Origin of the sequence: Pseudomonas sp. GM25, from assembly GCF_000282255.1 — a bacterium.
In the GTDB taxonomy this organism is placed as follows: domain Bacteria; phylum Pseudomonadota; class Gammaproteobacteria; order Pseudomonadales; family Pseudomonadaceae; genus Aquipseudomonas; species Aquipseudomonas aphyarum.
Map to the genome: position 1 here is coordinate 57,146 of NZ_AKJQ01000076.1, position 102,131 is coordinate 159,276.

A 102,131-nucleotide genomic window follows, 5' to 3' on the forward strand; every position below is an offset into this window, starting at 1 on the left:
GCCAAGGTACGCGAGGGCGTCAACCTGGCGGCCGCGCTGAAAGTGGAAAACGTGTTCCCGCCGGTGCTGATTCACCTGATCGCCAGCGGCGAGAAAACCGGTGCGCTGCCGCCGATGCTCGAACGCGCTGCGCAAACCCTGTCCCGCGATATCGAACGCCGGGCGATGGGCATGACTGCGTTGCTGGAGCCGCTGATGATTGTGGTGATGGGCGGGGTGGTGCTGGTGATTGTGATGGCGGTGTTGCTGCCGATCATCGAGATCAACCAGTTGGTGCAGTAGTTTTCTCAACTTTTTTCATCGGCGCCAGCTCTCACCCGAGCGCCAAAAACAGCATCCTCGGGTTCTCCTTTCTGTCATCTGCAACGGCCCTTCAAGGGCTGTGGCCGATTCCCCCGAAATGCCCGCCGCAGACACTCCCGACAACCACCAGAACACCCGAGAAAATCCCTCGAAAATCAGCCTGCACCTCCCGAGGTTTTTTCCTTTATCTGTCACCGGAAACTGCGAATTTCTCAGTGCGACTTAACCACGGACCCCGCTTGCGAAGGTCGGCGGTGAGTCTTCCCAGTGTCATGCAAGTCCCCTGAAAACCTGTGTTCACAACCAACGTTGAAAAGGAGATTCTTCATGTTCAAGCGCACTCTGATCGCAGCTTCCCTGACCGTTGCCGCTCTGGCTTCCGCTCAAGCCATGGCCGTTACCGGTGGTGGTGCAACTCTGCCAGCCGCTCTGTACAAAGGTTCGTCCGACAGCATCCTGCCAGCCAACTTCAGCTACGCAGCCATCGGCAGCGGCGGTGGCAAGACCGCTTTCCTGACCAACAACCCGGCTGGCTTCAGCACCACTGGCACTGTGCACTTCGCCGGTAGCGACTCGATCCTCAGCGCTTCGGAACTCAGCACCTACAGCAGCACCTACGGCGCTTCGTTCGGTCCGCTGATTCAACTGCCTTCGGTTGCCACTTCGGTTGCCATCCCTTACAAAAAAGCCGGTCAGACCGCTCTGAACCTGACCAGCGCTCAACTGTGCGACGTGTTCTCCGGCGCCAAAACCACTTGGGGTGCTCTGTTGGGCACTTCCGACACCACCGCCATCCGCGTTGTTTATCGCAACGTTTCCAGCGGCACTTCGGAAATCCTGACCCGTCACCTGAACGCCGTCTGCCCGACTCAGTTCGCCACCAGCACCACCTTCACCGCCGCTCGTATCGGTGGCATCGCGCTGCCTTCGAACTGGGTCGGCGTTGCCAACACTTCCGATGTCGCCACTGCCGTGAACGCAGTTGACGGCTCCATCGGTTACGTCGGTCCGGACGGTGTCGATGCCACCAGCAACGCTGTTGTTGCCCGCGTCAACGGTGTTCAGCCGACTTCGGCCAACGTCAACCTGGCACTGGCATCGGTTTCCGCTCCTTCGACCGCTGCCCAGGCTGCCAACCCGGCCAACTGGTCGCCAGTGGTTGCCAACCCGGCTCTGGGTTACAAGCTCGCTGCCTACACCAACTTCATCTTCGGTCAGTGCTACAAGGATGCAGCCGTGGCCGCCGACGTCAAAGCCTTCCTGACCAAGCACTACAGCATCCCGGGCAACAACGCCGCGACTCAGGCTCACAAGTTCGTCGCAGTGCCTGACTCCTGGAAAAACGCTGTAACCGCCAACTTCATCACCAACACCTCGGGCAACAACCTGGACATCAACAACACCACCGTGTGCAACACCATCGGTCGTCCTTTGTAAGCTCGCGCAGTCGTAACAGAAATGGCGGCAACCTTCGGGTTGCCGCCATTTTTTTTGGCTGGATACACCTCAATCATGAAGTTTGTGTGACATCCGTTCGGTCGCGCCCCTCGCCAACTGCCTATGACGTAACAGCAGGTTTTTGCATGCCTGCGGCCTTGTGTGGCAATCAAAAAGGATCTCGTAGTGATGCTCGCTCGCCCATCCCGTCGTCGTACCAGCGTTCTGTCCTCCAAGCGTGAAACCGTCGAGCCGTCGCTGTGGTTGCTCAAACCGTTGGCGCACGCGGTGGCGTTGTGTCTGGTGGCGGGCAGCGCGCAGGCGCAGACGGCGTTCAGTTCGGGCTGGTTTGCTGCCAAGGGCGCGGCGCAACAGGCTGCGGCGGCGCGTCCGAGCGTGGGTGGCTTGCCGGGGATGACACCGCCGCTGGCCCAGCAGCAGAAGGCCAATGCGCAGTTGCAGCGCTCGATTCAGACCCTGAACAACACGGTCGCTGCAATTGCCGCGCAGCAGGCGGCGCAGGCGGCCGGGCGCGCCGCCGCGTTGGGCACGGTGCAGTTCGTGCCGGACGGCCTGGGTGAGGGCGGTCTGAAAGTCGACAACAGCCTGACCCAGGGCTGGCAGAACGCGAAAGGCCCGCAGCAGACCCAGGTCGATGGCAAGACCACGGTGAAGATCGAGCAGACCGCCGACAAGGCGATCCTCAACTGGGAGACCTTCAACGTCGGCCGCAACACCACGGTCGATTTTGCCCAGCAGTCGAACTGGGCAGTGCTCAACCGGGTCAACGATCCAAACGCCCGGGCCAGCCAGATTCAAGGCCAGATCAAGGGCAACGGCACGGTGATGCTGATCAACCGCAACGGCATCGTGTTCAGCGGCAGCAGTCAGGTGAACGTGCGCAATCTGGTAGCGGCAGCGGCGAACATCACCGATATCCAGTTCCGTGATCGGGGTCTGTATTTCGACAGCACCGGCAGTCAGCCGACCTTCACCGATGCGGCCGGCAAAGTGCTGGTGGAGCGCGGCGCCTCGATTGAAACCCATAAACCGTCGGCTTCCACCGATGCCGGCGGCTATGCGCTGCTGCTCGGCAACGAAGTGCAGAACGACGGCAGTATCAACACCGCCAAGGGTCAGACCGTGCTGGCCGCCGGCGACCGTTTCTACATCCGCAAGGGCTCGGGCACCGAAGGCAATGCGCTGTCGACCACCTTTGGCAGCGAAGTGATTCCGGGCTTCAAGGCCGGTGCTGTTGCGGGCAGGGTCAGCAACAACGGGCTGATCCAGTCCGCGACGGGCGACATCACCCTGACCGGTCATGAGGTCGTGCAAAACGGCGTATTGCTCGCCAGCACGTCAGTGGCGACGCGGGGCACGATTCACCTTTCCAACCCGAGCACCGATACCAACGGCAGCGTGACGCTGGGGCAGGGCAGTGCCACGGCGATCATGCTCGACAGCAGCGACATGACCGCCCTCGACAGTCAGCATCAGGCCGCGCTGACGGGCGTCACGGCCAACAACCGGATCCGTGGCGACCAGTCGCGCATCGAGATCCAGAGCGGCGGCAGTGTCGAGTTCCAGAACGGCTCGATCACCCTGGCCACCGGCGGCCAGGTCGCGGTCAGCGCACAGCGCCGCAGTCTGGTGCGTGACGGTGCGATGATTGATGTGTCCGGTGCCATCGGCGTCAAAGTGGCGATGGAAAACAACAGCATCAAGATCAACGTGCAGGGCAACGAGCAGCGTGACGCCTCGGTCAACCGCGAGAAAGGCGCGCTCAACAGCAACGACATCTGGGTCGATGTGCGCGAGCTGGTGTATGTGCCGACCGGCACCAACGGCTATGCCACGGATCGCTGGTACACCGCCGGCGGCTTGCTGGAAGTCGGCGGTTATCTCGGCACCCAGGGGCACAGCGTCGGCGAGTGGATGGCGCAGGGTGGCACGGTGAGTTTCGCCGGCAACGACGTGGTCACCGAAAAGGGTTCGCTGATCAACCTGTCCGGCGGCACCCTGGATGTACAGAGCGGGCAGATCCGCCAGAGCTGGCTGCGTGGCGCAGACGGGCGCTTGTACGAAGTCTCTCGTGCGCCGGGGGATCTGCTCTACACCGGCTTGTACAAAGGTTATGAAGACAACAGCGAGCGCTGGGGCCAGACCAGCTACTTCTACAATCCGCTGATCGCCCCGCGTTCACGCTTCGAGTCGGGTTACACCGTGGGTCGCGATGCCGGGCAACTGGTGATTTCCACTGCCAGCGCCGTGCTCGACGGGCAAATGATCGGTGATGTGTACCAGGGCGAGCGGCAGAATCAGGCGCCGAAACCGGTGCTCGACGGTTATCAGCAGAGTCAGACCGCACTGGCCCGGCGTGCGCAATTGATTGTCGGCAGTTACGACCCGACCTTCGTCGCGGCGTCGAACGGCCTGCTCTACAGCCTCAATCCATTGCTCGATCAGGTACAGATCGGTGGCACGCGCCCGGTCGCCGGCAATGATCTTGACTTGACCGGCGCGGTGTCCGATACCCGCAAGGGCAAGCTGTATCTCGACAACGATCAGCTCAACGGATTCCGCCTCGGTGCGCTCAAGGTTTCGGCCAAGGATCAGATCGCCGTTGACGGTGCGCTTACGGTCGACAGCGGTGGCGACATCACCCTCTACGCCCCGGATGTGCAGGTCGGCGCCGATCTGACTGCTCGCGGTGGCAGTCTGCGCCTGGGCAACGTACTCAATCAGTTCAATGGCGGTACAAATACCGACACTCGCCTGGCGGCCAAAACCGACAAGGCGACACAAACCCGCATCGCCGAAGGCGTGCTTCTCGACACCCGAGGCCTATGGAGCAACCTGCGCACCAACCCGGACGATAACGCCAGCCTGGCGTATCTGAACGGTGGCCTGATATCGATCCGCAGCAGCGGCGATATCGACGTCTCTGCCGGCAGCCTGCTCGACGTTTCTTCCGGTGGTGCTGTGCTTGCCAATGGCAAGACGCGGGGTGGCAAGGGCGGTGATTTGACGCTGGAGTCGAGCGCCATTTCCGCGCCAGGAAAGCCCCGTCTGAACCTCGATGGCGAACTGCGCGGGTACGGCGTCACGGGCGGCGGCACCCTGACGGTGCAGGCCAACAAAATACTCGTCGGGCAAACGGATAAAGCCCTGGCGGACAACACCCTGCAACTGTCCGCCGATTTGTTCGGCAAGGGGTTCTCCGCCTACAACCTGATCGGCCTGAGCGGACTCGACGTTGCCGAAGGCACCGCAATCGACGTGAACATGCCGGTCTACCGTTTCGGCGACGCGGCACCGAACGTGATCAGCGGCGTTGATCCGCGTACGGCGCTGGAGCTGTGGACTCCGACGCTGTTCCAGGAAAACCCGACCAAGGGCGTTCTGACCCAGCGCGCCGGTGCCAGCCTGACGTTGCAAGGTGGCGCGACATTGGACGACCTGATCGATGCCGCCAACAGCACCCTGACGCTGGGCCGTGGCTCGCGCATCAGCGTTGACCCGGGACAAAGCATCAAACTGCGTGGCGCCGGGCAGATCACCGTCGATGGTGAGCTGTATGCAGGGGGCGGCACGATTGACATCCGCCAGCAACAGTTCGGCTCGATCAAGCCGGCGACGTCCATCCTGGTTGCCGATCCGAAGGCCCACGACCGTTCGATCTGGATCGGTGAACAGGCCGTGCTGGATGTATCCGGACAAGTCAGTACCGCAACGGACGTTCTGGGGCGCACGTATGGTCAGGTGGGCAAGGGCGGCAGCATCGTCATCGGCGGCGAGATCGACTCGAAACTCGCCACAGCCACCGCTGCCGATGCTTACGTGATCGTACGACCAGGCGCACGGCTGGATGCCTCGGGTGCAGAGGCGTTGCTCGATATCGCCGGCCAGGGTCCGACCCGCATCGCCACTGACGGTGGTCGCATCAGCCTGAGTTCTTACAACGGTCTGTTCATCGAGGGCAGTCTGCGTGCGGTGGCGGGTGGTCTCGGGGCCGCTGGAGGACGTCTGGACATTGCCCTGGAATCACCGTTGTACGCGGACTCTGCGGACAACAAGGTGCGAGCGCCAAGGGAGATGATCATTGCTCAAGGCGCGGCTGATCAGCGATTGGGATCGGATCTGGAACCCGGCCAAAGCGCTGACGGTTTGCGCTATGGGCAGGCGCGCTTGAGTGCCGATGGTTTGATGAGTGGTGGTTTCGATAACCTGAGTCTGCTCAGCAACGGTCTGCTGTCGTTCGACGGTGACGTGAATCTGCACATGAATCAGAGCCTGAGCCTGTATGCGGGCGCCTTGTCTCTGGCCGAGTCGTCGAACGATGCAACGCGTGTCGATGTCAGCGCACCCTATCTGCGCCTGTCCGGAGTCGGCACCTACTACGGCATCGTCGGTAAGGTTCGACCTCAGGCAACACTCAATCCGACGACCCGACTGTCAGAGGCCAGCTTCAATGCATCAGCGAATCTGCTGGATCTGAGTAACGGTCTGTCGTTCGGTACCCAGGGCGTGATCCGGCAAGTCAGCGGACCTGCCGCTGAATACAGCCGACGGGCTTTTGGCCAAGTATCGCTCGACAGCAGCGGTGATCTGCGTTTCCTGGCACAGACCGATGGCGCGGAGAAGACCCGCCTGTGGACGCCGGGTGACTTGAGCCTTGGCGCTGCACAGATTTATCCCGCCAGCGGCGTCCAGGCTGAAGTGCGTGTCGGTTATCAGGGCTCGATTACGGCGCCGGCGCACACGTTGCGCATCAGCGGACGGGGTGCGGCGCCCGTTGCATTGCCGTACTCGGTGTTCGGCAAATTGAGTCTGTATGGCGGATACGTCGAGCAGGGAGGGGTGATTCGCGCACCGCTGGGCCAGATTTCCCTGGGTGACGACCTGTTGACCCAGACCCGCGAGGTTCATCTGCTTCCCGGCAGCCTGACCTCGGTCAGCGCTGCCGGCCTGGTCATGCCGTATGGTGGCACCACCGATGGCATCGACTACCTTTACAACGGCAAGTCCGTCGCCCTTGAGGGGATCACGGGCGAGAACACAGGCGTGGCAATCCGCTCGCAATTCATTGACGTACAGAGCGGCGCGGTGATTGACCTTTCGGGCGGTGGCGATCTGCGCGGCGCCGGTTTCGTTTCCGGGCGTGGCGGCTCGACCGATGCGCGTTTCAACCCGCTGGTACGCAACGCCGCTGACGGTACGTTCAGCTTGCCGGGGCTGGCAAGCAACCCTGTCTACGCCATTGTCCCGGGCAATCAGAGTACCTACGCGCCCGTGCTCGCCGAAGCCGGTGCGGTGGACCCGCGTATCGGCCAGCAAATCACCCTTGGCAGCGGTGTGCCGGGGCTGCCGGCGGGCACTTACACACTGTTGCCTTCTACCTTCGCGCTGCTGCCTGGCGCGTTCCGGGTCGAGGTCAATGGTCAGGCCGCACCAGGCGCGACGGCAGGCTCTTTGCAAATGCGCAATGGGTCGTGGACCAGCAACGCACAGATGTCGATTGCCAATACCGGGCTGCGCGACAGTCTGGCCAGTCAGGTCATTCTGACGTCGGCTGACGTGCTGCGCCGTTATTCGCAGTACAACGAAACCGGATTCACTGCATTTATCCAGAGCGACGCCGCGCGCCGTGGCGTGCCAAGGGCGTTGGCACCGATGGATGGCAAGACGCTGGATTTGCGTCTTGTCGCGGGTGGCAAGCAAGACATTGCGCTTCAGTTCGCGGGTAGCGCGTTATTCGCGGCAGCCGAAAATGGCAGGGTTGGCACAGCGGTGGTACGCAGTGGCAACGCCGGCGCAGATTTTGAAATCCTGGGTGCAGGGCATGCACCCACCGAAGGTTTCAAAGGCGTCTCTCTTTATGCCGATACCCTGAACAACCTGAATGCAGGACGTCTGACCGTCGGTGCAATGCCGAATGTGCGGTACACCGTGGAAGGTAATCTCATCGGTTTCCTGGGTGATAACTCCAGCATCGTTCTGCGTGAAGGGGCCGTGTTGTCGGCGCCGGAAGTCCTGCTGCGCACGACATCGGGCGCCGGCGGGATAACGGTCGAGGCGGGGGCGGGCATCAATACGCTTGGGCGCGGCAATGTCGCCTATGACTCCGCGGATGGCTATCTCTATAAACCGGGGGCCGCCAGCATGTTGTTGGTGTCCAACGGCTGGACCAATGTGCTGGCACCTGACCTCGGCAGCGGCGGCAACGTTCGTATCGGCACCTGTGCGTCGGGCGCATGCAGCAACCCGGCGCTGCTTTATTCCAATGGCAGCATTACCGCCGCCACCAACGATCAGTTCGAACTGGGTGAGACAGTACGTTTCGGTACCCGACACCTGGCGCTCGCTGTTGGCGCGGTGAATGTCGGTAATGCAGCGTCGCTGGCGGCGGCAGGCAACCGCGTACCCAATGGCCTGGTACTGAACCCGACTGTGCTTGACCGCCTGTTACGCGGCGACACCCAGTATGGTGCGCCAGCCCTTGAAACCCTGAGCCTGACCGCTCGCGATGCAATCAACTTCTTTGGCAGCGTGACCCTCGATACGCTGGATCCGCAGACCGGCCAGAGCAAGTTGCAGAATCTGTTACTCGTGACACCTGCGATTTACGGCTTGGGCGATGCCAATGATGTGGCGACCATCCGTACCAGCAATCTGATCTGGAACGGTGCCACTCAAAACCCGGGCACGGTGATCAAAGAGGGGGCCGGCACCGGAAAGGGGACGCTGGATATTCAGGCGCAACGCATCGAGCTGGGTTACGGGCCGATGCCACAACCCAATGGTCTGGATCAGAACAATCGTCTGGCGCTGGGTTTTGCCAACGTCAATCTGAGCGCCAGCGACCGTATCACCGCCAATCACAAAGGCAGCCTGGCGGTTTATCAGCAGCAGGGCGTTTACGACCCGGTCAAAGGCTACACCTACAGTGGCGGCAATCTGAATCTGCGCACACCGTTGCTGACCGGTGAAGCGGCATCGGTCAGTCTGCTCAAGGCCGGCAACAGCCTGACGCTCAGTGGCGCCGGGGCTGTCGGAGTGGCCAATGCCCTGGGGGCGGAGTTGAATCTTGAAGCCCGCGACGTCGTGCTCGACAGCCGTATCGCATTGGCCAGCGGCAAGCTGACGGTGAAGTCCGAGGGCGATCTGACCCTGGGCAGCGGAGCCGTGCTGGATATGGCCGGGCGCACCTTGCCGTTCAACGATGTCAGCAAGTACAGCTGGGGCGGCGATGTTTCGCTGTACAGCGCCAACGGCAATATCCGTCAGGCCGCGGGCTCGCGCATCGATCTGTCGGCGCAGAACAATCAGGCCGGCAACCTCAGCGTCGTCGCATTGGCGGACGCAGCCGGGATGGTCGACCTGCAAGGCGAGATTGTCGGCGGCAGCAGCGGTTACTACGACGCCGGGGGCACGCTGGTGCCGTACAAGGCCGGGGGCGTGGACATTCGCGCTCAACGCCTGGGCGGTGACGCCACTGAACAGTTCGCGGCGCTCAATCAGCGGTTGAACGCAGGTCAGGTGTTCGGCAGTCGCAGCCTGCAACTCAAGCAGGGCAATCTGGTGATCGGCGACGGTCTCAAGGCTGGCGAGGTCAATGTGTCGGTGGACAATGGCAGCCTGACGGTGGCCGGTCTGATCGATGCCAGCGGCGAACGTGTCGGCAGCATTCGTCTGTCGGCGAAAAACGGTCTGACCCTCGCGGGTAACAGCGTGCTCGACGCCCATGGTCGCGTGCTGCGGGTGGACAGCTACGGCAAGATCATCGATGCGCCGAACCGTGCCACGGTCGAACTCGGTTCCGGCGATGGCGTGCTCACGCTGGGCAGCGGCGCACGCATCGACCTGCGTCACGGCACCGATGCCGTGCCCGGTTTCCTCGCAGGGCAACATGACGGAATGCTGCGCGGCACGCTGGAGCTGAACGCGCCACGCCTGGGCAGCAATGACATCGCCATCGACGCCAGTGGTGCGCTGACGATTCAGGGCGCGCGTTCTATCGGGCTCAATGGTGTGCGCCGTTACACCGATGCCCGTGATGGTGTCGATCAGGCCGTCAGCGGGCGGCCTTATCAGGTCATCGATCAAGCCATGCTCGATCGTATTCACGGTGACAGCAACAACTTCATCAACGCCGCGCTGGGCAACAGTGATCTGCTGCAACGCAAACTGGCCGGGCTGAACAACGCCACCTACGCCGATGCATTCCATCTGCGGCCGGGCGTGGAAATCGCCAGCAAGACTGCCGACGGTGATCTGGTGGTGGAGGGCGATCTGGACCTTTCGGGCTATCGCTACGCCAGTCTCAATCCGCACACGCGGCTGAACCCTGCCGTTTACGGTTCAGGGGAGGCTGGCAGCCTGGTGATCCGTGCCGGCGGCAACCTCGATATTTACGGCAGCATCAACGACGGCTTCGCCCCGCCACCGGAAACCGTCGATGATGCCGGTTGGAAGCTGATTGCCGGTGTGCAGCCGTTTGGCGGCGATCTGATCGTTCCGGGCACCGGCGTTTCGCTGGCCGAGGGAACGAGGTTCCCGGTGGGTGCAACGCTGAACTATGACGTGGCGATTCAGAGTGCGACCTTCGCCAGCGGTACGTTGCTGCCAGGTCAGGTGACCTTGAAAGAATCCTATACCTTCAGCGCCGGTACGGTGCTGGCTGGCGCCATTCACGACCAGAACGGCAATCTGCTGTACGCCGCAGGAACATTGCTCAGCGACAGCGTGACCTTGCCAGCCACTACGCGTCTGGGTGCAGGCATTCGCCTGAACAAGGCGACCGCACTGGACGCGATGACCTGGCCCAAGGGCGTGCCGCTTCCCGGGACTGTCGATGCAGACACCGGCAACACTGGCGGCGTTCTGTTGAGCGGTTCACTGGCCTTGTTGCGTGGGTCGCTGATTCCGTCAATGACGGACGTGAAGCTGGCCGACGGTACGTCACTGATCGAGTTGCGCCCGTTCAACGGCACGCAGCAGGGCAAGAACTGGGCAGTGGCGAGCATGTTGCCGTCGGGCAGTGCGTCGTGGTCGATGCGTGTGGTGGCCGGTGCCGATCTTGAGGCCGCCGATAACCGCATCGTCAAACCGGTGACCAGCGAAGGCAATTTGCGACTGGCGGATACGCACTATGGCGTGACGGTCACTCAAGGTGCCGCGAAACTGGTCTGGGCCGTCGGCAACCAGTATGGCTTCCCCGCCTATGAACCGATCCCCGAGGAGTACCTGATTCTGTGCGAGATCGGCCCTGGCGATTGCGCGCCGATGGCACGCTGGGTCTGGGCACCGGGCAGTGGCATGGGCGCCGATTACGAGCCCGTTCCGGATGACTACCTGATCCTCTGCGAACTGATGCCGGAATTGTGCCTGGAAAACAATCCGCAAAAATCCGCCAAGGCTCACACCCAGATGTTCAGTGTGCTGCGCACCGGTACGGGCGATCTCGACTTGATCGCGGCGGGCAATCTGAGCATGGACTCGCCTTTTGGTGTGTACACCGCAGGGACGCAGTCGGCCAATGTCGATCCGCTCTATAACCAGCCACGCGGGCACCTTTCCGATACCAACTCGGTTCTGGGCAGCACGGGGGCCGACTACGAAAAATGGGTCAACGGTGGTACTGACAGCCTTTATCAGGCCTGGTATCCACAGCTGGGCGGTAACCTCACGGTCAATGCCGGTGGATCGATTTCCGGCGACTCGGTAGGGCATAAAGAGCAAACCACGTCCGGCGGTTTCCGCGACCAGATCGCCAGCGTCGCCGTCGGTAACTGGCTGTGGCGCCAGGGTACGGGCAGCGCCGATGTTCCAACCGCCTGGTGGATCAACTTCGGCAGTTACATCACTCAGCCGATACCGAACTCAACCAGCACCGATCCGTACCTGGTGGGGTTTACCGGTTTTGGTACGCTGGGCGGCGGCAACATCAGTTTGCGCGCCGGGGCTGACGCGGGCCTGTTGAAGCCCATGGGCGATTCGCGCAATTACCTGCGCAGTCAAGGGCTGATCGTGGCAGTCGGCAGCACAGGCAGAATCGGCAGCGATGGTAGCGTGCAGATGACCGGTGGCGGTGACATGGATATCCGCATAGGCGGTCAGCTCAACCCGTCGATGCAAGCCCGGGCGGGTGATACCGGCACGGCGCGACCGTTCCACGATCTGCAAGGTGCGCTGATCAACTTGCGCGGCGCGGCACAATTGAGTGGCGGGGCTGTGGGCGGAATTGATCTGCAATACGGCGCGGCCTCGCAATTTAATGACCCGCGGGAGACGCGCGCTTTCGATCCGTTTACTTCCACGCTCAGCAAAGCTTCCGGTGGCCTGGTATTGATTCCCGGCGACTCGGGCATGAGCCTGAGTACCCGTGGCGATCTGGTGTTGGGCGGGGCCGGCGATCCGGGGCGAGTGAGTCTGCAGAACGCAACCCCTGTTTTCGACAGCAATGGGGACATCCAGAGAGGCGGGATCCTGAGTGGTTTTTCGTTGTGGACCGACCATACGGCGATCGACCTGTTCTCGGCGGGGGGCAATCTCACGCCTAGTACGCAGATCGCAGAGTTCGACGGTTCCAACAATCTGATCACTGGGCGAAACACTTCGCCTACGGACGGCCGGTTCGTCTATCCCTCCATCCTTCGGGCAGTGGCGGGGCAGGGGTCCATTTATGCCGGTCCGTCTGCCGCTTTTGACGGCGGACTTGGCAACAACCCGTTTAAAGCCTATTCGTTGCTGCTGGCGCCGGCGCAGTCAGGTCAGCTGGAATTGTTGGCGGGTGACTCGATCTACGCGGGTGGCTATGCGATCAATCAATCCGGTGCCAGTCCTCTGGCCATCGCTACACCATTCAATCCGGCGTTCAATCGCTTTGATGCCAATTCACCAGGCTCACTGGTGGCCAGCAATTACAGCCGCGACGGTGTTGTTCCGGACGGAAACACGCGTTACCCGCTGTTCGCATTCGGTCCCAACAGCTATTCGGGATTGAGCAATGTTCAGCAGCCTGCACGCTTCTATGCGTTGACCGGTGATCTTGTGGGTGTACGCACAGGTGAGACCTTGAATTTCGAAATATCCAAACGTACCTGGTATGAGGCCGCCGGGCCGGTCTGGATGATCGCCGGTCGTGACATCGTCGCGTCAGGGACCAATCTTGGACAGCCAACCTCCGTGCAGCCCGAAGAGATGGGTATCAACCGCGAAAACATCACGTCCACCGGCAACCTGTTCGTCCACAATGACCCACGAGACGTATCGCGAGTGTCGGCGGGTCGCGACATTCTCTACAGCAGCTTCGATATCGCCGGGCCCGGTGTCCTCGATATCAATGCAGGGCGTAACATCCTCATGGAAAACCGCGCCAGCATCACCAGCCTCGGCTCGCTGGTCGCAGGCGATAAACAACCGGGCGCCAGCGTGGTATTGCAGGCGGGGGCAGGGGCGCAAGGTCCGGATTATTCGCGGTTCATCGCCCGTTACCTGAACCCGCAGAACCTCGCCGACCCGAATGCGTCACTCAACGGGCAGCCAGGCAAAGTGGTCAAGACTGACCTCGACGAGCTGCAGAGCTGGCTGACCCTCGGCTATGGCTTCAGCGGCAACGCCGAACAGGCGCAAGCCTTCTTCGCCGGGTTGCCAAGTGCCGAGCAGGCGATCTTCGCCCGCCAGGTGTACTTCGCCGAATTGCGAGCCGGTGGCCTGGAATACAACGACGCCGATGGCCCACGCAAGGGCAGTTACCTGCGCGGTCGCAACGCCATTGCTTCGCTGTTCCCGACCACCGATGTGGCCGGCAACCCGATCCGTTATGACGGCGACATCACGCTTTATGGCGGCGCCGGGGTCAAGACGCTGTTCGGTGGTGACATCCAGATGCTCACCCCGGGCGGTGGTCAGGTGTTCGGCATCGAGGGCGCGGCGCCACCGTCCACGGCGGGGATCATCACCCAGGGTTCGGGCAACATTCAGCTCTATTCCCAGGGCAGCATTCTGCTGGGACAGAGCCGGATCATGACGACGTTTGGTGGCTCGATCCTTGGCTGGTCAGCCGAGGGCGACATCAACGCCGGTCGCGGTTCGAAAACCACCGTGGTCTACACCCCGCCGAAACGCGTTTACGACACCTGGGGCAACGTGACCCTGTCGCCATCGGTGCCGAGCACCGGCGCCGGTATCGCCACGCTCAACCCGATTGCTGAAGTGGCGCCGGGGGACATCGACCTGATCGCGCCGCTGGGCACCATCGATGCGGGCGAGGCGGGGATTCGCGTCTCGGGCAACGTCAACATCGCCGCGCTGACGGTGGTCAACGCCGCCAACATCTCGGTGCAGGGCAAGGCGACCGGCGTGCCGGTGGTCTCGGCGGTCAACACCGGGGCGATCACCTCGGCCAGTTCCGCTGCGTCCTCGGCAACCCAGGCGGCCGAAGACGTCGCCCGTCAGCAGCAAGCCGCGTCGCGCCAGAATCAGGCTTCGGTATTCACCGTGCAGGTGCTCAGCTTCGGCAACGAACAACTGGCCCCGACCCGCGATGGCGCCAGCCGCGCACCGACACCGGGCTACAACCCCAACAGCCCGGTGCAGGTGCTGGGCGCCGGGGCGCTGGATGAACAGGCGAAGCAGCAGCTGACCGAGGAGGAGCGGGGACAGCTGACGTTGTAAAGGACTCTCGTGTAGTACGCTTCGGGCGGCCATTTGGCCGCCCTTTTTTTATGTTGCTGAAGTTGAGGGGTATTTTTGTCGGGCGTGAAGCACCCTCAGTATTTTGATATGGCCATTCACTCGATAAACCAGCAGATAGTTCGGATGAATCACCATTTCGCGAGTGCCAGGTACTCGGCCGGGTCGGTAACCATAAGGTATTGATGAAAGTCGCTGTGCTGCTGCACCCACCTTGTTTCTTAGCGAAATTGAAGCGTTGGTGTTGTGTTGCTCGATGTATTTGAAGATATCAGCCAGTTGACGCGAGGACTTGCTGCTCCATTCAAGCAGCAGAGCGGCGCTTCCTGCGCATCTCTTCCAGCATCTGGTCGAGCATTGCCATAACTTCATCATGGGGAATGCCAGGACTTGGATCATCAAGTGCATCCTGTACCTCCGCACGAAACCAGCGATCGTAGCTCTCTGCCTCTTCTTCGGATTCGAAGTCAGAGTAAAACGGGGAATGCAATATGCTCATAGTGATCTCCGTGATCAATTTCAGCAGTTTAAGGGGGAATGGCCCATTGTCGTCACTGGCAGACGATGTACCCCATGAGCCCTTGAAGAACCATGGGATAACGAAGCCCAGTATCTGCAAGCACCCCTTTGAAATCTGCCGGACGTTTCCCACCGTTGTCCGGCAATCTCGACCGCCGCTGTAGGCCTATTCCTACCTTCTGTTTTTCAGGTTTTCAGCCTACAAATCCGCGCACGCCTTCCTACAAACGCACTCAGAACGCATACGGAATACTCACCTTCGCCCACAACATTTCCCCCTCTGGCCGGTTCTCCACGTCGAATTCCTTGGCCCAGCGAATCTCGGCGCTGGCGTACTTGAGGAAGGTGAAGTGCAGCGCCGGGCCGATGGCGAAGACCTTGCCGCGTACGCCGTCGTTCACGTCTTCGCCGGCGAATTGCACGGTGTGGCCGAACTGTTTGTCGTCGGTTGTTTGCTTGAGGTAGTAGCCGTTGATGCCGAGCATCAGGTCGTCGGTGATCTTGTAGCTGGCCGAGTAATCGAAGTGGAAGATCTGCCCGGATTTGTAGTCGGTGTCCTTGTTCTTCTCGTTGAAGCTGTAGGTGGTCTTCATCGAGACTTCGGTCTTGTCCGTCGGCAGCCAGGTGAAGGAGAACAGCGGTTTGTAGGTGTAGAAATTGTTGCTGGTGTTGGCCAGCCGGTCGACGCTGTATTCGCCGGTGGGCACGGTGATTTCCACGGCGGCGCCGAGGGTCAGGTCCTTGCCCATGTCCCACAGGATGATCGGCGCGATGGTGGTATCGCCCATGCCTTCACGGGTGTCGCTCAGGCCGAACACCGAGACTTCCTGTTTGAGCCACGGCTGGGCGATGTAACCGGCCAGGCGCCCGCCGAAGATCCGCACCGGGCTCAGGTAGTCGAGGCGCGGGATCACGGCGGTGGATTCGATCTCGACATTCGGCACCTTGCCGCCGAACGAGCTGATGTTGAGCTTCCGCGCCTTGTAGTGGTTGTAGTAGAGGTTGAAGGCGACCATGTTCTCCGGAAGGCTGTCGACTTCCATCGGCAGCATGAAGAAGCCGTCGGTGCCGGGGCCGATGTTGTCGACGCCGGCTTCGGTGGCCAGCGCCGGCAGGGTCGCGGCGCAGCCAAGCAGGCTCAGCGCCAGTCGCAGAGGGAATGTCGCGCGGTTCGGGGTCATGTCCGTCCTCATTATTATTGTGTTTTGGGCGCAACGCCGGCACGCAGGGCGCCCGGCCACTATAGAAATAAGCCCTTGGCGCACGCCGCGGCAGGGTATTGGCGGACACGGAAGGGGGCTTCTGCGGACAGCCCGTCAACCCTGTGCTAACTTCCTTCGACATAACCGGTAACAAAAATAACAATTCAGCGTGATCCGGAATGTCAGCCTCCATGAACGTAAAAGTCCAAGACCCGACCTTCGAACTGGCGCTGGTGTCGCCATTTCTCCTGCAAACCCTGGCCGAAGTCGCCGCCAACAAGGGCATCGAGCCGCAAAGCCTGTGCCGTGGTCTGGGTTTTGATTTCGAGGATTTGCAGGATCCGGCGCAGCGGATTTCCTACCGCCAGGCCGTGGCCATGATCCAGCGTGCGCTTAAGGCTTTACCCAATCAGGGACTGGGCCTGTGGGTCGGGGCGCAGAACGTGCTCGGTACGCTGGGGCTGCTCGGGCATGTGTTGTCGCTGTGCAAGACCTTGCGCGACGCGTTCGAAATCGGGGTTCGGCATCAACACACTTCCGGCGGAATCGTTGTTTCCAGCGTCGATGTGGTGGGCGATCAGGTGTACGTCGACGTCGAATGCCGGTTGCCATTCGCCGAAGTGCAGGTGTTTGCGGTTGAAGAGTTTTTCGCCAGCCTGCTGGTCTACGGCCGGGCGCTGGTGGGCGAGACGTTCAAGCCGATTGCCGTGGAGTTCATGCACGCCGCGCCGGATTACGTGGATGAGTACCGGCGGCTGCTGGGGCCGGAGGTGCGCTTCGGGTGTCTGCACAATCGCATGCTGATCGACGTGCAATGGCTGGATGTGAACCTGCCCAATCATCATTCGCTGGCGCTGCGTCAGGCGGTCAAGTTGCTGGAGCTGGAAGCGGCGCAGGTTCACCAGAAACTCGATCTGATCCAAGCTGTGGAGCGGGCGATTGCCCGGGATCTGAGTCGGGGCAGTCACATTGAAAAGATTGCTGGTGACTTGAATATGAGCAGCCGTACTTTGCGCCGGCGGTTGACTGAACATTCGCTAACGTTTGAGGCGCTGCTGGAGCAGGTGCGCCAGGCACGCACCATGAGTTTGCTGGCCAATCCTGATATGCCGATCGAGCGGATTACCGAGGAAGTCGGTTACAGCGACGTTCGCAGTTTTCGGCGGGCGTTCAAGCGCTGGACGGGGAAGAGTCCGAGTGCGTGGCGCAGCGAGTGCGTCATCTGATCCCACACAAATCCTCCGGCTACAGTTAAACTCCGCGCTCTTTCCCAAGGAGTTCACATGAGTTACTACCAGCCGGGCATCCTCGCCACCCCAGTTCCGCCGCAAGCACGTCATCTGTTTTTTGCCCTTGAGTCGGTTGAAGCGCTGCCGCAGGCGATCGACAACCTGCTGAACCTGGTGGACGGCAAGTCGGCGGTGGTCGGTTTCGGTGAATCCCTGGCCAAGGCCCTGAATGTGAACATCGAAGGCCTGCGCAGCTTCCCGGCGCTGACCGGCGTCGGCGTGGAAAACCCGTCGACCCAGCACGCCCTGTGGGTCTGGCTGCACGGCGTCGATCGTGGCGAGCTGCTCAACCGCAGCACCGCGCTTGAGGCCGCACTGGCCCCGGCGCTGCGTCTGGTGCAGATGCAGGAAGCTTTCCGCCACAAGGACGGTCACGACCTCACCGGTTATGAAGACGGCACTGAAAATCCGCATGACGAAGCCGCCATCGCCGCCGCACTGCAAAGTGAAGGCGCTGACGGTCTGGTCGGCGGTAGCTTCGCCGCGATCCAGCAATGGCAGCATGACCTCAAGGGTTTCCATGCGCTGTCCGCCGAAGACAAGGACAACATCATGGGCCGTCGCCTGAGCGACAACGAAGAGATCGACGACGCGCCGGTGTCCGCCCACGTCAAACGCACCGCCCAGGAAAGCTTCGCCCCGGAAGCCTTCGTCTTGCGTCGTTCGATGCCGTGGATCGAAGGCGACCGCGCCGGCCTGATGTTCCTGGCGTTCGGTTTCTCCCTCGACGCCTTCGAAGCGCAATTGCGCCGCATGAGCGGTCTGGAAGATGGCATCACCGACGGTCTGTATCGCATCAGCCGGCCGATCACCGGCGGCTACTACTGGTGCCCGCCGCTGCAAAACGGCCACCTCGACCTGCGCGCACTGCGCATCGGCTGAGGCACAAGCATGAACGTGGTGCGTTGGGGCATGATCGGTTGCGGCAGCGTCGCTGAACGCAAGAGCGGGCCGGCCTTCTACAAGGCGCCCGGTTCGGCGTTGGTGGCGGTGATGGGGCGACGCCTCGAAGCCGTGACCGATTACGTCACGCGCCACGGCATCGCCCGGACGTACACCGACGTCGATGCCCTTATCAACGACCCCGAGGTGGACGCGGTGTACATCGCCACGCCCCCCGACAGTCACCACGCCTACAGCCTGAAAGTCGCCGCCGCCGGCAAGCATTGCTGCGTGGAAAAACCCATGGCCCTCAACGCCGGGCAAAGCCGCGAGATGCAGCAGGTGTTTGCCGACGCCGGTCTGCACCTGTTCGTCTCCTATTACCGCCGTTCGCTGCCGCGTTTCCAGCAGGTTCGGCAATGGCTGGAGCAGGGCCGCATCGGCGAAGTCCGGCACTTGAGCTGGACGCTGACCAAGGCACCATCGCCCAAGGATCTGGACGGCAGCGCAAACTGGCGCACCGATCCGGCGGTGGCCGGTGGCGGGTATTTCGCGGATCTGGCCAGCCATGGGTTTGACCTGTTCCAGTACCTGCTCGGCGACATCGTGGAAGTCGCCGGCTTCACCGCGCGTCAGGCCGGGTTGTATGCGGCGGAAGATGCGGTCAGCGCCAGTTGGCGATTTGCCTCGGGCGCGTTGGGCATGGGCTGCTGGAGTTTCGTTGCGGACCGGCGCGAGGATCGGGTCGAGATCATCGGCAGTAAAGGGCGGATCGGCTTTTCGGTGTTCGATGAGCATCCGGTCGAGCTGCACGCCGATGAGCACATCAGCCTGGAAATCCCCCATCACGAACACATTCAGTGGCACCACGTACTGGGCATGAACGCGCAGATTCGCGGTGAGTCGCTGCACCCGGCAATTGCCGCCGAAGCCCTCAAGACCGATTGGGTCATGGACCAGATCCTCAAGCGCCACTGAAGGCGCATCTAAGGTTATGCCCAAACAATATTTCTCAAGCTTGTCATAACGTCTCTAAGATCACGTCATAACTCGTTATAACAAGTGATCCCGTGATGACCGATAACGTTCTCTCTCTTGGCAGCGTCCCGCTGCACACCCAACTGCGCGACGTGCTGCGCGCCCGGATTCTCGACGGCGAATACCCGCAGGACAGCCAGATGCCGTCCGAAAGCGAGCTTGGCACGCTGTTCAAGGTCAGCCGCATCACCGTGCGCCAGGCCTTGGGCGATCTGCAGAAAGAAGGGCTGATCTTCAAGATCCACGGCAAAGGCACCTTCGTCGCCAAACCCAAAACCTTTCAAAACGTCAGCACCCTGCAAGGCCTCGCCGAGTCCATGACCGGCCGTGGCTACGAGGTGATCAACCGCCTGCGCAGCTTCAAATTCATCGCCGCCGACAAACTGGTCGCCGAGCGTTTGCAGGTCGCCGAAGGTGAAATCGTCGCCCAGATCAAACGCGTACGCCTGATCAACCGCGAGCCGATTTCGCTGGAAATCACCTACCTGCCCAAAGCCGTCGGCGAACGGCTGGAGAAGGCTGACCTGGTCACCCGCGACATCTCCCTGATCCTCGAAAACGACTGCGGCATCGCCCTCGGCCACGCCGATCTGGCCATCGACGCGGTGCTGGCCGACAGCGACCTGACCCAGGCACTGAACGTCGAGGCCGGCTCGCCGATCATGCGCATCGAGCGTCTGACCCACGACGCCAACGGCCAGCCGCTGGACTTCGAACACCTTTACTACCGTGGCGATGCGTTCCAGTACCGCCTGCGGATCGACCGGCAAAAAGGGGCGTGACCATGACCCGCAACACCCTCGAACAGGAATACGACATCGTCGTGATCGGCGGCGGCACCGCCGGCCCGATGGCCGCGATCAAGGCCAAGGAAAAGAACAAGGAACTGCGCGTGCTGCTGGTCGACAAGGCCAATGTCAAGCGCAGCGGTGCGATCAGCATGGGCATGGACGGCCTGAACAACGCGATCATTCCCGGCCACTCGACGCCCGAGCAGTACACCAAGGAAATCACCATCGCCAACGACGGCATCGTCAATCAGGCGGCGGTGTACGCCTACGCGACGCACAGTTTTGAAACCATCGAGCAGCTCGACCGCTGGGGCGTGAAGTTCGAGAAGGACGAAACCGGCGATTACGCGGTGAAAAAGGTCCACCACATGGGTGCCTATGTGCTGCCGATGCCGGAAGGGCACGACATCAAGAAAGTCCTGTATCGCCAGTTGAAGCGCGCGCGGGTGAGCATCACCAACCGCCTGGTCTGCACCCGTTTGCTGACCGACGAGGAGGGCGCCGTCAACGGTGTGATGGGGTTCGACTGCCGCAGCGCCGACTTCCACGTGATCAAGGCCAAGGCAGTGATCCTCGCTTGCGGCGCGGCCGGGCGACTTGGTCTGCCGTCCTCGGGTTACCTGATGGGCACCTACGAAAACCCGACCAACGCCGGCGACGGTTACGCCATGGCGTATCACGCCGGTGCGGAGCTGGCGAACCTCGAGTGCTTCCAGATCAACCCGTTGATCAAGGACTACAACGGCCCGGCCTGCGCCTACGTCACCGGCCCGCTCGGCGGCTACACCGCCAACAACAAGGGCGAACGCTTCATCGAGTGCGACTACTGGAGCGGGCAGATGATGTGGGAGTTCCACCAGGAACTGGAGAGCGGCAACGGCCCGGTGTTCCTCAAGCTCGATCACCTGGCCGAGGAAACCATCCAGAACATCGAAGAGATCCTGCACAGCAACGAACGTCCGAGTCGCGGCCAGTTTCACGCCAATCGCGGCACCGACTACCGCACGCAGATGGTCGAGATGCACATCTCGGAAATCGGTTTTTGCAGCGGCCATTCGGCGTCCGGCGTGTGGGTCAACGAGCGCGCCGAAACCTCGGTGAAGGGGTTGTACTCGGCCGGGGACATGGCCGCCGTGCCGCACAACTACATGCTCGGCGCGTTCACCTACGGCTGGTTCGCGGGCAACAACGCGGCGGAGTTTGTCGCCGGGCGCGAGTTCTCCGCGCTGGATGCCGAGCAGATCGCGAAGGAAAAGGCCCGGGTCTACGCACCGCTGGATCGCGAACACGGTCTGCCGCCGGCGCAGGTCGAGTACAAGTTGCGGCGTTTCGTCAACGACTACCTGCAACCGCCGAAAGTGACCAAGAAAATGGAAATCGGCCTGCAACGCTTCAGCGATATCGAGCGCGATCTCAACGAGATGAAGGCCAACAACGCCCACGAACTGATGCGCGCCATGGAAACCAGCGTGATCCGCGACTGCGCCGAAATGGCTGCCCGCGCCTCATTATTCCGCGCTGAAAGCCGCTGGGGCCTGTACCACTACCGCGTCGATCACCCGCAACGGGACGACCGCGAATGGTTCTGCCACTGCCACCTGAAAAAGGGCGAGGACGGGCGCATGACCAGTTTCAAGAAAGCCGTCGAGCCTTACATCATCCCGCTCGATGCCGAGGAAATGCAGGCCTACGACCGCCTTCGGGTCGGCGCTTACGCCGCTTGATGCATCACTAGAGAGAGTCCGAACCATGGCCTATCAAGCCCAGGAAATCTTCTTCCGCTCCAATGCCCCCGTCACCGTGGACGAGGACAAGTGCATCGCCGAAAAGGGCTGCACCGTGTGCGTCGACGTCTGCCCGATGGACCTGCTGGCGATCAACCCGGCCACGCAAAAGGCCTACATGGCGTTCGACGAATGCTGGTACTGCATGCCTTGCGAAAAGGACTGCCCGACCGGCGCGGTGAAAGTCGAAATCCCGTATCTGCTTCGCTAAAACGCTATCCGGCAACACCGGACGCCTGATTCAACACACCCCTCGTTTCCCACCGCGCCCTGATCGCGGCGGAGACGAACATCCTATAAATGATTCGAGGGGATTCAACCATGTTGCGTGCAGCAATCGCCGGTCTGGTACTGGCTTCGTTCACCCTGTCGGCCTCGGCCGAAACCATCCGCATTGCCATCGGCACCCAGGACACCACCATCAACTGCGCCGCCGGCGGTTTGTTGATTCGCGAGCTGGGCCTGCTCGACAAATACCTGCCTCACGACGGCGCCTACAAGGACGCCAAGTACGACGTGCAGTGGAAGAACTTTACCAGCGGCGCACCGCTGACCAACGAGATGGTCGCCGGCAAACTCGACTTCGGCGCCATGGCCGATTTCCCCGGCGCGTTCAACGGCGTGGCATTCGAAACCGCCGGCAAACACAGCCTGTTCATCAGCGTGTTGTCGGGCAGCATCAAGGGCAGCGGCAACGGCATCGTGGTGCCGAGCGCGTCGGGCGTGCAGTCGCTGAGCGAGCTCAAGGGCAAGACCATTTCCGTGCCGTTCGCGTCCACCGCCCACGGCATGTTGCTGCGCGCTGTGGCGGAGCAGGGCTGGGATCCGCTCAAGGATGTGAACATCATCGCCCAGCCGCCAGAGGTCGCAGGCTCGGCGTTGCAGGCCGGCAAGATCGACGCCCACGCCGACTTCGTGCCGTTCGCCGAGCTGTTCCCGAGCCGCGGTTTCGCCCGCAAGATCTACGACGGCGCCCAGGCCAATGCGCCGACCTTCCACGGTGCGCTGGTCGATCAGGCTTACGCGAAAAAGTACCCGGAAATCGTCGTTGCTTACCTGCGCGCCAGCATCGAGGCCAATCAACTGCTGGCCGCCGAACCGGAGAAATACAGCGAACTGATCGCCAAGGTCAACGGCGTCGATGCCGAGGTCAATTACCTGTTCCACGGCCCGCTCGGCGTACAGACCCGTGACCTGAGCTGGAAGCCGGAGTATCGCCAGGCTGTGGGCACCGCGATTGACACGTTGAAGCTGCTGAAGAAGGCGGATCGCGGACTCGATCTGAATACCTTTATTGACGATCAGTACATTCGTGCGGCGTTCAAGGCTTCGAATCTGGATTACACCGCGCAACTGGCCAACTACGCGCAGACGCCGTTGAAGTCGGTCGATGCGGTGACCGGGAAAACGATTTCGGACTTCAGTCATGTCGCGGAGATCTGGGTGCGCGGTGAGGACAAGGTCCGGCGGTATGCCTCGGCTGAAGAGGCGTTCACGGCGCTGGCCGGCCTGAAGTCGGAAGGCAAGAACATCCGTGCGGTGTATGCGCAGGCGAGTGACAGCGGGATCAAGTTGCTGGCGGAACAGGCGTGGTTTGCCAGTGATGCGAAGGGGCGCCTCAGCGCGTTCCTGCTCAAAGGCCAGGCGCAGCAATTTGCATCGGCGCAGGGCGGGAAAGTCCTCGACTTCACCGATGCCACGACCCAGGCAGTGGCTGCACGCTGACAGCAGATCAAAAGCTTTCCCTCACCCTAACCCTCTCCCGGAGGGAGAGGGGACTGACGGTGTTGTTTTGGAGAGTTACGCCGACCTGAGATATCGAGCCGAGCTCAGGTTTGAAAATCATGAGTACCTGCTTGCTATCGAGCCGAACTCAGGTCTTGAAAGGCATGAAGATCGGCTCCCTTTCCCCCTCGCCCCCTTGGGGGAGAGGGCTGGGGTGAGGGGGTAGATCTCAGCCATCACACCGCTCAAGAACCGGAAACACAATTCATGAAAGCGCCCAAATCCCGCTGGATACCAAGAGCAACCTCCCTATTACTCTGCCTGCTCTTCTGGCAACTAGCCGCCAGCCACCACTGGAACCTCGGCCTCGTCACCTTCGCCAACGTGCCAACCCCGCTGGCCGTAATCGAAGCCGCACTCGGCCTCGGCGACTCCGGCAAGCTCATCCAGCACCTGACCGCCAGCCTCGGCCGGGTCTTCGCCGGTTACCTCGCGGCACTGGTGATCGGCATCGCCCTGGGCCTGGCCATCGGCCGTTCAAAGTGGGCCGAAGACCTGCTGCTGCCACCGCTGGAAGTCCTGCGCCCAATCCCCGCCGTCGCCTGGATTCCACTGGCCATCCTGATGTTCCCGTCGTCCGAACTGTCGATGGTCTTCATCACCTTCACCGGCGCGTTGTTCCCGATCCTGCTCAACACCGTGCACGGCGTCGAAGGCGTCGACCCGCGCCTGATCGCCTCGGCCAAAAGCCTCGGGGCCGGGCGCCGGGCGATTCTGCTGGAAGTGATCCTGCCGGGCGCCGCACCGAGCATCATCACCGGCCTCGCCATCGGCATGGGTACGTCGTGGTTCTGTCTGGTGACCGCCGAAATGATCTCCGGCCAGTTCGGCATCGGTTACTACACCTGGGAGTCCTACACCATTCAGAACTACGCCGACATCGTGGTCGGCATGTTGCTGATCGGCGTGTTGGGCATGGGCAGCAGCCTGCTGATCAAACGCCTGGGCGGGCTGTTCACGCCCTGGCACCGACCACGAGGAAAAGCCTGATGAGCGTGATGCAAACCCCGGAAGGGCGGATCGATATCCGTCAGCTATCCATTGTCCTCGGCGAAGGCCCGCAAGCCTTTGAAGCGGTGCAGGGCCTGGATTGCCAGATCGAGCCGGGCCAGTTCGTGTGCATTCTCGGCCCGTCCGGTTGCGGCAAATCGACCTTGCTCGGCGCGCTTGCCGGGCATCTGCAACCCCATGGCGGGCAGTTGAAAGTCGATGGTGTCGAAGTGTCCGGCCCGTCACCGCAACGCGGCATGGTGTTCCAGCACCACACTCTGTTCCCGTGGCGCACGGTGCGCGACAACGTTGCCTTCGGCCTGAAAATGCGCGGCATCGGCAAGGCCGAGCGCCATCGCGCCGCCGATGAAATCCTCAAACTGGTCGGCCTCGAAGGCTTTGCCGAACGCTGGCCCGATCAGCTTTCCGGCGGCATGCAGCAACGGGTGGAGATCGCCCGGGTGCTGGTCAATCGCCCACGGCTATTGCTGATGGACGAACCCTTCGGCGCACTGGACGCGCTGACCCGACTGAACATGCAGGAACTGCTGCTGGATATCTGGACGCGAATTCGCACCACCGTGGTGTTCGTCACCCATGACATCGACGAAGCGCTGTTCCTCGCCGACCGTTTGCTGGTGATGAGCGCACGGCCGGGGCGAATCATCGAAGACCTGCGCCTCGATTTTCCGCGGCCACGTACCACCGAACTGGTGACCAGCCACGAGTTTTCGCGCCTCAAGCGCCACTGCCTCGACCTGCTGCGCCACGACAACGACCGACCGCTGCCGCGCCTCAATCCGCTCGGTTTGCCTCCTGAAAACTCCTTACCGCGATTTGCCCTATGACCTCATTTTTTGCTGTGACCGATAACGACGACATTCTCGCCCTGCAACCACGGCTGACCGCCGATGACGCCGGTGTGCGCCGGATTGCCCTGATCGACCTGGCTGACCTCGAAGAGCCGGACGGTCTGCTCTGGCTGGTGGAGCGGTTGGCCGAAGACCCCGCCGAAGAAGTGCGTGCCGAAGCGGCGCGCCTGTTGGAAGCCTGGGAAGACGAGCCGGTGGTTGAAGCGTTGTGCCAGGCGCTGACGGATCCGTCGCCGGCGGTGCAAGCCGCTGCGGCGCAGAGCCTGAGCCTGCTCAAGACCGAAGCGGCGGGCAGGGTGATTCTGCCGTGGACCAGCCATGCCGAAACCGGCGTGCGGATTGCCGCGTTCCGGGCCTTGCGTGAATTGCGCTTCCCCGGCGCTGCGTCGGCCGCGATTCAGGCGCTGAACGATGCCGATGCCAGTGTGCGCCGCGAAGCCGTCGGCGTGCTCGGCTGGCTCAAGCAGCTCGACGCACTGCCGGCCCTGGCCCGATTGGCGAGTGACGACCCGGACACCGAAGTACGTCGCGCCGCCACCGGCGCCCTGGGCCTGGCAAGTGATGCCGAGGTGCTGCCCGCATTGCGTCAGGCCCTGCAGGACCAGGCCTGGCAAGTGCGCGAAGAAGCCGCGACCACCCTCGGCAAGGTCGGCCATACCGACGCCGGGCCGGCGCTGATCGAAGCCTTGGCCGACGACTACTGGCAAGTGCGCCTGCGCGCGACCCGCAGTCTCGGGCGCCTCAAGTACGTCGCTGCCCTCGACGCCTTGATCGACACCCTCGGCCATCGCATCAGCAACCTGCGCAAGGAAGCCGCGCTGGCCCTCGGCGAACTGAATGATCGCGGGGCCGTGGCTGCATTGCAGGCCGCGCAAGACGATGGCGACCCTGAAGTGCGCAAGGCCGTTAGGATTGCCTTGAGTCAGCTGCAATGAGTCCGCTGTCGGTCGGCAATTCCCAAAGTGAGCACCGGTTGCGGCTGAGCTGGCCGGATGGCCGCGAGCAACTGCTTGACCATGCCGAACTGCGCCGCCAATGCCCGTGCTCGCAATGCCGGGCGTTTCGCCTGCGGGGCTCGCCGCCAATGGTTGACCCGCGTGTGCGGGTCATCGAATTGAACGCTCAGGGCTACGGCCTGCAACTGGTGTTCAGCGACGGCCACCAGCGCGGGATTTACCCGTGGGCCTATCTCGCGCAGCTGGAGGGGATCACTGTCCCGCCGTCATCGCCGGCCGGCAGCCATGGAAAATATCCAGCCCCGGCTGATACAGCGACGTCCTGACTTCGAACAACCCGAGCACCGAGTGGAACAGGTTGTCGTGGCTCAGATCCGGCTGGCTGCTTTTGCCTTGCAGGCAGCCACGGTCGATGCCCAGTTGCGCCAAAGTGTTGTTGCCGAACCACATCACCATCGGCACATGGGTCTGGGCTTCCGGCGCCAGCGCATAGGGCGCGGCGTGCAGGTACAGGCCGTTCTCGCCCAGTGATTCGCCATGGTCGGACACGTACAGCATCGACGTATCGAGGTGATCCTGATTGCGCTTGAGCAGCTCGATCACCTTGGCGAGGAAATGGTCGGTGTAGAGGATCGTGTTGTCGTAGACGTTGACCAGTTCGTCACGGCTGCAGCTGCCCAGTTGGTTGGTGTGGCAGATCGGTTTGAAGCGCTCCATGTCCTTCGGATAGCGCTCGTAGTATTCCGGGCCGTGGCTGCCGTCGGCGTGCAGGACGATGATCGCGTTGCCCTTGAGGCTGTCGATGTAGCCTTGCAGGTCGGCCAGCAACGCCTCGTCGAGGCAGTTGTTGCCGTCGCAGAACGGCCCCGGCTGGTTCTTCGCGATGTCGCGGTTCGGTACGCGCAGGCAGGTGCCCTTGCAGTCGCTGTTGTTGTCCAGCCACAGCACCTGCACGCCGGCCCGTTGCAGGATGTCCAGCAGGCCTTCGTAGGTTTTGCCTTTCTTGTCGCTGTAATCCTCGCGCGGGAACATCGAGAACATGCACGGCACCGACACCGCCGTCGAAGTGCCGCAGGAGTGCACTTGGGTGAAGTTGAGGATGTCGAGTTTGCTCAGCTCGGGGTTGGTCTCGCGTTCATAACCGTTGAGCGAGAAATGGTCGGCCCGTGCGGTTTCACCGACCACGAACACCATCAGCGATTTCTTCTCGCGACCGGCTGCCTTGGCGCTCATCACCGCGTCTTCGCCGATGGCCTGCACCACGAAATGCTTTTTGATCCCCAGCCGCTGCTTGGTGTATTTGCTGATCGCGTAGATGTAGTTGGTCGGGTTGATGAAGTGGGTGAGTTTGTCTTCCTCGCGAAAGATCGGCGCGTAGGTCGAATAGAATGCGCCTACCGAAGCGCCGATCACCAGCACGCAAGCCGCGATCACCAGCACCTTGTTCAGCAAACCCCGAAAGAACGGCCGATAAACCACCGGCCAGCGCCAGATCAGCACGGCCGGCAACACGCCGAGCAACAGCACGTAAGCCAGCAGTTTGCCGCTGAACAGCGCCGTGGCTTCCCCGGGATTGGTTTCGAACACGTTCTGGATCATCACCGTGTCGATGGTGATTCCGTATTCGTTCATGAAATACGCCGCGCAGGCCGAGAGCAGGGCCACCAGCGTCAGCGCCGGTTTCAGCGTCCAGCGAAACGAGATCAGCGTCAGCAGCAGTGTGATCGCTGCCCAGAGAAACAGCCCGAAGGACGCGAAAAACGCGAGTTTGTGCGCGCCTTGCAAGGTGATCAGCGTTCCCAGCGCCTTCCAGGTCGCCAGGTTGTACAGCGCCACCAGTGCCAGCGAAAACAGCAGCACCAGGCGGGTCGGAGTGATGGACGGTAAACGCAGTCCTTTGCCCAAAGCCATTTCGAAACCTTCCTCTACGTCAGTCGAAAACCCATACGGTTGCGCGCGTAACTGTAGAAGAGCATTGGTAAAAATTCCGTAAACATCCGGTAACAAAATCACGGTAAGTGCAAAAAATGTGGGCGCCAGCAGGCCGGCTCCCACGGGAGATTTGCGGCGGGTCAGAAGGATTTGCTGACGCTGGCGACGACCGTCGCCGTGCACACGTCCTTGAAGCCCCAACTGCTCAGGCACTGACTTTGCGAGAGGTCGGTGTCGATGTAGCTCAGACCCAGCACCACGCCGGCCAGGTTGTGGGTCAGTTTGACTTCCCACTCCCGGTAGGACTCTTCGCTGTGGCCGGACGCCGAATACATATGCGGGTCCTTGAAGTCCATGTTGCCGTAGCGCAGCTTCAGCCCGGAATCCAACGGCAATTCGGTTTCATAGCCGATGTAGCTGTAGAGCGAACTCTGTTTGCTGTCGATGCCCGGCGCGTCACTGGAGTAATAGGCCGCGAGTTTCACGCCGTAGGCGCTGAGAATCGAGTACACCTCGCTCTGGTTGAACTGGCTCTCCTTGGGATACGCGTATTTGATGTAGCCCAGATCCAGGTTTACGGCCTCGGTCGCCTGCCACAGCCAGCCGGCGTAGTAATCGACTTCCTGACGGGGTTTCAGGCCGCCACCGAAATCGACGTTTGAACTCCACGCGCCGAGGTACAGGCCGCTGCTGTGGGCTAGGGTCAGGCCGGCCTGTACGGCCGGATCGTTCTGGGTCTGGGAGATGCCGCGGGTGCGGTAATCGCTGGCCAGGGTCAGGTCGACCAGCACGGCGAAATCATCGTTCAGGGGAATCGCGTGGCTGCTCAAAGGCAGCAGGCTCAAGGAAGTGAGGGCGAGCAGGGGCAAGGCTTTCATGTGAAGTCCCGTTGTTGTGGTTGTTATGGGGCGCGCGGAAGCCTGTGGGAGCTAGCCTGCTAGCGATTGCGGTAAGTCAGGCGACATATGAGTTGAATGTCAGACCGCAATCGCCAGCAGGCTGGCTCCCACAAGGAAGCTGTGTTGCTAGAGGGTAGGGGCGTAGACCTGACGGCCGGCGAACCAGGTTTGCAGGACCTGGGTGTCATGCAGGGTCTTGTCGTCGACGCTGAACACGTCGCGATCGAGCACGATGAAATCGGCCTGTTTGCCGGGGCTCAGCGAGCCGATCTGTTGTTCCAGGCCGATGGTCCGCGCGGCGTTGGCGGTGTAGGCGTAGAACATGGTTTCGCGGTCCAGGCGTTCGTCGGCGTTGAGCACGCCCAGCGGCCCGGTGCGGGTGATGGCCTGGGCCATTGCATTCCACGGGTTCGGCGAGGACACCGGCCAGTCGCTGGCGCCGGCAATCGTCGCGCCCTGCTTGAGCAGCGAATGCGCCGGGTATTGATAGCGGAAAGCGAGGGCGCTGACGTAAGGCTTGATCATGTCGGTGGTGTAGTCGTCGGCGCTGGCCCACAGCAGTTGCATCGAGGCAATCACGTTCAGCGGCTTGAAGCGGGCGAACTCCTTCGGGTTGACCATTTGCAGGTGGGTGATCGAGTGCGTTACGCCGCTCTGTCGGTCCTTGCGCGCCTGGGCGATACCGTTCAGCGATTCGCGCACCGCACGGTCGCCGATGGCATGGATATGTACCAGCCAGCCGCGCTGGTCGATGGCGCTGACCAGTTCGCCGAAGTGCTGCGGATCGATCAGCAATTCGCCCTGTTTGTGCGAGTTGCTGTAGGGGTCGATCATCGCCGCGCTCTGGGCCGGGTACTCGATCACGCCGTCGGCGAAGATCTTGATCCCCGGCAGCGTCAGGTTGGGAATGCCCTGGAACTGTTGGCGAACCTTGTCGAGGGTGTCGAGATCGGCCGGGACGCTTTTCGGATTGGCCACCAGCAGCGCGGCGACGTGAGCGGTCATGCCGCCGCTTTCCGACAGGGCTTTGTAGGCCGGCAATACGCCGACGGTTTTCTCGGTGGGCTTGAGGGCGAATACCGGCTCGCCCGGCGCAGCGTTGGCGGCGGGATCCATCCACGCGGTGATGCCGAGGCTGTTGTTGAAACGCACCGCCGATTGCGCAGCCTTGAGCATGTCGGCGGGGCTCGGTACCGGCATTTTCGAGGCGACCCGATCCCAACCGGCATCGACCACAAAGCCGTTCGGCTCACCGTTGGGCAGTTTGCCGATGGTGTCTTTTTCTGCGTCCGGCAGGGTTTTCAGCAGCGCGGCGTCGATGCCCGCACGCTTGAGCATCACATTGTTGGCCCACGCCGTGTGGTGATCGCTGCCGGTGAACACCACCGGCACGTCGGCCCATTCGCCATGATTGAAGATTTTGCCCAGCGCTTCAGCCTTGGCCCAATACGCCGAACTCATGCCGGCCACGCTCAGCACATCGCCATGCCGGGCCTTGCCGTCGTCACGCCATGCGCGCAGGCGTTTTTCCAGTTCGTCGAGTTCGACCACCTCGTCTTCCATGTTGGCCGAGACCATTTCCAGCCCGCCGAAAATCGCGTGGGAATGGCTGTCGATCAGGCCGGGCATCAGCGCCTGGCCTTTCAGGTCGATGACCTGGGTGCCGGGCTCGATCAAGGCCTTGATCTGCGCATCGCTGCCGACTTTCAGCACCTTGCCGTTCTCCACGGCCAGCGCCTGAACCTTCGGTTGGGCGCGATCGGCGGTGAAAATCTTGCCATTGAGCAGCACCAGATCGGTGGCGGCCATGGCTTCCATCGAGGCAAAACTCATAGCGGCGATCAGCAGATTTTTTGTGAAACGCGGGATGAATCTTTTCATTGAACATTTCCTTGTTATTGCGTCTGATGGCCAGATTAGTGGCTGCCAACGCCCGACAGAACGCCTTCCTCACGAAAAACGTTTTTGCCTGAATGGAAAAAGCATGGACAAGCTCGGTGCACTGAAAATGTTCGTGGTCACCGCGCAGCTCGGCAGCTTCAGCCGCGCTGCCGAGCAACTGGGCAAGACCCCGTCGGCCCTGACCAAAGCGGTCAATCATCTGGAATCTGAACTTGGAGCGCGGCTGTTCGAGCGCAGCACGCGACGGATTTTGCTGACTGAAATCGGTCGTCTCTATTTGGAAACCGCGCGCCAGGTGCTGCAACGGCTGGACGAGGCCGGCGAGGAAATCGAGCAGTTGCAGCACGGTCTGCGCGGCAGCCTGAAAATCACCGCCCCGCTAGCTTACGGGCGGGCGTTTCTCGATCAGGTGTGTGACGGCTTTTTGCAGCAATACCCGCAAATCAGCCTGCAAGTGGATTTGTGCGACGAATTCGTCAATCTGCTGGAAAGTGGCTACGACCTGGCGTTGCGCGAAGGGCATGACGACTTGCCGGGGTTGATCGCCCGGGTGGTCGGCAGCAATCGCCTGGCGTTGTGCGGCAGCCCCGAATACCTGGCGCGCAAGGGCTTGCCGGTGACGCCGCAAACCCTCGATCAGCATGAATGGCTGCTGTACCGGCATCCGTTGCTCAGCCGCGAATTCTGGTGGGCCGAGCGCGACGGCCAGCGCCTGAGCCTGGCGCAACCGGCGGCGCCGCTGTTGCGCAGCGACAATTACGATTTGCTGCTGGCCAGCGCCCTGGCCGGGCGTGGCTTGCTGCACACGCCATTGTGGAGCGCTGCGCCATACATCGCCGACGGGCGACTGGTGCGGGTGATGGCCGATTACGAGATCGATCCGGACAGCTTCGGCCCGCACATTCTGGCGGTGTACCCGAGCCATCGACGGGCGACGGCCAAGGTTGTGGCGTTTATCGACTACATCGCAGGGTTTCTCGGCGAACGCGGTTTGAACTGACTCCGTGCTTCTGATCGTTCCCACGCTCCGCGTGGGAATGCAGCCCGTGACGCTCCGCGTCACTGGACGCGGAGCGTCCCTAGAGGCATTCCCACGCAGAGCGTGGGAACGATCATCCGTGAGGGGGGGTTGGGGGGGGCGGGATTTGAGCTGACTGGCGGTGCTTGTCAGGAAAATCCCACAGGAGTACAAATGTACTCCATGACGACTCTGACTCCCCGCCGTACCGCCATCCTGACCTTTATCCGCGAACGCATCGCCGAACACGGTCAGCCCCCAAGCCTCGCTGAAATCAGCGAGGCTTTTGGTTTTGCCTCCCGCAGCGTGGCGCGCAAGCATGTGCTGGCGCTCACCGAAGCCGGGTTTATCGAGGTCAATCCGCATCAGGCCCGGGGCATTCGCCTGCTCGGGCAGCCGGCGCGGCCGGAACTACTCGAAGTGCCGGTGCTCGGGCGGGTGGCCGCCGGTGCGCCCATCGGTGCCGATGCCGAGCTGCACAATCGGCTGATGCTCGATCCGGCGCTGTTCTCCCGTACACCCGACTACATGCTGCGGGTGCAGGGCGATTCGATGATCGAGGACGGCATTCTCGACGGCGATCTGGTCGGTGTGCGGCGCAACCCCGAAGCGCTCAACGGCCAGATCGTGGTGGCGCGGCTTGACGGCGAGGTCACCATTAAACGCTTCGAGCGGATCGGCGATGAGGTTCGCCTGTTGCCGCGCAACCCGGCGTATCAACCGATTGTCGTGCGGGCCGATCAGGACTTGGCCATCGAAGGGGTGTTTTGCGGTCTGGTGAGGCAAGGCTGATGGGTGCCGTCGTTGCGCTGGATACGCTGTTCAATGGCGGCCAGGTCTGGAAGGGCCGGCCTGCGCCACCGGCCGCCAGCCCGCAACCCACCGGGCACGCGGCGCTGGATGCAGCCTTGCCCAGTGGCGGCTGGCCGGAAGCGGCGCTGAGCGAAATCCTCCTGGCCGGGCCCGGTGTTGGCGAACTGCAACTGGTGTGGCCGACGTTGGCGCGGCTGTCGGCGGCGGGCGAGCGCATCGTGCTGGTGGCGCCGCCGTTCGTACCGTACCCGCAGGCCTGGGCCAATGCCGGGGTCGATCTGCGGCAGTTGTCGGTGATCCAGGCCAGCGAGCGCGATGCGCTGTGGGCGGCGGAACAATGCCTGCGCTCGGGCAGTTGCGGCGCGGTGCTGTGCTGGCCGCACAAGGCCGATGACCGCGCCTTGCGCCGTTTGCAGGTGGCGGCGGAAACCGGCCAGACCCTGGCGTTCGCGTGGCGGCCGTTGAGCGAAGCGGTCAACCCGTCGCCGGCCGCGCTGCGGATTGCCATCGATGCCCGCCCGGCGCAATTGCGCGTGCTCAAGTGCCGGGGCGGTCTGGCGCGCAGCGCACCGATTGCCTTCGCCGTGGGGCATTGAGGTCGCCATGCGCTGGGTTTGCATTCTGTTCCCGCAATTGGCCCTCGACGCCGTGCTGCGTCAACGCCCCGATCCCGAGCAACCCTTGGCGCTGCTCAGCGGCCCGGCCCAGCGCCGGGTGCTGCAAGCGGTCAACCCGGCGGCGCGGGCACTGGGCTTGCGTCCGGGGCAGTCGATGACTGCTGCGCAGGCCATGAGCAAAGGTTTTGCCACCGTCGATTACGACGCGGCCGAGGTCGAGCACTGGCAGCAGTTTCTCGCCGCCTGGGCCTATCGTTTCAGCGCTCAGGTCAGCGTGCATTACCCGCGCACCGTGGTGTTCGAGATCGAATCGAGCCTCGGGCTGTTCGGTTCCTGGGCGCAGTTCGAAGCTCGGTTGCGCACGGAGCTGACGGAGCTGGGTTTTCGTCACCGCATCGTCGCCGCGCCCAACCCGGTGGCGGCGCGGGTGCTGGCCAACGCCTACGACGGATTGGTGGTGCCCGACGGTGAAGCCCTGCGCCATCATCTCGGGCAATTGCCGGTCGACCGCATCGGCCTTGAACCGAGTGTGGCCACGGCGCTGTCGCGCATGGGCCTGCGCAACCTTCATCAGGTGCAGAAGCTGCCGCGTCAGGCCCTGGCCCGGCGTTTCGAGGTGCCGATGCTCAAGCACCTGGACACGCTGTTCGGCGCACGGCCGCTGGCGCTGGCGTTCTACCTGCCGCCGGATCGTTTCGATGTGCGCATCGAACTCAATTTCGACGTGCAGTCCCATCAGGCGCTGCTGTTCCCCTTGCGCCGCCTGACGTCCGATCTGGCGGCGTTTTTGTGCGGGCGTGACAGCGGCGTGCAGCGCTTCGATCTGCACCTGGAACATGCGGGGCTGCCGGACACGCTGATCAAGGTCGGCCTGCTCAGCGCCGAGCGCGATCCGGCGATGCTCTTTGAACTGGCCCGTGGCCGACTGGAGCAGGTGCAGGTCGAAGCCCCGGTGCGCGGCTTTCGTCTGCGCGCCGAGGATCTGCCGAGTTTCGTGCCGCAGTTTCAGGAACTGTTCGACGACCGCCCGCAGCAGACCTTGCCGTGGGCGCAACTGCGCGAACGCCTGCGCGCGCGGCTGGGCGATGAGGCGGTGCAGGGCCTGCGCTTTCAGGCCGATCATCGCCCGGAGTGCGCGTGGCAGAGCGCCGATGACAAACATCGTTGCGCTGCGTTGCCGGGCGTGCAGCGTCCGGGCTGGTTGTTGGGCGAGCCGCAGTCCGTGCCCGAAGGTTCGGCGCGCATTCTCATGGGGCCGGAACGGATCGAGTCCGGCTGGTGGGACGGTGACGACGTGCGCCGCGACTATTACTTGATCCAGAACCGCGCCGGCCAGCAAGGCTGGGCGTACCGGGCTGTGGGTGAGGGCGGTCCGTTGTGGCTGCAGGGCTGGTTCGCGTGAACCAGGGTTATGCCGAGCTGCACTGCCTGTCGAATTTCAGTTTCCAGCGCGGTGCCTCCAGTGCGCTGGAGCTGTTCCAGCGCGCGAAAAAACACGGCTATCAGGCGTTGGCGATCACCGATGAATGCACCCTGGCCGGGATCGTCCGTGCCTGGCAGGCGGCCAAGTCCGTTGAGTTGCCGCTGATCATCGGCAGCGAAATCCGCATCGAGAACGGCCCGAAACTGGTGTTGCTGGTGGAGAACATCGAGGGATATCAGGCGTTGTGCGGCTTGATCACCCAGGCTCGACGGCGTACCCAAAAAGGCCAGTATCAAATACTGCGCGAGGATTTCAGCGAGCCGTTGCCGGGATTGCTGGTGCTGTGGGTGCCGGATTCGGTCGATGACGTGGAAGAGGGCCGCTGGCTGAAACAGACCTTCGGTGAACGGCTGTGGCTGGCGGTGCAGTTGCATCGCGGGCAGAACGATCAACAACGACTGGCTGCACTGCTGAGTCTGGCGGATGAGCTGCAGATTCCAGCCGTGGCCAGCGGTGATGTGCACATGCACGCCCGTGGTCGGCGAGCCTTGCAGGACACCATGACCGCGATCCGCCATCACGTTCCGGTGGCCGAAGCGGGGTTGCGCCTGCACCCCAATGGCGAGCGGCATTTACGCAGCCTCGATGTGTTGCGCGAGTTGTATCCGCAGGCCTTGCTGGACGAGTCCGTGACGTTGGCCCGCCGCTGCACCTTCGATCTGGGCGAGTTGCGTTATCAATATCCGAAAGAGCTGGTGCCCGAGGAGCACAGCGCCAGTTCCTGGCTGCGCCACCTGACAGAGCAAGGCATCGCCTGGCGCTGGCCGAAAGGCGCACAACCCAAGGTGCTTAAGCAGATCGACGATGAACTGGAGCTGATCGCCGAACTCGGCTACGAAAGCTACTTCCTCACCGTGCACGACGTGGTGCGCTTCGCCCGTGAGCAGAAAATCCTCTGTCAGGGTCGGGGTTCGGCAGCCAACTCGGCGGTGTGTTTTGCCTTGGGCATCACGGAAATCGATCCGGACCGCACCACGCTGCTGTTCGAGCGTTTCATGTCGAGGGAGCGCAACGAACCGCCCGACATCGACGTGGATTTCGAGCACGAGCGCCGCGAAGAAGTCCTGCAATACGTGTTTCGTCGTTATGGTCGCCGTCGTGCGGCGCTGACGGCGGTGGTCAGCACCTACCACGCTTCCGGCGCGATCCGCGATGTGGCCAAGGCGCTGGGTTTGCCGCCGGACCAGATCAATGCGCTGGCCGACTGCTGCGGCCACTGGAGCGATGAAACGCCACCCGTGGAGCGCCTGCGCGAAGGCGGTTTCGACCCCGAAAGTCCGCTGCTGCACCGGGTGCTGAGCCTGACCGGGCAATTGATCGGCTTCCCCCGGCACCTGTCGCAGCACCCCGGTGGTTTCGTGATTTCCGAGCAGCCGCTGGACACGCTGGTGCCGGTGGAGAACGCCGCCATGGCGGATCGCACGATCATCCAGTGGGACAAGGACGATCTCGATGCCGTCGGGTTGCTCAAGGTGGATATTCTCGCCCTCGGCATGCTCAGCGCGATCCGCCGCTGTTTCGACCTGCTGCGCCGTCATCGCCATCAGGACCTGAGCCTTGCCACCATCCCGCCTGAGGATCGCCCGACCTACGACATGATCAGTCGCGCCGACACCATCGGCGTGTTCCAGATCGAGTCCCGGGCGCAGATGTCGATGCTGCCGCGCCTGCGCCCGCAAACCTTCTACGACCTGGTGATCGAGGTGGCGATCGTCCGGCCGGGGCCGATCCAGGGCGGGATGGTCCATCCGTACCTGCGCCGCCGAAACAAGGAGGAAGAGGAAACATATCCGTCACCGGAGCTGGAAGTGGTGCTCAAGCGCACCCTCGGCGTGCCGCTGTTTCAGGAACAGGTGATGCAGATCGCGATTGTCGCCGCCGACTACAGCCCCGGCGAGGCCGACCAGTTGCGTCGCTCCATGGCCGCGTGGAAACGCCACGGCGGACTGGAACCGCACAAGGAACGGCTGGCCGCCGGCATGAAGAAAAACGGCTACAGCCCGGAATTCGCCGCGCAGATCTTCGAGCAGATCAAGGGCTTCGGCAGTTACGGTTTCCCCGAGTCCCACGCCGCCAGTTTTGCCTTGCTGACCTATGCCAGTTGCTGGCTCAAGTGCCACGAACCGGCGGCGTTCGCCTGTGCGCTGATCAACAGCTGGCCGATGGGTTTCTACAGCCCGGATCAGATTCTTCAGGATGCGCGCCGGCATCATTTGCAGATCCGTCCGGTGGACGTGCGCGCCAGTGACTGGGATTGCAGCCTGGAGCCGATTGCCGGCGAGCAGCCGGCCATTCGCATGGGCCTGCGGATGATCAAGGGCTTTCGCGAGGAAGATGCGCGGAGCATTGAAAACGCTCGGGCGAGGGGGGCGTTTGCCGACGTCGCGGATCTGGGCGAACGGGCCGGGCTCGACAGTCGCGCCCAGGCATTGCTGGCGGACGCCGGAGCGCTGCGCGGCCTGGCAGGCCACCGCCATCGGGCGCGCTGGGAAGTGGCCGGGGTGCAGAAACAGCTCGGGCTGTTTGCCGGGTTGCCGAGTCAGGAAGAGCCGGATGTGCTGCTGCCGACACCGAGCGTCAGCGAAGACCTGTTCACCGATTACGCCACCCTCGGCACCACGCTGGGGCCGCACCCGTTGACGTTGTTGCGCGACGAGTTGCGGGCGCGGCGCTGTCGCAGTTCCCGGGAGTTGCTGGAGGTCGAGCATGGCCGGCCGGTCAGCGTGGCGGGGCTGGTGACCGGACGCCAGCGACCGGGCACCGCCAGTGGTGTGACGTTCGTGACCCTGGAAGACGAGTTCGGCAACGTCAACGTGGTGGTCTGGCGCGATCTGGCCGAGCGTCAGCGTCAGGTGCTGGTGGGCTCGCAATTGCTCAAGGTCGATGGCCGCTGGGAGCGTGAAGGCGAGGTGCGGCATCTGATCGCCGGACGCTTGAGTGACCTCAGCCCGCTGCTCAACGGAATTCGGGTGCAAAGCCGCGATTTCCACTGACACCCACTGACCCTGTTGTAGTGATCGTTCCCACGCTCCGCGTGGGAATGCCGCCATGGACGCTCCGCGTCCACTGTGACGCAGAGCGTCACGGGATGCATTCCCACGCAGAGCGTGGGAACGATCGGTACTGAGAGCTGCTGGCTGATTCGCAAGCCAATTTGCTGACGTCAAAAAAACCTGTCCTCACTGATGGCACTTTGGCATAATGCCGCCCCTTTCCCGATCCCCCACAACATCACCGTGCGGGGACACATCGAATTTCAGAAGGAATGCACAGTGAGAATGATCTCCCGGATGTTGGTCTCGGGCGTTGCGATTGCCGTCCTCGGAACCCTGGCCGGCTCGCTTTCCGGTTGCGCCACCGAAAGCTCCCGGGCACTGCCGGTGGCCAAGGTGGAAAGCGCCTCCCAGGCATGGTCCGGTGTGCGTATCCCGATGGCCGTGGGCAAGTTCGACAACCGTTCGAGCTACATGCGCGGGATCTTCTCCGACGGCGTCGACCGTCTCGGCGGCCAGGCCAAGACCATCCTGATCACCCACTTGCAGCAGACCAACCGTTTCTCGGTGCTCGATCGCGACAACATGGGCGAAATCCAGCAGGAAGCGGCGATCAAGGGCCAGGCCCAGCGTCTGAAAGGCGCCGATTATGTGGTCACCGGTGACGTCACCGAGTTCGGCCGCAAAGAGACCGGCGATCATCAACTGTTCGGCATTCTCGGCCGTGGCAAGACCCAGGTCGCCTACGCCAAGGTCAACCTGAACATCGTCAACATCAGCACGTCCGAAGTGGTGTATTCGACCCAGGGCGCCGGCGAGTACGCCTTGTCCAACCGCGAAATCATCGGCTTCGGCGGCACCGCTGCCTACGACTCCACCCTCAACGGCAAAGTCCTCGATCTGGCCATGCGCGAGGCGATCAATCGTCTGGTCGATGGCATGAACGCCGGTGCCTGGAAACCGGGCAACTGATAGACGCCCATCGCAAGGAGCAACACACCATGAATCTGTCCCTGTCCCGGTCGCTGATGGCCCTGACTGCTGGCGCCTTGCTGGCCGGTTGCAGCAGCCCGCAAACCCTGTATCAGTGGGAAGGCTACCAGCCACAAGTCTACGAATACTTCAAAAGCGAAACGCCGAAAGAGGCCCAGGCCGAAGCGCTGGAAGCCGATCTGCAAAAGATCCGCGCCAGCGGCAAACCGGTACCGCCGGGTTACCACGCTCATCTCGGTCTGCTGTACCTGAGCATGGGCAAGGACGATCAGATGGTGCAGCAATTGCGCACCGAGAAAACCCTGTTTCCCGAGTCCGGCACCTACATGGATTTTCTGCTTAAAAACGCCAAGACCGGAGACGCCCAATGATCTCCCGTGCCTTGAAACTGCTGGCCGCAGGCCTGGCGCTGACCGTTCTCGGTGGCTGCGTTGCACCGAAGACCGTGGACTACTCGGCGTACAAGCAAGCGCGGCCGAAATCCATTCTGGTGCTGCCGCCGCTGAACACCTCGCCGGACGTCAAGGCGTCCTACAGCCTGCTGTCGCAAGTGACGTTCCCGCTGGCCGAAGCCGGTTACTACGTTTTGCCGATCACGTTGGTCGACGAAACGTTCCGCCAGAACGGCCTGACCACGCCGGATGACATCCATGCGGCGCCGGCCAACAAACTGCAGGAAATCTTCGGTGCCGACGCGGCGCTGTACATCACCGTCAGCGAGTACGGCACGCGCTACATGGTGATCAGCAGCGAAACCGCCGTCACCGCCAGCGCCAAACTGGTTGACCTGAAAACCGGCGTCACCCTGTGGACCGGTGCGGCCCGGGCGTCGAGCGAGGAGGGCAACAACAGCAACGCCGGCGGCCTGATCGGCATGCTGATCACCGCAGCGGTGAAGCAGATCATCAACAGCTCCACCGATGCCGGCTACCCGATTGCCGGTGTGGCCAGCAATCGACTGCTGTCGGCCGGACATCCGGCGGGCCTGCTGTACGGGCCACGGTCGCCGAAGTACGGCACTGACTGAAACCCAGGCTGCTGATCGTTCCCACGCTCTGCGTGGGAATGCCGCCATGGACGCTCCGCGTCCACTGTGACGCAGAGCGTCACGGTATGCATTCCCACGCGGAGCGTGGGAACGATCAGCACGGCGGCCCACCTCGGTGGGCCGCTTTTTTATTTGGCGGGCCAGAACCGCTCGCCGCCCCCCGGTGCCTCTGTCCACGCTTGCAACGAGCGGGTCGGCAGGTCGAAATAATCACGGGTCCGCGCATAACCATGGCCGCCCATGCGCCCGATCGCATCCAGCCCCAATTGATCGATGTACAGGGTTTTCGGATCGATCAACTCGTCGCGCACATGCGCCATCAACACCTCGCCAAAAATGATCTCCCGCGACTGGCCGATGTTCAGCGCCATCATCCGCCGACACTCCAGTGCCACCGGTGCTTCGCCGATTCGCGGGCATTTGACCGAGGTGCCGGGAATCGCTGTGAGGCCCGCTGCGGTCAACTCATCGAAGCCCGGCGCGAATGGCACGGCGCAGACGTTCATGGCCTCCACCAGTGCATCGCTGACGATGTTGACGGTGAATTCCTGATTCATCTGGATATTGCGCGTGGTGTCCTTCGGGCTCTGGTCGCCATAGTTCTCGACGCCGAGCGCCAGGATGGGCGGGTCCGCCGACAGCGCATTGAAGAAGCTGAACGGCGCCGCGTTTACCCGGCCTTCGGCATCGATGGTGGTAACCAGTGCAATCGGACGCGGCACCACGCTGCCGATCAGAATCTTGTACTTTTCCCGTGGACTCAGTTGGCTGAAATCGAAGCTGTACATGGCAGTGTTCTCTAAAGAAGTGGATCGATGGCGCTCAACGGCGCTTCGGCGCTGTAGTCGTCGGCGAACGGAATGGCCGGCTGGAACAGGGTTTTCCAGTCCGGTCGGCCAAAGGCCCGGTCGCTGTGGCTGCGCATCAGTTTTTCGTATTGGCGTTGGGCCTGTCGTTGCAGAGTGGGGTAGTCGACGCCGTTGACCTGACCGTCGTGCATCACGCAGCGACCGTCGATGAAACTGGCGATGCAGTCGTCGCCGCGCCCGGCCAGCAGCAGGTTTTTCAGTGGATCGAACAGTGGGCCCAAATGCAGGCCACGCAGATTGAAGACGGTGATGTCGGCCTTGGCGCCCGGCGCCAGGCGACCGAGGTCGTCACGCCCCAATGCCTTGGCGCCGCCGAGGGTCGCGGCGTTGTACAGATCGAGGCTGCTGGTCAGTGCCGAGCCGCCCTCCATCAAGCGGGCGATGTTCAGACCGTGGCGCATGTTGGCCAGCAAGTCCGCCGGCCAGGTGTCGGTACCGAGGGCGAAGTTGATGCCCTTGGCGCGATAGCGGCCAAACGAATTCAGTGCCTCGCCGTCACGGGCGAACACCAGCGGGCAGTGCACCAGACTCGCGCCGCCGTCGATGACCCGTTGCAGATCGTCATCGCCCGAGGTGTAGATGCCGTGGGGCAACAGGCTGCGTGGCGTCAGCAAATCCAGCTGCTGCAACCAGCCCAGCGGTGAGGTGCCGCGCAGCTGTTCGACCATCGCCACTTCTCCCAGCGCCTGACAGCAATGCAGGCGCATCGGCGCGTTCAGCTCGCGACTCAATGCGGACGTGCGCTGAAGCAGCGCCGGGGTGCAGGTCTGAATACGATCCGGCAGCAGCGCACCACGAATCAACCCCGCATGAGCACCATCGAAATCCTTGAAAAACCGTTCGGCTGCGTCCAGTCCGGCCAGACCCCGCGCCTCATCCCAGTGATGGGCGAGGGTGCCGTCGGCACGCCAGTAACTCATGCCGCTCATGTAGCAGGGGCCGAGATAGGTGCGCAGGCCCAGTTCGCCCGCCACATCGGCGACCGCCGCGAACTCGTCGTAGGTCTCCGCCCATTCGCGGTAGTACATCGAGGTGATCGGCATGGCGGTGGTGATGCCGTTGCGGATTAACTGGGTGAAGGCGTAGCGATATTTGAAGACTTCTTCTTCGGGGCTGAACGACTCACGCGGGCCGGCCGCCAGATACTCCGCCGACCACATCCGGCCCATGGCGCGTTCGTCGCCGTTATCCAGCGTCAGCACCGTGGAGTCGAGATCGCCGAGGGCATCCAGGTCGATGAAGCCGGGTCCGATCAGCGCATTGCCGTAGTCGATCCACTGGTCCACCGGCCCTTGGTAACCGCGCCCGACAAACTCGATGCGCGAGCCGGCGAACACCACTTCGCCGTCACGCCACAGCACATGCTGCGTTCCGTCGAAACCGACCACGCAACTGGCCTTCAGGCCGATCCGTTTCACAGACGGCTGCCCAGCAGACGACCGCCGCTGGCGATCAGTTCACCGCTGCGATAGACCTGACGTACTGGCCGAGAAACCACGGCTTCACCAAGGGTTTCGACCGGCATCAGCAGAAAGTCTGCCGGTCTGCCGATGGCGAAGCCGTAATCCTCGATCCCCAATGCGCGCGCACCGTTGACCGTCGCCGCGTCGAACGCCGCCGCCAATTCATCGTCCTTGCCCAGGTCGAATCGGAACGCCAACAACATCGCCCGTTCCAGCATGTCGCCATTGCCCATCGGCGACCACGCATCACGAATACCGTCGGAGCCCAGGCACACGTTGACACCGGCTTCACGCAACGCCAGGAATGGCGGCACCGCGCAGTCGGCCGGCGCCGAACTCATCAGCGAAATCCCCAGCGCAGCGAGGCGCTCGGCGACGGGTTTGACCTGGCTCCACGGCAGCATGCCGAGGCAATAGGCGTGGCTGATCATCACCCGGTTTTGCAGGTTGAAACGCTCGGTGTAATCGGCGATCCGGGCGATCTGCCACAGGCCCAGTTCACCTTTGTCGTGCAGATGGATGTCGACGCCGCGCTGGAATTCACTCGCCAGTTTGAACACGAAGTCCAGCTGCGCGATCGGGTCGTTGTCGATGCCGCACGGGTCGAGCCCGCCAACGTTTTCCACTCCCAGCGCCATGGCTTCGCGCATCAGCTCGGCGGTGCCGGGGCGGCTGATCAGGCCGGTTTGCGGGAACACCACCAGTTGCAGGTCGATCAGGTCGTTGTAGGTTTCGCGCAGTTGTTGCATGGCCTCGACGTGACGCAGGCCGAATTCCGGGTCGATGTCGACGTGGCAACGCATCGTCAGCGAACCCCGGGCGATGCAGTTTTCCAGCAGCGCACCGGCGCGTTCGGCGATCGGCGCTTTGACTTCACGCAGGACGCGGCGCTCGTTGCTGATGTAATCCTTGAGCGTCGGGCCGGCGCTGTTCGGGCGCCAGGGTTGGCCGTACAGGGTCTTGTCGAGGTGGACGTGGCTTTCTACCAGCGGGGCGGTCAGGAGCTGGTTCTGGCCGTCGATGTCGGTGGCGGTCAGCGGGGTGCTGGAGGCCGGGCGGCGTTGAGCGAACTTGCCGTTGTCGATCAGCAGGTCTTCGGCGGGGGCGCCGTAGGGGCGGATGTTTCTGAGCCAGCGGGGGTGGGACATTTCATACCTCTGTTTCTATGTTGTCTGGGCGGCCTCTTCGCGAGCAGGCTCGCTCCCACATTGAAATGCGCTCATCTTGTGGGAGCGAGCCTGCTCGCGATGGCCGCGACGCGGTCTTGAGTCAGGCAATCAACCCTTGAGCTTCGACCAAATCCGATCCTGCAGCTCCCGCGCCTTGTTGCTGCATTCCTTCTCCGGCCGCAGTCGCGAGGCGTATTCCTCGGGCATGTTGATCGCGTCCATGACCTTCCATTTCGCATCCAGCAACTGATCGCTCTGAATCCCGTTGGCATAGGCAATCGCGTTGGACACGGCCGCCGCGTTCTCGGGCTTCATCATCCAGTCGATGAAGATCTTCGCGTTGCCCGGATGCGGCGCGCTTTTCGGTACGGCGAAGTTGTCCTGAAACATCGCCAGGCCTTCTTTCGGATACACGTATTTGATCGTGCTCTTCTGCAAGGTGGCGCGGGCTGTCGAGCCGTTCCAGTTCTGCATCATGATCACTTCGCCCGAGGCCATGCGGTCGACCGTGTTGTCGGAGCTGTACATCTTCAAGAACGGTTTCTGCTTTTGCAGCAGCTCGAGGATGCGTTTGGCGTCCTGCGGGTTTTCCGTGCATTCGTCGACGTTGAGGTAATGGCTGGCGGCGTTGATCACGCTGCTGGAGGTGTCGAGGGCGGCGAGCTGGCCTTGCAGCTCCTTGCGCGGTTCGAAGAATTCTTTCCACGAGTCGTCGAGCTTGCCGCCCGGCACCCGTGCGCTGTCATAGGAAAAACCGGTGGTGCCCCACAGATACGGCGCCGAAAACTTGCGGCCCGGGTCGAAGCTCGGGTCGCGGAACGGGCCTTTGACGTACTGGAAGTTGTTCAGGCTCGGAGCGTCGATTTCCAGCAGCAGGTCCTGCTTGATCAGCGTCTGCATGATCGACTGCGACGGCACGATCACGTCATACGCCGCGCCGCCGGCCTGCAACTTGGCGAGCAGGGTTTCGTTGCTGTCATAGCCGTCCATGGTGACCTTGATCCCGGTTTCCTTTTCGAACTTGGCCAGCAGGTCCACCGGGTAGTAATCGGTCCAGTTGTAGAAGAACAATTGCTTGGGCTCGGCGGCGTGGGCGCTGAACGCGGTGAAACAACTCAGGGCCAGACCGGAAATTGCCAAACGCATGCTTTTGGTTTTCATGAACAGAGCGCTCCAGGTTTATTGTTGTTTGCCGCGTTGGCCAAGCCAGAAGGCCAGCACCACGAGCACGATGGAAATCACCAGCATCAGGGTCGAAATCGCGTTGATCTCGGGCGTCACACCGGCCTTGATCGCCGAGAAGATGTACACCGGCAACGTGGTCGAACCGGGCCCGGCGACGAAGAAGGTCATGATGAAATCGTCGAGGCTGACCACGAACGCCAGCACCGAACCGGACAACACCGCCGGCCACAACAGCGGCAAGGTCACGCGGCGGAACACCTGCCACGGATTGGCGTACAGATCGTTGGCGGCTTCCAGCAGGCTCTTGTCCAGATCGTTGAGCCGTGCGCGGATCGGCAGGTAGGCGAACGGAATGCAGAAGCCGATGTGCGCGACGATCACCGTCATCAGCCCGAGCTTGATCCCCAACGCCATGAACAGCAGCAGGGTGGCCACGGCGGTGACGATCTCCGGCAGGATCAGCGGCAGGTTGATCCCGCCTTCGACCATTTTCTGTCCGTAGAACGGCCGGTAAGTCGCCAGCGCCGCCAGCAGTGCAATCGTCGTGGCGCATACGGTGGCGATGGTCGCGACGATGATCGAGTTCAGCGCCGCCGTCTGGATCGACGGGTTGGCCAGGATCCGCCCGTACCAGGCGAACGAGAACTCTGTCCACACCGTCGCCGAGCGGTTGGCGTTGAAGCTGTAGGCGATCAACACCAGGATCGGCACGTACAGGTACGCGAGGATCAGCAGGCTGATTTCCCGGGTCGCCGGGAGTTTTTTCAGGTGCAGAGAGATCATGCTTTCGCTCCCCGGTTCAGGGTTTTCGCCGCGCTGCGGCTGTAGAGGGCGTAGAGCACCAGTGACAACAGCAGAATTCCCAGCAACAGGAACGACAGCGAGCTGCCCAGCGGCCAGTTACGCGCGGTGCCGAATTGCTGCTGGATCAGGTTGCCGATCATCAGGGTCTTGCCGCCGCCGAGGATCGCCGGGGTGATGAAGGCGCCAAGGCTCGGCACGAACACCAGCAACGCACCGGCAATCACCCCGGGCATCGACAGCGGCAGGATGATCCGCCGCAGTGCGTGCCAGCGGTTGGCGCCCAGGTCGTAGGCGGCTTCCACCAGACGCCAGTCGAGTTTTTCCAGGGTCGAGTAGATCGGCAAAATCATGAACGGCAGGAAGCTGTAGACCAGACCGACGCTGACCGCGAAGTCGTTGTAGAGCAGGGTGATGCCGCCGGCACTCGGGAACAGCGCGTTGAGGCTCTGGGCGACCCAGCCCTGTTCACGCAGGATGATCAGCCACGCGTAGTTGCGGATCAGCAGGTTGGTCCAGAACGGAATGGTGATGAGCAACACCATCAGGTTGCGCCGGCGCGGAGTCAGGCTCGACATCCACAGCGCCACCGGAAACCCGAACAGAAAGCACAACACCGTGGTGCCACCGGCCTGGAACACCGAGCGCAACAGCGCCTGGGCGTAGACCCAGTTCAGTTCCAGTTCACCGTCGAAACCTTCCTGGAAAAACAGCTGCACGTAACTCTGCAATTGCCATTGGGCCTGCCAGTCAACGCCGCCGTAGGTGTTGCGCGGCAGCAGGCTGATGTAGCCCATGATGCCCAGCGGAATGGCGATCAGGGCGAGCAGGGTCAACACCACCGGGCTGAGCAACAGCGCGCGGTTGAGAGAGGGGGAAGTGCTGCTGACGCTCATCTCAGGCCTCCATCAACAAGCAGGCCTGGGGCGGCAGGTGCACCGCCACGCGTTCACCGACCGCACGACAAGCGCTCAGGCCCTCGTTGTTTTCCCGCAGCATGACTTTGATGTCGTTGTTCAAACGGCACTGGTACAGGGTCGCGGTGCCGACATACAGCACCGCCTCGATCACCCCGCGCAGATGATGCGGTTGATCTGCCGCGACCAGTTGCGAGCGCTCGGGCCGAAACGCCAGTTGCACGCTGCTGCCGCTGACGCCCTGTGGCGGGCAGGGGATTTCCACCGGCATGCCGTTGGGCACGAAGATGTTTTCGTTGTGCTCGCCGCGCTTGAGCTGGCCGGGGAGAAAATTGATGTCGCCGATGAACTGGGCGACGAACCGGTGCTGCGGACGTTCATAGATGTCGGTCGGGGTGCCGATCTGCAGGATCTTGCCGGCGGACATCACCGCGATCCGGTCGGACAGGGTCAGGGCTTCTTCCTGATCGTGGGTGACGAAGATGAAGGTAATGCCGGCTTCTTGCTGCACGCGTTTGAGTTCGACCTGCATTTCCTTGCGCAGCTTCAGGTCCAGTGCCGACAGCGGCTCGTCGAGCAACAGCACTTTCGGCTTCGGCGCCAGGGCCCGGGCCAGAGCCACGCGCTGTTGCTGGCCGCCGGATAATTCCGCCGGTTTGCGCCCGGCCAGGTGCTCCATCTGCACCAGCGCGAGCATTTCATCGACCCGTCCGGGAATCGTCTTGCGATCAAGACCCTGCATCTCGAGGCCGAAGGCGATATTCTGCGCGACACTCATGTGCGGAAACAGCGCGTAACTCTGGAACACCGTGTTGACCCGACGCTTGAACGGCGGCAGGTGATTGACCGTTTCGCCCGCCAGACGGATCTCGCCGTCGCTGACGTGTTCGAAACCGGCGATGGTGCGCAGCAGGGTGGTCTTGCCGCAGCCCGAAGGGCCGAGGAGGGTGAAGAACTCGTTGTCGGCGATGTTCACCGACACGTTGTCGAGGACTGGCGCCAGGCCAGGGTCATCAGAATACCGCTTGGATACGTTACGCACTTCAATGGCTATTGGTTGACCCATAATGGTGCAATCCTCTAATTATTGTATGCAATATCTGAATGCAATTTAGAAATACCCGGATTAATCTGCTGGCGCAACCCCCCATTTCCCTGACTGAGTCGTTCGTCGGGCAGCGTTGCCAGCATTGAAGGAGTTTTTGAATGACCGAGAAGAAAACGGAAACCACGGTCGACCGCGTCTACCAAGGGGTTTACGAGGCGATCAGCAAGCGCTCGCTGCGTCCGGGAATGAAGCTGGGCGAGGCGTCGCTGGCGGAATTGTTCAATGTCAGCCGCACGTCGGTTCGTGCCGCGCTCAAGCAACTGGAGGCCGACGGACTGGTCACCACCGAGCCCAATAAAGGTGCATCGGTGTCGCTGCCCAGTGATGAAGAGATCCGTTCGCTGTTCGAAACCCGGCGCCTGATCGAGATCGGCATCGTCACCGAACTGTGCCGGCGCAAGGACTCTGCGGTGATGCAGGACTTGCGCGATCACTTGCTGCTGGAAGACGAAGCCCATGAAGCGGGCGATCACGAGCGGCTGATTCACCTGCTCGGCGAGTTCCACATCAAACTGGCCCGCAGCCTCAACAACCCGGTGTTGCTCGACTGGTTCCAGAAGCTGATTTCCCGCGCCTCGCTGTACGCCGCCGCGCTGGATGACGACAGCCACGAAGCCTGCCGCGACGACGAACATCTGCGGCTGATCGAGTACATCGAGGCCGGCAACCAAAGCGCGGCGATCGAGCTGACCTGCATGCACCTGGACGGCATCCAGAAGGCGATTCTCGACGTCGCTGCGAAGCTCAAGACCGGCTACCATCCGCTCAAACACCTGATCGAAGTCTGAACGTCGAGCCGGGGTGAAATCGGCTATACCTCTAATGAAACCATCGCTGCCCGGCGCGCTCGAAACAGACGGGCGCGGCGCTTGAACGCGCAGCGATAGAACCGGACCCACCACAAGGCGTTGAAGCAGCCGATGCAGTTTTTATCCGATAGCCATGGGTGTGACGGCTGGCAAGGCGAGATGGCCGGGCGAATCCGTGCGTTCGACTGGAGCGGCACGGATCTGGGCCCCCTCGAAACCTGGCCGGCCAGCCTGTGCAGCACGGTCCAGCTGATGCTGGCCTCGCCGCTGCCGATGGTCATGCTCTGGGGCCATGCCGGTTACATGATCTACAACGACGCCTATTCCCGATTCGCCGGCGGCCGCCATCCGTACCTGCTCGGATCACCGGTGGAACTGGGCTGGCCGGAGGTCGCCGATTTCAACCGGCATGTGGTCGACACCTGTCTGGCGGGCGGCACGCTTGAGTACCGCAACAAGGTGCTGGTGCTGCTGCGCGATGGTGTGCCCGAAGACGTCTGGCTCGATTTGTATTACAGCCCGGTGGCCAACGATGCCGGCGTGCCTTCGGGCGTGATGGCGATGGTGGTGGAAACCACCGAACTGGTGCAGTCAGAACGGTTGCGCCAGGCAGCCGAAGACGCCTACCGCGCCGACAACGAACGGGTGCGCCTGGCACTGAACGCCGGGGCACTGCTTGGCTCGTTTGTCTGGGACGTCAGGAACAACGTGCTGTCCGCCGACGAGCGATTTGCCCGCACATTCTCCTTTCCGCCGGATCAGGACCTGACCAACCTGCCGCAGCACATTGCCGAAGCGCACATTCATCCCGATGACCGCCCCTGGGTGCAGGAGTGCGTCGAAAACTCGGTGCGCACCGGCGAACCGTACAACGCTGAATACCGTGTGATCCGCGCCGATGGCAGCTTCCTCTGGGTGCTGGCCAGCGGTTGCTGCGAGTTCGACGAGCAGGGCCAGCCGTTTCGTTTCCCCGGCGTGTTGATCGACATCCACGAACGCAAGATCGCCGAAGAATCCCTGCTCAAGTTCACCCGTAACCTCGAACAGCGTGTGGCGAATGAGGTCGAGGCGCGGCTCAGTGCCGAAGAGCAACTGCGCCAGTCGCAGAAACTCGAAGCCATCGGCGGGCTTACCGGTGGCGTGGCCCATGACTTCAACAACCTGCTGCAAGTGATCGCCGGCAATTTGCACCTGCTGGCGCGGCATGAGCCGAACAACGCCAACGTCCAGCGCCGGGTCAGCGCCTCGCTGGCAGCGGTGGAACGTGGCGCCAAGCTGTCCTCGCAATTGCTCGCGTTTGCCCGTCGCCAGCCGCTGTCGCCGGCGGTGTGCAATCCACGGCAGATCTTCGAAGGCGTCGGCGAGTTGCTGCAACGGGCGCTGGGCGAAACCATTCAGATCGACGTGCAATTGCCGGACGAACCGTGGCACATCAATGTCGACCGCAATCAACTGGAAAACGCCATTCTCAATCTGGCGATCAATGCCCGGGACGCCATGAAAGGCGAGGGCACGATTGTGCTCGGCGCCGCCAACCTTTCACTGGATCGGGCGTTCTGTTCGGGCAAGGGCATCGTGCCGGGGGATTTCGTCCGGGTTTCGGTCAGTGACAGCGGCGTCGGCATTGCCCCGCACATGCTCGAGCAGGTGTTCGAACCGTTCTTCACCACCAAGGCCGACGGCCAAGGCACCGGCCTCGGCTTGAGCATGGTGTTCGGCTTCGTCAAACAGAGCGGCGGGCATGTCGAGATCGACAGCCAGGTGGGCCAGGGCACGCGCGTGCAGTTGTACTTCCCGCGCAGCCTGCGAGCGGTGGGTCAAGCGGCACCCAGCGTGGAGAAACCCCTCACGGGCGGACACGAGACGATCCTGGTGGTCGAGGACAACGAAGCGGTGCGCACTTCGGCGGTCGAGCTGTTGCGCGAAGAAGGTTATCGCGTGCTGACCGCCGGCAATGGCGACGCGGCCATGCAGATATTGATGGAAGGCGCTCGGGTCGACCTGATCTTCACCGACGTGGTCATGCCCGGTCTGATCAAGAGCTCCGATCTGGCGGCGTGGGCCAAGGTGCAGATGCCGCCAGTGGCGGTGCTGTTCACCTCGGGCCACACCCGCGACATCATCTCGCGCAACCACCAGCTCAGCCCCGACACCCACTTGCTCGGCAAGCCTTACGGCCCTGAAGCGCTGTTGCAGATGATCCGTTCCGTGCTCAGTGCCTGAGCTTCGAATCCCCTGACCAAGGCTGGCCAATGACCTCCAAGCGCAGCTCCAATTCCGCCGCCGGCATGGTTCGCGTGCGCGGCGCCCGTGAACACAACCTGAAGAACGTCGACGTCGATATCCCCCGTGATGCGCTGGTGGTGTTCACCGGCGTGTCGGGTTCGGGCAAGTCGTCGCTGGCGTTTTCAACGTTGTATGCCGAAGCCCAGCGGCGCTATTTCGAATCGGTGGCGCCCTATGCGCGGCGGCTGATCGATCAGGTCGGCGTGCCGGATGTCGATTCCATTGAGGGCCTGCCGCCAGCCGTGGCCCTGCAGCAACAACGCGGCACGCCGAGCACGCGCTCATCGGTGGGCAGCGTGACCACGTTGTCCAGCCTGATCCGCATGCTCTACTCGCGCGCCGGCAGCTACCCACCGGGCCAGCCGATGCTGTATGCCGAGGATTTTTCACCGAACACACCACAAGGCGCGTGCCCGGAGTGCCATGGACTGGGCCGGGTTTACGAGGTGACCGAGGCGTTGATGGTTCCGGATCCGGAGCTGACCATTCGCCAGCGCGCCGTGGCCTCCTGGCCCTTGGCCTGGCAGGGGCAGAACCTGCGCGACATCCTGGTGACCATGGGCATCGACGTCGATATTCCATGGCGCAAACTGCCGAAAAAACAGCGCGACTGGATCCTCTTCACCGAGGAAACACCGACGGTTCCGGTGTACGCCGGGCTGACGCCGGAAGAAACCCGCGTCGCCCTCGAGCGCAAGATGGAGCCGAGTTATCAAGGCACGTTCACCGGCGCCCGGCGCTACATCCTGCACACCTTCACCCATTCGCAAAGCGCGCTGATGAAGAAGCGCGTGTCGCAATTCATGCTCGGCAGCCTGTGCCCGTTGTGCGATGGCAAACGCCTCAAGCGCGAGGCGCTGTCGGTGACGTTTGCCGGGCATGACATCGGCGAGCTGTCGCGGATGCCGCTGCTGCAAGTCGCCGAAGTCTTGAAACCGGTGGCGGACGCGAGCTGGCTGGAACACGCCGATGAAACCGGCGAAACCCTGACCCACAGCCAGACCCGCGAAGCCCGCCAGGAGCGCGTGGCCCACGGCGCCAGCGGCCACGCCAACGCGCCTGACGTACGCCATACGCCGAACCTGTCGCTGGAAAAACGCCTGGCCGCGCAGCGCATTGCCGAGGACTTGCTGGACCGGGTCAGCACCCTGACCGATCTCGGCCTCGGTTATCTGGCCCTGGAGCGCAGCACGCCGACCCTGTCGTCCGGCGAGTTGCAACGCCTGCGATTGGCCACCCAACTGGGCTCGCAATTGTTCGGCGTGATCTACGTGCTCGACGAACCCTCCGCCGGCCTGCACCCGGCTGACGGCGAGGCCCTGTTCGAGGCCTTGCAGCGCCTGAAGGCCGACGGCAACAGCGTGTTTGTGGTCGAGCACGATCTGGACACCATGCGCCGTGCCGACTGGCTGATCGATGTCGGCCCGGCGGCAGGCGAAAAGGGCGGGCAGATTCTCTACAGCGGCACGCCGCCGGGGCTGGCGGCGATCGAACACTCGCAGACCCGTGCCTACCTGTTCGCCGAACAGCAACGGTCGACCCGTGCCGCGCGCAAGCCTTCTGGGTGGCTGAAGCTAGATGGCGTCACCCGCAACAATCTCAATAACCTCAGCGCCGAATTTCCACTGGGCTGTTTCACCTCGGTCACCGGTGTCTCCGGTTCCGGCAAGTCGAGCCTGGTCAGCCAGGCGCTGCTGGAACTGGTCGGCGCGCAGCTTGGGCGCAGCGTCAGTGACGCCGAGCCGGAAGAACTCAATCTGGAAGACGATACCCCGACCGCCAGCACCGGCCAGGTCAGCGCCGGGCTGGAGTCGATAAAACGTCTGGTGCAGGTCGATCAGAAACCCATCGGTCGCACCCCGCGTTCGAATCTGGCGACCTACACCGGGTTGTTCGACAACGTGCGCAAGTTGTTCGCCGCAACCAGCGAGGCGAAAGCCGCGGGTTACGACGCCGGGCAGTTTTCCTTCAACGTCGCCAAGGGCCGTTGCCCGACCTGTGAAGGCGAGGGGTTTGTCAGTGTCGAATTGCTGTTCATGCCCAGCGTGTATGCGCCGTGCCCGACCTGCCACGGCGCGCGTTACAACCCCGAGACGTTGGCCATCCTCTGGCAGGGCTTGAGCATCGCGCAGGTGCTGCAACTGACGGTGGACGAGGCGGTGACGGTGTTTGCCGAGCAGCCGGCGATCCGCCGTTCGCTGGAGGTGCTGCGAGACATCGGCCTCGGTTACTTGCGCCTCGGGCAACCGGCGACCGAGTTGTCCGGCGGCGAAGCCCAGCGGATCAAACTGGCCACCGAGCTGCAACGCAACCAGCGCGGTGCGACGTTGTATGTGCTGGATGAACCGACCACCGGGCTGCACCCGCGAGACGTTGACCGCTTGCTGGAACAACTGGATACGCTGGTGACGGCAGGGCACACGGTGATCGTGGTCGAGCATGAAATGCGCGTGGTGGCGCAGAGCGACTGGGTGATCGACATCGGCCCGGGTGCGGGGGATCAGGGCGGCAAGATCGTCGTGGCCGGGACGCCGCAGAAAGTGGCGGCGAGCAAGAAGAGCCGGACTGCGCCGTTTCTCATCCGAGCCTTGAGCTAATACTCACTCTTGTGGGAGCGAGCAAGCTCGCTCCCACAGGGAGAGTGTCAGGCGCCGTCGAGCGTTCGGCGTACCTTGTCCAGCAACTCACGGATCTGGAACGGTTTGACCAGCATGTCCATGCCCGCACCGAGAAACACTTGGCGGTTGATCGCGGTTTCCGCGTAACCGGTCATGAACAGGATCGGCAACCCCTCACGCCAGCCCCGGGCAACGTCCGCCAGTTCGCGACCGCTCATGCGCGGCAGGCCGACGTCGGTCAGCAGCAGGTTGATCGACGGATCGTTCTGCAGGCGTTCCAGTGCGGTTTCGATATCGCCGGCCTGGGTGCAACGGTAACCGGCGTCCTCCAGCACTTCGGTGACGAACAGCCGCACCGACGGCATGTCTTCGACGATCAGCACATGCTCACCGGAACCCTGCGGGTCGACCACGGGAGGCACCAGATCGGCAGCGGTCGGGTCGGTGGTCGCCGGCAGCATGATCGTTACCTCAGTACCGCGTCGCGCCACGCTGCGGATGTGCGCATCGCCACCGGACTGGCGGGCGAAACCGTAGATCGTCGACAGCCCCAGCCCGGTGCCCTGGCCCAGCGGTTTGGTGGTGAAAAACGGTTCGAACACCTTGCCGATCACGCTGTGCTCGATGCCGGTACCGTCATCGCGCACCGACAGCGCCACGTAGGAGCCATCGGTGAGGTTCGGGTCGCCGTGGGAGTACGCGGCGTAAGTGCTGACCCAGATATTGCCGCCCTGAGGCAGCGCGTCCCGGGCATTGATCACCAGGTTGAGCACCGCACTTTCCAGCTGGATCGGGTCGACCAGCGCAATCGCAGGTTTGGTGGTCAGCTCAAGCTTGAGGGCGATGCGTTCGCCGATGGTGCGCACCAGCAGTTCTTCGAGCGAACGCACGTGTTCGTTGATGTCCACCGGGCGGGTGTCGAGCGGTTGCTGGCGGGCGAAAGCCAGCAGGCGATGGGTGAGCGAGGCCGCGCTCATCGCCGAGTTCAGGGCGGCTTCGGCATAGAACTGGACCTTGTCCGGGCGGGCATCGGCGACGCGTTTCTGGATCAGTTCGAGGCTGGTGATGATCCCGGTCAGCAGGTTGTTGAAGTCATGGGCGATGCCGCCGGTGAGTTTGCCCAGCGCATCCATTTTCTGCACTTGCAGCAGCTGCGATTCGGCGCGGACCCGGTCGGCGACTTCCTTGGCCAGTTGCGTGGTGGTGTCGTCCAGCCGCGCCAGGTGCGAGCGTTCGCGGTGACGGTGCTCGGTGACGTCTTCGACGAACACCAGGCTCAGTCTCGGCGTGCGATAGGGTGAAATCTGCCACTCGGTTTCGCGTATCTCGCCCTGCACACGCATGTTCAGCGTGCCTTTCCAGCGCTCGCCATCCTCCAGCCGCAGGCGCAGTTCGTCGAGGATCGCGCTCTGATCCTCGGCGAAGCATTCGCTGAGGGTCTGCGGGTCGTGGTTGTCCTGGATCAGTTGGGAGAAGGCGTGGTTGCACTCGTGGACTTTCAGGTCGGCGTCGAGCACCGCGATGGGCGCGGAGATGTTGACGAAAATCTCGCGGAAACGCGCCTCGCTTTCGCGTAGGGCGTTCTCCGTGTCGCGCACTCGCAGCAGGGTGCGCAGCGTTGCCAGCAGCACATCGGGATCGACCGGGTGAATCAGGTAGGCATCGGCCCCGGCATCGAGGCCGGTGATGATGTCGCCGGTCTGGATCGACGCCGCCGACACGTGGATCACCGGGAGCAGAGCGGTGCTCGGGTCGGCGCGCAATTCACGGACGATGTCGAACCCGCTCATGTCCGGCAGGTTGACGTCTAGAATCAGCGCATCAAGCGACTGACTGGCGATCAGGGCCAGACCATCGCCGCCGGTGCCGGCCTCGAGCACTTCGTAACCGTGTCGCTCCAGGCGTCGGCGCAAGGCGTAGCGGGTGGCGACGTTGTCATCGACGATCAACAGACGGATGTCATGTTTCATCGACGTTCTCCTGGGCAATCGCCAGCGGAATGATCACGAAAAAGCTTGAACCCACACCCGGCGTACTTTCGACACCGACCTCGCCACCGAGCAATTCGGCGAAACGCTTGCACAGCGACAGGCCGAGCCCGGTGCCACGCAGGCGTTTTTGCAGCGGTGAATCGACCTGGGAAAAGTCTTCGAACAGGGTGCCGTGCAGCTCCGGGGCGATACCGATGCCGGTGTCGCTGACCGCAAATCGCACCTTGTCCTGACCCTCAAGCCGCGCCGAGACCCGGACTTCGCCACGGGTGGTGAATTTCAGCGAGTTGGAAATGAAGTTGCGCAGGATCTGCGCCAGCTTCTTGTCATCGGTGAAGAGGCGCGGCAGGCCTACCGGCTCTTCGAAAATCAGGTCTACGGCCGTGGCGTCGACAATCGGCCGGAACATCCCGCGCAGTGCGGCGAACAGATCGAACATGTCGAACCACGCCGGAGAAATGCTGATGCGCCCGGCCTCGATCTTCGCCAGATCGAGCAGGTCATCGACCATGTCGCTGAGTTCACGGGCGGCGCTGCTGACGAACGCGACCTGCTTGTGTTGTTCGGGGCTGAGCGGGCCGTCGAGCTCATCGGCCAGCAGGCTGTTGATGCTCAGGATCGAGCCCAGTGGCGTGCGGAACTCGTGGCTCATGTACGACAGGAAGCGGCTTTTCAGGTCCGAGGCTTGGCGCAGTTGTTCGGCCTGGGTGTCGAGTTCGGCGTACAGGGCGAGCACGCCCTGATTGGTCTCGTCGAGCTCTTCGCGCAGCGCAGCGGTTTCGCTCTGCAACTGGGCGATCAGCGCGGTCTGTTCTGCGCTGTTCAGGGTCGGGGACTCAGCCATGGGCGGCCTCCAGGGCAACGACCAGCACCGTTACATCGTCGCGCCCGCGACAGAAGTCGCGGTGCAGGACGGTGGCTATCACGGCGGGATGGCGATGCACCAGACCGGGGTAGTCTTGAAGGTTCCAACGGGACTGCAAGCCGTCGCTGTACATGATCAATAGATGTCCGTTCACGTGAGCATAGTCAAAGGGCTGGGCTTTTCGGTATTGGCCGCCGACGATCCCCGGGTGCGAGGCCAGTCCGCGGGATTTGTCGGAGGCGATCAGGCTTGCACCGATGTTGCCGATCCCGGCGAACGTCAGGCTGGCCCGGTCGGCGTGAAACTGCGCGAATGCCACTGCGCCGCCACGTGTCCCGATCATTTCGCGGTGCATGTCTTCCATCAGAACCGTTGGCGCACCGAACGGGGTGAGAGCAAAGGCTTTTTCGCCTGCACGGGCCGCACGCTCGGCGTCTTCGCCATGGCCCAGACCATCGACGATCAGGGCACTGATGTCACTGCCGTGAATCGCCAGATGCCAGACGTCGCCGCAGGCCGGATCGTTGTGCAGCGAGTGCTGGCTGACACCATATGGCAGATCCGCCTGGCGGTCGCTGCGCGGATATAGACGAGCCAGCAGCACCGCGCCGCGATGATCGGCAAACACATCGAATACATCGGCCTGTCGTGCGACCGCACCCAGACCAATGCCCTGGGTGCCACCGGTTGAGAAACCGTCCGCCAGACACGCGTCCAGATCAAACCCCTGGGCACGGTCGACTGCAATCATCTCGATGCCGGCGTCGCCCTGACGGGGCAACAGGCGCAGGTGCAATTCACCGCGCCCGGCATGCTTGAGCACATTGCTCGCCAGTTCAGTGGCTACCAGCGCCACGCGCCCCGCGTCGCTGTCGCCGAAACCGTGCTGTTCGGCCAGCCGCTGCGCCGTGCGCCGGGCATGGCCGATCTGGCTGCTGTCCTCGATCACCAACACCTGGGTCAGTGTCCCGCTGATATTCATGTCCATCGGGTGATCGTTATGCGAGTGCCTTCACCGGGCGCAGTATCCAGTTCGAACTCATCCACCAGTCGCTTGGCCCCGGTCAACCCCAGGCCCAGACCACTGCCGGAGGTCCAGCCATCGGTCATCGCCAGTTTGATGTCGGCAATCCCCGGCCCCTCGTCGCGAAAGGTCAGGCGCAGGCCGACCTTGTGGTTGTCGTCGAGGATCTGCCAGTCCATGTCGCCGCCACCGCCGTAGACCATGGTGTTGCGCGCCAGCTCGCTGACGGCGGTCACCAGTTTGGTCAGGTCGATCAGGCGCATGCCGCATTCGGTGGCCAGTTTGCGCGCCTGTTGCCGGGCCAGCACCACGTCCTGTTCGATTTTGATCGGTTGGGTACCGCTACTGCGCACGGTCATTGCTGGCGTACTCGTTCCTGCAACAGTTTCATTCCGCGCTCGACGTTCAGCGCGGTGCTGACGCCCGGCAGGTTCAGGCCGAGTTCGACCAGCGTGATCGCCACCGCCGGTTGCATGCCGACGAGCATGGTTTCGGCGTCCATGATTTTCGACAGGCCGGAAATGGTGCCGATCATCCGGCCGATGAACGAATCGACCATGTCCAGCGCCGAGATGTCGATCAACACCCCACGCGCCGAGGTTTTGCTGATGCGTTCGGACAGATCGTCCTGGAGGGTGAGGGCGAGCTGGTCATGCATGTCGACCTGGATGGTCACCAGCAGGAAGTCGCCCATCTGAAGAATCGGGATACGTTCCATGGGTTAAACCGTCTTGGCGAGGGTGATGCCCAGGCGAGTCAGCGCCAGTTTCAAGGCATCGGCCAGATTGGCTTTGGTCACCACGCCTTGCAGGTCGAGGCCCAGGTGGACGATGGTCTGGGCGATCTGCGGACGCACGCCGCTGATGATGCAATCGGCACCCATCAGGCGAATCGCAGTCACGGTTTTCAGCAGGTGCTGGGCCACGAGGGTGTCGACGGTCGGCACGCCGGTGATGTCGATGATGGCGATTTCCGAACCGGTGTCGACGATGCGTTGCAGCAGCGACTCCATCACCACCTGGGTGCGTTGCGAGTCGAGGGTGCCGATCATCGGCAGGGCGAGAACGCCGTCCCACAGCTTGACCACGGGGGTCGACAGTTCCAGCAGTTCTTCCTGTTGACGCTTGATCACCGCTTCACGGGATTTCTGGAAGGTGCGGATGGTGTGCAGGCCGAAGGCGTCGAGCAGTTCGGAGATCTCCCACAGCTGTTCGGCCAGCAGCGCCGGTTGTTCCCGGTAATGACTTTGCAGCAAGGCGAACAGCGGGCCTTTGAGGGCGAAGATGAAACTGGCGGTCTGTTGCGAATCCTGACCGAGCAGGGCGCGGCTGTGGGAGAGCTTTTCGAGGAACTGGCGAGTAGGCTCCCAACCCGGCGCGGCGATATTGGTGCCGTTGTCGTTTTCCAGGCCGCTGACCACCAGTTGCAGGAACTCGCTGGTCTGCTGCTGCAAGTCGTGTTCCTTGAGATTGCGGGTGGCACCGCTATCGACCAGCCCTTGAGTCCATTCGCCCAGCAGCTGTGCCTGTTTGTTTTTCATCGCATCGAGTGTGCTGTTCTGCAGTGCTGCCATGTGCCTGTTGCTCCATTGCGAATTGGGGGCCGGTTCTTCGGAAAATGACCGGCGCGAAGTGAATGACCTTGGCCGTTCGAAATAGTTGTTCGTTCCCGCGATCATATTTTTGATCTACCGCACGGAACGCACCGATAACTCTAGTCGCCATGGCTGGCGGCGCTGATCTTTCGCGCAAAACAACGGGTCAAAAAAAGAGGCCGCGTCCAATGGAGGCGGCCTCTTGAGGTGTGTTGCGGTTACTTGCTCGGGTGTTTGGCCTGCAATTCCTTGGCGGCGGCCAGGTGTTTTTGCAGCCCCGGAAGCATTTTCTGGGCAAAGCCCTTGAGCTCAGTGGCGCCCTTGACCTTGTCGTCGGTCACGGTGTTGGCCTGTTTCTCGAACAGTTTGATGGCTTCTTCGTGGGCCTTGACCTGATTGTTGGCGTAGGCCGCATCAAACGATTCATCGCGCATGTCGAGGATTTTCTCCTTGGCCTGTTTGACCAGCGTCGTGGTGTCCGGCACTTCGATGTCGTTGGCCTTGGCAATCGTCGCCAGTTCGTCGTTGGCCTTGCCGTGGTCGGTGATCATCATGTTGGCGAAAGCCTTGATGTCGGCGGACTGGCTTTTTTCCAGCGCCAGGCGACTGGTTTCGATCTCGGCGATGCCGCCGGCCGCGGCGTTGTCGACAAAATCATTGTCGGTGGCGGCGAAGGCCGAGCCCATGCCGGTGCTCAACGCAACGGCCAGAAAAAGATGACGCAGTTTGAATCCGTCCATTGGTGTTTCTCCACGCAGGTTTTTGTGAGCGTTATTCAATGGAGGGACGAGCGCGGACGAAGGTTTTATCGGGTTTGCGACAGGGCGACGAACGGGCACCGCTGGTCTGACAGGTGGTCGACAGAACCGGTCAACCGAGGCCATTCTGATACTTGGCCAGCGCAATCGGTCGCGTTGGCTGCCGATCAACTGACGGAGGTGTTCCATGCCGGTGACTCATGATTTGTTACAGGACTTGAAACTTACGAAGGAAGAGATCCAGCAACGACGCACCGCGGATCCACATCTGGATGCACTGATCAACAAGTATTCCCAGGCGGACGCCGAAGTCGTCAAGGCCGAGACGGCGACCTCGGATGCACCCAGCGACGACACCCTGAAGAAACTCAAAGAGAAACGCCTGCAGGTCAAAGACAAGATCGTCGAGCAGTTGCAGGCCCGAACCTGACCGTCAGTCGCGCCACCGGCCTTCGGTGGTGAAACGACTGGAACGACAGCCCCGAACGGCACCTCGAATGTTCAGAGTCTTCACATAGCGACTCTCAGCGAGGTGCCTTATGAAAGATCCTAAATTCCCCAGTGAAGAGCAGGGTGCATTCGACCCGGTTCCCACGCATCCCGAGCCCAATAGCCCGGCGCACACCGTCCGTAATCCTGAAGAGGAACGCAAGAGCGAGGAAGTGCCGGAGGATGAGGATCCGGACAAGTTCGATCGGTCCAGTAACTGATGGCCCGCCATCGCCTCACTTCAAGGCTGCCTCCAGCGGCATCCGCGCCATGTGCGTGGCCTTCAGCGAGCCGAAATACAACCACTCGCCATATTCGCGAACCGTGGTGATCGGCGAGTAATTGCCGGCGCTGGCGTCCTGCAGATTGGCAATCACCTTGCCCTCCAGATCCAGCCCCAGCACGAACCCGCGCTTCTCCACCGGTTTGGGCACGACGGTCATCGCCCGGACGATCATCTTGCGTACGAACGGGTGTTCAGCGGTGCGATCCAGCAGCGAATTGCGCGGCGTGTACAGCGCCACCCAGAAACGGTCCCGGCCATTGAACGCGAGGTTGTCCGGCAGCCCCGGCAGGTTATCGATGAACAGATCGTGGGTGCCGGCCTTGGGCCCGGTCAGCCAATAGCGGCTGATGCGATAGGCGCCGGTTTCGTTGACCAGCACATAGGCGTCATCGGGGCCGAGTGTCACGCCGTTGGCGAATTCCAGTTTGTCGAGCAGCACGACGGTCTTGCCGGTCTGGAAGTCATAACGCAGCAGGCGTCCGTCGCCGCCGTGCTCGATGATCGCTTCGCCATCGTGGCCGTAACCCCAGCGACTCGAGGCATCGCTGAAGTAGGCGTAATGCCCGGACTTGTCGATGGCCACGTCATCGGTAAACCCGAACGGCAAGCCATTGGCTTCGGTGGTCAGCGCCACCAGCCGACCCTGCGCATCGAGCGACAGCAAACCCTTGACCCCGTCGGCGATCACCAGCAAACCGTTGGGATGCCGCGCCAGCCCCAGCGGCCGGCCGCCGGTATCTGCCAGCACCTTGCGTTGCTGACCGTCGAGGCTGGTGCGCAGCAGGCGTCCGTCGTGCAGCCCGGTGATTAGAAAGTCGTTTTCCAGCAGCAGCGCTTCCGGGCCTTCGATGTCGCTCGGGCCGACTTGCGCCGCGCTCTTGAGTCGCTGATTGTCAGCGAATTGGCCTTCGGTCAGCGAGGGCGCCGGTTGCGGCGTCCAGGCGACGGGGTTGACCTTGGTCGGCATCAACAGCAGAAAGGCCAGAACCCCGATAATCAGCAGCAACAGCAGATAACGCCATCTCACACGTGGGCTCCCGCGAGTGCCAGGTGCCGGGTCGCCATGTCACGCAGGGCCAGCATCGAAGCCGCCGATTCGCGATCGATGCGACGCTTGAGCAGCAGGTGGTTGGCGATGCGCAGGCCGATGCCTTCGAACTGGTAATCGAGGGTGCGCACGAACCGCGTGGCATCGTTTTGCGCCGAGCATTCGTAGGTCAGCAGCAACGAAAGACCCTGATCACCCTGGGCCCGCGCGCACCAGCGTCGACCGGGCAGGTATTCGGTGACTTCCCAGCGCAAATGCCCCTCGCGCCCACCGGCGTGGATGTCCTCGTCGAATCGCGCACCGGCATGTAACGCGCCGCTAGGGCCGTCGATCTTCAGCGAAGACGGGTGCCACTCCGGCCAGCGACTGACGGTGGCGGCGTAGGCGAGGACGGCGATCGGATCACCGACGATGTCGACTGTGTGCTGCATGCGGGTCATAGGCGTTCTCGAATCGGTGAGAGGGGCGGTTTCCGGCTCCCAGTAGAGGGTGCCGAACAGGTAGTCCATCAGCGGAAAAACGATATTGAAATTGCGCTCCTGCATGCGCTCGCGACGGTGATGCAGCTCATGCAGACGGCGCATCTGGCGGATCCACGGCAGGCGGGTCAGCGGGTTCTGCGGCGGCAGATGCTCGCAGGCGTGAAACACTTCATAGGTCAGGTAACCGAACACCATGCAGGCGCCGAAAAGTCCGGCAACGTTGCTGTTGACCTGCGCGAACAGCCACCACAGGGGCAGGGTGATCGCCAGCGTGTGCAGCACGATCAGCCAGGCGGGAAACAGGATCACCCGCCAGTCGCGGGCGCCGTCGTAGGTCATGTGGCCGGGGGTGAAGAAGCTGTGATGATCGCCGGCATGCCGGGCGTAGAACATCCGCGCGAAGCTCTTTTTATGATGGCCGAGGTGGCGGTGCACCATGTACACGCCGAAATTGAAGAACAGCAGGGTCAGCGGCACGGTCAGCCATTCCAGCGGCCGCACCTGGTGCACGCTACTCCAGAACGTGCCGATGGCCAGCACGCCGAACAGCAGCACGAACGCGCCGTGCAGCCACGGGTTGTAGCGGGGATGGATCGCCGCACGGTAGCGGCTGCGAAATGCCTCGGTGGTCTGCCTCACTGCGGTCACCTGCGGATATTGTCGTTATCCCGGCAGAGTAGCCGATCCCGCCGTTTGTGCAGGGGCAACCTTCAGGTCACAAGTGCCATGCTCCGGTGTAAAGCGGCCGTCAGCTCAACGGGTTCCAGCGCTGCGACCAGTCGTCATCGGCCTTGATCACTTCGCGCAGCAGATCGAACGCCTGTTGCAGGATCGCCGAGTCGCGGTCGCGGGAATAGACGAGGTAGGTCGGATAGCCGAATTCCGGGGCTTTGGTCACCGGTTCCAGCGCGCCGCTTTCCAGGTAGGTGCGCACGACCCGGGTCCGGAAATAGCCGCTGCCGCCGTTCTCGAGGATGTATTGCAGGGCCAGCGGGCCGAGGTTGAAACTCAGGGCAGCCTTGGCCTTTTCCGGCAGAGCGGCGTCGTGCTGGCGGCGGAAGTCCGGGCCCCAGTCGATGTACACGTAGGGGGCAGGGCGGCCGGGCGTGGTCACCAGAATCAGTTTCTCTTCCAGCACCTGCTCGACCTGCAGCCCCGGCCAGTATTCCGGTTGATAGACCAGCGCTGCATCGAGTACGCCTAGTTCGAGCTGACGCAGCAGGTTTTCGCCGTCGCGGATTTCCATGCGCAACGCGTGGCCGGGGATTTTCTCCCGCAGCTCGGCAGCCCAACTGAGCATCAACGGGTTGCACAGACTGACCTCGCCACCGATGTGCAGCACATTGTGATAACCCTCGGGCAAGGGCAGATCGCGGCGCGCCGCTTCCCAGGTCTGCACCAGCTGATTGGCGTAGACCACGAAGGCCTCGCCGTTGGCGGTCAGCCGCGCACCGGCACGATTGCGCACGAACAGCGTGCTGCCCAACTGGCTTTCGAGTTTCTGGACCCGGGCGGTGATTGCCGTTTGCGTGACGAACAGCTTTTCCGCCGCCGCGGCGAGGCTGCCGTGACGGACGATTTCCAGAAAGGTGCGGGCGAGGTCGATGTCCATGGGCGGGCCGGTGGTTGAGGTGCGCGCATTGTACGGGCAGCCCCGGGACCGCGTCATTGTTCAGTCAGCCACTTCGACTTCACGCACCCGAGCCCAATCCTCCACCAACCGCGCCGGCGTGCAGCAAGTCTTGCGCTTGTAAACAAAACTCCGGCACTTCTCGGCAAACTGATTGCGGTTGTACAGCATGTCTTCCTGCATCTCCTGCAACTCCGCCTCGCGACACTGACGAATCAACACATGATCGACCCGCAACTTGCGCTCCCGCACCGCCGCATAAGTCGGATCGCTCAGCACACTGTTGGCCCGTTGCAGCAGCCACAGCGAAAACTCGTCCGGGCAGCGCGGGCCGATTTCCTGGACCATGCCCAGTTGCAGCGCCTGTGCAGCGCTGACCGGCAGACAGGCTTGGGTCAGTTGTTCCGCCATGGCCGGGCCCACGGCGCGGGGCAGGCTGTAAGTCCAGTATTCCGAGCCGTACAGCCCCATGCTCTTGTAGTGCGGATTGAGCACGATATCGGCGCGGGCAAACACGATGTCAGCCGCCAGAGCGAGCATCACGCCACCGGCGCCAGCATTGCCGGTAACCCCGCTGACCACCAGTTGCCGTGCGCTGAGCAATTCTTCGCACACATCATCGATGGCCTGGATATTGGCCCAGGCTTCGGCGCCCGGATCTTCGGCAGCCTGAATCACGTTCAGGTGTACGCCGTTGGAAAAACTGCCGCGACCGCCCTTGATCAACAGCACCTGAGTGTCGCGGGATTTGGCCCAGCGCAGGGCCTCGACCATGCGCCGGCATTGCTCGGTGCTCATGGCGCCGTTGTAGAACTCCAGCGTCAGCTCGCCGACCTGGCCGGACTCGCGATACCGGATCGGCTGATACGTCTCGTCGCTGAACGGCGCGTTGGCAATCGACCAGTCCAGCACCGGCACGCCAGACAACTGCCCGGCCAGCACATGCCGCGCCGGACGTTTGAAGGTTTCTTCGCCCAGTTGCGGTTTGCGCCGCAGCGAGCCGATCCACAGGCTGTGATCACCGGTCGCCACCAACACCGCGTCGTCATGCACCGCGAGAATCTCGCCGGGCATGCCGGTGCGCTGATCGAGGTGCGCGTCGTACACGTAATACTGCCCGCCAGCGAGGCTGGCGAGTACGCCGGGCTGACCGTCCGCCGCGTCGATGCAGCGTTTGATGAAGCGCGAGCAGTCGTGCCAGCTGAAGGTGCGGTCGTCCTGCTTCATGTTCGGCTGCAATCGCCCGCGCACTTTCGGATCGTTGTAATCCAGCGCGACCGGCACGAAGCCTTCGATGAATTTCTCCACCACTTCGCGGATGCAACGGATCGCCGCGTCGCTGCCCCGGCCGTTGTACAGCTCGGATTTGCGCAGGCCGGTCGGCAGGTTGAATTCGCAGGTGGCCCAGACCGGGCCGGCGTCCATTTCCTCTACCGCTTGCAGGGCGGTCACGCCCCAGGACGGCAGCTCGCGCATGATCGCCCAGTCCAGTGCGCTGGCACCGCGATCGCCGACGATGCCGGGGTGAATAATCACCACCGGACGCTGCTGATTGCTCCACAGCGCGTGGGGCACGCGATCCTTGAGGAACGGGCAGATCACCAGATCAGCGCCGCTGTTTTCGATCTGTTCGCATACGGCGGCTTCATCGGTGAACAGCACCACGCTGGGTGAGTGCCCGGCCTGACGCAGTTCCAGCCACGCGCGCTGGGTCAGGCCGTTGAACGCCGACGACAGAAGAATGATGTTGAGTGATCGCATGATTGCTCTTCCTTGAAAGGTCAGCCGCAGGCTCCCGGTGAGCCGTCCGTGGCTATCGATGGAGGCGCAAGGTTAGAGACTGGCGTGGCTGGCGCCACTGATCGAGATCAACGTTGTGTCAGCCAATGTTGCCGTGGCGACGACGTGCCTTATTCTCAAAGGTTTGATGATCCTGATTTTTTATTACTTCAAATGTCTCAGGCGCTATTGCACAGTCGCACCCCTGATCACCGCCGGAAGATCCCGGCGTATCCATGGATTTTCGCAGCGGGTGGAGCCCGTTTTCAGGGAGTAAGGCATGGGGAGTCACAACCCGCATTACCAGGTCATCGGGCAAATGTTCCAAAAGGACTACCGATGGCTCTGCGCAGCGGTCAGCCGTACCCTCGGCTGCCCGCACAGTGCACAGGACATTGCTTCGGAAACTTTTCTTCGGGTCTTGGCACTGCCCGATCCGCTGGCGATTCGCGAACCCCGCGCGCTGTTGACCACGATTGCCCGGCGGCTGGTCTATGAAGGCTGGCGCCGGCAGGATCTGGAGCGCGCCTATCTGCAAAGCCTTGCCTTGGCGCCGGAGCCGGTGCACCCGTCACCCGAGGAACGGGTATTGGTGATCGAAACGTTGCTGGCGGTGGATCGCTTGCTCAATGGCTTGTCCGCCAAGGCCAAGGCTGCGTTTCTCTATCACCAGCTCGACGGTCTGACCTACAGCGAAATCGGCGAACGCCTCGGCGTGTCCACCAGCCGCGTGCAGCAATACATGGTCGAGGCGTTCAAGCGTTGCTATCTGGCGATGCAGGCATGAGGCCGGACGAAACGCTGATCGACGAAGCCGCGCAATGGATGGCGCTGCTGCAATCAGGACACGTCAGCTTGCAGGAGCGCGCTGCCTTCGACGCCTGGCGCACGGCGGATCCACGGCATCAGCAGATCATCGAGCAAATGGGTGGCGGGCTGAACCTGCTGCGCCATTCGAACCTGCGCGGGTTGCCGCGCGAGAGTGTGCTGCACAGCCTGAATGCGCCGTCCAGTCGCCGTCGATTCCTCAGCGGCAGTTTGAGTGTGCTCGGGATCGCGGTGCTGGCCGGTTTGCTCGGTCGACGTTATGGCTGGCTGCCCGAGGCCGGCGAGTTGTCGACCGGTACCGGCGAGCGTCGGGAATTCACGCTGGAGGATGGCAGCGCCCTTACGTTGAATGCCCGCAGCCGCGTGGTGCCGCGCTTCAACAATCTCGAACGTTTGCTGGACTTGCGCAGCGGCGAGCTGCTGATCGATGTGGCGAAAAATCTGGCCCGGCCGTTTGTGGTCGAAACCGAGCATGGGCGGATGCGTGCGCTCGGGACCAAATTCCTGGTGCAGCGCGGTGAGGATTCGACGCGGCTGGTGATGCTGCATTCGCAGGTCGAAGTGGTCACCGCCAGCGGCGCGCGGCAAGTGGTGGAGGCGGGCGAAAGTCTGCTGTTCAACAGGCAGGAAATCCTCGCGCTGGAACGCAGCAAAGGGCAGGAAAGCGCCTGGGTGCAAGGGCGGCTTGAAGTGCGCGATCGGCCTTTGAGCGAAGTCATCGACAGCCTGCGCAGCTACCGTCGCGGCATCCTGCACCTGAGCCCCGAGGTCGCCGGTTTGCGCCTCAGCGGTCTCTATCCGCTGGACGACAGCGACCGCACTTTGCAACTGCTGGAGCGTTCGCTACCCATCCGTGTCACCTGGCACAACCCGTACTGGGTGAGCATCGAAGCACGGTTATAAATCCATAACTTCCTGGTCTATCCGTCCCCCTATAAAAAGCGCCGGCCCGCTGCTCATTCCCTGCAGACGCCTTCAACAGGGAAGCCCCTCGATGTTCTCATTCAAACAACAACAATTGTCCCGCCTGACGCTGGCCATCGTGCTGGCGGCGGGCATTGTCCCGACCACCGTTCTGGCACAAGACGCTGCCACTCAGGTCTTTACCTTCGACATTGCCGCGGGGGCCCTCGACGAGGTGCTGCTGGACATCTCGCGCCAGACCGGCGTGCCGATTTCCTTCAGCCAGAATCTGGTTCAGGGCAAGCGCAGCAGTGCGGTGCGCGGCGCATTGGGTGGCCGTCAGGCGGTGGAGAAAGCCCTGATCGGCAGCGGCCTGCAAGTCGAGCAGGGCAGCCAGGGCCTGAGCATTCGCCCGGCCGATGCGCCAAGCACCGCGCCGGTCAAGGCCGCTGCCGTGGCACCCGCCACCAGCGCCGATTACCGCATGGAAAAAGTCACGGTCACCGGCTCGCGGATCGCCCGTGCGCAGAGCGATGGTGCGACGCCGGTCAGCGTCATCACCCACGAAGAAATGGAAGCGCGCGGCTACAAGAACGTCTACGACGCCCTCGCCACGCAAACCCAGAACACCGGCATGACCCAGGGCGAAGACTACGGCAATACCTGGCAACCGGCGGCCAGCGCGCTCAACCTGCGCGGCCTTGGCCCCAACCACACGCTGGTGCTGATCAACGGCCGGCGGGTCGCCGATTACCCGACGCCGTACGACGGCAAGGTCAACTTCACCAACCTTGCGAACATTCCGTCGGCGATCATCGACCGCATCGAAGTGCTCAGCAGCGGCGCCTCGGCGATCTACGGTTCGGATGCGATTGCCGGGGTGGTGAACATCATCCTCAAGGACAAAATGAATGGCGTCGACGTCAACCTCAAGGGCGGCACCAGCGAGCGCGGCGGCGGTGACAACCAGCGCTTGCAGATCAGTGGCGGCGGCAGTTGGGGCGACTTTGACGGTTTGTTCGGACTTGAACTGACCAACCGCGATCCGATCTGGGCCGATGATCGCGGCTTCATGCAGAGCGGACCGCTGGCGGATGTCGGCTACCGTCGCGACCTGACCAACAACCGCTATCTGGGGCCCGGCTGTGGCGCCTATCAGGGCACGTTCGACAACAAGCTGTTCAACAGCGGCGGACGTTGCCGCACCGATCAGATGTACAACGATTACTGGACGGTGCAGACCCAGAAGGAAAACTACGACGGCTACACCCGTGGCACCTGGCATTTCAGCGACAGCGGCCAGGTCTTCGCCGATCTGATGTACGGCCTCGATCACATCCAGAACAACACACGCGGCCCGAGCTTCACCTCGCCGGATTTCATCAACCAGAACAGCGGCAATCTGGAGCGCTGGTACCGGCGCTTCGGTGAAGAGGAAATCGGCGGGCGCACCAGCAACAACAGCAAGTGGCGCGATACCTCATGGACCGGGACCCTGGGCCTCTCGGATAAAATTGCCGACACCGGATGGAACTATGAACTGGCGGCCAACCGGTCTGAATACAAGAGCGTGCGCACCACGCGTTACACGCCGCTGTCGTCGATCCAGGATTTTTACCTCGGCCCGCAACTGGGCACCCGCGACGGTTATCCGGTGTTCGCGCCGGATGCCTCGCGCCTCGACCGGCCACTGACGCCGCAGGAGTGGGAGCAGTTTCGCGGCAACCTGACGCAGAGCAGCAAGTCGGTGTCGACCAGTTACAACGCTTCGGTCAACGGCGATTTGTTTGACCTGCCGGCCGGCCCGGTGGGATTCGCCGGCGTGCTCGAGGCGGGCAAGCAGGAGTATCGCATCGACCCGGATGACAGCCTCAACGACGGCAGTTTCTACGGCGTGACCCCGGCGCAAAGCTCCGGCGGTTCGCGCAAGCGTTATGCGGCGGGCGGCGAGTTCAGCATTCCGGTCACCGACACGGTGCTGGCGACAGCGGCGGGTCGCTGGGACCAATACAAGTTCAGCGGCCGCACCGAGCAACAGAAAACCTACAACCTCGGCCTGGAATGGCGGCCGGTGAACAGCCTGCTGGTGCGCGGCAGCTACGGCACCAGTTTCCGCGCCCCGGACCTGAACTACATCTATCAGTCCGACAGCAACGGCTACTACCCGGCGCAGATCGACTATTACGGTTGCAGCCAGGGCGTGGAGGGCGCCTGTGACCGTGGGCGGGTCGATTACACCCAGAGCGGCACGGCGGATCTGGAATCCGAACGCGGCAAATCCTGGACCTACGGTTTCGTCTGGTCGCCGTCGCGCAATTTCGATTTCTCCACCGATTTCTGGCGGGTGGAGATCGATGACCTGCTGACCACCGTCGACGAAAACCGTCTGCTGCAGCAAGAGAACGAATGCCGCAATGGCACCCAGGACATCAATTCGGCCAACTGCCAGTCGACCCTGGCGCGCGTCGATCGCAATCCCGGCAACGCCGCCGTCGATCCCAATCAGTTGCAGCGGGTGCGGGTAAACGCGATCAACGCCGCCAGCGAGCGAGTCAGCGGCCTGGACTTCAAGAGCAATATTCGCTGGGGCGCCGGGCAGTACGGCGCGTTCAGTTCGACGCTGGGCTACACCCTGGTGCTCTCGCATTACTACAAGGAATCGGACGAAGCCCCGACCCAGGACTGGCGCACCTCGCGCACCAATTACGACTGGCGCAGCAAGGTCAACGCCAGCCTGACCTGGGATTACCAGAAGGCCACGGCGACGCTGATGGGGATTCGTTACGGCTCGGTCACTAACGGCGCGGGCGACGGGCGTCTGTCGCCGTGGACGGTGTTCAACGCCAGTGCACGGTACAAGCTCAATGACCGGGCGAGTGTCGGGCTGACCGTGAACAATGTGCTCAACCAGGTCAAGCATGACGATTCGGCGGGCTGGCCGTATTACCCGACCGGCAACTACGACCCGTACGGGCGCCAGTGGTGGCTGGATGTGAGTTATCACTTCGGCAGTTGAGGACGGAATGACGCCCGGCAGCGTCCTACGGAAGTTGCCGGACTTTGGGTAAAAACGGGGATATTTCCGACGACTTTTTAAGGTTGGCCGTCGGAAGCGTGATCTATAGCATCGGCGATGACATTGAAGTCGTTAACGGCCTGATCACTCAGGCCTCTGATAATGGATTGATCATGCGAACTGCACACCTCGAATACGAAACGCCTGCTTATTCCGCTCGCCATCAGTGGCGCGATGATCGTGCCAGGTGCCCCATGGAGGATGTCGCCTTGCCCAGCGCAAAAGTACCCCGGTTGGCGGGTTTGAAGAAGATCGAGGGCAAGCCGGTCGAATTGCTCGTGCATGGCCGGAACATCGGTGATGACGCCCTGCTGATTGTTCAGCTTACCGATGAAGGTTTCGAGCTGAACGACGTCGTCGACATGCTTTCAACCTCCGAGCTTTACCAGCAAGGCGACATGGTCAAACTCATCACTGGCAAGTCGGTCAGAACGGTAAGGCGGCTGCTGAAGGAAGGCAAACCGGTACGGCTTGACCCGCAGCAGAGTGTCATCGCCTACCAATATGCATTGGTGCTGGAGTTAGCCATTCGGGCCTTCGGGGGGCAACCACGGGCGGAGGACTGGCTGCAGAAACCCTCTACCTATTTTTACGGTCATGTGCCGCTGGGATTGACCCTGCATCCATTGGGTTTTCAGATGGTCGAGCAGTATTTGCAGCAGCTTATCTACGGGGTTTACCCATGAACCCCTTGCCGTGGGACGAGCATTGGTATGCGTGGCGGCTGGATCGCGAGGTTTATGGCGGTACCTGGGACAAGGGGATTGGTTCAAAGCTGAATGGCGGCCGATGGAATAGGCCCGGACGACGCGTCGTCTACGCGTCAGTCGATCCGTCCTCGGCCATTCTGGAGGTGGCAGCCAACCACAGTTTTGATGCCTTGGACCGCGAGCCTTATGTATTGACATGTTTTGAGGTCATCAGCGACGCGAAGGTGAAAATCGTGCAGCCCGAAGAAGTGCCGAACCCTTACTGGTTGAGCCCTGCACGGCCGTCACCCAATCAGCGATTGTTCGCCGACGCTTTACTGGCCGAGCATCCGTTTGTGCTGATTCCGTCGGCGGCAACCCGGCATTCGTGGAATTTGCTGGTGAGCTGCGATTTGGCGGAGGGGCAATTCAGGATGGTCTCCCAAGAACGGTTTGGGCTGGATACCCGGTTGCTCAAAGAAGCGGTTTTGACCTGATGAGTCGACTTGCCGGTTTTGCATAACCTCAGCACCCAACGGTCTAAATCGCGCCCTATAAATCAGCATCCGCCATCGCACATCCCTGCATAAACCAAAACGCAGGGATGGCTGTTCATGATCCATTTTTCACCCGTTAAATCCCCGTTGAGCCTGGCCTTGCTGCTGGCGATCAACACATTGCCGGCGATGGCCGCCGACAGCAGTGCTACAGAACCGACCACCCAGTTGCAACGGGTCGAAGTCACCGGTACTGCGATCCGCCGGGTCGATGCAGAAACCGCCGTACCAGTGACCATCCTTCGGGTGGAAGAACTGCAGAAGCAAGGTGTGACAACGACTGAAGAGCTGGTCAGTCGAATCTCTGCCAACCAGTCGTCCGTAGGCTCCGGGCGTTCGGTGGGTTCTTCCAGCGGCGGCGCGTCTTATGCGGACTTGCGTGGCATTGGCCCGGACAAGACCCTGGTGCTGCTCAACGGTCGGCGTCTGAGCAACAACGCGACCAATGCGATCAACGGCTCCGGCGTCGATCTCAACACCATCCCGTTCGCCGCTATCGACCGGGTGGAGGTGCTGCGCGACGGCGCCTCGGCGCTGTACGGCACCGATGCCATCGGCGGGGTGATCAACTTCATCACCAAGACCAGCCTCACCGAAGGTCAGATCAGCACCAATTACGACACGCCGACCCATTCCGGTGGCGGTGAAAGCCGCAACTTCAGCGGCAGTTGGGGTTTTGGTGATTTGCAGGATGATCGCTTCAACGTTTTCGGCGTGGTGAGTTACGACAAGCAACAACGGCTGGCCGCCGAAGACCGCGGTTACACCTACAACTACCAGCCGGGCCGCGGTCTCGATTACACCTCCGGTACGGCATCGCCCGCCAACTGGAGCCAGGGCAGCAACGCCACCAACCCGTTGGCCGGTTCCGGTTGCAATGCGCCGGGGCTGCTGTCACGCAACGGGATCTGCCGCCAGAGCCTGTGGAACTACCTCGATCTGGTGCCGGAAACCGAGAAGACCTCGGCGTTCGCCAAGGCCACCGGCAAGCTGTCGGACGATCACAACGTCAGCCTCGAATACTTCTGGGCGCGCAACGAGAACCGGACGCAGATCGGCCCCGGCACTTTGATGGGCAATCAGGTCAATCCCGGCACCCCGTTCTATCCCGGTAATGGCATCACGCCTGGCCCAAGCGGTTTTGCTCTGGACCCGACGCAACCGGTGGACGTGAACTGGCGTGAAACCGCGGTCGGTGCCCGTCAGCATGAAGATGACAACACCGGTCAGCGTCTGCTGTTGAGCTTCGACGGCACGCTGGTGGGGTGGGATTACAACCTCGGCGCGTCGTACAACCAGAACAAAGTGGTCAACACGATTCGCAGCGGTTACGTGAACGACCGCGCCGTCAGCCAGGGCATCGCCAACGGTGTGATCAACCCGTTCGGTCCGCAGACGGCTGCCGGTTCGGCATTACTGGCAGCCAACGGAGTGGACGGCGATTACTCGACGGCAGTGGGCCGGGTCAAAGCGATTGACGGGCGCATCAGCCGCGAGATAGGCGACTGGTTCGGTGCAGGGCCTTCGGCCTTGGCGCTGGGCGGTGAGTACCGCAAGGAAGACTTCCATCAGGATTTCGCCCAGTTCGCGGCTGATGTGCAGAGCCTGGGCGTGGATCCCAATGCCAGCGTCGCCGGGGATCGCAGCGTCTCCGCGCAGTACGCCGAGGTCAACGTGCCGGTGCTCGACAGCCTGGAACTGTCCGCCGCCGTGCGCCACGACAAATACAGCGATTTCGGCAGCACCACCAACCCGAAATACTCGTTCCGCTTCCAGCCGTTCAAGGAACTGGTGGTGCGTGGCGCCTACAGTGAAGGCTTCCGCGCGCCATCGCTGTACGAGTTGTACAACCCGAACTTCACCTCGTTCACCGTGGCCAACTACAACGACCCGCGACTGTGTGCCGGTGGCAACCCGAGCAATGGCGGGATTGCCAACCGCGACTGCGCTCAGCAGTTCTATAACCGGACCGGCGGTAACCAGGACCTGAGCCCGGAGACCGCACGCAACGTCACCCTCGGTTTCGTTTATCAGCCATTCGATCGCCTGACCACCGGTCTGGATTTCTGGTGGATCGACATCGCCAACCAGATCGCCGAATTCCCTGAATCGGCGGTGTTCGAGAACCCGGAGCTGTACCCGGAGCGCCTGATCCGCAAGCCTGATGGCTCCATCGATCACATCGTCACCGGCCTGGCCAACCTCGGCAAGATCAAGACCAACGGCGTCGACGTGAGCTTCGACTATCGCCTGCCGAGTACACCGTACGGCGATTTCGGCATCGGCCTGCAAGGCACTTACGTCACCCGTTACGACTATCAGCAGCAGCTCAAGGGCGACTACATCGACAAGCTCGGCGATTTTCGCGGCGGCGACTTTGCCTCGGCCGGTGCCGTGGCCCGCTGGCGTCACAGCCTGACCGGCAGCTGGAACTATGGCCCGCTCGGCGCGAGCCTGACCAACCGCTACACCAGCGGTTACCACGACTCGGATCGTGAAACTCACGATTACGTCGGTTCGTACAACGTCTGGGACGTGGCCGGTACCTACACCTGGCGCAAGACCCTGGCAGTGACCCTTGGGGTGAAAAACCTGTTCGACCGCGAGCCGCCATTCAGTAACCAGACCTACACGTTCCAGAGCGGTTACGACCCGAAATACGGCGATCCGTTTGGCCGCACGCTGTACACGCGGGTCAGTTACAAGTTCTGAGAATGATCGGTCAGGGCGGGTTTTAGTAACACATCGTTCTAAACCCCGCCCTATAAAAAGGCCCGGCCTGTTGCACATCACAGTCAGGCGGGCACGTGGTGAAAGGATCTGCCCATGTTTTCCAGAGTCATTCTGTTCAGCGTCGGTCTGTTGCTGAGCCCGGCGCTGTTCGCGGCGCCCCAACACGCCCTCACGGTCTACGGCGAAGCCCCGAAATACGCCCCGGACTTCCAGCACCTGGCCTACGCCAACCCCGACGCGCCCAAGGGTGGAACCTTGCGCCGCTCTTCGCTGGAGAGCGGCCCGTTCGATCACCTGATTCCCTACATCGACAAAGGCACAGGCGTTGCCGACATCGACGGCTGGCTCTATGCGCCGCTGGCCTATCGCAGCAAGGACGAGCCTTACAGCGTCTACGGCCTGGTCGCGCAACGGATGGAGCTGGACGCGGACCGGCGCTGGCTGCGCTTTTACCTCAACCCCAAGGCACAGTTCGAGGACGGCACGCCGATCACCGCCGAAGACGTGCGCTACACCTTCGAGCTGTTCACCACTCAGGGCAGCCTCAAATATCGCCAGCAGTTTCGCGATGTCGCCGAGGTACAGGTCGAGTCGCCGACCCAGGTGCGTTTCGTGTTCAAGAACAACGAGAGCCGTACCTTGCCGCTGGATCTGGCGACGTTGCCGGTGTTGCCTGAGCATTGGTGGCGCACGCGCAATTTCGCCGATGGCGCAGGCTTCGAGATTCCGCCGGGCAGCGGGCCTTACAAGGTCAGCGCGGTGGACGCCGGGCGCAGCGTGAAATTCCAGCGGATCAAGGACTGGTGGGCCAGGGATCTGCCGATCAATCGCGGGCTCTACAACTTCGATCAGTTGAGCGTGGAGTTCTTTGCCGACACCGACGTGTCGCGACAGGTGCTCAAGGCCGGCGGCTTCGATTACAACCGCGAGTTCTCCGCCACCAGTTACACCATCGGTTATGCCGGGGCGGCGTTGGAGCAGGGCAAGTTGCTGCGCGAACACCTCGCACCCGGGGCCGCGCAAGGTGCCCAGGGGTTTGCGTTCAACTTGCAGAAGCCGATGTTTCAGGATCGTCGGGTTCGGCAGGCGGTTGCCATGCTCTGGGATTTCGAGTGGAGCAACCGGCAGATGATGCGCAGCATGTACCTGCGCCAGCGCAGCTTCTTTTCCCACAGCGCGTTGTCGGCCACCGAACTGCCGGATGCCGAAGAGCTGAAAATCCTCGAACCGTGGCGCGGCAAGATTCCCGATGAAGTCTTCAGTCAGGTATTCGAAGCGCCGCGCACCGACGGCAGCGGCAACATCCGCGCGCAGCAGTTGCAGGCGCTGAGATTGCTGGAGTCCGCCGGCTGGAAACCCCGTGGCGATCAATTGGTGAATGGCGCCGGCGAGCCGTTGCAATTCACCTTCCTCAACGGCCAGAAGGGCTTCGAGCGCCTGCTGCTGCCGTTCAAGCGCAACCTGGCGCAGATCGGCATCGGTTTCGATATTCGTCAGGTTGACACCGCGCAATACACCAACCGCGTGCGCAGCCGCGACTACGACATGATCGTCGTCGGTTACCCGGTGAGTCAGGCGCCGGGGCGCGAGCTGTTCAACTATTTCGGCTCTGACGGCGCCGATGATCCTGGCTCCAACAACTACATGGTGCTGCGCGACCCGGCGGTAGATGCGCTGCTTGAAGGCGTGGTGCAGGCCGACAATCGCGAGAGTCTTCTGCGCCACGCCCATGCCCTGGATCGGGTGTTGCAGTGGGGCTATTACTGGATTCCCAACTACTACCCGCCGGGTATTTCCACGGTGTGGTGGAACCGCTTCGGTCGCCCGGCGATTGCGCCGCTGTACGACGCCGGTCTCGACACCTGGTGGGAAATCAGCCCGACCGCGCTGACCTCGACGCAAATGCAGCAACAGCACAAGGAGTACGCCCATGTGGGGTTATAGCTTGCGGCGTCTGCTGCTGATCGTGCCGACCTTGCTGGCGATTCTGCTGGTGAACTTCGTGATCGTGCAGGCCGCGCCCGGTGGACCGGTCGAACAGGCCATCGCCCGATTGCAGGGGATTGGTGTCGGTGCGGCGGTGGGTGCCAGTCATGTTGAAAGCATTGGCGGCGAGTCCCGCGCGACCCGTGGCCTGGACCCGAAACTGGTGGCCGAGATCGAGCGTCAGTACGGCTTCGACAAAAGTGCCGGCGAGCGTTTGTGGCTGATGCTCAAGAGCTATGCGCAGCTGGACTTCGGCAAGAGCTTCTTCCGGGGCGCGACGGTGACCGAGCTGATCTGGCAGAAGCTGCCGGTGACCTTGTCGTTGGGATTGTGGGCGACGCTGATCACTTATCTGGTATCGATTCCGCTGGGCATCCGCAAGGCGGTGCACAACGGCTCGGCGTTCGATGTCTGGAGCAGTGCGGCGATCATCATCGGCTACGCGATGCCCGGTTTTCTGTTTGCGCTGCTGCTGATCGTGGTGTTCGCCGGCGGTACGGCGCTGGACTGGTTTCCGGTGCGCGGGCTGGTCTCGGACAACTTCGCCGAGCTGTCGCTGTGGGACAAGGTCGCCGATTACTTCTGGCATCTGGTGTTGCCGGTCAGTGCGCTGGTGATCGGCGGATTCGCGACGCTGACGATCCTGACCAAGAACAGCTTCCTCAACGAGATCTCGCGGTTGTACGTGGTCACGGCCCGGGCCAAAGGCCTGAGTGAACGACAGGTGTTGTACGGGCATGTGTTTCGCAACGCGATGCTGCTGGTGGTGGCCGGATTGCCTCAGGCATTGGTCACGGTGTTTTTCGGCGGCTCATTGTTGATCGAAGTGATCTTCTCCCTCGACGGTCTCGGCCGCCTGAGCTACGAAGCGGCGGTGTCGCGGGATTACCCGGTGGTGTTCGGTTCGCTGTTCATCTTCACCCTGTTCGGGCTCCTGATAAAACTGCTTGGCGACCTGTGCTACACGCTGGTCGATCCGCGCATCGATTTCACTGCGAGGACTGCCTGATGCCGACGCTTTCTCCAATCGGACAGCGCCGTTGGGCGCGGTTCAAGGCCCATCGGCGCGGCTGGTGGTCGTTGTGGCTGTTTCTCGCGCTGTTCGGCCTGAGCCTGGGCGGCGAGCTGGTCGCCAATGACAAACCGCTGCTGGTGACATATCAGGGCGAATGGTATTTCCCGGCGTTCAAGCGCTACACCGAGCAGGATTTCGGCGGTGAGCTGCCGTTCCAGCCCGACTACCGCAGTGCCCAGGTACGTGAACTGATCGAGGGGCAGGGCGGACGGATGTGGTTTGCGCCGATCCCGTTCGGCTACGACACGGCCAACTACGACCTCACCGAACCGGCCCCGAGCCCGCCCACCGCTGAAAACTGGCTGGGCACCGACGATCAGGCGCGGGATGTGCTGGCGCGGGTGATATTCGGCACGCGGGTCTCGCTATTGTTTGCGTTGGCGTTGACGGCGGTGAGCGCGTTGATCGGCATCGCTGCCGGTGCCTTGCAGGGGTATTACGGCGGCTGGGTCGACTTGCTCGGCCAGCGCTTGCTGGAGGTCTGGTCGGGGCTGCCGGTGCTTTACCTGCTGATCATTCTGTCGGGCTTCGTCGAGCCGAATTTCTGGTGGTTGCTGGGGATCATGGCGCTGTTTTCCTGGCTGAGTCTGGTGGACGTGGTGCGCGCCGAGTTCCTGCGCAGCCGGGGGCTCGAGTACGTGAAAGCGGCGCGGGCGCTGGGTGTCGGCGATGCGCAGGTGATCGTGCGGCACATTCTGCCCAACGCCATGAGTGCAACGTTGACGTACCTGCCGTTCATTCTGACCGGAGCGATTGCGACGTTGTCGGCGCTGGATTTTCTCGGCTTCGGCATGCCCGCCGGCAGCGCTTCGCTGGGCGAGTTGATCGGTCAGGGCAAGACCAATCTGCAAGCACCGTGGTTAGGGCTGACGGCATTTTTTGCCCTGGCGCTGATTCTTTCTCTACTCGTATTCATCGGCGAAGCCTGCCGTGATGCTTTCGACCCCAGGACTTGATATGCGTGAACATCTGATCGAAATACGCGACCTGCGGGTGGCGTTCAAAGGGCAGGAAGTGGTGCACGGCATCGACCTCGACATTTGCCCGGGTGAGTGCCTGGCGCTGGTGGGCGAGTCGGGTTCCGGCAAGTCGGTGACGGCCCACAGCATCCTGCAACTGCTGGACCCGAACATCACCCGGATCGACGGCAGCATACGTTACGGCGGCGAAGAGTTGCTGGGTGTACACGAGCGCTATCTGCGGCAACTGCGCGGCAACCGCATCGCGATGATTTTTCAGGAGCCTATGAGCTCGCTCAACCCGTTGCACAGCATCGAGCGGCAACTCGGCGAAAGCCTGGCACTGCACAAAGGCTTGGCGGGCGCGGCGGCCCGCAAACGAATTCTGGAGCTGTTGGAGCTGGTCGGCATTCAGCGTCCGCGCGAGCGGCTGAAAGCGTATCCGCATCAACTCTCCGGCGGCCAGCGACAACGGGTGATGATCGCCATGGCGCTGGCGTGCGAACCGCAGTTGCTGATCGCCGATGAGCCGACCACCGCCCTGGACGTCACGGTGCAGCGCAAGATTCTGTTGCTGCTCAAGGAGCTGCAACAGCGGCTGGGCATGGCCCTGCTGATCATCAGTCACGACCTGAATCTGGTGCGCACCATCGCCCAGCGGGTGGCGGTGATGCGCGCGGGCGAAATCGTCGAACAGGCGAGCTGCGAGCAATTGTTCCGCGCGCCGCAGCATCCCTACAGCATCGAATTGCTCAACGCTGAACCCGGCGGTGCGGCGCTGTGTCGTGATGCGGCGGAGGATTTGCTCGAAGTTCGCGATCTGAATGTGCGTTTTCCGCTGGGCGGCGGATGGCTGCGGGCCAAGTCGTATCTGCACGCGGTCAACGGCATCGATCTGAATCTGCAGCGGGGCAAGACTCTGGGCATTGTTGGTGAGTCGGGATCGGGTAAATCCACACTGGGTCAGGCGATCCTGCGCCTGATCGACGCCGACGGTAGCATCCGCTTCAAGGGTGAGGCGCTTGAGCAACTGAGCGGTAAACAATTGCGCCCGCTGCGCAAACGCCTGCAAGTGGTGTTTCAGGATCCGTTCGGCAGCCTCAGCCCGCGCTTGTGCGTGGAGCAGATCATTGCCGAAGGTTTGCAGGTGCACAGCGACTTGAATGCGCAGGCGCGCGAGCAGGCGGTGATCGATGTACTGAAGGAAGTCGGGCTCGATCCGGCGACGCGTCATCGTTACCCCCACGAGTTTTCCGGCGGGCAACGGCAACGCATCGCCATCGCTCGGGCGTTGGTGCTCAAGCCGGATCTGATCCTGCTGGATGAGCCGACCTCGGCGCTGGATCGCACGGTGCAGAAACAGATCGTCGCGCTGTTGCGCCGGTTGCAGGAGGAGCACGGGCTGACCTATCTGTTCATCAGTCATGACCTGGCGGTGGTGCGGGCGCTGGCTCACGATCTGATCGTGATGAAGGATGGCGAGGTGGTGGAACGTGGTGAAACTGCGGGGTTGTTTCATTCGGCCCGGCATCCGTACACGCGCGAGCTGCTGGCGGCGTCGTTTGCCGGTGTAAACGCCTGAAACGACAAATCCCGCCACAGGGGCGGGATTTGTTTGCAGACTGGCTGCGGTCTTAAGCCGGGAACAGCTCGGACAGTTTCATCGACAGCATCATGTCGCCTTCAACGCGCAGCTTGCCGCCCATGAAAGCCTGCATGCCGTCGGTTTCGCCGCTGACGATACCTTTCAGGGTTTCGCTGTCCAGCACCAGCGTGCAGTTGGCGTCCGGGTTTTCGCCTTCCTGGATGTCGCAGGTGCCGTCTTTGACGATCAGGGCGTATTGCTTGTCTTCGTCAGTGATGTTGAAACCGAAGACCAGATCCAGACCGGCAGCGGCGGCTGGGTTGAACTTGGCTTGCATTGCTTTTACGGCATCAGCTACGGAGGTCATGGTTCGATCCTTTTTGGTTGATTGCAGCAGGGTCACAGTAATCCGGACTCAGCGAAACGTGATGAGTTCCGGGGCCTTCAGCAGTTGCAGGTGTGCATGACTGTTGAAGGAAGCCAGAGCCACCTCGCGACCGCGGAACTTCAGCTGGTTGAGCGAGGTGTTGACGATTTGCCAGTTCAGTTCAAAGGCCTGCCGGGCAGGCATTTGAGTAATGAGGTGGAGCAGGGCGGTGATCGTGCCACCGGAGGTGAACACCGCAATTTTCTGGGTGTTGTCGGCCTGTTCGAGAATTCGCTGCAGCCCGGCCTGTACCCGTTCGACGAAACCCAGCCAGCTTTCCAGGCCCGGTGTGTCGTAGGTGCCGGCGAGCCAGCGTTCGATGATCAGGGCGAAGATGCGCTGGAACTCGCCACGGTTTTGCGCGGCGTTGCGCAGGATTTCCAGTGCTTCGGGTTCTTCCGGCAACATGGCCGGGAGCAGGGCGCGGATCACGGCGTCGGCGTCGAATTCGTTGAAAGCCGAATCGATTTCCAGAGCCGGTACCGGCAGGCCGACGGCGGCGAACTGTTCCAGCGCGCTGTTGGCCGTGTGTTGCTGGCGGCGCAGGTCGCCCGACAGGCAGCGGTCGAAGCTGATTCCGAGTTCGGCGAGGTGACGGCCGAGGATTTCTGCCTGGCGTACACCGGTCGGCGACAGGACGTCATAGTCGTCTGCACCGAAGGAGGCCTGGCCATGTCGAATCAAGTAGATGCTGCCCACGTCCGCGTCATCCCGGTACGTTGAAGGTTGTGGCGAGGTTATGGGGATGACGGTGAGCTGTCAATGAAAAAACATACGCTTGTTTGAAATGCCCGTTCCAGCCTTGTTGCCAGAGGTTTCACGGCTGGCCGACGGGCCGGTGCATGGGTATGCTGGAGCCAATTCCCGCGTGTGTTTCACGACCGCGCATCGTTTGAAGGAGTCACTGTGGAGTTTTTCACTGAATACGCCAGTTTCCTGGCCAAGACCGTGACGCTGGTCATCGCCATTCTGGTGGTGCTGGCGAGTTTTGCCGCGTTGCGCAGCAAGGGCCGGCGCAAATCCGCGGGCCAGTTGCAGGTCAGCAAGCTCAACGATTTCTATAAAGGCCTGCGTGAGCGCCTGGAGCAGACTCTGCTCGACAAGGATCAGCTCAAGGCCTTGCGCAAGGGCCAGGCCAAGTCCGAGAAGAAACAAAAGAAGAAACCCGACGCCAAGCCTCGGGTGTTCGTGCTGGACTTCGACGGCGACATCAAGGCTTCCGCCACCGAAAGCCTGCGCCACGAGATCACCGCGCTGCTGACCCTGGCCACGCCGAAGGACGAAGTGGTCCTGCGCCTGGAAAGCGGCGGCGGCATGGTCCACAGCTACGGCCTGGCCTCGTCGCAACTGGCGCGCGTCCGTGAAGCCGGCGTGCCGTTGACCGTGTGCATCGACAAGGTTGCAGCCAGCGGCGGCTACATGATGGCGTGCATCGGCGAGAAGATCATCAGCGCCCCGTTCGCCATCCTTGGCTCCATCGGTGTGGTGGCGCAGTTGCCCAACGTCAACCGCCTGCTGAAAAAGCACGACATCGATTTCGAAGTGCTGACCGCCGGCGAGTACAAACGCACCCTGACCGTGTTTGGCGAAAACACCGAGAAGGGCCGGGAGAAATTCCAGGAAGACCTGGACATCACCCACCAGTTGTTCAAGAACTTCGTCGCCCGTTATCGCCCGCAACTGGCGATCGACGAGGTCGCCACCGGTGAAGTCTGGCTCGGCATCGCGGCGCTGGAAAATAAACTGGTCGACGAACTCAAGACCAGCGATGAATACCTGGCCGAGCGTGCCAAGCAGTCCGAGGTCTATCACCTGCACTACGCCGAACGCAAAAGCCTGCAGGAGCGTATCGGCATGGCGGCCAGCGGTTCGGTTGATCGCGTGTTGCTGAGCTGGTGGAGCTGGCTGACTCAGCAACGCTTCTGGTAAAAGCTTCACACGCCCGTTAGCAATCAGGCTCGCGGGCGTGCTGCATTTTCAGCGGAAGACGGTGCGGTATATAGTTATTTTATAGTTGCATATTGTTGTTGTTTTGTTGGTTGATTCATCAACTAATCGCGCTGTATTGAAAGAGACTGAAACTTTACTCTGAAAGCTCCTCTCAGAAATAAAGTTGCTAAACATGGATGTTGAAAAGAGTGATTCGATTTCGCCTGTCATGACGCCCGCTCAGCAGGGTGTTTTTTTTGACCTGTATAAAAAACAGATTCCTGGCTGGTTGTTGGAGTCTTCGGAAACTGCCCGAAACGATCTTTATGAAAGTTTCAAGACCAGTTTCAAATCCCGTCAAACCGCGCTGGAACAATTGCGCACATTGAAATCCCCTCAGAGCTTTTGCACGCCCCTGCTGGCCAAGGCCATGGCCGAGAAGCTGGGCGAAGACTTTGAGGTCGAAGGGGCGATATTTCAGCATGTGCGCTCTACGTCCAGCCTCTTGGGGCTGCGCAGAAAACTGGTGCTGCCCATCAATCGCGATTTGTTGACCGCGGCCTGCGAGAATTTCGAATTGTCGGAAACCCTGGCCAGCACTTATCACGAGAGTTCCTTGCTGTACATCCCGCAGCAGATAACCGGGCGCAATAATAAGGTATTGTCGATACAGCCTCACGAATTTGCCAGGCTTTGCCGTTATCTGGATCTGGGCAAACAATATCAGAAACATGTGGAAGGGTTCTTCGGTAGCGACAGCGAGGTCGCAAGCTTGCAGGAATCCGCTGTCGCCTATTCCAGTGACCAGTTCGATGTCGAGCGGCATATCGCTTATATGCGTGGGCATATCAGTTCCGATGTTTACCACATGCTTGAGTCGGTCAGGAACTCGGATCCTTCAATTAAGCTGGGCAAGAACACCCTGGGTTATCAAAGCCTTGAAATGCTCGGGGTACAGCTCAGGGGGCCGATGTTCATCGGTCCAGTCAGTGAACATACGGATGGCGATTATCGTTGTGTGGTCTATACCCCTGGCGATCCCGATCATCCTCTCAAGGAATACCCGACCTTCCAGAAATTCGAGCTCGAGTTGAGCGGGCGTTTACGCAACTCGCAGTTTCGCAGTTTTTTCATGCGCTTTATCCAGATGAAGGACAGCTCGGTTTTCCTCACCGGGCTCGATGTACGGCTGTTGAAAGCCCGGCCGAACCAGTTTCCCGTTTCCACGACCTTCCTTCCGCTGACAGGACTCGATCTTCAGGGTGACGCAAGACATAACCTGTTTCTCGCGATGTTCGAGCACCGCGCGGCGCAGGTCCTGGCCGATATTCGCCTGCTGGTGGTGCCGACGGATGATGAAGACGAGAAAACCCGTCTTGCCAGGCACGACACCTACAAAGCCATCGGGCTGAATACCCTGTTGTTCTTTGTGTCCTTCGTACCGGTCCTTGGCGAGGTCATTTGTGCCGTCGCCGGGATACAACTGCTCGGTCAGATCTACGAGGGCTTCGACAGTTGGGCCCACGGTGACCAGGAACATGCCACCGATTGCCTGTTCGACACGCTTGAAAACCTGATCCTCATGGCGGGTTTTGCCGCTGGCGGTGTTGCTGTCGGCAAAGCCTACACAGTCGTGCGTTCGTCGAGTTTCATGCAGGGACTTCGGCGCGTTCCGGCTGGCCCAATGTCTTATCGCCTGTGGAATCCGGACATGGCGGCTTACCGTCAGCGTGAGTCATTGCCGCGCAGTTTTGCTGCGGATGCGCAAGGGCTGGTATGGCGCGCAGACAACCGCTATTTGCCGCTGGGCCCCGACGCTTACGCGGTGCGTCCGGTTACCGGCACCGGTCTGTGGGAGGTACATGACCCGCAACTGCCCGGGCGTTATTCACCGTTGCTTGAGACCAATGGAGTTGGCGCCTGGCGTCATGACTCCGAGCTGCCGAACGAGTGGAGTCCGCTGACCCTGTTCCGTCGTCTGGGTTTTCGCGAGGAAAGGATTTCAGACATCCGTGCCCTGCAAGTCATTGCGGCCAGCGGGATCAGCCAGGCGGCCATGCGCAAGTTGTTTGTCGAACGCGGCAAGCCAATGGCGATGCTCACGGACTCGGTGAGGCGCTTTCGTGCGGACACCGATGCCAGTAAGTTCATGGCGCAAATTGAAACGCCCGCGTCCGCTTCATTGGCGGATGCCGATCTGCAGCTGTATTTGCTGACAGGGGCAGGTCGCTGGCCGCAGGACATGGCCATCCTGGTGAAGGACATCACTGGTAACGAAGTGACACGCTATGGCGCAGACAAGACTGCTCGCCAGGTGAGCCTCAGTGAGGATGCACTGCGCAACGGTCAGTTTTATGCACCTCTTCTGGCGGCACTCAGTGACAGTGAGCGCACTCGCTTGCTGGGTTCGGCCACCGTGGAGTCGAAAAACCAGATTGCGTTACTGGGCAAGCACATTGCCGGGCTGGCGCCGCGGATGCGCATGGCGATGATGGACCGGTTGTTCCGGCGGACCGACGTTTGCGAGCTTTCCAGAGGCGAGTCGATCATCAAGGCGTTTCCAGGGCTTTCAGCCAGTGTTGCCGACGAACTGGTGCAACATGCCGATGCACGTGAGTGGGCGCAGCTTGAATCCGACACTGTACCGTTGCGTCTGGCCGAGGAGGCCAGGCGCTATCAGCTGGTACAGCGGTTGAACCGCGCTTACGAGGGGTTATATCTGGACGCCGCCAGTGGGCGCGATCCCGACATGCTGGTACTCGACACCTTGAGCCATCTGCCGGGCTGGCCTGGCGATGTATTTGTCGAAATTCTGGACTGGGGTGTGTACGCCGATCAGCGGGCCGTCGTTGGCCCGAGCGACGCTACACACAAAGTGCTTGTCGAAGCCTATGCCGAGCGTTATCAGGTTCAGGATGCGCGCAACAATAGCGTCTCCAGTCATCCGTCACGCACCCGGGCGAATTTTTTCCAGGCGCTGTGGGAAAGCCTTCCTGCCCACAGTCGCAAGGCCATCGGCGTTGAAACGGACGTCGACGGCACGGGCTTGCGCCAGAAAATCACTGCATTGGCGCTGCAGCGGCGCGAAGCCTTCGCCAAGGTGCTGGAAATTGCACCGGTGCGCTCGAGTTACCGTTCACCCATGAGGCTGGCAGATCCCCGGATCGAACAGGTCACCGACGAACAATCGGCACCTTCAAGTCCATCTCTGGGCATTTCGCCCGCGCTCGTGCGTCGAGCGCAGGAGTTGTACCCGACCCAATCAACCGCACAGATCAAACGTTTCGTGACCTCACTGGGCGCCGACGAAGTGTTGGCCATCAGATCGCTTGAGCGGTTGCGCGAACAATACCGGACGATGGTGGAAACCCTGGAGCGCTGGACTCATCGCGACACGTATTATCAGGATGAAGAAGGGCCCAGGCTCAAGGTTCCGGTCCACAGCAAGGCCCGGGCCATGCAAGCCATTCTGCGCGCGTGGCGCAAGGAAACCCGCGACGCGTCGCACCCGAGGCATCCGACCTACAATCTGACACTCGATGCGGTGCCGTTGGGGGATATGCCGACCCTTATCGGTGACTTTGCCCACATCACCGCGCTGGAAATGAGCGGCGTTGGCGCCAGTGCAGGTTTGAACACGTTTCTGCGTAATTTTCCCGGACTGAGGGTGCTGAACCTGTCAGGAAACGGACTGACACGCATCCCTGTCGCGATCGGGGACATGCCGGGGCTGACAGGTCTGGACCTGAGCAACAACCGTATCCGGCTTACTCAGCAGACGATTGTAGAGCTGGCCGGCAAGCATCACCTGCACACACTGGATCTGGGCTTCAACCCCCTCTTGGGGCGCACTCCGGATGTCAGCGCGATGCGCAATCTGCGCCACCTGAGTCTGCGCAACACCGGCAGTACCGAATGGCCCGGAACCGATGCGCTTGCGCATCTGGAATCACTCGATCTGCGCAACAACCAGATCGTCGATATCCCGTCTTTCGTGTTCACCTCCCGCGCTGTACTGAATCGGGGCACCACGATCGATGGCAATCCGCTGTCGACAGAAAGTTTGCAAGCCATCGCTGCGTACCAGCAGTCGCAAGGTATAAGTCTGGGCGTTATCACCACCGAGTACACCCGCGCTGCACGGTTGGCCGGTGATCGGGAAGGGGCAGGGTGGGTAAACGGCTTGCCGACGGTGCAGATCGGTCGGGCGAAGCAGGTGTTGTCGTCACTGTCGGCTGATCCGGATTCCCGGGATTTTTTTGAAGTGCTCATGCAACTGTGTGAAACGTCCGATTACGCCCGAACCCGCGAACAGCTCGGGCAGCGAGTATGGAATGTACTGGAAGCTGCCTGCGAGGACGACTCGTTGCGTCGCGCGCTGTTTCGCATGGCCCGCACAGGCTGGAGCAATGCGCCCAATGTTGCGGGACTGTTCAGCGATCTGGAGGTCAGGGTTCTGTGTTATCGGGCAGCGGCGGCGGCCCGCACCGGTACACAGACACTCGAAGGCGATCTGGTTCGTCTGTTGCGCGGGCTGTTCCGGTTGCAGCAGGTAGAAAAACAGGCGTTGCTCGATATCGCGCGGCGTTCCCGCGCAGGAGCTTTCACTCAACGTCAGGCACTGGATATCAGCCTGATTTATCGGGTGCGACTGGCGCAGCGCCTGGCGTTGCCGGCACAACCCACAGAGCTGAATGTGCCACTGGATGCCGAGGTGACCGACGCGCAGATCGATCACGCCTATCTGGAGGTGGTCAGGGCCGAGCAGACGGCGCAGCTCTCGGATTCAGTCAGCAGGCAGGAGTTCTGGGCCGAGTATTTGCTGGCGACACGCCAAGATGCATTTACCAGCGTTCTCGATCGCAGTGCTCACGCGTTCGCGCGTCTGGAATCGCAGGTCGGGCTGTCCCGTGAAGCAGCCAGTGCGCAAATGACGACGATATTCGACAATTTCAGAAATGAAAGCCTGGAACTGCGCAAACAGCTGACCAATGCGGCACTGGCGAGGCATCCAGGGCTGAGCTTGCCGGTCACGCCGGGCCCGAACAGATTGGGAACAAGAGAGGGATAAACGGCAATACCCGAGCCTGCGAATGCAGGCTCGGGTACACGATCAGCGGCGACGGAACAGCGGCAGCGGTTCGTCAGTGGCGGCCTGATAGGTCACCGAGAAGTCCTTGAGGCTTTCCAGTGCGTCGTACGGGTCTTTGTCTGCGCGCAGGGCGAAGGCATCGAAACCGCAACGGCGCATGTAGAACAGCTGGTCGCGCAGCACGTCGCCAATCGCCCGCAATTCGCCTTTGAAACCGTAACGGTCACGCAGCAGGCGGGCGTTGGAGTAGTTGCGACCATCGGTGAACGCCGGGAAGTTCAGGGCAATCACCTGGAATTCATTGACGTCGTCACCGATTTCTTCGGCTTCTTCATCGGCGTCCAGCCACACACCCAGACCGCCATCGCGCGCCTTGAGCATGCGCGCGTGTTCACGCCACAGCTGCAGCGGGACGATCAGGTCGTCGCAGTTGCTGATTTCGTCGATGTTGAAATCCTTGGGCAGCAGGTGCCAGGTTTCGTCGACGACCTCGTTGTTCTTAATGATTCGCTGCATAGACGCGTTCCTTGAAGAGGTCGATGCCAATACGCTGGTAGGTGTCGATGAAACGCTCGTCTTCGGTGCGCTGTTCCACGTACACGTCGATCAGTTTGGAGATCACGTCCGGCATGTCGTCCTGGGCGAACGACGGGCCGAGGATCTTGCCCAGGCTGGCGTCACGGCTGGCGCTGCCGCCGAGCGAGACCTGGTAGAACTCCTCACCTTTCTTGTCCACACCCAGAATGCCGATGTGGCCGACGTGGTGGTGACCGCAGGCGTTCATGCACCCGGAGATGTTCAGGTCCAGTTCACCGATGTCGAACAGGTAGTCCAGGTCGTCGAAACGGCGCTGGATCGATTCGGCGATCGGGATCGACTTGGCGTTTGCCAGCGAGCAGAAATCACCGCCAGGGCAGCAGATGATGTCGGTCAGCAGGCCGATGTTCGGCGTGGCGAAGCCACCTTCACGCAGTTCGCCCCACAGGGTGAACAGCTGGCTCTGCTCGACGTCGGCCAGAATGATGTTCTGCTCGTGGGAGGTGCGCAGTTGACCGAAGCTGTAGCGGTCGGCCAGGTCGGCGACGGCATCGAGCTGCTTGTCGGTAATGTCGCCCGGCGCAACGCCGGTCGGCTTCAGAGACAGGGTCACGGCCACATAGCCCGGCTTCTTGTGCGCCAGGGTGTTGCGGGTGCGCCAGCGGGCGAAGCCCGGATGCTCTTTGTCGAGGGCGGCCAGTTCAGCGTCCTGACTGCTCAGTGCCTTGTAGTCCGGATCGACGAAGTGTTTGGCGACGCGATGAACTTCGGCTTCGGTCAGCGTGGTCTGGCCGCCGCGCAGGTGTTCCATCTCCGCATCGACTTTCTGGGCGAAGACTTCCGGGGTCAGCGCCTTGACGAGGATCTTGATCCGCGCCTTGTATTTGTTGTCACGACGGCCGTAGCGGTTGTAGACCCGCAGGATGGCATCGAGGTAGCTCAACAGGTCCTGCCATGGCAGGAATTCGTTGATGAAGGCGCCGACCACCGGGGTACGACCCAGACCACCGCCGACCAGCACGCGGAAACCGAGTTCGCCAGCAGCGTTGTGCACTGGCTCAAGGCCGATGTCGTGGACTTCGATGGCCGCACGGTCGGAGGTCGAACCGTTGACGGCGATCTTGAATTTACGCGGCAAGTAAGCGAATTCCGGGTGGAAGGTCGTCCACTGACGAACGATTTCGCACCAAGGACGCGGGTCGATCAGCTCATCGAACGCAACACCGGCGAACTGGTCGGTGGTGACGTTGCGCAGGCAGTTGCCGCTGGTCTGGATCGCGTGCATCTGCACGGTGGCCAGCTCGGCGAGAATCTCCGGGATGTCTTCCAGCGCCGGCCAGTTGAACTGCACGTTCTGGCGGGTACTGATGTGGGCGTAGCCCTTGTCATAGTCGCGGGCGATTTTTGCCATCATGCGCATCTGACGCGAAGTCAGCTGGCCGTAAGGCACCGCCACGCGCAACATCGGCGCGAAACGCTGGATATACAGGCCATTTTGCAGGCGCAGGGGGCGGAATTCTTCTTCGCTCAGCTCACCTGCCAGATAGCGTCGGGTCTGATCACGGAACTGCTTGACGCGGTCCTCGATGATCCGCTGATCGTACTCGTCGTATACGTACATATAAGTCCTGTTCTCAGGCTTTGGCCACTCGGAAAACGCTGCGTTTTCGCTTGCTGGAGTCCGATGGTTCCTCTGCAATTCTGCGCGCACGGCCGCGCACTCCCTAAGGGAGCCGGGGCAATATACCCGTTTGCAGTTATGCGCAAAAGTGATGTTTGAGTATATGGAAAGAACCAAATCGCCTAACGAGAATCACTGTCAACTAACCCACATTTGTCGTGCGGACAATCATCGTCTTAACTGTGGTCGAGTCTTTCTGCAATCACCGATAAAACCGACAAGAGGGGATGCAATGAGCAACCCAACCAAGGCAAGGAAAAGCGATAGCAGCGTCGATGCATGGGCCATTCTGTTCCTGATCATTCTGGTCGTTGGAACGGCGGTGTTCTGGGTCAGCCATCAGTAAAACGACTCGTCCGGGCCCGCCTCCGACGATTGTCGGACAAAAAGCGGGATCAGGCGCTAATGGCCGGCGATTGAATGGCTATAATGCGCGGCCATTTTTCCCTGGGCCCGGATGTTTCATGTTCAAGTTTCTCCACATCAGTCTGCTTTTGCTGGGCATGGCCTTCGGGACCAGTGCGCGGGCAGAGTCGGTGTTGTTTCTGAATCCGGGCGCCACCGACGAAGCGTTCTGGGTCAGCTACTCGCAATTCATGCAGGCTGCCGCCCGGGATCTGGGCATCGATCTGCGCATCCTCTATTCCCAGCGCCAGCCCGAAATGACTCTGGCCCAGGCCCGGGTGGCCCTGCAGGGCCCTGATCGCCCCGACTATCTGATGTTCGCCAACGAGCAATACATCGCGCCGCAGATCCTGCGCATGGCCAATCAGAGCGGGGTGAAGCTGTTTATCGTCAATGCCGCACTGACCCCCAATCAGCAAGCGCTGGTCGGGGACCGGGCTGACCGGATCGGCAGCCTCGTGCCCAATGACGAGGAGGGCGGTTACCTGCTGATGAAGGAGTTGATCCGCCTGCATCCACCAGTGGCCCCCGGCGCCAGCATCGAATTGCTGGCGTTCTCTGGCCTGAAGATCACGCCATCGTCGCAGTTGCGCGAGCAAGGCATGCAGCGGGCGCTGGCCGAACATCCTGAGGTCCGTTTGCGGCAACTGGTCTATGGCGGCTGGACACAGCAGCGTGCTTACGAGCAGGCCCGGCAGTTGCTGGTTCGTTACCCGAAGGTGTCACTGGTGTGGGCGGCCAACGACGAAATGGCATTTGGTGCGATGCGAGCGGTTTCAGAGATCGGGAAAGTGCCGGGCAAAGACGTGCTGTTCAGCGCGGTCAATACCTCGCCTGCGGCGTTGCAGGCCATGATCGACGGACGCTTGAGTGCATTGCTCGGCGGTCATTTCACCCTGGGGGGCTGGGCGCTGGTGGAAGTGCACGATCATGCGCAGGGCGTCGACTTGAACCGCTACGGTGGCCGCGACCGGCAGATTTCCTTGCTGCAATTGATCGACAAGGATCATGCCCGCCGAATGCTGGCCATGGGCACCTCACCGGACTACGGCGTGCGCTTTCGCAAGCTCTCGGCGAAGGGCCGTCCGGTTTCGTATCGCTATCCGTTCAATCTGCAGACGTTGATGCGCTGAGCGGATCAGACGCCCGCCAGATGCACCACCAGTTGCACAATGCCGAACAGCGTCAGGGCGAACACCGCCGTGAACGCGATGCCCAGGAAGATGAAATGGCTGGGCTTGCCGTGGGTGAAGTCCCTTGCCCGGTTCTTGCCGCTCTGCACGCCGAACGCCGCCGCCATGACGCTGTGCAGCATCTGCCAGAAGGTCGGTGGCTTGTTGTCGACTGGATCGTCCATAAATCCCCCGTCTGCCGTGTGTGTCAGACAAGCATAGCCAACCGTTTTCAGGCCGCAGAAATAACTGTGGGAGCCAATAGGCTCCCACAGGGTGTCGCGCGTAGCTGATTTAGTTGTCGTAACTCAATTGTCGTAACCCAGATTCGGCGCCAGCCAGCGCTCGGTCAGGCTCAGTTCCTGGCCTTTGCGCGAGGTGTAGCTCTGCACCTGATCCTTGTCGACCTTGCCCACCGCGAAGTACTGCGCCTGCGGATGGGCGAAGTACCAGCCGCTGACCGCTGCCGCCGGGAACATCGCGTAGTGCTCGGTGAGGAACACGCCGCTGCGACCGGCGCGCATTTCCTGGGCTTCAGGGTCGAGCAGGGCGAACAGGGTGGCCTTCTCGGTGTGATCCGGGCAGGCCGGGTAGCCCGGGGCAGGGCGGATGCCGGAATACTGCTCTTTGATCAGCGCCTCGTTGTCGAGGGCTTCATCCTTGGCGTAACCCCAGTGCTCTTTACGCACCTGCTGGTGCAGCCACTCGGCGCAGGCTTCGGCCAGACGGTCGGCGAGGGCCTTGACCATGATCGAGTTGTAATCGTCGCCAGCGTCCTGATAGGCCTTGGCCACTTCTTCGGCGCCGATGCCGGCGGTGGTGATGAAACCACCGACATAGTCGGTCACTTCACTGTCCTTCGGCGCGACGAAGTCGGCCAGGGAGAAGTTCGGTTTACCGTCGGTCTTGATGATCTGCTGGCGCAGGTGATGCAGGCGGGCCATCGGCTTGCCGTCATCGCCGTACAGCTCGATATCGTCGTCATGGACCTGATTGGCCGGCCAGAAGCCGAACACCGCACGGGCGCTGATCAGCTTCTCGTCGATCAGCTTGGTCAGCATCTCGCGGGCGTCCTTGTACAGCGAGGTCGCGGCTTCACCGACCACTTCGTCTTCGAGGATGCGCGGGAATTTGCCAGCCAGGTCCCAGGAGATGAAGAACGGCGTCCAGTCGATGTACTCGGCCAGCACGTTGAGGTCGATGTTGTCCAGCACGCGGGTGCCGGTGAAGGTCGGTTTGACCGGGGTGTAGGAGGCCCAGTCGAACTGCGGTTTTTTCGCGATCGACGCGGCGTAGCTCAGACGCTCGGTGCGGGCGCTGCGGTTGGCAGTGCGCTCGCGGACGTCGATGTACTCTTCGCGGGTCTTCTGAACGAAACCGGCTTTCAGTTCCTTGGACAGCAACTGTGTCGCCACGCCCACGGCGCGGGAGGCGTCGGTGACGTAGACCACTGCGTCGTTGCTGTACTTGGGTTCGATCTTCACCGCCGTGTGCGCCTTGGAGGTGGTCGCGCCGCCGATCATCAGCGGCAGGTGGAAATCCTGACGCTGCATCTCGCGGGCCACGTGGACCATTTCATCCAGCGACGGAGTGATCAGGCCGGACAGGCCGATGATGTCGCACTTCTGCTCCTTGGCCACCTGCAGGATTTTCTCGGCCGGGACCATCACGCCGAGGTCGACGATGTCATAGCCGTTGCAACCCAGCACCACGCCGACGATGTTCTTGCCGATATCGTGCACGTCGCCTTTCACGGTGGCCATCAGGATCTTGCCCTTGGCTTCCGGCTTGTCGCCTTTTTCAAGTTCGATGAACGGGATCAAGTGGGCCACGGCCTGTTTCATCACGCGGGCAGATTTCACCACCTGTGGCAGGAACATTTTGCCGGCGCCGAACAGGTCACCGACGATGTTCATGCCGGACATCAGCGGGCCTTCGATCACTTCGATCGGGCGCGCAAACGACTGACGGGATTCTTCGGTGTCTTCGACGATGTGAGTGGTGATGCCTTTGACCAGCGCATGCTCCAGACGCTTGTTGACGTCCCAGCTGCGCCACTCTTCGGTCTCGGCTTCCTTGACGCTGCCGTCGCCCTTGTACTTGTCGGCGATGGCGAGGAGGGCATCGGTGCCTTCCGGCGTGCGGTTGAGGATCACGTCTTCAACGGCGTCGCGCAGTTCCTGCGGGATCTGGTCGTAGATCTCCAGCTGACCGGCGTTGACGATGCCCATGGTCAGGCCGGCGCGGATCGCGTACAGCAGGAACACCGAGTGGATCGCCTCGCGCACCGGGTTGTTGCCGCGGAACGAGAACGACACGTTGGACACGCCGCCGGAGCTCAGGGCATACGGCAGTTCGTCACGGATGTAGGCACAGGCGTTGATGAAGTCCACAGCGTAGTTGTTGTGTTCTTCGATGCCGGTGGCCACGGCGAAGATGTTCGGGTCGAAGATGATGTCTTCCGGCGGGAAGCCGACTTCGTTGACCAGAATGTCGTAGGAGCGTTTGCAGATTTCTTTCTTGCGCGCTTCGGTGTCGGCCTGGCCGGCTTCGTCGAACGCCATCACTACAACTGCCGCGCCGTAGCGTTTGCACAGTTTGGCGTGGTGGATGAACTGCTCGACGCCTTCTTTCATGCTGATCGAGTTGACGATGCCCTTGCCCTGAATGCACTTGAGGCCGGCTTCGATCACTTCCCATTTCGAGGAGTCGATCATGATCGGTACGCGGGAGATGTCCGGCTCGCCGGCAATCAGATTGAGGAAGGTCACCATGGCCTTCTTCGAATCGAGCATCCCTTCGTCCATGTTGATGTCGATCACCTGGGCGCCGGCCTCGACCTGCTGCAGGGCGACTTCCAGGGCTTCGGTGTAGTTGTCTTCACGGATCAGGCGGGCGAATTTCGCGGAACCGGTGATGTTGGTCCGCTCGCCGACGTTGACGAACAGCGAGCTGCGATCGATGGTGAACGGTTCCAGGCCCGACAGTCGGCATGCCTTGGGAATGTCCGGTATCTGCCGTGGCGCATAACCGGCGACAGCTTTGGCGATGGCTTCGATGTGGCCCGGGGTGGTGCCGCAGCAACCGCCGACGATGTTGAGGAAACCGCTCTGGGCGAATTCTTCGATGACTTTGGCGGTGTCCACCGGCAGTTCGTCGTACTCGCCGAATTCGTTCGGCAGGCCGGCGTTTGGGTGCGCTGAGACGTGGGTGCTGGCCTTGTCCGACAGCTCTTCCAGGTACGGACGCAGTTCGCGGGCACCGAGGGCGCAGTTCAGGCCGACCGAAATCGGTTTGGCGTGGGCCACGGAGTTCCAGAACGCTTCGGTGGTCTGGCCCGACAGGGTACGGCCGGAGGCGTCGGTGATGGTGCCGGAAATCATGATCGGCAACTCGAAGCCCAGTTCTTCGAACACGCCTTGCACGGCGAAGATCGCGGCTTTGGCGTTGAGAGTGTCGAAGATGGTTTCGATCAGGATCAGGTCGGCGCCGCCCTCGATCAGGCCTTTGGTGGCCTCCGTGTAGTTTTCCACCAGCTCATCGAAGGTGACGTTGCGATAGCCCGGGTTGTTGACGTCCGGCGACAGCGAGCAGGTGCGACTGGTCGGGCCCAGCACGCCGGCGACGAAGCGCGGCTTGTCCGGGTTCTCGGTAGTCTTGGCGTCAGCGACCTTGCGTGCCAGTCGTGCACCTTCTACGTTGAGTTCGTAGGCCAGTTCTTCCATGCCGTAGTCGGCCATGGAAATGCGGGTGGCGTTGAAGGTGTTGGTTTCAAGGATGTCGGCGCCGGCATCCAGGTAGGCCTTCTCGATGCCGCCGATCACGTCGGGACGGGTAATAACCAACAGGTCGTTGTTTCCCTTGACGTCGCTCGGCCAGTCGGCGAAGCGTTTGCCGCGATAATCCTGCTCTTCGAGCTTGTAGCTCTGGATCATCGTGCCCATGCCGCCATCGAGAATCAGGATGCGCTCTTTGAGAGCTTGCTTGAGAGCTTGAAGGCGGACGCTGCGATCGGACATTGGGACTACTCGAAAAAGACCATGACGAAGGAGCGGGATCATAACAAACCTGTGCCGATTTAGAGCATGTGGCGTTTTTGCATGAATATCGCTCATGTTGGTACGGGCGTCATAACGGTAGAATCGCGGCGTTTTTATTCAGGATCAGGATCAGGGATATGTCGTACCGCGTCGTCAGCATGGTGTTGCTGTTTTTGAGTTTTGGCGCGGCGGCGCAGAATCCCGCTATTTCTTCTCCTATCTCCTACACCCGAGACATCCAGCCGATCTTCACCGAGAAGTGCGTGGCCTGCCATGCGTGCTACGACTCTGCCTGCCAGTTGAACCTGGGCAGCGGCGAAGGTGCGGCCCGTGGCGCGAGCAAGATGCCGGTCTACGATGGCGAGCGCACCCAGGCGGCGCCGACCACCCGGTTGTTCTATGACGCCTTCGGCAAACGCGCCTGGCAGCAAAAAGACTTTTATTCGGTACTCGACGCCCAAGGCAGTCAGGCCGCTCTGATGGCACGCATGCTGGAGCTGGGACACAAAACGCCGCTGACACCCAACGCCAAACTGCCGGAAGAAATCGTGCTGGGCCTCAATCGCGAGAACCTGTGCGCGATGCCCGCCGAGTTCGTCGGCTATGCCGGAGCCCATCCGAAAGAAGGCATGCCGCTTGCGGTGACCGGCCTGACCGATCAGCAATATCAGACGCTGCAACGCTGGCTGGCGTCCGGCGCGCCGATCGATGAGCAAGGCCTGGCGCCGAGCACCAAGGAAGCGCTGCAAATCGTCCAGTGGGAAAACCTGCTCAACCAGCCCGGCGCGCGGGAAAGTCTGGTCGGGCGCTGGCTGTACGAGCACTGGTTCCTGGCGCACATCTATTTCAAGGACGGCGAGCCGGGGCATTACTTCCAGTGGGTGCGTTCGCGCACACCAACCGGCCAGCCGATCGACCTGATCGCCACCCGTCGCCCGAACGACGATCCGGGCACTCAGGTGTATTACCGCCTGTGGCCGGTGCAGGGCGTGATCGTGCACAAGACCCACATCACTTATCCGCTGAGCGCGGCGAAGATGGCGCGGGTCAAAAGCCTGTTCTACAACGGTAACTGGCAAGTCAACGCCTTGCCGGGCTATGGGCCGCAGAGCCGGGCCAACCCGTTCGCGACCTTCGAGGCGATCCCGGCGCAGGCGCGTTATCAGTTCATGCTCGATAACGCCGAATACTTCGTGCGCACCTTCATTCGCGGCCCGGTATGCCGTGGGCAGATCGCAACCGACGTGATCCGCGACAACTTCTGGGCGCTGTTCCAGGCCCCGGAACACGACCTGTACATCACCGACCCGAACTATCGCGGCCAGGCCACGCCGTTGTTGGCCATGCCGGGGCAGAACGACGATGTCGGCAGTGTCCTGAGCCTGTGGCACAACTACCGCAACAAGCGAAACAAATACGAAGCCCTACGCCGTGACAGCTACGCCGACCTGCCGGCACCGAGCTGGTCGACCCTGTGGGCCGGCAACGACAACGCCCTGCTCAGCATCTTCCGCCACTTCGACAGTGCCTCGGTGACCAAGGGCTTGATCGGCGAGGTGCCGCAGACCATGTGGTTGTTCGACTATCCGCTGCTGGAGCGCACGTATTACCAGTTGGCGGTGAATTTCGATGTGTTCGGCAACGTCTCCCATCAGGCGCAAACGCGCTTGTATTTCGACCTGATCCGCAACGGCGCCGAACAGAACTTCCTGCGCCTGATGCCCGCTGATTCCCGTGAGGGTTACCTCGACGATTGGTACCAGAGCAGCGGCCAGTTCAAGATGTGGCTCGATTACGAAGCCATCGACGACGACAAGCCGACCGCGCTGAAACTCGACGAAAAAGACCCGAAACGCGATTTCGCCATGCAGTTGCTGGCGCGTTACGGCGATCTCAACGCGCGTCCGGATCCGATCAACCGCTGCGAAGACGCTTATTGCTCGCGCCCGAACATTGATCCGGCGTTGCAGAACGCCGAGCAGGCCCTCAGTCGCCTGACTTCGCGCCCGGCAGCCGGCCTGAAAGTGATCGATCAATTGCCGGAAGCGACCATGCTGCGGGTCGAAACCCGCAGCGGCAAACGCGAGGTCTACAGCCTGCTGCGCAACCGTGCGCACAGCAACGTGGCGTTCCTGCTCGGCGAATCGTTGCGCTATCAACCGGGGCTGGACACGCTGACGATCTATCCGGGTGTGCTCAGCAGCTACCCGAATTTCATGTTCAACATCCCGGCGGATCAGGTGCCGGCGTTTGTTGATGCCATGGAGAGTGCAAAGGACGCGGCGCAGTTCGAGAAAATCGTCGAACGTTGGGGTATCCGTCGCAGCCATCCGCAGTTCTGGTTCTATTTCCACGACCTCAGCCAATACATCCACGAAACCGATCCGGTGGAAGAGGGCGTGCTGGACATGAACCGGTACGAGAATCTTTGATCGTTTGAGCGATGGCGGTTGTCCCAATCCTGTGAAGTACGGGATCGGGAGCACCATCGATGTTGATTTCAGTGCAGGCCCTGCGAGCGCTCGCCGCGTGGGCGGTGGTCTGCCATCACTTCATGCAGATTTTCTTCGACTTCGAGGCGCGCGGGCCGATAGGCCAGCTGTTCATCGACAAGGGCGCCGTGGGCGTCGATATCTTTTTCGTGATCAGCGGGCTGGTGATTTTCCTGTCCACCGAAGGCAAGGCACTGCCGCCGGCGCGGTTTCTGTTGTATCGGCTGTTTCGGATTGTCCCGGCGTATTGGCTCTACACGGTGCTGATGGCGTTGCTGGTGGTATTCGCCCGGCCGTTGCTGCCGGATCAGACGGTGGACTGGAGTCATTTGCTGCTGTCGTTGCTGTTTATCCCGACGGAAAACCCCGGCGGCTACGGGATCTATCCGACCCTGAATGTCGGCTGGACCCTGAATTACGAAATGCTGTTCTACGTGCTGTTCGCCTGGGCGCTGTTGTTCCGGCTGCAAGTGCGCTTGCTGGTGGTCGCGGCGCTGCTGTTTGCGGTGTGTCAGGCCTGGACCGGGTTTGGCTGGGTCAGCGAGTTTTATCGCTCGGACATCGTTTATGAGTTCCTGCTGGGGATCGGCATCGGCATGCTCTACCGTCGCGGCTGGGTCGGCTCGGCGCTCTGGCTACCCTTATTGGGGATCGGTGCGGCGTTGCTGGCAATCTATCTCCTGCCGCCGGAACCCCGTTTGCTGAATTGGGGCGTGCCCAGTGCAGTGCTGGTCATGGCCAGCATGGCGCTGGAGCGGCATGTCGAGCGCAACAGGCTGCTCAAGCTGCTGGGTGACTGTTCTTACTCGGTGTATCTGATGCATGTGCTGGTGCTGTCGGCCGGCGGTTATCTGGCCCGACGCTACGGGATCAACCCGTATTTGATGTTTGTCGTCTGTGCGCTGGCCATCGCTATCGGTTCATGGCTGAGCTACGAATGGGTGGAAAAACGCAGTTATCAATGGCTTAAAGCGCGGATTGACGGTGAACCTGGCGCCTAGCCGATTTGCGAACTATTCCTACGTAAATACTAGGACTTTGTGCCGCGCGCCGATTGGCGTAAACTCCGCCTCAAGCCTGCGAGGAGTCTCCATGACCGCTATTACCATTACCGACGCCGCCCATGATTACCTGGCCGATCTGCTCTCCAAGCAGAACACCCCGGGCATCGGCATCCGCGTTTTCATCACCCAGCCTGGCACCCAGTACGCCGAAACCTGCATTGCCTACTGCAAGCCGGGCGAAGAGAAACCTGAAGACACGGCGCTGGGGCTGAAAAGCTTCACCGCTTACATCGACTCGTTCAGCGAAGCGTTTCTCGATGATGCCGTCGTCGACTACGCCACCGACCGCATGGGCGGCCAGTTGACCATCAAGGCACCAAACGCCAAAGTCCCGATGGTCAACGCTGACAGCCCGATCAACGAGCGCATCAACTACTACCTGCAAACCGAAATCAACCCGGGGCTGGCCAGCCACGGCGGGCAGGTCAGCCTGATCGACGTCGTTGAAGACGGCATTGCCGTGCTGCAGTTCGGCGGCGGTTGCCAGGGCTGCGGCCAGGCGGACGTAACCCTGAAGGAAGGCATCGAGCGCACCTTGCTCGAGCGCATTCCGGAGCTCAAGGGCGTGCGCGACGTGACCGACCACACGCAGAAAGAAAACGCCTACTACTAAGGTGTTCGCTGCGGCATGAAAAACGGCGCCCCGTGAGCGCCGTTTTTTTATGCCAGAAATTCAGCGCCCGATATCGCGAGCAGGCTCGCTCCCACAGGGAAATACGGTCTACTGTGGGAGCGAGCCTGCTCGCGATGGGGCCGTTATGGGCGGTAAAGATGTGCGTGCCCGGCGCGATACAGCGAAGACTCACTGAAATGATCGCTGCCCAACACCCGCCCAACCAGAATCAACGCCGTACGCCGAAACCCCTTGGCGGCTACCTTCCCGGCAATATCCTCCAGCGTCCCGACCACCCAGTCCTGATCCGGCCACGTCGCCCGGTGAATCACCGCGATCGGGCAATCCGCGCCGTAATGCGGCAGCAGCTCAGCCAGGATCTTCTCCAGATGATTGACCCCCAGATGAATCGCCATGGTCGCCCCGTGCTGCGCCAGACTGCCGAGCTCCTCGCCAACCGGCATCGCGGTCTTGTCCGCATATCGGGTAAGAATCACGCTTTGCGAGATGTCCGGCAGGGTCAGTTCGGCGCCCAACAGCGCGGCGCACGCGGCGGTGGCGGTCACACCGGGAATGATCTCGAACGGAATACCCAGCTCGCGCAAATAACGAATCTGCTCGCCAATGGCGCCATACAGACTCGGATCCCCCGAATGTACCCGCGCCACATCCTGGCCCTTGGCGTGGGCGGCCTTGATCAGGTCGATGATCTGCTCCAGGTGCAGCTCGGCGCTGTTGACCACGGTTTCAGCGCAATGACCTTCCAGCACTGCCGTCGGCACCAGTGAACCTGCGTAGATGATCACCGGGCAACTGCGGATCAGCCGCTGGCCTTTGACAGTGATCAATTCCGGGTCGCCGGGGCCGGCGCCGATGAAGTAAACGGTCATCGTTGGATCCTGTAGAAAAGGGGCAGGGCGGTGCGTCACAAGCCCTTCAGATGAAGAATGCTCATGATCGAAAGCGGGGATTATCGGGAATTTACGCCGCGCCGGCCAATGCCAGAGTTGCCTGAGCGTACTTTTGCCGGGAAATCAGCAGTTTTGCCGGGCCGCTGATCAGCTGTTCGGCGAGCGCCAGCGCGGCACTTTCCGCCACACCGTAGCAACCGGTGCGTTCGAAGGCGATTTGCGAATGGTGACTCAAACGTTGCTGATAACTGGCCAGTTCCTCGCTGCTGAAGTACAGCAATGGCAGCGCCAGTTGGGTGGCGAGTTCCTGCAAACCGGGTTCGTCGCGCTTGAGGTCGATACTGGCGAGCGCCTTGACCTTCTCAAGATCAATTCGATGCGCCTGCAACGCCTGATCAAGTAATGCACGCAGCGTGCTGGCCGGGCAGCCGCGCTGGCAGCCCAGGCCGACCACGAAGGTCGGCGCTGCGCTGTCATCGGTCATGCGTGGTACTGACCTTCGCTTTTGCGGCGGAACAACCAGGTGCTGATCAGGCCCAGGGCCAGCCAGAACGCGACGTTGGTCAGCTGCGAAGCGATTTTGAACTGAGCTTCGAGGGCTTCCGGGGCGAGCATCGAATGCACTTCCGGTTGTGGCGCGCCGATCACATGCGGCACGGCAAGGATCGCCACGCCGAGGATCTTCATCAGCCAGTGACGGCTGAACGCGATCAAGGACAGGCCGACAGCGGTGGAGGCGGCGGTGCCGATCCACCACATCTGCCGCGAGGCCAGATCCGCAGCGGCAGTGCCTGGCAATTCAGGTGGCAGACCCATGGTCGGGGCGAGCACGAAGGTCGCATAACCGGCCAGACCCCAGAGCAGGCCTTGCGATGTTTTGGTCGGCGCACGCAGGGTGTACAGGCCAGCCAGCATCAGGGCAAAACCCACGGCAACCACCAGGTTGCCGCCAGTGGTGGAGACCACGCGCTGCCAGCCATCTTCCGGCTCCCAGGCTTCGGCATCGTGTGTATGGGCGGCGGTGCCGGCGGCGTGTTCGTGAACTTCGGCAACCGGCTCGGCTTTCTCGAAGGTCTCGGCCTGCAGAATCAGCGGCGAAACCCAGAAGCTTTGCAGCAACGTCAGGAGCAGGGCGGCCAGAAGGCCGGTGAAACCTGCGGTCTGCGCAATACGCTTGATCATGTCGTCAGGTCTCAGTGGCACGGGAACGCGGCGCTGTGGCGGGTATCGTGAGCGGCGTTGTGCACCGCTTCGATGTGCGAGAAACCGGCGAAATACACGAGGCACGCACCGAGGATCGACGCGCAGACGGCGGCGGTCAGGCGTTGGCTCAGGGTGGTGGTGCTGGAGATCTTGTCCGAATTGCTGCCGGTGCTGCTGATGATCGACATGGCGCTTCCCTCTGGAGTGTCAGTGGGTGAATAGAGCGCATGAAAACCCCTGCGGCCGGGCACGCAGAGGTTCGAACAGCGCCCGCCCACCGCGGGTTTGTTATGTTCAGTGACGCAAGATGCGCACTGTGTGTTGCGGGCCGGTCTCCGGGCTCACGAGGGGTTGGCGTCTGGCCGACCTGCAAGCGTCACCTTCCCATGCCTGTGGGCACAGTGGATCTGACGCTTCGCTCGCTTACCGTTGCGGGGGCAGCACCGGACTGACATGGCTTTAGAGTAAAGCACATGATTCACCGGTTTCCCGTTTCACCCTGTGAGGGGCACCCGTAACAAGTTGTGTAGGAGACCATGGGTTGGGGAATTTAGTCAATTTTGTGGGCAGATCCGTTGCTGCGGTTATGGCTGCTTAGGGTTCCGCCCTTACGGCGGGTCACTTTTGGCAAACGCCCCAAAAGTAACCAAAAGGTCTCTAACCCTGACGTACGGCCCCTCGCTGAGGCTCGGGGTTCCTTCGCTCCGGGATTGATCCGGGGGCATCGCCTACGGTTTGCTTCGCTGCACCTCCTCTCGATG

Annotated in this window: 76 protein-coding genes, 1 pseudogene and 1 riboswitch (1 of these 78 cut by a window edge); of the genes and pseudogenes, 43 read left to right on the forward strand and 34 right to left on the reverse strand. The window is 61.8% G+C overall.

Annotated features, from left to right (window positions below; genetic code table 11):
- The 3 genes from gspF to PMI24_RS25995 form a co-directional block, all read left to right on the forward strand.
- Window positions 1-282: the 3' portion of a type II secretion system inner membrane protein GspF gene (gene gspF, locus PMI24_RS25985; RefSeq protein ID WP_007959395.1), read on the forward strand. It extends 930 nt beyond the left edge of the window; the window shows 282 of its 1,212 coding nt (coding positions 931-1,212); its start codon lies beyond the left edge, outside the window; the stop codon is at window positions 280-282.
- Between the two features lie 348 nt (window positions 283-630).
- Window positions 631-1,740, forward strand: a complete 1,110-nt coding sequence (locus PMI24_RS25990) for a substrate-binding domain-containing protein (RefSeq protein ID WP_007959397.1) — start codon at window positions 631-633, stop codon at window positions 1,738-1,740.
- A 189-nt stretch (window positions 1,741-1,929) separates the two neighbouring features.
- Window positions 1,930-14,418, forward strand: a complete 12,489-nt coding sequence (locus PMI24_RS25995; protein WP_007959399.1) for a filamentous haemagglutinin family protein — start codon at window positions 1,930-1,932, stop codon at window positions 14,416-14,418.
- 48 nt (window positions 14,419-14,466) lie between these two features.
- Here PMI24_RS25995 and PMI24_RS29080 read toward each other — a convergent pair whose 3' ends face one another.
- The 3 genes from PMI24_RS29080 to PMI24_RS26005 form a co-directional block, all read right to left on the reverse strand.
- Entirely contained in the window at window positions 14,467-14,835 is a 369-nt protein-coding gene (locus PMI24_RS29080; RefSeq protein WP_443200804.1) for a type II toxin-antitoxin system RelE/ParE family toxin, read from the reverse strand.
- Window positions 14,741-14,935: a type II toxin-antitoxin system RelB family antitoxin gene (gene relB / locus PMI24_RS26000; RefSeq protein ID WP_007959401.1), complete on the reverse strand. Its 195-nt coding sequence runs from the start codon at window positions 14,933-14,935 to the stop codon at window positions 14,741-14,743. Before relB ends, PMI24_RS29080 begins: the two co-directional genes overlap by 95 nt.
- 253 nt (window positions 14,936-15,188) lie before the next feature.
- Window positions 15,189-16,136: a SphA family protein gene (locus tag PMI24_RS26005; RefSeq protein WP_007959403.1), complete on the reverse strand. Its 948-nt coding sequence runs from the start codon at window positions 16,134-16,136 to the stop codon at window positions 15,189-15,191.
- Window positions 16,137-16,348: 212 nt separating this feature from the next.
- Here PMI24_RS26005 and PMI24_RS26010 point away from each other — a divergent pair, with 212 nt between their 5' ends.
- From PMI24_RS26010 to PMI24_RS26060, 11 genes and pseudogenes are all read left to right on the forward strand, one after another.
- A complete protein-coding gene (locus PMI24_RS26010; protein WP_007959404.1) occupies window positions 16,349-17,383 on the forward strand; it encodes an AraC family transcriptional regulator in 1,035 nt (344 codons plus the stop codon).
- A 57-nt stretch (window positions 17,384-17,440) separates the two neighbouring features.
- Window positions 17,441-18,328, forward strand: coding sequence for a Dyp-type peroxidase (locus tag PMI24_RS26015; RefSeq protein ID WP_007959407.1), 888 nt, complete (start codon window positions 17,441-17,443; stop codon window positions 18,326-18,328).
- A 9-nt stretch (window positions 18,329-18,337) separates the two neighbouring features.
- Window positions 18,338-19,306 (forward strand): Gfo/Idh/MocA family protein, encoded by a 969-nt coding sequence (locus PMI24_RS26020; RefSeq protein WP_007959408.1) that lies wholly within the window; start codon window positions 18,338-18,340, stop codon window positions 19,304-19,306.
- 95 nt (window positions 19,307-19,401) lie between these two features.
- Entirely contained in the window at window positions 19,402-20,148 is a 747-nt protein-coding gene (locus tag PMI24_RS26025; RefSeq protein WP_007959410.1) for a GntR family transcriptional regulator, read from the forward strand.
- A 2-nt stretch (window positions 20,149-20,150) separates the two neighbouring features.
- Window positions 20,151-21,881: a fumarate reductase/succinate dehydrogenase flavoprotein subunit gene (locus PMI24_RS26030; protein ID WP_007959411.1), complete on the forward strand. Its 1,731-nt coding sequence runs from the start codon at window positions 20,151-20,153 to the stop codon at window positions 21,879-21,881.
- Between the two features lie 25 nt (window positions 21,882-21,906).
- Complete coding sequence (locus PMI24_RS26035) at window positions 21,907-22,152, forward strand: 4Fe-4S dicluster domain-containing protein (protein WP_007959413.1); 246 nt, start codon at window positions 21,907-21,909, stop codon at window positions 22,150-22,152.
- Between the two features lie 110 nt (window positions 22,153-22,262).
- On the forward strand, window positions 22,263-23,666 hold the full coding sequence (locus PMI24_RS26040) for an ABC transporter substrate-binding protein (RefSeq protein WP_007959415.1): 1,404 nt from the start codon (window positions 22,263-22,265) through the stop codon (window positions 23,664-23,666).
- Window positions 23,667-23,933: 267 nt separating this feature from the next.
- A complete protein-coding gene (locus PMI24_RS26045; RefSeq protein WP_007959417.1) occupies window positions 23,934-24,716 on the forward strand; it encodes an ABC transporter permease in 783 nt (260 codons plus the stop codon).
- Window positions 24,716-25,564 (forward strand): ABC transporter ATP-binding protein, encoded by an 849-nt coding sequence (locus tag PMI24_RS26050; protein ID WP_007959418.1) that lies wholly within the window; start codon window positions 24,716-24,718, stop codon window positions 25,562-25,564. Before PMI24_RS26045 ends, PMI24_RS26050 begins: the two co-directional genes overlap by 1 nt.
- Window positions 25,561-26,523 (forward strand): HEAT repeat domain-containing protein, encoded by a 963-nt coding sequence (locus PMI24_RS26055; protein WP_007959420.1) that lies wholly within the window; start codon window positions 25,561-25,563, stop codon window positions 26,521-26,523. Before PMI24_RS26050 ends, PMI24_RS26055 begins: the two co-directional genes overlap by 4 nt.
- Window positions 26,520-26,789, forward strand: a pseudogene (locus PMI24_RS26060) (DUF971 domain-containing protein); the annotation flags it as partial. The gene PMI24_RS26055 and the pseudogene PMI24_RS26060, both read left to right, overlap by 4 nt.
- 7 nt (window positions 26,790-26,796) lie before the next feature.
- On the opposite strand, the gene PMI24_RS26065 reads toward PMI24_RS26060, so the two are convergent.
- The 3 genes from PMI24_RS26065 to PMI24_RS26075 all read right to left on the reverse strand — a co-directional run bounded on the left by PMI24_RS26065 (window position 26,797) and on the right by PMI24_RS26075 (window position 31,256).
- Window positions 26,797-28,455, reverse strand: a complete 1,659-nt coding sequence (locus PMI24_RS26065) for a phosphoethanolamine transferase (protein WP_007959423.1) — start codon at window positions 28,453-28,455, stop codon at window positions 26,797-26,799.
- Window positions 28,456-28,616: 161 nt separating this feature from the next.
- On the reverse strand, window positions 28,617-29,354 hold the full coding sequence (locus PMI24_RS26070; protein ID WP_007959425.1) for a TorF family putative porin: 738 nt from the start codon (window positions 29,352-29,354) through the stop codon (window positions 28,617-28,619).
- A gap of 147 nt (window positions 29,355-29,501) precedes the next feature.
- Window positions 29,502-31,256 carry an amidohydrolase gene (locus PMI24_RS26075; RefSeq protein WP_007959427.1) on the reverse strand — a complete coding sequence of 585 codons (1,755 nt, stop codon included), beginning with the start codon at window positions 31,254-31,256 and terminating at the stop codon, window positions 29,502-29,504.
- A 103-nt stretch (window positions 31,257-31,359) separates the two neighbouring features.
- Between PMI24_RS26075 and PMI24_RS26080 the strand changes: the two genes are divergently transcribed.
- The 8 genes from PMI24_RS26080 (at window position 31,360) to PMI24_RS26115 (ending at window position 40,221) form a co-directional block, all read left to right on the forward strand.
- Entirely contained in the window at window positions 31,360-32,277 is a 918-nt protein-coding gene (locus tag PMI24_RS26080) for a LysR family transcriptional regulator (RefSeq protein ID WP_007959428.1), read from the forward strand.
- Window positions 32,278-32,469: 192 nt separating this feature from the next.
- Entirely contained in the window at window positions 32,470-33,087 is a 618-nt protein-coding gene (lexA, locus tag PMI24_RS26085) for a transcriptional repressor LexA (RefSeq protein ID WP_007959430.1), read from the forward strand.
- Window positions 33,087-33,704 carry a translesion DNA synthesis-associated protein ImuA gene (imuA, locus tag PMI24_RS26090; RefSeq protein WP_007959433.1) on the forward strand — a complete coding sequence of 206 codons (618 nt, stop codon included), beginning with the start codon at window positions 33,087-33,089 and terminating at the stop codon, window positions 33,702-33,704. Before lexA ends, imuA begins: the two co-directional genes overlap by 1 nt.
- A 7-nt stretch (window positions 33,705-33,711) precedes the next feature.
- The gene (locus PMI24_RS26095) at window positions 33,712-35,127 is read left to right on the forward strand and encodes a Y-family DNA polymerase (RefSeq protein WP_007959435.1); all 1,416 of its coding nucleotides are present in this window, start codon (window positions 33,712-33,714) and stop codon (window positions 35,125-35,127) included.
- A complete protein-coding gene (locus PMI24_RS26100; RefSeq protein WP_007959438.1) occupies window positions 35,103-38,201 on the forward strand; it encodes an error-prone DNA polymerase in 3,099 nt (1,032 codons plus the stop codon). Before PMI24_RS26095 ends, PMI24_RS26100 begins: the two co-directional genes overlap by 25 nt.
- 285 nt (window positions 38,202-38,486) lie before the next feature.
- Window positions 38,487-39,173, forward strand: coding sequence for a CsgG/HfaB family protein (locus tag PMI24_RS26105; RefSeq protein WP_162130490.1), 687 nt, complete (start codon window positions 38,487-38,489; stop codon window positions 39,171-39,173).
- A 29-nt stretch (window positions 39,174-39,202) separates the two neighbouring features.
- Window positions 39,203-39,565: a DUF4810 domain-containing protein gene (locus PMI24_RS26110; RefSeq protein ID WP_007959442.1), complete on the forward strand. Its 363-nt coding sequence runs from the start codon at window positions 39,203-39,205 to the stop codon at window positions 39,563-39,565.
- A complete protein-coding gene (locus PMI24_RS26115) occupies window positions 39,562-40,221 on the forward strand; it encodes a DUF799 domain-containing protein (RefSeq protein ID WP_007959444.1) in 660 nt (219 codons plus the stop codon). The genes PMI24_RS26110 and PMI24_RS26115 overlap by 4 nt, the downstream gene beginning before the upstream one ends.
- Window positions 40,222-40,370: 149 nt before the next feature.
- Here PMI24_RS26115 and PMI24_RS26120 read toward each other — a convergent pair whose 3' ends face one another.
- The 7 genes from PMI24_RS26120 to PMI24_RS26150 form a co-directional block, all read right to left on the reverse strand.
- Window positions 40,371-41,030: a flavin reductase family protein gene (locus PMI24_RS26120; RefSeq protein ID WP_007959446.1), complete on the reverse strand. Its 660-nt coding sequence runs from the start codon at window positions 41,028-41,030 to the stop codon at window positions 40,371-40,373.
- An 11-nt stretch (window positions 41,031-41,041) separates the two neighbouring features.
- A complete protein-coding gene (locus PMI24_RS26125) occupies window positions 41,042-42,529 on the reverse strand; it encodes an amidohydrolase family protein (RefSeq protein WP_007959447.1) in 1,488 nt (495 codons plus the stop codon).
- Window positions 42,526-43,722: an amidohydrolase family protein gene (locus PMI24_RS26130; RefSeq protein ID WP_007959449.1), complete on the reverse strand. Its 1,197-nt coding sequence runs from the start codon at window positions 43,720-43,722 to the stop codon at window positions 42,526-42,528. The genes PMI24_RS26125 and PMI24_RS26130 overlap by 4 nt, the downstream gene beginning before the upstream one ends.
- Window positions 43,723-43,851: 129 nt before the next feature.
- Complete coding sequence (locus tag PMI24_RS26135; RefSeq protein WP_007959451.1) at window positions 43,852-44,904, reverse strand: extracellular solute-binding protein; 1,053 nt, start codon at window positions 44,902-44,904, stop codon at window positions 43,852-43,854.
- Between the two features lie 18 nt (window positions 44,905-44,922).
- On the reverse strand, window positions 44,923-45,711 hold the full coding sequence (locus PMI24_RS26140) for an ABC transporter permease (RefSeq protein WP_007959453.1): 789 nt from the start codon (window positions 45,709-45,711) through the stop codon (window positions 44,923-44,925).
- Entirely contained in the window at window positions 45,708-46,625 is a 918-nt protein-coding gene (locus PMI24_RS26145; protein WP_007959454.1) for an ABC transporter permease, read from the reverse strand. Before PMI24_RS26145 ends, PMI24_RS26140 begins: the two co-directional genes overlap by 4 nt.
- A 1-nt stretch (window position 46,626) precedes the next feature.
- Window positions 46,627-47,712 (reverse strand): ABC transporter ATP-binding protein, encoded by a 1,086-nt coding sequence (locus PMI24_RS26150; protein ID WP_007959455.1) that lies wholly within the window; start codon window positions 47,710-47,712, stop codon window positions 46,627-46,629.
- A gap of 140 nt (window positions 47,713-47,852) precedes the next feature.
- On the opposite strand from PMI24_RS26150, the gene PMI24_RS26155 reads away from it, so the two are divergent.
- The 3 genes from PMI24_RS26155 to PMI24_RS26165 all read left to right on the forward strand — a co-directional run bounded on the left by PMI24_RS26155 (window position 47,853) and on the right by PMI24_RS26165 (window position 53,446).
- Window positions 47,853-48,542 carry a GntR family transcriptional regulator gene (locus PMI24_RS26155; RefSeq protein ID WP_007959456.1) on the forward strand — a complete coding sequence of 230 codons (690 nt, stop codon included), beginning with the start codon at window positions 47,853-47,855 and terminating at the stop codon, window positions 48,540-48,542.
- A gap of 132 nt (window positions 48,543-48,674) precedes the next feature.
- Window positions 48,675-50,786 carry a PAS domain-containing hybrid sensor histidine kinase/response regulator gene (locus tag PMI24_RS26160; protein ID WP_007959457.1) on the forward strand — a complete coding sequence of 704 codons (2,112 nt, stop codon included), beginning with the start codon at window positions 48,675-48,677 and terminating at the stop codon, window positions 50,784-50,786.
- 29 nt (window positions 50,787-50,815) lie between these two features.
- Window positions 50,816-53,446: an excinuclease ABC subunit UvrA gene (locus tag PMI24_RS26165; protein ID WP_007959458.1), complete on the forward strand. Its 2,631-nt coding sequence runs from the start codon at window positions 50,816-50,818 to the stop codon at window positions 53,444-53,446.
- A 47-nt stretch (window positions 53,447-53,493) separates the two neighbouring features.
- On the opposite strand, the gene PMI24_RS26170 is transcribed toward PMI24_RS26165, so the two are convergent.
- From PMI24_RS26170 to PMI24_RS26200, 7 genes are all read right to left on the reverse strand, one after another.
- A complete protein-coding gene (locus PMI24_RS26170; protein WP_007959459.1) occupies window positions 53,494-55,437 on the reverse strand; it encodes a response regulator in 1,944 nt (647 codons plus the stop codon).
- Window positions 55,427-56,302, reverse strand: coding sequence for a sensor histidine kinase (locus PMI24_RS26175; RefSeq protein WP_007959460.1), 876 nt, complete (start codon window positions 56,300-56,302; stop codon window positions 55,427-55,429). The genes PMI24_RS26170 and PMI24_RS26175 overlap by 11 nt, the downstream gene beginning before the upstream one ends.
- The gene (locus PMI24_RS26180; RefSeq protein ID WP_007959461.1) at window positions 56,295-57,305 is read right to left on the reverse strand and encodes an ATP-binding protein; all 1,011 of its coding nucleotides are present in this window, start codon (window positions 57,303-57,305) and stop codon (window positions 56,295-56,297) included. Before PMI24_RS26180 ends, PMI24_RS26175 begins: the two co-directional genes overlap by 8 nt.
- Window positions 57,302-57,706, reverse strand: a complete 405-nt coding sequence (locus PMI24_RS26185) for an anti-sigma regulatory factor (RefSeq protein ID WP_007959462.1) — start codon at window positions 57,704-57,706, stop codon at window positions 57,302-57,304. Before PMI24_RS26185 ends, PMI24_RS26180 begins: the two co-directional genes overlap by 4 nt.
- Entirely contained in the window at window positions 57,703-58,065 is a 363-nt protein-coding gene (locus PMI24_RS26190) for an STAS domain-containing protein (protein WP_007959463.1), read from the reverse strand. Before PMI24_RS26190 ends, PMI24_RS26185 begins: the two co-directional genes overlap by 4 nt.
- 3 nt (window positions 58,066-58,068) lie before the next feature.
- Window positions 58,069-58,920: an STAS domain-containing protein gene (locus PMI24_RS26195; protein ID WP_007959464.1), complete on the reverse strand. Its 852-nt coding sequence runs from the start codon at window positions 58,918-58,920 to the stop codon at window positions 58,069-58,071.
- A 239-nt stretch (window positions 58,921-59,159) separates the two neighbouring features.
- Complete coding sequence (locus PMI24_RS26200; protein ID WP_007959465.1) at window positions 59,160-59,681, reverse strand: DUF4142 domain-containing protein; 522 nt, start codon at window positions 59,679-59,681, stop codon at window positions 59,160-59,162.
- Window positions 59,682-59,886: 205 nt separating this feature from the next.
- Here PMI24_RS26200 and PMI24_RS26205 point away from each other — a divergent pair, with 205 nt between their 5' ends.
- Window positions 59,887-60,129: a YdcH family protein gene (locus PMI24_RS26205; protein ID WP_007959466.1), complete on the forward strand. Its 243-nt coding sequence runs from the start codon at window positions 59,887-59,889 to the stop codon at window positions 60,127-60,129.
- A gap of 109 nt (window positions 60,130-60,238) precedes the next feature.
- Entirely contained in the window at window positions 60,239-60,409 is a 171-nt protein-coding gene (locus tag PMI24_RS29405; RefSeq protein ID WP_007959467.1) for a hypothetical protein, read from the forward strand.
- Between the two features lie 15 nt (window positions 60,410-60,424).
- Here PMI24_RS29405 and PMI24_RS26210 read toward each other — a convergent pair whose 3' ends face one another.
- From PMI24_RS26210 to PMI24_RS26225, 4 genes are all read right to left on the reverse strand, one after another.
- Entirely contained in the window at window positions 60,425-61,501 is a 1,077-nt protein-coding gene (locus PMI24_RS26210) for an SMP-30/gluconolactonase/LRE family protein (RefSeq protein WP_007959468.1), read from the reverse strand.
- Window positions 61,498-62,643, reverse strand: coding sequence for a sterol desaturase family protein (locus PMI24_RS26215; RefSeq protein WP_007959469.1), 1,146 nt, complete (start codon window positions 62,641-62,643; stop codon window positions 61,498-61,500). Before PMI24_RS26215 ends, PMI24_RS26210 begins: the two co-directional genes overlap by 4 nt.
- Window positions 62,644-62,752: 109 nt before the next feature.
- On the reverse strand, window positions 62,753-63,616 hold the full coding sequence (locus PMI24_RS26220; protein WP_007959472.1) for a LysR family transcriptional regulator: 864 nt from the start codon (window positions 63,614-63,616) through the stop codon (window positions 62,753-62,755).
- A 60-nt stretch (window positions 63,617-63,676) separates the two neighbouring features.
- Window positions 63,677-65,395, reverse strand: a complete 1,719-nt coding sequence (locus PMI24_RS26225; RefSeq protein WP_007959474.1) for a hydrogenase maturation protein — start codon at window positions 65,393-65,395, stop codon at window positions 63,677-63,679.
- A 298-nt stretch (window positions 65,396-65,693) separates the two neighbouring features.
- Between PMI24_RS26225 and PMI24_RS26230 the strand changes: the two genes are divergently transcribed.
- The 10 genes from PMI24_RS26230 to PMI24_RS26275 all read left to right on the forward strand — a co-directional run bounded on the left by PMI24_RS26230 (window position 65,694) and on the right by PMI24_RS26275 (window position 79,801).
- Window positions 65,694-66,200 (forward strand): sigma-70 family RNA polymerase sigma factor, encoded by a 507-nt coding sequence (locus PMI24_RS26230; RefSeq protein ID WP_007959486.1) that lies wholly within the window; start codon window positions 65,694-65,696, stop codon window positions 66,198-66,200.
- Entirely contained in the window at window positions 66,197-67,144 is a 948-nt protein-coding gene (locus PMI24_RS26235; RefSeq protein WP_007959488.1) for a FecR domain-containing protein, read from the forward strand. Before PMI24_RS26230 ends, PMI24_RS26235 begins: the two co-directional genes overlap by 4 nt.
- A gap of 91 nt (window positions 67,145-67,235) precedes the next feature.
- Window positions 67,236-70,160, forward strand: coding sequence for a TonB-dependent receptor (locus PMI24_RS26240; protein ID WP_007959494.1), 2,925 nt, complete (start codon window positions 67,236-67,238; stop codon window positions 70,158-70,160).
- Window positions 70,161-70,204: 44 nt separating this feature from the next.
- On the forward strand, window positions 70,205-70,906 hold the full coding sequence (locus tag PMI24_RS26245; RefSeq protein ID WP_431768356.1) for an antitoxin Xre/MbcA/ParS toxin-binding domain-containing protein: 702 nt from the start codon (window positions 70,205-70,207) through the stop codon (window positions 70,904-70,906).
- Complete coding sequence (locus tag PMI24_RS26250; protein ID WP_007959496.1) at window positions 70,903-71,406, forward strand: RES family NAD+ phosphorylase; 504 nt, start codon at window positions 70,903-70,905, stop codon at window positions 71,404-71,406. Before PMI24_RS26245 ends, PMI24_RS26250 begins: the two co-directional genes overlap by 4 nt.
- Window positions 71,407-71,523: 117 nt before the next feature.
- A complete protein-coding gene (locus PMI24_RS26255; RefSeq protein ID WP_007959497.1) occupies window positions 71,524-74,178 on the forward strand; it encodes a TonB-dependent receptor in 2,655 nt (884 codons plus the stop codon).
- A 114-nt stretch (window positions 74,179-74,292) separates the two neighbouring features.
- Window positions 74,293-76,143, forward strand: a complete 1,851-nt coding sequence (locus PMI24_RS26260) for an extracellular solute-binding protein (protein ID WP_007959498.1) — start codon at window positions 74,293-74,295, stop codon at window positions 76,141-76,143.
- Window positions 76,130-77,194, forward strand: coding sequence for a microcin C ABC transporter permease YejB (locus PMI24_RS26265; protein ID WP_007959499.1), 1,065 nt, complete (start codon window positions 76,130-76,132; stop codon window positions 77,192-77,194). The genes PMI24_RS26260 and PMI24_RS26265 overlap by 14 nt, the downstream gene beginning before the upstream one ends.
- Window positions 77,194-78,216, forward strand: a complete 1,023-nt coding sequence (locus PMI24_RS26270; protein ID WP_007959500.1) for an ABC transporter permease — start codon at window positions 77,194-77,196, stop codon at window positions 78,214-78,216. Before PMI24_RS26265 ends, PMI24_RS26270 begins: the two co-directional genes overlap by 1 nt.
- Window position 78,217: 1 nt before the next feature.
- Entirely contained in the window at window positions 78,218-79,801 is a 1,584-nt protein-coding gene (locus PMI24_RS26275; protein WP_007959501.1) for an ABC transporter ATP-binding protein, read from the forward strand.
- A 52-nt stretch (window positions 79,802-79,853) separates the two neighbouring features.
- Here PMI24_RS26275 and PMI24_RS26280 read toward each other — a convergent pair whose 3' ends face one another.
- Together PMI24_RS26280 and PMI24_RS26285 are read right to left on the reverse strand one after the other, a co-directional pair.
- Window positions 79,854-80,171 (reverse strand): SCP2 sterol-binding domain-containing protein, encoded by a 318-nt coding sequence (locus tag PMI24_RS26280; RefSeq protein WP_007959502.1) that lies wholly within the window; start codon window positions 80,169-80,171, stop codon window positions 79,854-79,856.
- Window positions 80,172-80,219: 48 nt separating this feature from the next.
- Window positions 80,220-80,930 carry a histidine phosphatase family protein gene (locus tag PMI24_RS26285; RefSeq protein WP_007959503.1) on the reverse strand — a complete coding sequence of 237 codons (711 nt, stop codon included), beginning with the start codon at window positions 80,928-80,930 and terminating at the stop codon, window positions 80,220-80,222.
- Between the two features lie 207 nt (window positions 80,931-81,137).
- Between PMI24_RS26285 and sohB the strand changes: the two genes are divergently transcribed.
- The gene (gene sohB / locus PMI24_RS26290; RefSeq protein WP_007959504.1) at window positions 81,138-82,160 is read left to right on the forward strand and encodes a protease SohB; all 1,023 of its coding nucleotides are present in this window, start codon (window positions 81,138-81,140) and stop codon (window positions 82,158-82,160) included.
- 193 nt (window positions 82,161-82,353) lie between these two features.
- Complete coding sequence (locus PMI24_RS26295) at window positions 82,354-87,231, forward strand: NEL-type E3 ubiquitin ligase domain-containing protein (RefSeq protein ID WP_007959505.1); 4,878 nt, start codon at window positions 82,354-82,356, stop codon at window positions 87,229-87,231.
- A 42-nt stretch (window positions 87,232-87,273) separates the two neighbouring features.
- On the opposite strand, the gene PMI24_RS26300 is transcribed toward PMI24_RS26295, so the two are convergent.
- Both PMI24_RS26300 and PMI24_RS26305 read right to left on the reverse strand, forming a co-directional pair.
- Entirely contained in the window at window positions 87,274-87,768 is a 495-nt protein-coding gene (locus PMI24_RS26300) for a DUF934 domain-containing protein (RefSeq protein ID WP_007959510.1), read from the reverse strand.
- Window positions 87,752-89,410, reverse strand: a complete 1,659-nt coding sequence (locus PMI24_RS26305; RefSeq protein ID WP_007959512.1) for a nitrite/sulfite reductase — start codon at window positions 89,408-89,410, stop codon at window positions 87,752-87,754. The genes PMI24_RS26300 and PMI24_RS26305 overlap by 17 nt, the downstream gene beginning before the upstream one ends.
- A gap of 524 nt (window positions 89,411-89,934) precedes the next feature.
- Here PMI24_RS26305 and PMI24_RS26310 point away from each other — a divergent pair.
- A complete protein-coding gene (locus PMI24_RS26310) occupies window positions 89,935-91,008 on the forward strand; it encodes an ABC transporter substrate-binding protein (protein ID WP_007959514.1) in 1,074 nt (357 codons plus the stop codon).
- Between the two features lie 5 nt (window positions 91,009-91,013).
- On the opposite strand, the gene PMI24_RS26315 is transcribed toward PMI24_RS26310, so the two are convergent.
- A complete protein-coding gene (locus PMI24_RS26315) occupies window positions 91,014-91,232 on the reverse strand; it encodes a DUF2970 domain-containing protein (protein ID WP_007959515.1) in 219 nt (72 codons plus the stop codon).
- 123 nt (window positions 91,233-91,355) lie between these two features.
- Entirely contained in the window at window positions 91,356-95,066 is a 3,711-nt protein-coding gene (metH, locus tag PMI24_RS26320) for a methionine synthase (protein WP_007959516.1), read from the reverse strand.
- Window positions 95,067-95,224: 158 nt separating this feature from the next.
- Here metH and PMI24_RS26325 point away from each other — a divergent pair, with 158 nt between their 5' ends.
- The 3 genes from PMI24_RS26325 to nfuA all read left to right on the forward strand — a co-directional run bounded on the left by PMI24_RS26325 (window position 95,225) and on the right by nfuA (window position 99,256).
- Window positions 95,225-97,519, forward strand: coding sequence for a fatty acid cis/trans isomerase (locus tag PMI24_RS26325; protein WP_007959517.1), 2,295 nt, complete (start codon window positions 95,225-95,227; stop codon window positions 97,517-97,519).
- 59 nt (window positions 97,520-97,578) lie between these two features.
- Complete coding sequence (locus tag PMI24_RS26330) at window positions 97,579-98,580, forward strand: acyltransferase family protein (protein WP_007959518.1); 1,002 nt, start codon at window positions 97,579-97,581, stop codon at window positions 98,578-98,580.
- 91 nt (window positions 98,581-98,671) lie between these two features.
- Complete coding sequence (gene nfuA, locus PMI24_RS26335) at window positions 98,672-99,256, forward strand: Fe-S biogenesis protein NfuA (protein WP_007959519.1); 585 nt, start codon at window positions 98,672-98,674, stop codon at window positions 99,254-99,256.
- A 143-nt stretch (window positions 99,257-99,399) separates the two neighbouring features.
- Here the strand turns inward: nfuA and cobM are convergent, their stop codons facing one another.
- The 4 genes from cobM to PMI24_RS26355 form a co-directional block, all read right to left on the reverse strand.
- The gene (gene cobM, locus PMI24_RS26340; RefSeq protein ID WP_007959521.1) at window positions 99,400-100,146 is read right to left on the reverse strand and encodes a precorrin-4 C(11)-methyltransferase; all 747 of its coding nucleotides are present in this window, start codon (window positions 100,144-100,146) and stop codon (window positions 99,400-99,402) included.
- A 91-nt stretch (window positions 100,147-100,237) separates the two neighbouring features.
- Window positions 100,238-100,651: a cobalamin biosynthesis protein gene (locus PMI24_RS26345; RefSeq protein ID WP_007959522.1), complete on the reverse strand. Its 414-nt coding sequence runs from the start codon at window positions 100,649-100,651 to the stop codon at window positions 100,238-100,240.
- Complete coding sequence (locus tag PMI24_RS26350) at window positions 100,648-101,349, reverse strand: CbtA family protein (RefSeq protein ID WP_007959523.1); 702 nt, start codon at window positions 101,347-101,349, stop codon at window positions 100,648-100,650. Before PMI24_RS26350 ends, PMI24_RS26345 begins: the two co-directional genes overlap by 4 nt.
- 11 nt (window positions 101,350-101,360) lie before the next feature.
- The gene (locus PMI24_RS26355; RefSeq protein WP_007959524.1) at window positions 101,361-101,558 is read right to left on the reverse strand and encodes a CbtB domain-containing protein; all 198 of its coding nucleotides are present in this window, start codon (window positions 101,556-101,558) and stop codon (window positions 101,361-101,363) included.
- 121 nt (window positions 101,559-101,679) lie between these two features.
- Window positions 101,680-101,901: riboswitch (cobalamin riboswitch) on the reverse strand.
- Window positions 101,902-102,131: the final 230 nt, after the last annotated feature.

Excerpts from the sequence above, each read along its gene's own strand:
- PMI24_RS25990 (WP_007959397.1), top strand. The coding sequence starts at position 631 with ATGTTCAAGCGCACTCTGATCGCAGCTTCCCTGACCGTTGCCGCTCTG.
- PMI24_RS25995 (WP_007959399.1), top strand. The coding sequence starts at position 1,930 with ATGCTCGCTCGCCCATCCCGTCGTCGTACCAGCGTTCTGTCCTCCAAG.
- PMI24_RS29080 (WP_443200804.1), bottom strand. The coding sequence starts at position 14,835 with ATGATCCAAGTCCTGGCATTCCCCATGATGAAGTTATGGCAATGCTCG.
- relB (WP_007959401.1), bottom strand. The coding sequence starts at position 14,935 with ATGAGCATATTGCATTCCCCGTTTTACTCTGACTTCGAATCCGAAGAA.
- PMI24_RS26005 (WP_007959403.1), bottom strand. The coding sequence starts at position 16,136 with ATGACCCCGAACCGCGCGACATTCCCTCTGCGACTGGCGCTGAGCCTG.
- PMI24_RS26010 (WP_007959404.1), top strand. The coding sequence starts at position 16,349 with ATGAACGTAAAAGTCCAAGACCCGACCTTCGAACTGGCGCTGGTGTCG.
- PMI24_RS26015 (WP_007959407.1), top strand. The coding sequence starts at position 17,441 with ATGAGTTACTACCAGCCGGGCATCCTCGCCACCCCAGTTCCGCCGCAA.
- PMI24_RS26020 (WP_007959408.1), top strand. The coding sequence starts at position 18,338 with ATGAACGTGGTGCGTTGGGGCATGATCGGTTGCGGCAGCGTCGCTGAA.
- PMI24_RS26025 (WP_007959410.1), top strand. The coding sequence starts at position 19,402 with ATGACCGATAACGTTCTCTCTCTTGGCAGCGTCCCGCTGCACACCCAA.
- PMI24_RS26030 (WP_007959411.1), top strand. The coding sequence starts at position 20,151 with ATGACCCGCAACACCCTCGAACAGGAATACGACATCGTCGTGATCGGC.
- PMI24_RS26035 (WP_007959413.1), top strand. The coding sequence starts at position 21,907 with ATGGCCTATCAAGCCCAGGAAATCTTCTTCCGCTCCAATGCCCCCGTC.
- PMI24_RS26040 (WP_007959415.1), top strand. The coding sequence starts at position 22,263 with ATGTTGCGTGCAGCAATCGCCGGTCTGGTACTGGCTTCGTTCACCCTG.
- PMI24_RS26045 (WP_007959417.1), top strand. The coding sequence starts at position 23,934 with ATGAAAGCGCCCAAATCCCGCTGGATACCAAGAGCAACCTCCCTATTA.
- PMI24_RS26050 (WP_007959418.1), top strand. The coding sequence starts at position 24,716 with ATGAGCGTGATGCAAACCCCGGAAGGGCGGATCGATATCCGTCAGCTA.
- PMI24_RS26055 (WP_007959420.1), top strand. The coding sequence starts at position 25,561 with ATGACCTCATTTTTTGCTGTGACCGATAACGACGACATTCTCGCCCTG.
- PMI24_RS26065 (WP_007959423.1), bottom strand. The coding sequence starts at position 28,455 with ATGGCTTTGGGCAAAGGACTGCGTTTACCGTCCATCACTCCGACCCGC.
- PMI24_RS26070 (WP_007959425.1), bottom strand. The coding sequence starts at position 29,354 with ATGAAAGCCTTGCCCCTGCTCGCCCTCACTTCCTTGAGCCTGCTGCCT.
- PMI24_RS26075 (WP_007959427.1), bottom strand. The coding sequence starts at position 31,256 with ATGAAAAGATTCATCCCGCGTTTCACAAAAAATCTGCTGATCGCCGCT.
- PMI24_RS26080 (WP_007959428.1), top strand. The coding sequence starts at position 31,360 with ATGGACAAGCTCGGTGCACTGAAAATGTTCGTGGTCACCGCGCAGCTC.
- lexA (WP_007959430.1), top strand. The coding sequence starts at position 32,470 with ATGTACTCCATGACGACTCTGACTCCCCGCCGTACCGCCATCCTGACC.
- imuA (WP_007959433.1), top strand. The coding sequence starts at position 33,087 with ATGGGTGCCGTCGTTGCGCTGGATACGCTGTTCAATGGCGGCCAGGTC.
- PMI24_RS26095 (WP_007959435.1), top strand. The coding sequence starts at position 33,712 with ATGCGCTGGGTTTGCATTCTGTTCCCGCAATTGGCCCTCGACGCCGTG.
- PMI24_RS26105 (WP_162130490.1), top strand. The coding sequence starts at position 38,487 with ATGATCTCCCGGATGTTGGTCTCGGGCGTTGCGATTGCCGTCCTCGGA.
- PMI24_RS26110 (WP_007959442.1), top strand. The coding sequence starts at position 39,203 with ATGAATCTGTCCCTGTCCCGGTCGCTGATGGCCCTGACTGCTGGCGCC.
- PMI24_RS26115 (WP_007959444.1), top strand. The coding sequence starts at position 39,562 with ATGATCTCCCGTGCCTTGAAACTGCTGGCCGCAGGCCTGGCGCTGACC.
- PMI24_RS26120 (WP_007959446.1), bottom strand. The coding sequence starts at position 41,030 with ATGTACAGCTTCGATTTCAGCCAACTGAGTCCACGGGAAAAGTACAAG.
- PMI24_RS26130 (WP_007959449.1), bottom strand. The coding sequence starts at position 43,722 with ATGTCCCACCCCCGCTGGCTCAGAAACATCCGCCCCTACGGCGCCCCC.
- PMI24_RS26135 (WP_007959451.1), bottom strand. The coding sequence starts at position 44,904 with ATGAAAACCAAAAGCATGCGTTTGGCAATTTCCGGTCTGGCCCTGAGT.
- PMI24_RS26140 (WP_007959453.1), bottom strand. The coding sequence starts at position 45,711 with ATGATCTCTCTGCACCTGAAAAAACTCCCGGCGACCCGGGAAATCAGC.
- PMI24_RS26145 (WP_007959454.1), bottom strand. The coding sequence starts at position 46,625 with ATGAGCGTCAGCAGCACTTCCCCCTCTCTCAACCGCGCGCTGTTGCTC.
- PMI24_RS26150 (WP_007959455.1), bottom strand. The coding sequence starts at position 47,712 with ATGGGTCAACCAATAGCCATTGAAGTGCGTAACGTATCCAAGCGGTAT.
- PMI24_RS26155 (WP_007959456.1), top strand. The coding sequence starts at position 47,853 with ATGACCGAGAAGAAAACGGAAACCACGGTCGACCGCGTCTACCAAGGG.
- PMI24_RS26160 (WP_007959457.1), top strand. The coding sequence starts at position 48,675 with ATGCAGTTTTTATCCGATAGCCATGGGTGTGACGGCTGGCAAGGCGAG.
- PMI24_RS26165 (WP_007959458.1), top strand. The coding sequence starts at position 50,816 with ATGACCTCCAAGCGCAGCTCCAATTCCGCCGCCGGCATGGTTCGCGTG.
- PMI24_RS26170 (WP_007959459.1), bottom strand. The coding sequence starts at position 55,437 with ATGAAACATGACATCCGTCTGTTGATCGTCGATGACAACGTCGCCACC.
- PMI24_RS26175 (WP_007959460.1), bottom strand. The coding sequence starts at position 56,302 with ATGGCTGAGTCCCCGACCCTGAACAGCGCAGAACAGACCGCGCTGATC.
- PMI24_RS26180 (WP_007959461.1), bottom strand. The coding sequence starts at position 57,305 with ATGAATATCAGCGGGACACTGACCCAGGTGTTGGTGATCGAGGACAGC.
- PMI24_RS26185 (WP_007959462.1), bottom strand. The coding sequence starts at position 57,706 with ATGACCGTGCGCAGTAGCGGTACCCAACCGATCAAAATCGAACAGGAC.
- PMI24_RS26190 (WP_007959463.1), bottom strand. The coding sequence starts at position 58,065 with ATGGAACGTATCCCGATTCTTCAGATGGGCGACTTCCTGCTGGTGACC.
- PMI24_RS26195 (WP_007959464.1), bottom strand. The coding sequence starts at position 58,920 with ATGGCAGCACTGCAGAACAGCACACTCGATGCGATGAAAAACAAACAG.
- PMI24_RS26200 (WP_007959465.1), bottom strand. The coding sequence starts at position 59,681 with ATGGACGGATTCAAACTGCGTCATCTTTTTCTGGCCGTTGCGTTGAGC.
- PMI24_RS26205 (WP_007959466.1), top strand. The coding sequence starts at position 59,887 with ATGCCGGTGACTCATGATTTGTTACAGGACTTGAAACTTACGAAGGAA.
- PMI24_RS29405 (WP_007959467.1), top strand. The coding sequence starts at position 60,239 with ATGAAAGATCCTAAATTCCCCAGTGAAGAGCAGGGTGCATTCGACCCG.
- PMI24_RS26220 (WP_007959472.1), bottom strand. The coding sequence starts at position 63,616 with ATGGACATCGACCTCGCCCGCACCTTTCTGGAAATCGTCCGTCACGGC.
- PMI24_RS26225 (WP_007959474.1), bottom strand. The coding sequence starts at position 65,395 with ATGCGATCACTCAACATCATTCTTCTGTCGTCGGCGTTCAACGGCCTG.
- PMI24_RS26230 (WP_007959486.1), top strand. The coding sequence starts at position 65,694 with ATGGGGAGTCACAACCCGCATTACCAGGTCATCGGGCAAATGTTCCAA.
- PMI24_RS26235 (WP_007959488.1), top strand. The coding sequence starts at position 66,197 with ATGAGGCCGGACGAAACGCTGATCGACGAAGCCGCGCAATGGATGGCG.
- PMI24_RS26240 (WP_007959494.1), top strand. The coding sequence starts at position 67,236 with ATGTTCTCATTCAAACAACAACAATTGTCCCGCCTGACGCTGGCCATC.
- PMI24_RS26250 (WP_007959496.1), top strand. The coding sequence starts at position 70,903 with ATGAACCCCTTGCCGTGGGACGAGCATTGGTATGCGTGGCGGCTGGAT.
- PMI24_RS26255 (WP_007959497.1), top strand. The coding sequence starts at position 71,524 with ATGATCCATTTTTCACCCGTTAAATCCCCGTTGAGCCTGGCCTTGCTG.
- PMI24_RS26260 (WP_007959498.1), top strand. The coding sequence starts at position 74,293 with ATGTTTTCCAGAGTCATTCTGTTCAGCGTCGGTCTGTTGCTGAGCCCG.
- PMI24_RS26265 (WP_007959499.1), top strand. The coding sequence starts at position 76,130 with ATGTGGGGTTATAGCTTGCGGCGTCTGCTGCTGATCGTGCCGACCTTG.
- PMI24_RS26270 (WP_007959500.1), top strand. The coding sequence starts at position 77,194 with ATGCCGACGCTTTCTCCAATCGGACAGCGCCGTTGGGCGCGGTTCAAG.
- PMI24_RS26275 (WP_007959501.1), top strand. The coding sequence starts at position 78,218 with ATGCGTGAACATCTGATCGAAATACGCGACCTGCGGGTGGCGTTCAAA.
- PMI24_RS26280 (WP_007959502.1), bottom strand. The coding sequence starts at position 80,171 with ATGACCTCCGTAGCTGATGCCGTAAAAGCAATGCAAGCCAAGTTCAAC.
- PMI24_RS26295 (WP_007959505.1), top strand. The coding sequence starts at position 82,354 with ATGGATGTTGAAAAGAGTGATTCGATTTCGCCTGTCATGACGCCCGCT.
- PMI24_RS26300 (WP_007959510.1), bottom strand. The coding sequence starts at position 87,768 with ATGCAGCGAATCATTAAGAACAACGAGGTCGTCGACGAAACCTGGCAC.
- PMI24_RS26305 (WP_007959512.1), bottom strand. The coding sequence starts at position 89,410 with ATGTACGTATACGACGAGTACGATCAGCGGATCATCGAGGACCGCGTC.
- PMI24_RS26310 (WP_007959514.1), top strand. The coding sequence starts at position 89,935 with ATGTTCAAGTTTCTCCACATCAGTCTGCTTTTGCTGGGCATGGCCTTC.
- PMI24_RS26315 (WP_007959515.1), bottom strand. The coding sequence starts at position 91,232 with ATGGACGATCCAGTCGACAACAAGCCACCGACCTTCTGGCAGATGCTG.
- metH (WP_007959516.1), bottom strand. The coding sequence starts at position 95,066 with ATGTCCGATCGCAGCGTCCGCCTTCAAGCTCTCAAGCAAGCTCTCAAA.
- PMI24_RS26325 (WP_007959517.1), top strand. The coding sequence starts at position 95,225 with ATGTCGTACCGCGTCGTCAGCATGGTGTTGCTGTTTTTGAGTTTTGGC.
- PMI24_RS26330 (WP_007959518.1), top strand. The coding sequence starts at position 97,579 with ATGTTGATTTCAGTGCAGGCCCTGCGAGCGCTCGCCGCGTGGGCGGTG.
- nfuA (WP_007959519.1), top strand. The coding sequence starts at position 98,672 with ATGACCGCTATTACCATTACCGACGCCGCCCATGATTACCTGGCCGAT.
- cobM (WP_007959521.1), bottom strand. The coding sequence starts at position 100,146 with ATGACCGTTTACTTCATCGGCGCCGGCCCCGGCGACCCGGAATTGATC.
- PMI24_RS26345 (WP_007959522.1), bottom strand. The coding sequence starts at position 100,651 with ATGACCGATGACAGCGCAGCGCCGACCTTCGTGGTCGGCCTGGGCTGC.
- PMI24_RS26350 (WP_007959523.1), bottom strand. The coding sequence starts at position 101,349 with ATGATCAAGCGTATTGCGCAGACCGCAGGTTTCACCGGCCTTCTGGCC.
- PMI24_RS26355 (WP_007959524.1), bottom strand. The coding sequence starts at position 101,558 with ATGTCGATCATCAGCAGCACCGGCAGCAATTCGGACAAGATCTCCAGC.